The sequence below is a fragment of the Deltaproteobacteria bacterium genome (assembly GCA_020848905.1).
In the GTDB taxonomy this organism is placed as follows: Bacteria; Myxococcota_A; Polyangia.
Genome location: JADLHG010000009.1, coordinates 1 through 115,343 on the forward strand (window position 1 = coordinate 1; position 115,343 = coordinate 115,343).

Genomic DNA, 115,343 nt, shown 5'->3' on the forward strand with positions numbered 1-115,343 from the left:
TGGCGCGCAGGGGTTCGCGAGGTCCTCTTTCCGGCGGGAACCTATGCGCTTCATCTCCACGCGGGCGTGCGCGTCGTCGAAATGACCTGACCATCGCCCATACTCACCGTTCCCTCGGGCTCGTTCGGGCGGACGGAACCGCATCCGTCGTGGCGCATGTGCAACTTCGTTCTCACCGGAATACGTTTGCCGTAGCGCAGTCCTGCTTTCACCATCATAGCCGTCGCGAAGCACTCCGTTTCACGTTTAGGGAGCGACACAAGATCGACCGGGGGCGGCGCCGCGAGGGCGGCGGCAACCACGGCCGGATTCGCGGGTCAGGTTTGCCCTAACTGGTTGCGCGGATTGGCAACCACGGTCCGCAGGTTACGCAGCCGGTCGGGTTTGCAGCTTCGCAGCACAACCACGGTCGGGTTCGCGGTTCGCCGTCGGGTTCGCGCGCTAGTCAACCACGGTCGGGTTCGCGGCCGGGTTCGCGGCCGGGGGTTCATCAACCACGGTCGGGTTCGGGGGGGTTGGCGTCGGTACCCTTGGCCGCGGCCTCGGATGTCTGGGCCAACTCGGGGACGCGCCGGCACTCAGCGGGTCGGGTTCCGGTTACCCGGCGCCATTTGCGTCGGTACCCTTGGCCGTGGCCTCGGATGTCTGGGCCAACTCGGGGACGCGCCGACGCTCGGCGCGGGCCAGGAACACCACCGCGGTCAGCACCAGCCCCAAGGACGACCAGTCGGCGCCGCTCGGGAATCGGCCTCCGAAGATGAGGTGCGAGAGGAGGGTCGCCGTGGTCCCGGCGACGAGCGAGGTCATGCGGTTGACCAGCCCGGCAAAGGTCGCGGTGCGGCCCTTGAACATGAAGATGAAGACCGAGAAGAAGGCCACCATCCCGTAGATCACGCCGGCCAGGATGGCCAGCGACCACTGATCATGCGGCGCGCTCACGGCCTGACGCATGGCCACGATGGGCCGCACCTGCCCGCCGGCCACGATGAGGAGCCCGGTGACGCCGGCGATGGCCACGCTGGCCGAAACCTGCTCGATGGAGAAGAACCACTTGTTGTTGAGCGGCGCGCCGGGAGGCCGGGTGTTCTTGTAGTAGTTCATGATGTAGATGCGCACGGCGTAGGCGCTGATGTAGGAGCACAGGACGATCAGCGCCGCGGTGTTCGTGAGGAAGTCGAAATCATCGCTCTTGGCGAGGAAGATCTGGGTGCCGGCGGCCGCCACCGCGAAGAGCACCGCGACGTTCTCCTCCCAGACCACCCGCTTCTTGAGGATCCCCTGTCGGACCTGGAGCTCGTCGACCAGGCGGCTGATCACGATCACGCTGGCTCGCATGATGACCATGGCCACCATGACCGACTTGAGCAGCATGTACATCAGGGTGGTCGTGGGGATGACCACCGCCGTGCACACGCCGGAGGGGACGATGTAGAGGAACTCGCGGGGCAGACCGAGCGGCCCACGCCGCCGGGCAGAAGCGCGCGGATCGCGCCACCATCCAGCGGTCGCGATGACGGCCAGGCAAACAGCGTTCCCGCCCAGCGTCGACCAGACCAGGAACTCCATGTCGCCCATCGCCGGCGTGAACAGGGCGGTCTTCCCGGTGAAGCACTTGGTGGCCACACCGAAGATGACGTAGAAAAAAAAGTATGCGCCGCAGAGCTGCAGCAGACGCTGGGTAGAGCCTTCGGCCGCTTTCCACATGAAGCCTTCATCGTACACGCTTGCTCAGTCGCGCGCGCGGGATCTCAACACCCGCAGCCGATCGCTCACCGAGGCCAGAGGTGACGCCAGGAGGCTCTCGCACAGCGCGTCCGTCTCGCCGCGCCCGCCGTGCCTTCGTCCCCTGAACCATCCTCGCCGGCGTATCCACCATTCAACGGGTGTCTAGTTTTCGAAACAAGCCCAGCTCCAGTCGCACGAGGTGAAGGGGGGCGCCGCGTTGCGCACGGGCTCGCTCGGGAAGGGAGACCGTTCCGTGGCGACAGCGTGGTATGAGATAATGAGGTTGTCAGATTGCGCCCCTGTCGCCCGAGTTTCTCGACGGAGCCCTCCTCGTATGCACAACGGGAGATGACGCGGGTGCGAGTTTCTGAGACACGCGCACTGTCGCTGGCGCTCGCTGCCTGTTGCTGCTCGACAACGACCGGCTGCGGGACGTATTCGTTGCTGCGCTCGGCGGACACCTTGAGCAAGGGGCAGTTCGAGATTTCCGCCGCAATCACCGGCAACACGTTGCCAGAAGTGCTCGGCGCGGTGCAGGGAGCGGTCGGTGTGACGAACTGGCTCGAGCTCGGCGCCCAGTACGAGGTCTATTCCGCGCTGGCCCAAGTGCGGTTCGGCGTGCTGTCCTCGGAGAAGCACGGCGTAGCGCTGGCGCTCGCCGCGGGCGGTGGCTTCGCGTCGGCCTGGACGAGCGCGTGGAGGTCGCAGGGCACGGTGCTCGGGGGCTTCACGATTGGCCGCCGCTGGAGCTACTTCGAGCTCTATCTCGGGGACAAGTGCTTGTTCCTCATCCCCGATAGCTACTTCATCAACACTGGCAAGCTCGGCGTCCGCTTCACTCTCTGGAAGCACCTGCTGCTCGGTGCGGAAGCCGGGGCGACGCTGCATCATGGGTATCTGGTCGTCGGCGAAGGAGCGCTCCAGCTCGGCGTCAATTGGTCGCTGTAGCCAGCGCTGCATCGACCTCGACGGCGAGGTGGTCGATGCCACGAACGTAGGTCAGGCGTTTGACCAGACCCTCGCTCACGACGCAGATGCGCGGCGCGCCCACGTGAGTGATGCGCGCCACTGAGCCGTCGCGCGCGAGGAACAAATCCATGCTCAGGGCGCCGAGGAGAAGCAACGCGCTGGGGGAACCGGTCCCGTGCCGTGGCCCTCGGGTCCGGAGGGCGAGTTCTGGCGATCTTCGGGCTCCGGGAGGCCGCTCCCGCGTTCTGCGCTGGGAGTCAGGGCCTTGCGCGAGTACCGACCCAGGAGGGGGGCGGCGCCTCGCCTACCGGCCAGCGTCGTAGACTGTCGTCCACTGATTGTTTGCCACCGGCATCGGGGTCACATACTGCTGCCCCTGGTAGAGGTAGTAGGTTCTCCAGCCAACCAGCGTCCAGCCCCCGCGTATCTGCACAACCGCTCCTCGAGGCAGCACGACGCGGTAGGCCCAATCAGCCGTGTTGACAGTCCAGTCGAGATTCAGTCTCGCGAGAATGCCGCCGAACTGGGGATCGTAGGTGCTCGAGAACGCCGTTGACGGTCCCGCCAGTCCACGCTTCACCGCCTGCGCGGCCAGGGCCTCAGGCATGATCTTCTTCATGAAACGCCCTTCATGGGCGCAATCCTTGAGGGCGTGGCCGACCAGGATGCCGAGCGTGTCCTTGGCCCTGACCATCAGGCTCTTGATGAGATGAACCTTCCTTCCGGTCTGCCGGTACTCGGTGGACAGTCTCCAAGCGGCTTGCGCTCGACGCGCCACCCCCACCAGTCCTGCAGGTGTTCTTGAGCCGGAGGCTTCGGCAGGTCCCGCTAGAGAGAGCAGAAGAAGAATGGGCATCGCGCGAGTTTGCATTGTGCAGCCTCCGACCGGCATCCGAGCACAAAGTGTGCCAGTCGCGTCTCGCTGCTCTACGCGAAGATCCTTGTGTTGACGGGCTCAAGTGATGGCCACCCCCCGGTCCATGGCGGATGGGACCGCGCACGCTCGGTAGCATGAACCTCGAACCCGACCGTTGAACCTCGAACCGAACCTCGAACCCGACCGTGGTTGCGCGATGTGCGTGAACCTCGAACCGACCGTGGTTGCGCGCGCGACCACCGTCGGTTCGCGGTCGCGCGCGCAACCACGGTCCGCGGTGAGCGGTGTGCAACCACGGTCGGTTCGCGGGTCGGTTCGCGGGTCGGTTCGCGGCAACCACGGTCGGTTCGCGGTCCAACCACGGTCGGTTCGCGGCAACCACGGTCGGTTCGCGGTCGCGCGGTCGCGCCGCTCGGACCGCAGCGGCCACGCTCGGACCGCAGCAACCACGCTCAGACGGCGGCCGCCACGTGCTGCGCCCCAAAGCGCGCCAGACCGAAGATCGTAAGCTGCGGGTTCACGCCGAGACCCGTTGGCAACGCGGACCCGTCCACGACGAAGAGGTTGTCGAGCGTGTGATACCGCAGGCGCGAATCCACGACCGACTTCGCCGGGTCGCGGCCCATCGTGCAGCCCCCCATCAGGTGCGCGGTCACCACGCGCAGCCGAAGGTTCTCCCACGGCGCGGCGTCCAGCTTCGGCAGGTCCGCGACGGAGGTGAGCTCCACCGGCTCGTGGTGTAGCGAATGTACGCGCCGGGCCCCGGCGGCGAGCTGAAGCTTCGCCAGCTCCTTGCAGGCCGTCCGGTACATCTCCGCCTGGAGCGGGCCGAAGGGGTAGCTCACGCGTACGCGCCGAGCGCTGTCGGGGTGCAGCGCCACGCGCCCGCCCTCGTCGCCGTCGAGCGCCCCGTCGAGTCCCCCGGCGAAGCTCGCCTGCAGGTGCGGGAGGCGCTCCATCAGCGCCTGGTGCCGCGTGCCGAAGGCCGTGGAGGTGGCAGCTGCCGCCAGCGGATAGGTCGGCGCCACCTCGAGGAAGAAGCCCATCCGCTCGCCGCGGTCGATGAAGTGGTGCGAGTAGACCGACTGCGGGGCCCCCGCGTAGCCCTCGATCGGCTCGTCGAACTCCGCCACCATCAGCACCACCGGATGGATGAAGGTCCGCAGCCCCACGCGACCGCCGCCCGTCAGCTCCGACCGGAGCAGCAGCGCCGGGGAGTTGATGGCGCCCGCGCAGACCGCCGTCACCTTCGGACGCACGACCAGCCGCCGGCCGGTGGGCGCGTCCTTCTCGGGGTCCAGCACCTCGACGTGCACCGCGGTGACCCTCCGCCCGCTCGTCTCGAGCCGCCGCACCGACGCGTTCGCGTAGAGGCGCATCCCGCCCTCCACCGCGTCGGGGATCACCGTCACGAGCGTCCCCATTTTCGCGTCCAGGGGACAGCCGAGCCCGCAGTAGCCGAGGTTCGCGCAGTTGTGCACGTTGCGACGGATCAACCCCCGCTGGTAGCCCAGCTTGCCGAGGCCATCCCACAGGACCCGGTTGTTGCGGTTGATCTGCGCGAGCGGCCACTCGGCGATGTGCAAGCGCTTCTCGATCGCCTCGAAGTGCGGAGCCAGCGCGGCCTCCGACAGCCCCTCCACCCCGTGCCGGTCGCGCCAGAGCTCGAGGATCTTCCTCGGCGTGCGAAATGACGAACACCAGTTCACCGTGGTGCCCCCGCCCACGCAGCGCCCCTGCAAGATGTTCACGCCGAGGTCCTCGGTCGTGCGTCCGCCGAGCTCCTGGTAGAGATACCGGTTCGCCGTAGCCTCCGTCAGATCGAAGTCCCGTCGCGTGCGGTAGCTCCCCTCCTCGAGCAGGATCACGTCGAGACCCCGCGCGACGAGCTCGTGCGCGAGCCAGCCTCCACCGGAGCCCGACCCCACCACGCAGACGTCGCACGACAGCGCGAGGTCGGCGTTGATCTCGTCCCCCGTGACGATGCGTCCCGCGCTCATTTCACGCCCTCCCGCGGCGCCGTGCCGTTGCTCGGCGGACGCGGCGCCCCGCCCCCCTTCCAGACCGGCGCCAGCGGCTGGTGCATCCCCTTGGGTGGCCCCGGATAGCGCATGGCCGTCCACGAGCGGGGCGAGGCGTGATAGACGCCGAGGAGCAGCGTACGCAGCCCCTGAAACCCTGTCCGCCGCAGGGTGAGCGAGCTCGTCTGCCACTCGCGCAGCACCTCGTCCTGCGCCTCAGCGGAGAGCCGCGTGAAGGGCTGCACGCGCCGCCCGAAGGCGAAGTTGGCGAGCGCGTTCTCGAAGAGCCCGAGGAGCTGCTTCACCTCCTTGCGCACCGTCGGATCTTGCAGACGCAGGACCCGGTCCACCGCCAGCGCCACCTCCAGCTCCTCGACCGTGGGCCAGCCGACGCGCTCCGGGAGCAGTCGCGCGGCGATGGCCTGCACCACCGCGTACTGCACGGCATCCAGCACCTGGAGCGGCTCCTTCGGCAGCGCCACCTTGCGACTGCCGCGGAAGGCCAGAAACCCCACGCCCCCGGCGGCGAGCAGCGCCCCGCCGAGAAGCCCCTTCTTGAGGAACCCGCGCCGCGTGGTCGCCGTGCCGTGAGCTGTCACCCTCTAGCCTCGCTGATCGAACTTCCGGCCGAACGTCACGGCCGCGATGATGATCTTCTGGATCTGCAACGTCCCTCCCGCAATCCCCCATCCGCGGCTGTCTCGCAGCATGCGCTCGACGGGAAACTCGGTCGAATAACCGTAGCCGCCCAGAATCTCCATCGCCAGGTCGGTCACCGCCTTGGCCGTCTCGTTGGCGAAGACCTTGGCCATCGAGGCCTCGCGCAGCGCTGGAATCCCCTTGCCCGCGTTCACCGCAGCCCGGTAGACGAGCAGCCGCGCCGCGTCCACGCGCGTGGCCATGTCGGCCACCATCATCTGGATCGCCTGGCGGTCGCAGATCGGCTTGCCGAAGGTCTTGCGCTGCGCGGCGTACTGCACGGCGAATTCGAGCGCCCCCTGCGCGAGACCAAGCGCCATGGTGGCGTTGCCACAGCGCTCGATGTCGAAACACTGCATGAGCTGCGCGAAGCCGCCGGGCCGGACGATCAGGTTCTCGGCCGGCACCACGCAATCCTCGAAGACGAGGTCCGCGCTCGGGAAGCCGCGCAGCCCCATGAAGGTCTCCGGCTTGCCGAACGAGAAGCCCGGCGTCCCCTTCTCGACGACAAACCCTGCGATCCCCTTGGCCCCGAGCTTCTCTCCCACGCGGCAGTACACGAGATAAGCCCCCGAATGACCGCCTCCGGTGACAAAGCACTTGCGGCCGTTCAGCCGGTAGCCGCCGTCGCACGGCTCGGCGCGCGTCGTGAGCTCCGTCAGCGCGCTCCCCGCCTCGGGCTCGGTCATGCCGATCGACAGGTGGAGCTTCCCCGCCGCGATGGGCGGCAGCCAGCGCCGCTTCTGCTCCTCGGTGCCGAAGAGCTCGATCACTCGCACCGGCCCCACGTTCGACTCGAAGACCGGCGCCGCGGCGAGTGGCGAGACGGCCGCGAGCTGCTCGATGCAGAGGATGGCCGAGAGCAGCTCCTGCCCCCCGCCTCCGTAGGCCTCGGGGAGGCACATCCCCACCCACCCGAGCTCCACCATGCGCGCGACGAGCGCGTCGTCGGGGAGCGTCCCCTCGCGATCCCACCGCACCGCGGCCTCGCGGCACTCCCGCTGCGCGAAGGCCCGCGCGGTCTGCTGAAGCTTCTCCTGCTCGGGGCTCAGGTGGAAATCCATCGCGTCGCTCCTTGCTCAGCCCGCGGAGGCGTGACCGGTTCAGGCTGCCGAGGCGTCGGCCACCGCCTCCAGCCTCGACAGCGCGCGCAAAACCAGCGCCCGCTCGGGAGGCCGCAGCGCCTTCAAGACCCGCTCGGCCAGCGCCCGATAGAACTCGACCTCCTGGGCGAAGACCTTCTGCCCCTTGGCCGTCAGCTCGAGCGCCACCGCCCGCCGGTCCGTCGGGTGCGGCCTGCGCCTCAGGTACCGCTGCTCCTCCAGCCGGTCCACGAGACCGGTCATGGTCGAGGGAGAGAACCCGAGCCGCTGCCCGATCGCCGCCGGCGAGGTCTGGCGGGCCAGCCCGAGCACCTGGATCACCAGGCGCTGCCGAACGTTCAGGTCGAGGGTCGACCGCCCGGCGTGGGCCGAGGTGACCCGGTGCACGACCTCCATCAAGGCCAGGCCGTCTTCCGATCGTGGAGGCTCTTGGCTCATCTCGCGGGGCCTTCGCAAAACGTTACGAATGCGCACTATCGCGATCTGTATAGTACGGATCCGTAGTATATGTCGAGGCGCCTCGCGAAGGAGCGTCGAGATGATCGTCCTGCACCCGGTGTCCGCGCCCCCGCCGCCCGTCTCCTCGGCCCAGAGCAGGCTCGAGGGCCTGACGGGCCGCACGCTCGGCTTTCTCGGCAACAACAAGCCCAACGCCGACGTGCTGCTCGAGAGCTTGGCCGCGCGCCTCCACGAGCGCTTCGGCGTCGTCTCCAAGCAGGTCACGAAGACCGTCCCCTCGCTCGCCGCTCCGGAGCCGCTGCTCGCGGAGCTCCGTCGGGACTGCGAGGGGGTGGTCCTCGCGGTCTACGACTGAGGCTCCTGCACGTCGTGGAGTGTCCACGACCAGCTGACTCTGGCTCGCGCGGGTCTCGCAGTGGTGGGACTCGTCACTTCGAGCTTCCACCGCTTCGCCGCCGACCTGCTCGCCCAGCAGAACGCGAAGGACTCGCCGCTGGTGGTCGTCGGGCACCCCGTGGGGGGCCTCCCACGCGAGCGCGCCTCGTCGCTGATCACCGACGAGGTGGTGGACCAGGTCGCGCGCGCCCTCACCCGGGAGGCCCCATGATCACGCCCCCGTCTCCCGAGCGTCTCGAGCTCCAGATCGACGGCGACGAACAGGCGGTCTGCGAGGCCTTCCATCGCTGGGGCTTCTCCGACGGGCTGCCCATCGTGGCTCCCACGCGCGAACGCGTGGACGCGATGTGCGCCGCCGCCACGCGCTACCCGCTCGAGAGCCTGGGAGCCGTCGCTCCTTCGGGCGGCCCCGCCACGGTGCAGAAGCTGGCCATCAACGCCGTGATGGCCGGCTGCCTGCCCGAGCACTTCCCGGTGCTGATGGCAGCCGTGGAGGCCGTTCTAGAACCGGCGTTCAATTTGATCGGGGTCCAGACCACCACGCACCCCTGCGGGGTGATGCTCCTCGTGCACGGTCCCATCGCGCGCGAGCTGGGGCTGAACGCCGGCCCGAACTGCCTCGGCCAGGGGAACCGGGCCAACGCGTCGCTCGGCCGGGCGCTGCGCCTCGTGCTGCAGAACGTGGGCGGGGCGCTGCCGGGCGGGGCCGATCGCGCGACGCAGGGCTCGCCGGCCAAGGTCGGCTTCTGCTTCGCGGAGAACGAGGCCGAGAGTCCCTGGCCCCCCCTTCGCACCGTGCTCGGGTTTTCCGCCGAGGAGAGCTGCGTCACCGTGGCCGCCACGGAGGGGCCGCACAACATCAACGACCACGGCTCGAGCACCGCGGAGTCGCTGCTCACGACCGTCGCCGAAACCATGGCCACCGTCGGGAATAACAACCTCTACGTAGGCGGAGACACCTTCCTCGTCCTCGGCCCGGAGCACGCGCGCACCATCGCCGACGGCGGGTTTGACCGTGCGGCCGTGCAAGCCTTCCTCTACGAGCGGGCGCGGGTCAGCGTGGAGCGCATCGGCGCGGGCAAGCTGGCCGAGCTCACCTCCTGGGGCGGCTACAAGGACAAGCTCTCCGAGTGGGGGGGACGCATTCCGCTGGTCCGCGAGCCGGAGAGCCTGCGGGTGCTCGTGGCGGGCGGTCCGGGCAAGCACTCGGCCTGGTGCCCGACCTTTGCCGTGGGCTTCAGCGTCACGCGTCGCATCGTGCGCGAGGGGGCCCTGTGCCGACTCTGATGCCGAGCTCCCAGATGATGGACCGACCCGTCACGCTCGTCACCGGCGCGACCGGCTTTCTCGGCCGGCACCTCGTGGCCTGCCTCCTCGAGGCGGGGGAGCGCGTGCGCGCGACCGACCGCGCCCCCACCTGCCCCATCCCGGGCTTCAGCGGGGAGTACCTTTCGGCCGACCTGACCCGGCCCGAGACGCTCCCGCCCCTCTTCGCGGGCCGGGTGGCGCGCGTCTTCCACCTCGGGGCGATCTGCAACCTCACGGTGCCGTTCGCGCAGCTCCGGCCGGTGAACGTGCTCGGCATCGAGCACCTCACGCGCCTGGCCCTGGCCCACCGCGTGGAGCGCTTCGTGCAGGTCAGCTCCTCGAGCGTCTACGGCCTCGGCACCGGGGCCCCGCTCGACGAGAGCGCGCCGCGCGTGCCGCGAGACGACTACGCGCGGAGCAAGCGGGACGGGGAGGACGTGGTCTTCGCCCGCCTCGCGGAGGGGCTCCCCGCCACGATCCTGCGCCCGTGCATGGTCTATGGCCCCGGCTGCAACGACGGCGCGGGGAAGGTCTTCTCGCGACCCACGCCGCTCCCCGCGATTCCGGGCAACGGACGCAACCGCCTCTCGAACGTGCGGGCCGAGGACGTGGCGCGCGCCGCGCTCCATCTCTCCCGGCTCGAGGAAGCCGTGGGCCGCGTCTACAACGTGGCGGACGACAGCCACCCGACGATCGAGGAGGCGCTCACCTGGGCCTCCGAGGCCTATGGGCTGCGGCCTCCGCGGCTCCACCTGCCCCTCCCCGTGATGCAGGCCATCGCCTTCGCCGGCGCGGCGGCCTATCGGGTGACGCGAAAGATCCCCGACGTCGAGGCCGACGCCATCGGGTACCTCCGGCAGGACTACCTGATCGACAACGCGCGGCTGAAGGCCACCGGCTTTCGGCTCGAGCACCCGGACTTCCGCCGCTCGGTGGCGGAGCTGGGCGCGAACTACCAGCAGGGAGAAAACACATGAGCGGCGTGGTGGTGATCACGGGTCTCGCGCAGGGCATGGGGCGCGAGGTGGCGAAGTTGCTGGCGGGGGAAGGCTACGCGATCGCCGGCTTCGACGTGGACGGGGCCGGCGTGGAGAGCCTTCGCGCCGAGCTCGGCGACGCGCACCTGCTCGAGCGGCTGGACGTGACCGATCGTCCCGGCATCCTCGCCTTCCGGGACCGCGTGCTGGCGCGCTACGGGCACGTGGACACGGTGCTCTCGAACGTCGGGATCGGCTTCTTCGGCCCCTTCGAAGAGGTGGACCTGGCGCGCGCGCAGAAGGCGCTCGAGATCAACGTCATCGGCACGGCGGCCGTCTTTCAGGCCTTCCTGCCGTCGATGCGAGCACGCCGCGCGGGGAAGCTCATCTCCATGTCGTCGCTCGTCGGGCAGATCCCCTTCCCCTTCGAGTCGATCTACACCGCCACCAAGTTCGCCATCGAGGGGCTCGTGCTCTCGCTGCGCTATGAGGTCGAGCCCTTCGGCATCCGCGTGGCGCTGATCGAGCCGGCGCAGGTCTCGACCAGTTTCGCGGCCAAGATCCACCACCTCCCCGAGGAGGGCTCCCCCTATCGCGAGCGCGTGCGTCGCTTCATCGCCCGCGACGAGGAGTTGATCAAGACCGCGCCGACCCCGCTCGACGCCGCCCGCCGCATCTGTCAGGTGGTGAAGTCCCCGAGCCCGAAGCTCCACAATCAGATCGACTTCAAGAGCACCTTCTTCATCTTTCTCAACCGCATGCTCCCCACCGTGGCCCGCGATGCCATCCTGCTCAACTTCATGGACATCAAGGTGCCGCGCGCGGAGAAGTCGTAGCGGCCGCGATGGATCGGCCGCGAGGATGCACAGGTAATTCTGGCCAGCCTCCTTAACGTCCGAGCGACACGTCGGGGAGCTTCAGCTTCGGCGGGAGCGCGGGCGGTGGCGCGGAGCCCTCGGCAGCCGGCTCGCCCGCGCCCTTCGCCGCCCCCTTCGCCGCCCCGGCGAGCGCCTGGTCCATCGCTTCGAGCGCCTTGCGCGCGCGCGCCGCATCGCCGCTGAAGGAGAGGAGCCGTTCGCGCACCTTCGTCGCGCGTGCCGCCTCCCCCTTCTGGCGCAGCGCCCAGTAGAGCTGCAGCAGCGTCTGCTCCGACGGGCCCTCGGCCACCACGCGCTCGAGGCGCCGGATCGCCGGGTCGAGCTCGCCCCGCGCGAGGTGCCACGTGGCCTGCAGCGCCTGGATCGACGCCGCCTCGCCGCAGAGCCCGAGCGCGGCCTGCAGGTGACGGTCTCCCTGCTGCTGCTCGCCGACGAACCAGCGCACCGTCGCGAGCACGCCGTGCGCCTGGAAGAACGTCCCGTCCTGCTTCAGCGCCTGCTCGAGGTGCGTGACCGCCTCGGCCGCGTGCCCCTCCGCGAGCAGCAGCCGCGCCAGCGCCGTGCGCCGTGCCGCATCGTCGCGCAGCGCGACCGCTCGCCGGGCCGCCGCCAGTGCGTCCCCACCGCCTCCCACCCGTGCGATGACCAGGGCCTGCGCCATCTGCACCGTCGGTGACGGCGCCGCACCCGCCACCGCGAAGCGCGAGAGCTCGTAGGCCCGCGCCCCTGCCGCCGCCTCCTGGCTCGCCGCGAGCGCCCGCAGCGACAGAAGGTGTGCCGCCGCCGAGGCGTCGTCGAGCGGGACGAGCGACTCGGCCGCGCTCGTCATCTCCGCGTCGCGTCCTCCGGTGCAGCGGGGCAGCTGAGCGGCCCGCGCCGGATCGAGGACGAGCGCCGGCGTGCGCCCGAGCTGCCCCGCGGCGTAGACCACGGCCACGTATCGCCCGAGCACCCCCGTCGGGTCAGCGGCGCGCAGCCGCCCCTTGAGCAGGTGCACCTCGGCCAGTACCGCCTCGAGGCGCGCCCCGCGGAGCAGCGTCACCACGAGCGTCGCGAGCTCGAACGAGGTCGCGCGGACCAGCTTCCCCGCGGCCAGCTCGGCCACCAGCTCCGGCGGCGTGCGCACCAGCCCGCGCGCGTGAACGTCCGTCTCCACCCGCACCTTCGCCAGACGCGACGCGAGCTGGCTCGCGATCCCCCGCGCCCGCGCCACCGCGTCCCCCGTGCGCGGCACGTCCACGAGGCGCCTCAGCTCCGGCGTGAGTTCGAACAGGTCGAGCGCCTCGCTCCGCGGTACGCCGCGCCGCTCGAGCGTTCGCGCGATATCCCGCCCATCGAGCAGCGCGAGCTCCCCGGGCTTCGGCAGCGCCCGTCGGTGCAGCCAGAAGAACCCCGCCCCGCCGAGGCCGAGCGCGACCCCCGCGACTGCCAGCACGAGCCCCAGCCGGCGGCGCCGATCCGGCCGGGCGCCCCTCGCGACCGTCGGTGGCGCGGCTCCCTCGACCTCGAGGCCGTGCTGCCGGAGACACGTTGGGCAGCGCGGCTTGTCACCGCCCGTCACCTCGAAGCTCTGCTCGCAGCTCAAGCAGCGGTAGCGCATGGGTCCGGAGGTAAACATATCGCAGGTGCAGTTTCGCTCAAGCGCCGCCGCGGGGCGCAGACCATGGGTGCGCGTCGCACGAGGCTTTCCAGTCCGATCGGTGTTCTACCGCAGATTGATCAGCGCGAGGTCCGTGCCCCCCGGGTAGCCGTAGCTCACGAAGGCGTCGAAGCCGTAGACCACGAGACCGACCGGATGCGTCGCCGTCAGGCGGTGCACCCCGTCGTACTGCTCCCCCGGCGCGAGGTTCTCCGGCGGCACCTTCCCCTCGATGATGCGCGGAAAGGAGAGCTGGCACTTCCACGCCACGTACTCCGTCTCGAGGAGATCGCCCGCGCGCTTCACCTTGCCCACGGGGTTCAGCGTGCAGCAGATCTTGGCCCCTTGCGTGGTGTCGCAGCCGACCGCGAGCGTCCGCCCGTCGAGCCGCACCGTCGCGTCCTTCGGCGCGGCCACCATGATGAAGTCGAACGAGTACTTGTCGGGCGTGAGGAAGAGGTAGTCCTTGCGGAACTGCTCCACCGGCGGCAGCAGAATGAACGACGGGTCCCCCCCGGGCAGCGACGACGGGATCCCCGAGACCTGCTGGCTGGCGTTGAACTGCCCCACGACGAGCGGGTCGTTCCCCTGGATCGTGAAGTCCTGGTCGGTCTCGACCTGCAGGTACTTGCCGCCGCCGATGGAGAGCCGATTCCGCGGCGCGGGCAGGCTGGTCGTGACGGTCGAGAACTCGCCCGCGGTCAGGATGCGAAAATACTCCTTTTCCTTCGGCTGCTCCTGGATCGTCGCCCCTGCCGCCTTGAGCGCCACGCTCCGCGACGGTGACACGAGCGCGATGAAGGTTCGCCCGAGCGTGGTCTTCGGAAAGAGCTGCTCCTCGAGGTGGTCCGCGCAGCAGCGCCGGAAGGTGAGGTCCGTGAAGTCCGGCACGTCCGCCGCCTCCGCGCCCGAGAAGACCGCCACCGGATGGTCCGCGTCGATCACCGTCCCGGTGAAGTCCGCGTCCTTGCCGAAGCCCCCCGTCTCCAGGTTCAGCACGTCGAAGGGGCCGAGCTTCATCTCCAGCACGTCCCCCGCCTGCGCCGCGGGGATCCGCCCCGTCGCCCCGTCGGAGATGATGGCGGTGGAGAGCTTGATCTTCACCTGGGTGTTCTCGCGCGTCCCCACGATCGTCAGAAAGGAGCGCAGGTCGTTGCCGAAGTTCGTCTTCGGGTCTCCCGTCGAGGCGATCGTCTGGGGCCAGCCCATCACCAGGTACGACGCGCCGTTCTCGGCCTTGGCGTCGACGGTCAGCGCCTGCGTAGGCACGAGCAGCGACGCGTCGTTCGAGAAGACCCCCACGTTCGAGAGTGGATTGAACTGATAGGCGATGATCGGGACCGACGACTGGATCTTGTAGGCGTTGCTGGTGAGCGCGGTGCCGGTCCCCGTGTTGTACTCCCCGGGGGGCGAGCCATCCACCTCGCGCGAGGGGAGCAGCAACACCTCGAGCGCCTGCGGACCGACCTCCCGCTCCTCGATCACCTTGAGCTTCACCGGCTCGCCCACGGCCGCCTCGTTGATCGACACCTTCACGGCCGCAGGAAGAGGCGAGGGGTTGCTCAGCACCACCGCGTACTGCTGCGCCGCCGCGCTGCCGATTTCCACCACCGCGTTGTCCAGGTCCACCGCCCAGTATTCGCACCCCACGTAGCTGCGGTTCTTGGCCGCCAGCTCGCACGCGTTCACGCACGAGGCCTGGTTGCAGACCTGCCCCTGCTTCACGTCGCAGACCAGGTCGGGCTTCGGGTTGTAACCGGCGCCGTCAGAGCGGCAGCGCAGGAGCTTCTCTCCCACGCAGGTCTGCTGGTCCGGTTCGCAGAGCCGGCAGCCCACGCTGGTGCAGATCTGCCCGTTCTTCGCGCAGTCGCGCTCTACCACGTAGCCCGTGCCGTCGGGCAGGCACTTGAGCGCCGTGTGCCCGCGGCAAGAGTAGCTCTCCGCCTCGCACACGTTCTTGTCCGGTCCCACTTTGGCGCAGGTGCAAAGGACCGCCGCCCCGAAAGCGAGCAGCGGCACCCTCCACCCCTTGGCGAGGGCGAGCGTTCTCACGGGGTGGTCACCTTGAAGGCGAACTCGTCGTAGGACCAGCGATCCCAGTAGCGCGAGCTCAGATGGCTGTAGTTGTAGCTGTTGAAGTCGAAGCCGGGGAGGCGCACGAGGTACTGCAGCCAGACGAGATTGCCCGCGGGCCACTCGGGTAGGCCCACCGTCCGCGGGTCGGGCAGCTTCACCTCCGTCACGTCTCCGGGGCTGATCACGCGCCAGACCGGCGTCTCGTCGGGACGCATGAGCACCGTCACCGCGAGGCTCGGCTTTCCCCCCGAGTAGCTCCACTTCAAGGTGTTCCCCTGGAGCGGACCGCCCGGCGCTGGCTTGACCTGCACCGGCACGCCGAGGAAGCCGTCCACCACGATCTTGCCCCCGGTGGGTTGCACGGCCATCGCCGTCCCGCGCGTGTAGGGGACCCCTTGCACCGATCCCGCGTCGAAGAGCACGTCCACGCTGTACGCCGCGTCGAAGAGCCCCTGGTGGCTGAAGCTCGGCAGCCGTGAGAAATCGAAGGTCGTCGGCACGCCGTCGCCCGAGCGATCCATGTCGTCTCGCAGGATGAAGCCGTCCGCACCGAGGTCGATGGTGAAGCGCACGCGGTGCTTGAGCATCCCTTGCGGCACGTCGGCGAGCTCCACCGTGACCTTCTCCGTCAGCGGTATGTTCACCAGCACGTCCACCTTCAGGCGGTCGCCCGGACCTCCCACCACTCCCCGCGTGATCCCCATCGCATACGGCACGAAGGTGTTCGTGGCCTGCGTGTGCAGGCCCGCGAGCGCGTAGACCGCCAGCGACCCGGTACGCGAGTAGAGGCTGTAGGGCCAGGCCGTCGTCCCCGTCCCCGCCTCGTAGTCGATGACCGCCGTGGGTCCCGCGTAAGGCGGTCCGTAGCGGACGCTCGAGTTCGTCACGTAGACGTAGACGCGCTTCTGCTGCCCCTGCTTCGGCTCGGGGATGATGTTCCAGCGCGTGCTCCCGGCCCCGGTGGGTCCGCCGAAGAGCACGTAGCCTTCGATGTAGACCTGGCGCTGTCCCGGCGGAAAGGGCCCCGGTTGCGGCTCGATGATCGGCGTGAGCAGCACCGTCAGGTCGCGCGCGTCGAACTGCACCACCGTCGTGGTCTCGTACTTCGGCGCCCCCGCCGAGACGGTCACCGGGCCGGCCATCTCCTTCGCCGCGAAGACCACCACGCCCTTGGCGTCGGCGTCCCCCGAGGCCGCGATGGCGCGCCCCTTCTGCAGGTAGACGCGCGCCCCCTTCACCGGTTGCCGGGTGAACTGGTCGAGCACGGTCACCGTGACGGTCCCCTGGATGCGCCCGCCCCCCATGCCGCCGTTGAGCGGGCTCGCCGCGGTGTAATAGGTATAGGCGTCCTTGATGCGCACGTCCTTGCCGTCCGCGCCGGCGAAGACGAGCTCCACCGGTCCGTCGATCCCCGGCGGCGTGACCGCGCGCAGGCTCGTGGTCCCCACCACCTCCACCTCGGTGAGCGGCTTGCCCCCGAGCGTGAGCTTCATCCCCTCGACGAAGCTCGTCCCCTTGCCGTAGAGCGTGACGAGCGTGCCGCCCGAGGAAGGCCCGCTCGCCGGGTCGAGGTACGCGCCGTCGTAGGTGAACGCCCCGGGGAGCGTGAGCGTCTCCTTGCCGTTCGTCACCTCCACGTCCGCCGCCCCCACCTCGCCGGCGGGCGTCAGGACCTCCACCTGGATCGGGCTGATGATGCGCTGCTGCCCGGTCTGGATCTCCTTGCCCCCTATGCGCACCGTCACGCCCTTGCCGAAGCCCGAGCCGGTGATCACCACCTTGGTCCCGCCCGCAAACGGCCCGTGCGCGGGTTTCACGTGCAGCAGGCCGAAGCGGTCGGGGACGATCCCGTCCGCGTCCACCCCCGTCCCTCCGTCGGGAAACGCGATCTCCGCGTCCCCTGGCGCGATCGGCACGAACCCCTTGACGAGGTCCTGCAGGCAGCCCGGCAGAACCAGCGTCCACGCCCCTAGCACGACCACCTTCAGTGCTGCGCGCATCCCTACTCCAATCCCACGAGGCGCAGCTTGTTCTTCGCGCTGCGCCCGAGCTTGCTCCGCGGCGAGCTCTCCGCGAGGTGCGAGAGCAGCTCCCCGCCGAGCTCCTTCTCGTCCTCGTCCTTGCTCTCCACGAAGTTGAAGCCGACGAAGAAGAGGTCCTCGTCGGCCACGGTCTTCTCCTTCTTGAGCCGCCCGACCACCGGAAACCCCGCAGTGATGAGCGCCACCGCGTGCTTCAGGACCGGGTCCGTCGTGCGCGACGCGCGCGCCAGGTCCTTCTTGCCCGGGTGCGCGCAGAGACCGCTCACGAGCGCCACGTAGTGCCCCTCGTCGTCGAGCAGCCCGGCCGCCTCGAGGCGCGACATGAGCGCGAAGGCCTGCTCGAACCGCTTGGCCTTCTTGTGCGCAAGAGCCCGCTCGGTGAACAGACTCGCGAGACCCTGCGGGTCGGCCGCCTTGAGCAGTCGAAGCAGAGGAGCTGCGGCCGGGCGGTCGGCCTCGAGCGCGTCGAGCGCCAGCTCGGCCAGGGTCTTCTTCGCCGCCGCGCCGAGCTCGGTCGCGTGCGGCAGGAGCAGGCGCACGAGCCGCTCGAGGCGTTCGGGCTGCCCGAGCGCCGCTTCGAGCTCCTTGACCAGCGCCCCCGCGGCGCCGTCGATGCGCGACAGAGCGCGAGCCGCCGCCTCGCGCGCGGTCGGATCGTCGCTGCCGAGGGAGGCGATGAGCGTCTTGACCGCCTTGGTGTCCCCCGTTCGGCCGAGCGCATCGAGCGCGTACGCGCGAGTCTCGCTGTGCGTCGACTCGGCGAGCTTCGGCAGGGCCGGGGCGGCCTCGGGGGGCAGGGGCAGCCCGCGCAAGGTGTCCACCGCGGCGCGCGCGACGGATGGGTCGGCGTCGGCGGCGCAGCGCAAGAGCTCGCGCACGGCGTCGAGAGGGGGCTTGCCCGCGTGGAGCGGCCGGCGGAGCGCGGCCAGCGCGGCCACGCGCACCGGCACGGGGCTCTTGTCGCCGAGAAACGGCAGGATCGCGGCGGTGAGCTTGCCGTCGCGAAAGTACCCGAGAAGCCGCACCGTGCGCGCGGCCCCCGTGAGCTCGGACATCCAGCTCTTGTTCTTGAGCAGCGCCGCGACCGCCTCGCGCAGGGACTTCTGCTCGGCGTCGTTCATCTGCTCGAGCTCGCCGCGGAGCGTGGTCAGCACCGTGTCGCCGAGCTCCTCGTCGGGCAGGAGCTTCAGCAGGCGCTCGAAGGTGTCCTTGCTGTGAAAGCGCGCCAGGATCTGCACGATGGTCCGCCGCCGCGCGAGCGGGGCGCCATCCAGCTCGCGGGTGAGCGCCGCCGCGGCCTTCGCCCCCTGGCTAGCCAGGAGCACCGCGGCCCGGGCCCGCACCTCCTCGTCGGGGCTGTCGAGCAGGGGAGCCACGGCGGAGGCGATCCCGGTGGCGCGCATCGCCGCCAGCGCCTCGAGGGCGTAGACCCGCAACGGGGCGTGATCCTCGGCCAGGCAGCGCGCGAGCGCCTCCGTGACCTCGGCGCTCTTGGGTCGCACCTCGGCCAGCACCATGGCCGCAGCGCAACGCCGCTCCACCCGCTCGTCGCCGAGCATGCCTGCGATTCGTTCGAGGATCGGCTCCATAGCCACACCTTGGGATCGACCCTTGGGCCTGCGCGGCCAGCGAGCCGAGCCTGGAAGCGACGTGCGTGAAAAACGCGAGCCTCCGGGCTGAGATTCCGGCCGGAGCACGCGTAAGTGTACTGACCCCCGACAAATCGGGCAATCGGCGACGGCACGAGCGAGCCGTGGCGCGGACGCGGGTGACCGGGCACGAGCGCTGGAGGAGCGGACGCGGGGTGGCCCGAACCGCGACGTCGCTCCCGGGGTCATCTCTTGCGAAGCCACGCAAGATCACGGATCCTCGTCGGACCCATGCGCATATTCTGCCATCGCGTGCTGTTGGTGCTGAGCCTGCTGGGGTTGCCGCTCCTCGCTGCCGGCTGCGCGAGCTCGGCGGCCGGACGTCGTCCCACGGCCCATCGGTGCCCCGATCACCAGGCGTTGCGCTGCCTGACCCAGGTTCAGTGTTCCTACGACGAGGGGCGAGGCTGCGAGGTCTGCCAGTGCGCGCCTCCGGACGTGGGGCCGGCGCAGGCCCCGCCGGATCAGCCCCGGCCGGTCCAGCCGCGGTAGCGCGGCGCACACCGAGGACTGGTCACTCGGGTGGCCGATGGGGTCAACTGACGTGGCCAGTGGGGTCACGGACCTCATGGGCCGCGCTGGCCGCTCAGGTCGTCACTCGAAGGATCTTCAAGCGTTCGACGGGATCCTGCCCCCGCGAGGGCTCGCTCGATTCAGGCATGCCGATTGCTATTGTGTAGCGTCGCCCGCAACACCCGCCTTCTAAAATCTGCGCTTCTCCCCCTGCCGGTGCCATCACCCTCGAGACCTCGAACCCCCCCGCGGGTTCGAGGGTGAGGCCCATTTCCTCCCCCGCCTTCGCCCCCACCGCGTCCCGCAGCACGCACCGGGGTTGATTTGCGGAACCCCCGCGCGCACCGGGGTTGATTTGCGGAACCCCCGCGCGCACCGGGGTTGAGTTGGTCGGGGGTTGAGTTGGTCGGGAGTTGGTCGGCTTGGAGGAGGCGGGGAAGACGCGGCGCGGCGGGGAGGAAAGGAGGCGGGCTACCTGTTCGGGTGGGGGCTCTGGACGTCCCTCGCTTCTCCCCGCGTGTAGGCCATGATGTTCTTCCAGTTCGCGGCGAGCGTCACCCCGAGGTAGGTCGTCACGCCAGCCATGATCGTGCCCCAACCGTAGGTCCCCCAGTTCCATTCGGGCCTCAGGAAGGGCACCACGGCCGACGCCCCGGTGAGCACCATCCAGCCCAGGTACCCCCCGACGGTCATCTTCGGGATGCCGGCTTCCGTCGCCCGCGGTGTGGCCGCGCGCGTGAGGAACTGCCGTGGCGTTGCCGTAACCCGCTGGGTGAAACCCGACAGGCGCTGCCGCGCCTCTCCCCATTTCTGGGCCAGGCCACTACCACCTGCGCCTTGCCCTAGTCGGGCGGACGCCACAGATGCGGTGCCGAGAAGCAAGGTCGCTGCTATCACACACGAAACCAAGCGATGCGGTGCACGGAAACGGGACGACGTGGTCATGGGATTCCTCCTCGCTGACCGGCGCTAGAGCAAGCCATGTGCCATCGTGCGTTGGATTTGTGCCGCGACATCACGCCGCTTTTTTCGCTGCCCACAGACGTCTGCGGCTAGCCGCCCCCTGGCGCGGTGCCTCGGGTGGCCGATCACCGGAGCCCACGCCGAGTACTTCCGCGGTCCTCGCGGTCGTCGGAGCGGGCCCACGGCTTGCTTGTGCGATCCATATAGATCGATGCGTGTCGGCTCACCCGTTCGCTGGACCCGTCCTTGGCTGTGCGCTCGCCGCGCGGCCGTCGTCGCGCTCGCGCTCACGCTCGACCTAGCCCTCGGCCTCGCCCCCGGCATCCGCCCGGCCGAGGCCCGCGGAGACGATGCCGCGCGCGCGACGCGCCCCAACGCCGCTCCCCCCTCGCTTTGGGCGCTCGGCCGCCAGGCGCTCGGACTGCGCTTTGGCCTCTGGCCGGCGGGAACGCGCGCCGTGCACGAGCCGCTCACCGACGGAGACCGGCGCCGCTACGCCGAAGGATCGAAGGTCGAGGTCGGGTGGTTCGAGGCGCGCCCCGGCATCGCACCCATCGCCGAGGTCCGCGTCAGCTCGGACCATCCGTCGCAGATCGCGCAGCCCGCCCTGCAGGCCGCGCTGTACGCCTTCGTCGGACCGCTCGCGAAACGCCCCGGACCTCACGTCGTGCGCTTCACGCACACGCACCCGGGTTCCTTCTGGCGCCGCCTGCTGGACCATCCGTTCGGTCCCTTGCAGGTCTTCTCGCGCGAGGACAAACAGCTCGGAACGTGGGTCGCGCATCGCCTGGCCGAACAGGGCCTCGAGGCCACCGTGGAGATGGCCGTCCTCTGTCGCGACCTGGCCGGTCGGGTCACGAAGCGCGTAGTCGTCCTGCCGCCCCCGCTGCACCTCGGAGAGCCGGCGTCCGACGGGGCCCGGAGCCCGGCGCCATGATTCCTTCGCGGCGCGGCGTTTTTCGCTTGCAGCGCCCGCACGGCTCTGCACTTGATCGAGAGAACCCGGCGGGTGGTGAATGATGTCCCGCTTTCGCACGCTCCGACGCACCGCAGTTCTCGCGCTCCTCCCAGCGGGCCTCCTCGGCCTCGCCCTCCTGGGGAGCTGCGGACCCGACCGCCCCGAGCTCGACTCGCAGCGCTACGAGCTCTCCGCGGCCGTCGAGCAATGGCGGGCCCTCGTCGAGAAGTACTTCAAGAACCAGCACGTCACCTGGGCCCTGAACATCATCGCCTGCGAGAGCGGCGGCAACCCGAAGGCCTACAACGCGAGCTCGGGTGCCTCGGGGCTCTTTCAACACCTGGCGATCTACTGGGCGGAGCGGGCCAAGAAGGCGGGCTTTCCGGGCGCCAGCGTCTTCGACCCGGAAGCGAACATCGCCGCGTCCGCGTACCTGCTCTACGCCGCGGGAGGCGGGCCGAAGCACTGGTCCTGCAAGCACTCGCCGTTCGAGGAGCCCGGCTACCAGCCCAAGTTCTGGGACGACAACGGCAACCCGATCGGGACACAACCGCCCCCCACGGGCTCGACCTGCCCCGAGCTGCCGGCGAGCGGCGGCATCATCGACGAGAAGAGCCCGTGCTTCGAGAAGGCCGGGACGGAGACCTACTGGCACGTCGTGACGGGCCAGGGGCACGACGGCAGCCTCCTCTGGACCGACGCCACCAGCGGCGCCACCCCGGACAACACGGCCAAGTGGAAGATCTCGCTCGCCGCGGCCGGCCGCTACGAGGTGAAGTACTACGGCGTCCCCGAGTACGCGGTCTTCTCGGCCACGCGCTACACGGTGCGGCACAAGGGGCAGGAGACCCCGCTCACGATCAATCAATCGGGCGGGAGCGCCGGCTGGCGAACGCTCGGCACCTTCGACTTCGCCAAAGGCGCCGACCAGTACGTGGCGATCTTCGACAACGCCTCGGCCACGGTGCCCAAGAACCAGCACATCGTGGTGGATGCGATTCGACTCGACCCGGCCGGCACCACCACGCCGCCCCCGACGGGTGACGCGCGGCCGACGGGCCCGAGCCCCGACGGTGGCGTCAGCGTGCCTCCGCCGCCGGGCTCACCTCCCACGCAGCCGCCCCAGACGGAGCCGACCGACCCCGACGGCAACCCCGTGATGGGCGGTTGCTCCGTCGCAGAGGGGCCGGGATCGCACTCGCTCGCGATCGTGCTGCTGGCGCTCTGGTGGCTCTCCGGCCGACGACGCGGCTCGCGTCGCCCTCGCACGCGCTGAACCTCCCGCGCCGCAGCGGGGCGTCCCTCGCCCTGGCACTCCTCGCCGCGTGCTCCGCCGACGGCGCAGACAACGAGGCCGGCTACGTCGCCCTGCCGCACGGCTTCGAGCTCGCATGGAAGCTCCTGCCCCATCGGCTCTCTCGGGCCGAGCTCCGACTGTTGCCACCGACGGGCGCCGCCCCGCCGCAGCTCGCCACGCAGCAGAACGGCGGCTCGTTCGGCGCCATCGACCGCTACGGGGCGCAGCTCGACTACGCGCTCCTCGTGGCCGACGGACTGCGCGTGGCGCACGGCACCACGACCCTCGAGCTCGCCCCTGGCCAGACCGACGCCGACGCCGAGGTGACCGTAGGGCTCCCTTCCCACGCCCCCGCTGGGCCGGTCTTCGCCGTGCTACGGGGCTTTCGCATCTCCACCGCCGACTACGCGACGCCCCCTCCCTGGAACGACCGCTACGACCCGGCGCAGGGCTACACCACCACGGGCCTCGCGCTTCGGCTCGGGCCCGCGCGCCACGAGGCAGAGCGAGCCCACTTCACCGTGCACGCGAGCTTTCGCCTCGCCCCGTGCGACCGAAGCGACCCCGCGCGCCAGGACGACATGAACGGCACCATCCCGCTCGCGCGGCGCTGGATCACCGTCGAGCACACGCTCGTCGCGCTCGCCGAAGGGCAGCTCACCCGCGGCGCGCACGGCTACTTCTCGAGCTACCCAGCCTTCGCGCAGAACGGCGTCCACGTCGTGGACCCGCCGCCTCGCGAACGCTCGGAGACCCTACGCGGCGCCCCCGGCTGGCCGCGTGCGCTCGCGCTCCTGCAAGGGTTCGACTTCCGCATCAACGACCCCGGCGACAAGGCCGCGAGCTGCACGATCCAGCAGCGCGAGGAGTGTGCCGGCCCGGGACGCTACCTCCGCACGCTGCGCGCGCGCGTCGTGGGACGGTCCTACGACGCGACTAGCGGGCTCGCGCAGCTCGAGCACGATCACGCCTTTCACAACGACGCCCCCGACGGCAGCAAGCTCCTCGAAGAAGGAAACGTCTGCGGCCGACTGCGCGCCGAGACGCTGCTCCTGCAGCTACCCGCGACGGCACGGCTGCGCGAAGGGCTCGCGGCGCGGGCCAGCGACCTCAAGAGCGGCGAGCGCACCACCTCGCCCGTGGAGGTCTGCCGAGAGCTACCAGCGCCGGCCCCCTGTCCCTGAACCTGCGCACCTTGGCCACGATCGATCCCGGCAGGCGGCGTCGCCGTCACCAGCGGAAGACGAAATCGCACACCGCGCCCCCCGTGGCGCGCGTCTGGGACCGTTCGAGCCGCACCACCGTCCGCTCGGGTTGAAAATAGACCACGTCCACTTCGCAGAAGAGGGGTGCCAGCTCGGGTTCGCCGACAGCCGCGAGCAGCTCCACGAAGCGACAGCGCGTCACGGTGAAGGCGACACTCCGATCGGTCGCGGCCGTGACCTCGCCCTCGGCGTTCGGAAAGCGCTCTCCGAGTTCGCCCATGAGCCGCGCCCTCTCGTCGACCGGCAGGCGATCGGCCGCGTGCAGGGCGGGGCCCGCCAGCAAGCGTTCGACGAAGACGAGGCCCCCGGCGAGCAGCACCTCGCGCGTGAGGGCCAGTGCACGCTCTCGCCCCACCCGCCGCCGAGTCGCGCGATAGAGCAGGACGGCGCCCCCGGCCTGTCGCCGCGTCCCGAGCTCGCGGGGGTCCGTCGCCGGCCCGAGGTGCGAGAAGGGCTCGCCACGCACGAGCGCCAGGAGCGCTTCGCCCAGCACCGCTCCCGCCTGGAGCGTGCCGAGTTCGCGACGCAGAGCCACGAGCGCGCGCCGAGCGCCCGCCCGTTCGGCAGCCTGGACCGCGGCGCGGAGGTCAGGGCCCGGCACGAAATGACCTGCTCACCGCGACGGGCCCTCAACGTCCGCCGCGGACGCGACGGAGGTGCACCCAAAGGAGCGCGACGAGGAGCAGCACGAATACCGAGCCCTGCGGAGCCGACGGGACCTGGTTGCAGCCGCCGGCCATGCGACCCTCGGTCGAGGCTCGCTGCGCCGGCGGCAGCTCGGCGTACGGGTCGCCGTCGAGGCTCGAAGGTGGCGGTGGAACGTCCGAGCTCGGACCTGCCGTCCCGCTCGGCGGAGGACTCGACGGCGGAGTCTTCGGCCGCGTCTTCGACGCACACACGTCGTCCTCGTCCCGCTGGCCGTCGCAGTCGTTGTCCAGGCCGTCGCAGACCTCGGGCTTGGGCTGACAGGTCGGCGTCGTCCCGCCGCCACCGCCACCGCCACCGCCACCGCCACCGCCACCGCCGCCACCACCACCGCCGCCGCCACCGCCACCGCCCGTCGCGCACTGCGTGGGCGGATCGCCGCCGGCCTGGCTGACCCAGAGCGTCTCCGAGACGACGTTGTTGCAAGCGCCAGCGAAGGGATCCACAGCGGGCGCTGCCGCGGTCGGCCGCACCTCGAAGTGGACGTGGTCGCCGGTCGTGGAGCCCGTCACCCCCACCTTGCCAAGCAAGTCTCCACAGGCCACGGTCTGGCCGTTGCGCGCCGAGACGGAGCTCATGTGGGCGTAGATCGAGACCACGCCCCCCGCGTGCGTCACGCGCACGTGATTGCCGAAACCACTGCCGCAGCTCGCATCGTAGTCGGTGCAGCCCGTGACCACCGACGAGACCTGGCCCGCCGCGCTGGCGTAGATGGGTGTCCCCGTGTCCACGTCGAAGTCCGTCCCGCGATGCGCCGAGCGGCAGCCGCTGCCGCAGTCGCACGAGTAGCGGAGGTTGCCCGTGTTTCCCCCGCCGGCGTCGTGCGAGAACCAGGAACTGATCGACCCACCGCTCACCGGCCGCCGGAAACGCGGATAGGCCGTCGCGGCCCGCAGCCCGAGGTCGAGCACCGGAGGCGTGTAGATGGGAAGGTGGCCGAGCTGCGCCGCGTCGACCTGCACGAGCTGCGGCCGGAGCCCGTCGTCGAGCAGGAGGAGCCCCTGCGAGGCCTCCGCATCCACGAGCGCGCCGCGCAGGACCTCGCGCCGCGAGGGGTCGGCGAGCGCCACGGCGTGCACCCGCGCGTCGCGCTCGGGTCCCTCGTCGGAGAGGACGAGCACGTCGCCGCGCAGCCAGGTGGGCGGGGCATGAACCCGTGCGAGGTCGGCGGGCAACGTCACGCGCAGGGCTCGTCCGTCCGCGACCGAGACGCGGTACAGCGCCCCGTCCGCGAGCGCCAGGAGCTCCTGCCCCGACGGGGACCAGACCGGCTCGCGAAGCAGCGTCGGCTCGTCGCGCCGAGCGAGAGGCAGCACCCGCGCGTTCTGTGAAACGAGGTCGAGGAGCACGAGGACCAGCGCTCCCGCTTCGCCGCGCGTCCAGAGCGCGGCGCGCGTGCCGGACGCGCCTAGCGCGAGGCTACGCGCTCCGGCGTAGACCACGCGTTCCCGCCCCCGGGCGTCGATGAGTCGCACGCGTTCGTCGGTGCCGAGCGCCACCACGCGCCCGTCCGCGAGCAGGTCCGCGGTGAGCACCCCGTCGAGGAGCTTGCGTGCGCGGCCGTCGGAGAGCAGCCAGAGCGAGCTCCCCCCGTGGTGGCCGTCGATCGCCGAGAAGAGCACGCGCTCGCCGCGCTGACGGAATACCTCGGCCGGCGCGGGCACGCCCGGTAGCGACGCGACCGGAACCCCGTGGCCGCCGCGCGCCAGCAGCGCCCGGCCCGCGAGGAGCACCACCGAGGGCGGAGCGCCCTGCCCTTGCCCGGCGGCTCCCGTTGGACGCGTTGCGGCAAGACCGGAAAGAAGAGCCAAGAGGAGTCCGCGACGACGGCAACGCACGAGCGGTGAAGGATGCAGGGGTCGGGCCAGGGACCACGGGAGTTGCCCGCACGCCGGATCCAGTAGTTAGCCGCAGTCGGCCGGAACCCGGGACCCGTGTGGGGACGCTCGACCCGGGACGGGTAGGTATTGCCGCCCCGAGGCCGCCTATTGCGCGAACACGGCCGGCTCGCCGCCTATTACCGCAGCAACCTCTGGTGCTCGACCATCAAACAAAGGTCCTGCACCGCCACCAGCCCGGCCGCGCGCGCACGCCGCATTGCGGCATCGTCGGCGACCCCGAGCTGCAGCCAGACCGCCCGGGCCCCCGCAGCGATGGCCTGGTCCACGACGGCCCCCGCCTCCTCGGAACGGCGGAAGACGTTCACCAGCTCGAGCGGACCGGGGACCTCGGCGAGGGCGGCATAGCAGCGCAAGCCCTGCCACTCGGCGAGCGTCGGGTTCACGGGCAGGATCTCGTAGCCCCGCCGGCGGAGGTAGTCGGGGACGTAGCAGCCGGCGCGCTCCTCGCGCGCAGAGATCCCCACCACCGCGATGCGACGCGTCTGCCGCAGGAGCTCCCGCAGCGTCTCGTCGTCGGGATTGCGAGCTGCGCCCTGGTCCATCATCACAGTTTGGGGTGGGCCTTCAGCCATTGCCACGTGCGCTCGCCGAACTGGCTCGTCAGGAGCGGCGTGTGAAGTCCGCCCACGATCGTCCAGAGCTCCACGTCGAGGCCCTTCGAGCAGGCGTGCCGCGCCACCATCGTCTCGCTGCCCGCGAGCGAAGAGTCGAGATCCAGGGTCTCGCCCGTCGGCGTCAGGTCCGGCCCACACCCGTTCAGCGCGGCCCAGCGCGCTACCGTGGTCTTGGCGCCGGGATAGGGCCCCTTGCCCTTGCCGACCACCCCGCTGCCGCCTTCGAAGCGCACGACGTCATCCTTGTCGCCGTGAGCTTGCACGACGCTCACCTTGTCCGTGGGCTGACAATCGGCGCTCTTGTCGGCCAGCGCGCCCGCGAGAGAGACGATCGCCGCAAAGGTCCCCGCGCGATCGCACGCCAGTCGGTGGGCCATGTAGCCGCCATTCGAGTGCCCGATGGCGTAGACCCGCTTCGCGTCCACGGTGTAGTGCCGGCTCACCTCGGCCACGAGCCCGGTGAGATAGGCCACGTCGTCCACGTTCTGGCCGTCGAAGTTGCAGCAAGCGTCGGTGGCGTTCCAGAAGAGCTTCTTCGACGAGTCCTCGGTGCCGTCGGGGGCCAGCACGAGGACGCGCTCGCGCTTCGGCAGGTCCCGGTATCCGAAGAAGGTGGCTTGAATGAACCCGGTCGCGCCGTAGCCGTGCAAGACGAGCACGAGCGGCGTCGGCACCTTCGGGTCGTAGTTCGCGGGGACCTCGAGCCTCACTGGGCGCGCCCCGCCAAAGGTCACCGGACGGCTCGCCGCGTCGGCCGGGCGAGCGTCTACCGCCCCCGCCTCGCGCAGGACCGACGCCTCGCCCGCCACACCGGCGTCGCCGCCGCCGCTGCTCGAGGTACATCCGCCCAGGAGAACGATCACCGCCGTCACGCGCGCCGGGAACGACCTGCTCGTGTGTCTCATCGTGTCGCGGATGCTAGAGTGGGCGTCCGGGGGACACAAGCCAAAGGAACGCGACGGACGCCCGCAGCGGAGCAGGAACTCCCGGTGGGAGGATCACGCCTGCGGGAGCGCAGCGGCGGCCCCGTCGGAACCGAGTTCTCGCCGGGCCAGCTCGAGCTGCCAGCGCGCCTCGTCGGGGTACCCGAGCTCGAGGAGGAGCTGCGCCAGCTCGGGGCGCAGCGGACCGCACGGCTGATCGGGCAGGGCCGCCGCCACGGCCGCGCGCAGGAACCGATCCGCCTCGCTGCGATCCCCGCCGCGCGCGAGAATCAACCGCGCCGCCCGCAGGGGCGCCTGCACGGTCCCCGCTTGCATGCTCGCGGCCTGCCGGAAGTAGTGTTCGGCGCGCGCCGCCTCTCCCGCCGCGAGCAAGGCCTCCGCGGCCGGGAGGAGGTAGGCCGGCCTCACCTTCGGGGGCGCGTCCTCGGCCGCCTCGCGCAGCGCCGTCGCGGCTGCTTCTTTCTGCCCGAGCCGCTGGTGAATGAGCCCGAGCTTGGCGAGCAGCTCGTGCTTGGGCGCCAGCAGTCGGAGGAGGCGCTGCGCCTGATAGAAGGGCAGCAGCGTGCCCGCGTCCCCCGACTGCAGTCGCGCCGTCAGGGCCTGGTTGAAGGCGCGCATCCGGCTCGCCGCCAGCGCGCGCAAGGCGCCCTCGATCGCCACGAGAGGCAAGACGAAGAGCACGATGGCGGGCAGTCGGGGCAGCGCCGCCTGTTGGGCCGCGTAGTAGGCCAGCCCCACGTAGAGCAGCAGGGCGAGCCGCTTGGGCCAGAAGTAGAAGCGCGGGCCGTCCACCCTCAGTCCTTCGCCCCGAGCACCTGATAGCTCTGGACCTCGAGGATCTCGCCCACCATGGCGATCCCCATCTGCTCGGCGGCGAGGCGCCCCTTCACCTCGGCCCGCACGCCGTCGCGCAGCAGGTCCTTGCCCCCGCCCTTGAGCTGGTAGACCACCCCCTGCTCGGAGATCAGCGTCCAGGCGCCGCCGCCGAGGTCGTTTCGTCGCACGGTACCGCGGAACGTGCTCATCGCTCCTCCTTGGCGACCGTCGAGCCGCCCTCTGTAATGGTACCGCGGAACCCGTGGAAGACGACCCGGCCCGCCTCCGCTCTGGGCCGTTCTTTCGTTCGACAACCGCGCGCCCTCCCCGGTTCCCGGCGAAGTGCGCGGGCCATCCTGGACCCCCGGAGGGTCCGTGATATGGTGCGCCCGTGTGCGCCAGTCCACGGACATCTTTGTGTTTCGTAGCCATCCTCGCCACGACGCTTCTCGGCGCGGCGTGCCGCTGTAGCCGCGCTCCGGGGACCCAGGCTGCCGCGGCGCTCAAAGATCCCGCGCGAGCCCGCGCAGCGCTCGAGGAGCTCGAGTGGCGTCGCCAGGACCCCGACGGCCTCGCCACCGCGCTCTTCGAGCACGCCGACCCGACCGTGCGTGCGCGCGCAGTCCTCGCGGCCGGTCGTGCCGGCCTGCTCGCCTCTCTGCCCGGGCTGCTGAAGCGCCTCGCCGAGGACTCCGCTCCGACGGTGCGCGCCGACTCGGCCTTCGCGCTGCGGCTGCTCGTGCTCGACCCTCCGACCGCGGCCGCCGACCCCGCCCTCGCCCATTCGGTGAACCGGGCCCTCCTCGCGCGCCTGCTCGCCGAGAAGGACCCGCGCGCGCGCGACGCAGTGATCCTGTCCCTCGGCTGGGTGGGCGACGCCGAGGCCGCGGTTCGCCTCGGGCGCGAGCTCGCCACGAGCGAGGCGGCCCTCGTGGCGTGGGGGATCCTCGGCCAGCGCAAGGTCCTCGATCTGCGCCTCGCCGGACCGCTGCTCGCGGTGCTCGAGCGCGGCACGGCAACACAGCGCCAGCTCGCCGCCTGGGCGCTCTCGCGCATCTCGGGCCCGGCGGGCACGGCCGTCGTGGCAGCGCTCATGCGCGCGGGCGAGAGCCCCGACCCCGTGCTGCGCCAGTGGGCCACCCGCTCCGTCGGCCAGAAGGGGGGCCCGGGGACCATCCCGTGGCTCGTCAAGCGCCTCGGCGACCCCGATCCGCTCGTGCAGGGAGAAGCGGCCCGCGCCCTCGGCCAGACCGGTCCGCGCGGCGCAAACCGCCTCGTGGAGGGCGTCCGCGCCATCTGGGAGGTGGTCTCGAGCGGCCACTTTCGCCTCACCGGGCCGCGCCTCGGGACGCTCCTCTCCGCGCTCGAAGCGCTGCGCCCCCACGCCGAGCGCCACGAGGTGCAGCAGCTTACGAAGGAGCTGCTCGAAAGCGCCGACGCGTCGCAGTCCTCGGTGAAGTACACCCCGATCGAAGCGCACGCGGTGGACCTGACCCACTGCGCGGCGGCGTATCTCTGGGACCTCGCGGCCGGGCGCCCCGAGGAGACCCCAACCTGCGGCACGGCGCGCGCGGCGTCCCTCTCCGCCACGTACCGGCGCATGCTCGTGGCGCGGCTCATCGGCGCGCTCAAGCGCGACGCCCCCTACAAGGTCACCTTGCTCCGGCGCTACCTGCACGACGCCGACCCCGCCGTGCGCACCGCCGCGGTCGAGGCCCTGGCGAGCGCCGAGCTGCCTGCCTCGCGCGTGGCCTACGAAGAGGCCCTGCGCGACGCGGACGCCGCCGTCGTGGCCCAGGCCGCGACCTCGCTGCGCCGCGACCCGGGACGCGCCACGCGCGAAGCGCCGCTCCTCGAGCAGCTCGTGGCGCGGCTCGATCGCCTGGAGGCGGTTCGCGAGCCCGAAGCGGCCTGCGCCATCGTCGAGACGCTCGCCGCGCTCAAGGTCCGGAGCGCCACCTCCACGCTGCAGCGGCTGCGCCAGAGCCCGTCGTGGGCCGTGCGCTCCTGCAGCGCCCAGGCGCTGGTCGCCCTCACGGGGCAGCCCGCTCCCGCCGCGACGCCCCTCTCCGGCGGGCTTCCCCCGCTCCGCTGGGCCGAGGGCCGGCCTCTCCCTCGCCGCGCCGTGCTGGTCCTCGCCAAGGGCGAGCTCCACCTCGAGCTCTACCCGGACCGCGCCCCCGCCACCGTGGCCAACTTCGCGCGCCTCGCGCAGCGCGGCTTCTATCGACGCACCCCCTTTCACCGCATCGTGCCCGGCTTCGTGGCCCAAGGCGGCGACCCGCGCGGCGACGGCTGGGGCGGCCCCGGCCACACCACCCCCTGCGAGCTCTCCCCCGCACCGTTCGACCGAGGCTCTCTCGGCATGGCCCTCGCCGGACGCGACACCGCGGGGAGTCAGTTCTTCATCACGCTCGGCCGACACCCGCACCTCGACGGCCGCTACACGCTCTTCGGACGCGTGGTGCGCGGCCTCGACCTCGCCGAGCGCATCCAGCCCGGCGAACCGATCCAGGACCTCTACATCCCCGCCGACGGCGCCGCGCCCGCCCCGCGTGACGGCGCGCATTGACCGGGCCCCGGCGGGGAGCGCAAGCTCGGTGGGCGTGATGCACCGCAGCCACCGCTTCACCGTCTCGATGCTCTGCGCGGCGCTGCTGTCCAACCCCGCGCACGCCGCCAGCGAGCTGCGCCCGCAGTGGCGTCTGCGCGAGCGCGTGGCGTGGCCCCCGGCGATCGTCGGAGGAGCGCTGGTGCTCAAGCGGGGCGACGAGCTCGCCGGCTACGGCCTGACCGACGGCCGCCGCCTCTGGACCCGCCGCTACGGCCGCCTGCGCGAGGGCGAACGCACCCTGGCCGGGGGACGGCGCTTCGCCTACGCGCTGACGCTTCGCGGCCTGCTGGTCCTCGATCCGAGCACCGGCCGGATCGTGACGCAGAGGCCCACCCCCGGCGCGACGGGGCTGCTCGCCACCGACGACAGCGTCTTCGTGACCACCCGCACCGAGCTCCTGCGCCTCGACGAGACCGGGCAGCGCGTCCTCGGGCGGGCCGCGGCGACCGGCGCGCTGCGAGCCGCCCGCGCAGATCACGCGGTGCTCTACCGCGTGGAGAGCAGGCCCTCCACCCCCGGCAGTCCCAAGCGCCTGCTCGTGGTCGACCTGCGTTCGGGCCGCGAGGTCTTCTCCTTCAAGCTCCTCCCCTCGGGCGAGCACCAGGTCGTGGAGCTCCGCGACGCGCGCCTGGCCTTTCTCGACTACTCCCGCGCCACCGCGAGCGGCGTCAACCCGCGCAAGGTCTTCTACACCGAGGCCGACTACCTGCGCGGCGCCAAGACCATGGACCGCCCGCTCTCGGAGAGATACAGCTCCTCCTCGGCGGATCGCTTCTTCGCCGTGCGCGCCCCGAGCGGCGTGCTCTACGTGGCGAACGTCGGCTCTCCACGAGAGCCCTCGCAGCTCTTCGCCTACCTCCCGGAGCGCAAGCAGACGCGGTGGGCGCGCAGCGGAGAGCTGGTCTCCACCGGACTCCTCCTGCACGCAGGGGGCCTCGTGGCCGCCGTGAACGGCCGCGAGGGGGGCAGTCAGCTCGTACTCTACAGCCCCACCGACGGAAACACCGTGCACCAGCAACCGCTCGACGGGCTGGCCGAAGGAGCTCCCGTCGCCGCCGGGGCCCTCGTGCTCGCGCACACACGCGGCAGCGTGGCCTGCTTCTCTCTCGGCGAGACCCCCTCCGCGGCCTCCACGCCGCCGCCTCCGACGAATCCCCCGCCCCCCGCCGCCCCCTCGGCCAGCGCTCCCCCCGCCCCGCACACCGGGATCCCGGCCGAGACCACGCCCCCCGCCGGCACGGGCCCCGCTGGCTTCCGCCTCTATCGCGATCGACTGGCCGGCTACGAGGTCCGCCTCCCCGAGGCCTGGCGCCTCGACCGCACCCGCATCCGCCGCTTCGGAGGGGTGCGCCTGGCCGTCCCCTTCGTGCGCAGCGGCCTCGACACCGCCGGGGTGCCCCGCTATCAGGCGAGCCTGCAGGTCCTCGTGCGCGAGGCCGCGGGCCAGGACGCCGAGGGTCTCTGGCGCTCGGTCTACCAGCAGCGCGCCCAGCAGGACCCGCAGGTGAAGGTCCTGCTCGTGCAACGCCCCCGCCTCCCCTCCGGGCAGCGGGCGGTCCTGGCCACCTATCTCACCCGCAGCGCCTCGGGCTACCCCGAGCAGGTCCGCAGCCTCTGCGTCGTGAGCCACGGCGTGGCCTTCGAGCTGCGCGCTCGCCTCGCCCCGGGCTTTCTCGGCCGCCTCTGGCCCGAGGTGATGCAGATCTTCCGCACCTTCCACCCGCGGGAAGACCTCCGCGTGGCGAGTCCCTGACGCACCGCGCCCCCGGCCCGCGCCCCCGGCCCGCTCCCGCGCCCCTCACCCCTCGCTGGCTTTGCTGGATCGATTCGCGCGATGGCTTGTCAGAAAGCCCGCCGCTCGAACGTCTGGCCTCCGTCAATCCCACGGGAGGAGGCTCCATGTCCCATCATCGCTGCGACTGCCGGCAACCGTTCCTGGCCTATTCCGAGGCCTTCGACGCCTACTTCTGCCCAGCGTGCCGGAGCTGGGCCGAACCGCTCTGCGCCGCGCCGGAGTGCTGCTACTGCCCGACCCGGCCTCCGACGGCTCACGGGCTCCTGATCGACGATATGGTGCCGAAGCGGCTCTTTTCGGGGCCGCAAAGGAGGCTCAGCGGCCACCCGGCCGGGGTGCGGCCGTCGGCGTGAACCGAGGAACTGTCGTCGAGTGGAGCTGCGCCCAGCTCTACCTGGCCGGCCGATCCACGAGGTCGGCGACGGCGCGGTAGATGTCGAGCAGCTGGGCTCGCATGGGAACGAGTCTGCCGGCCAGGAGCTGATCCAGGCCGTTCACGTCCGCCACGCTCCGGCTGCGAACCGGGGCCACGCTCGCGGCAACCGCCGCCGCACGCGCGGCCTTGCCCTTCCCACGCGGCGCCTGCTCTTCGCCCTCGTCGATGCCGAAGAAGAGCACCGCGAGCGAGGTCTTCAACCCGAGGTGCGCGATGCGGCGGAGCGTGAGCAGCGATGGGTTTCGCACCCCACGCTCCACCTCAGAGATGTACTTCGATGTCAGCCTGCAGCGTTCGCCGAGTTCCTGCTGAGTAAACCCCCGTTCCTTTCGCAGACCCTTCAGCCTCAGGCCGAGGCGGCGTAGCATTCCGTGTTCTTGACTCATGCGCGCATTGTCCGTCGACCTGGCCATGATCAAAGACCATCCTTGTAGGTAGCAAGAGTTAGCACGAGGCTGCGGGAGTGGCCACCGAGGGGAGATCTCCTCGGTGAACGCGGCACCCCGCGGCCCCGCGTCGGCTGGGAAACCCCCCGTGCCCCAGAGTCAGCTTTGCTCGCTGCGATCGCGCAACACGCGCCGCCGCGCATCCAGCACGACGAAGGCGTGCGCCCCGAACGTGGCGGCCACCGAGTTGAGCGCGCCGTGGAGCAGATAGTCGATCCCGAGGGGATGTCCCTCCGCCTCCCGGATGAGCGCCGCGATATCGCCGTCGCTCGGCTGATGCCCCGTTTCGGACTCGGACTGCGGGAGCAGCTCGGACATGGCAAACCTCCCTGGGAAGTCTTTGAAGTAGCTTTGCCGCGCCAATCTTGTCAAGTAACCTGCCGCTCGGTCGCGGCCCCGGGGCCGCCCCGACGAAACGCCCCACAGGAGGTTCCGCATGGCGCTCCCCACGTCCGTGACCTACTGCGAATGCTGGGCCCGCGACGGGCTCCAGTCGATCCCCGTCGTCGTCCCCACCGATCAGAAGGTGGAGATGATCGACCGCATCATCGATTCCGGCGTGCGCAAGCTCGAGGTGACGAGCTTCTCGCACCCGAAGCTCCTGCCCCAGTTCGCCGATTGCGTGGAGGTGCTGCGACGCATCCAGCGCCGCCCCGAGGTCAGCTACGTGGTGCTGATGCCCAACGAGAAGGGCTTCGACCGCTTCGAAGGCTGCGTGAAGGAGGGCTACGGCGCCGACGAGCTCATCCTCATGATCTCCTCGAGCGAGGCCCACAACCGCGTCAACTTCCGCATGACGCACGAGGAGGCCAAGCGCGCCCACGCGGCGATCATGAAGCGCTCGCACGGCCTCGGCGTGAAGGTCATCGGCTGCGCCGGCACCGTCTACGGCTGTCCGATCCTCGGGGACGTGCCCATGCGCGACGTGGAGGACATCGTGCGCTTCTACCTCGACGAGGGGGCGCAGACGATCATGCTCGGCGACACGATCGGCGCCGCCAACCCGAAGCAGGTGCGCGAGCGCATCGGCGCGCTGCTGGCGCGCTTCCCGCAGGCGGAGTTCATCGCGCACTTTCACGACACCCGCGGCACGGGGATCGTCAACACCGTGGCGGCGCTCGAGCTCGGGCTGCGCTACGTGGACGGCTCGATCGGCGCCATCGGCGGCCAGCCCGCCACGGGGAAGGCGAAGTACCAGTTCGGCTTCACCGGCAACGTGTGCAGCGAAGACCTGCTCTGTCTGCTCGAGGAGATGGGGGTCGAGACGGGCGTGAACCTCGGCCAGCTGATCGAGAACGGCAAGCGCGCCGAGGAGATCCTGGGCCAGCCGCTCCGCGCGAACGTCATCCACACCGGCCCGGTGATCCACGAGCCGCGCCCCTACGACCCCGAGTCGGGGCCGCAAGGGGGCGCGTAGTCAGAGCGCCGATCGCTACATCGGTTGCGCGGGAGTCTTCGCCGGGCTTCCCCCCGCCGCCGTGACGACCTTGCCCCGCCGCTCCACGTTCACGAGCCACGCCGCCGCGTTCTTGATGTAGCGCCCCGTCCCCGCCGTGTTCCACTGCCGGTATAGGCGCGTGAAGCCTCCGTCGAGAATCGCGCGCTTGCCCCCCTGGTCGTAGAAGGACGCCACGAGGTTCCCCGCCGAGCCGAAGAGCAGCGGCGTGAGCGTCTGGTTGGCCTGGATCGTCGCGATGGTGATCCCCTCGTAGAGGAAGGCCAGCCCCGTGGTGAGCAGGTGATTCGGCAGAAGCCCCACGCGATGCCCTCCCCCCGCGGCCTGGATGCGCACCACGCGGTCGCCGGGGAGGTTCCCCTGCATCGTCACGCCGAGGAGCGCCTTGGCTACGTAGTTCGCGTCGGCGTAGTACGGCTCGTTGTCGCCCCAGATGTAGACCCCCTTGCCGCTGGCGAAGAACTCCTTGATCACCGCCAAGTGGTCCGGACCGAGGAGCTGCCGCTCGCCGGAGATGATCCAGAGCTGGCAGGCGCGCCTGAGCGCCTGGCGCAACGCCGTCGCCGTCGGCGGCCCGTTGAGCCAGCGATAGACCGAGAAGCCCTTCTGCTTGAGCGCCGCCCGCGGCAGCTCGAAGTCGAACCCTTCGCCGGTGTAGAAGTGCAGCACGGCGATGGTCTGCCCCTTGAACGCCCCGTCCACGGCCAGGTCGTAGCGATTCCCCGCGGCGTTGCCGTACCGGTCGGGGGCCGCCTTGACCAGGACCTTGCGCCGGGCGACGACCCGCCCCTCTTCGTCGCGGACGACCTGCTCCTGCGCCTCCATGGGCGCGCTGCGCCCCGCCGCCGGGTTGTACTGGGCGCGCACCCGCCCCGCTCCTCCGAGGAGCGCGAGCATCGCCACCGCCGCTCCCATCGTGTGTCGCCAACGCATCGGCATCCTCCCTGGCTCGAGCCTGGAGACTGGAAACGGACGAGGCGGGAAAACGATCTAAGGACGCGACGCCGAGCGGGTCCGCACCACCAGGTCCCCTGTGTAGAGGAGCAGAGCGGCCCAGATGAAGGCGAAGGTGACTTTGCGCGCCGCGGTGAAGGGCTCCCCGTAGGCGAAGATCGCAAGGAGGAGCTGCCCGACCGGCGAGACGTACTGGATGAAGGCCAGGGTCGAGAGCGGCAGCCGGCGCGTGGCGGCGATGAAGAGGAGCAGGGGGACGAAGGAGACGAAGCTCGCGCCGACCAGCAGGAGGTCGGTGGTGCGGTCGACGAGGAGGAAGTGGCTCTCGCCGCGGCCCACGATCCGGACGAGCCAGATGACGGCGGCCGGGAACAGCAGCAGCATCTCGACGAAGAGCCCCGTCAGCGCGTCTACCGCGGCGACCTTGCGCAGCAGCCCGTAGAGGGCGAAGGTGCCCGCCACGCCGAGCGCCAGCCAGGGAACCTGCCCGTGGCGAAAGACGAGGTTCCCCACCCCGACGCCGGCGAAGAGCAGCGCCAGCCCCTGCAATCGAGGCAGCCGCTCTCGCAGAAAGACCACGCCGAAGGCCACGCTGACGAGCGGGTTGATGAAGTAGCCCAGGCTCCCCTCGAGCACGCGGTTCGAGGTCACGGCCCAGATGTAGACCAGCCAGTTGGTCCCGATGAGCGCCGTCGTGAGGACCATCAGGCCGAAGCGGCGGGGCGTGCGGAAGCAGCGCGCCACCTCGGGCCAACCGCGCCGCGCGGTGATCAGCACCCCGAGAAAGAGCACCGACCAGAGGACGCGGTGGCTCACCACCTCCAGCATCGGCACGTGCAACAGGACTTTGAAGTAGATCGGGACCGCGGCCCAGAGGAGAAACGCGCTCAGCGCAAAGGCGATCCCCGAGCCGCGCGGGGACGGTTTCGGCGCGCTGCCGGGCGAGAAGGAGCCTCGAACCGCCGAATCCATGTGCGGCGGGTATACTGCGCACGGCGGCCAGCGGGAAGGGCCTCCGCGTCGCACCGTATACTTCGACCACTCAGGAGGCGCACGATGAAGCGATGGTCCCTAGAACGCCGCGCGGTTTGGAAGCCGTTCGGTCTAGTCCTCGGCCTGGCGGTTGTCGCGGGCCCCGCGGCCGCGCAGGCCCCGACCCCCATGGGCAACGTGCCGAAGAGCTGCACCTTCAAGGGCAAGAAGCTCTACGGCAAGGTGCAGGTGGTGGATGCCTTCCCCGACCTCAAGGTGCAGGTGGTGGACGCCTTCCCCGACGTGAAGGTGCAGAAGGTGACGGCCTTCCCCGACAGCTGCGGCAAGTGGCAGTTCGTGAAGGCCTTCCCCGACTTCAAGGTCCAGTTCGTGAAGGCCTTCCCCGACGTGAAGATCCAGTACGTCAACGCCTTCCCTGGCGTGCCCTAGCGGCAGATCAGGCGCGCGCGGGGGGGCGCTGGCGTCCCCGGCGTGGCTCGGGTCGTCGGAAGGGGGACGGCAGCGAGGCGCCACCCCCGGCGGGATCGTAGAGCGTCAGCTCCCACTCCTCCGTCGCCCGGTCGTAGCGCACGATGTAGAGCGCTCCGTCGCTGCCGCGCAGCTTGAAGGAATCCACGTCCTGCGCCAGCCAGCGGTCCAGCACCTCGAGCACCTCCACCGACCGCCCCTCGAGCTGCAGCTCGCGCGGCTCCCTTTCCGTCGCGTCGCCCTCGACGCCGGATACCGTGGCCCGCCAGAGCACCTCGAGCTTCATGCTTCCGAAGTGTAGCGCGGCCAGTGGACCGACGCAGGTTTCCGCATCCGGGCCTCCAGGCCCGCCGTCGGCGCCTCCCCTACGTGCCCGGCACCGCGCTCTTAGGAATCAGTCCGCGTAGCCTCCACCCGGTCTTCAAGAGCCAGGTTCGGGGTTCGAGCACCGGCGGGTCTCCGTCGGGCGGCACGGGCGTGAGGTCCTTCCACCCGTCGAAGTAGCGCGCCGAGCTGCACGCGTCCAGGTCCCGTCGCGGGACCCACTTGCCCCGGGCCACGCTGTGTTTGCGGGCGTCCTTCAACACGTAGGCGAGGGCGGCCTTCACCTCGCTCGGCGTCCTCAGGATGTGCTGGTGGTAGCGGTCCCGAAAGACCTGCCCCTTGCGGCCCACCGTGCGGTTCAGCGCGTGCGCGAGCCGGATCGCCAGCGCGCGCAGGCCCTTCATCAACACCTCTCGGTCCTTGGCCTCCGTCACGAGGTGCAGGTGGTTCTTCTGGATCGAGTAGTGCGCGAGGTTCAGGCCGAACCGCCCCGCCGACTTCACGAAGGCCTGCTCGATCACTCGGAGCTGCTTCTTGCTCCGCAGGTTCGGCAGCCCCTCCACCACCTTCATCGTGACGTGCACCGGAAACCGACTGGCGAGGAGCGGTCGCGCCCGATGCGGCAGTCCGCTCCCCGGCTGCTTCTTCCTTCCCGCACCCTTTCGCTTCCCGCCCCACCCCGTCGCCTCCCGCATAGGCAACGGGAGCTGCTTCGCAGAACCCGCCGGCGCACGGGTGCCCGAAGGCCGGCCATCTGCCGAGGAGGATTTGCGTTTGCGTGCCATCATGAATAAGGCTAATACTAGCAAATCGCGGGTCTGATGTCAAGTCCGTGTCCTTGCACGAACAAACAACAAAACGAAACACCAGATAAGAGGAACCAAGAACGAGCAGGCGCTCCCCGCCGCGCCGATCCACCCCCACCGCACGCATGCGCCCACCGCCGCCCGCGCTCTCGCCCGCCTCCCGTCGACAGCCCCCCCTCCCCGACGTACCGATTCGCGACGACCGCCCGCATGCGCCCTCCGCCGCCCGGTGCAGCGAGAGTCCGTTGATCTTTTTCAGATGGGAGGAAACGGAGAAAGGAGGAACTAGCGACGCGCCCTACGGCACGCGGGGCATGGGGCCGGTCGGGGCGTGGCCGGGGATGGCCTCGCCTCCCGAGAAGCGAATGAAGGCGTCCAGGAAGTCCGCCTCGGTGATGATCCCCACCACGTGCCCCTGCTCCACCACGGGGAGGCATCCGATGTGGCGCTGCCGCATGAGCAGCGCCGCCTGGCGCGCGTCCACGTCCGGCGCGATGGTGAGGGGGCGAACCACGCAGAGCGCCGAGACGGGGACCGTATCGAGGAGCTGGCGGCGCTCGGCCGCCTCGGCCGCCGAGAGCCACGGCGGCAACGTGGCGCGAATATCGCGATGGGTGATGACCCCGAGCAGGCTGGCGCGGTTCTCCACGAGGAGGTGGTGAATGCGCCGCACCTCCATCGTCTCGAGCGCCTGCCGCAGACTGCAGTGCGGATCGACCGCCACGACCTCCGCGTTCATCAGCTCGCGCACCAGCATCTCGGCCTCCTCTCCTGTCCCTCCGCCCGCGTGGCCGTCGGTCACAGACGCGCCCGGGGCGCAGGCCCGCGAGGTCAGCTCGCCCGTCGCTGCTCCAGCTTATACTTCTGCACCTTGCGGATCAGGTTGCGGCGACTGATCTGGAGCTCCTCGGCCGCGCGGGTCTTGTTCCAGTGGTTGCGCTTCAGGACCTCGTAGATCAGGTTGCGCTCGAGGTTCTTCACCGCGTCGGGCAGGGTCCCGCCATCCGCCGTGCCGTCGTCGAGGGGCACGACCTGCAGGATCCGCGTGGAGAGCAGATCCTCGCCGATGAGCTTCTCGTCGCCGGCCAGCACGACCATGCGCTCGATCTCGTTCTCGAGCTCGCGCACATTGCCGGGCCAGCGATGCGCCACGAGCTGCTCGAGGCACCCGCGCGTCAGCTTCTTCTGCCGGTGACGGTCGCCCTTCGCGTGCTTGCGGAGGAAGTGCTCCACCAGCACCGGGATGTCGCTGCGCCGCTCGCGCAAGGGAGGCGGCGTGATGTTGATGACGTTGATCCGGTAGTACAGGTCCTCGCGGAACTCGCCGCGCTCCATCATCCCCTTCAGGTCGCGATTGGTCGCCGCGATGATGCGCACGTCCACGTGCTTGACCTGGGTGTCCCCGACCGGCAGGAAGGTCCCCTCCTGCAGCACGCGCAGGAGCTTCACCTGCAGCGCCGGCGTCATGTCGCCGATCTCGTCGAGAAAGAAGGTTCCGCCGTCGGCCACCTCGAAGAGGCCGCGCTTGTCCACGACGGCCCCCGTGAAGGCCCCCTTCTTGTGGCCGAAGAGCTCCGAGTCGAGGAGGTTGTCGTTGAAGGCGGAGCAGTTCTGCACCACGAACGGGCGGTTCTTGCGCGTCGAGTTGAAGTGGATGGCGCGCGCGATCAGCTCCTTGCCGGTGCCATTCTCCCCGGTGATGAGGACCGTCGAATCGGCGGCCACCACCTTGTCGAGCAGGCGAAAGAGCGTGACGATCGGCTTGCTGGTGCCGATGAGCTCGCTGTAGTTGAAGCGCGTGGCCACGGGCTCCTCGAGCTCGTCGAGGCGCCGCTCGGTCGCCGCGACCTGCGTCTGGAAGACCACGATCTCCTCGGCCAGAGTCTCGAGGAGGTCCCGCAGGAAGCTCACCTCAATGGGGCTCAGCGCCGGCAGCTCGGCGATCGCCTCGGCCAGCATCGGCTCGGGCAGGCCCAGCTCGCGCAGCGTCTCGTGCGACGGCGCGGCCTCGCCCTGGTTCCCGCCCAGGAAGGCACCGGCGCTCACCCAGCCCAGGCACTGCGTATCCACCACCACGGGCGCGACCACTTCCTTGAGTCCGCCGCGCGAGAGGACCGCGCTCCGCTCGCCGGGGGCCAGGACCTGTTGCGGGCGACCGAGGCGGGCGTCGGGGGCCGTGCCGCTGTAGGCCCGGATCTGCTGCACGAGCTGCCGCAGGGAGAGCACGCTGTCCGTCCGCGGTCCGATGGCGGCCGGGGCGCCCCCGGGGCCGAGAAACGCCACGCCTACCTTCCAGCGCCGCTCCATGAGCTGGCACGCGACGCGTACTGCGTGAAGATCGCTAAGTTCGTCCCAGGCCAGGTGCTGCTTTCGGCTCATCCTACAACCTGCCAATGCTGTCTTGGAGGGCTTCGCGACGCGGTGCGGCGCGAAGAAGTGTGACAGATGGTAACAGCGGTGTGCGGGGCTGTCAAGCCGCCGAGACCACCGGCGGGGCCACCGCGCCACAGGCCCGGGCAAGCGCCGTCAGCGACGGAGGCGCCCCGAGTTATCCACAGCTCTGTCCACAGGGCGCGCGGGGGAGCGACGCGACGGGCGGGACCTCAGGCGACCGGTTCGGGATGATCGATGCCGGCGAGGAGCTGCGCGAGCCCGACGGCCGTGACGGTCAGGTAGATCCCCACCGTCAGGGTCGTGAAGAGCGCGGTGAAGTTGTAGTTGCCCCGCTCGAGGAGGAAGGCCGTCTGCGCCAGGCCCCCGAGGGGGAAGACGGCCAAGAGGAGCACCGCCCAGAGCGTGGCCAGGCCGGTCTTACGCGCCGGGAGAAAGGCGAGCAGCCCGAGGAGGGCGAGCGGCAGGGGGAGCAGGGCGAAGATCGCGCGGGAAAGGCTCAGGCCGGAGCTGTTGCGACCGAGCGCCTCGAGGATGGCCACGAGCGGCACGGTGCTCCCTCTCGGCACGAGGAAGGTGGCGAGCACCCCGAGGAGCCCGAGCACCACCACGATGCGCGAGAGTACGGAGGCGCCGAAGCGAGCCCGGTGCAGCAGACCGACCGGCAAGACGAGGAGCCCGCCGACGAGCGCGGCCTCGCGCCAGGTGGCGTTGGCCAGGCCGAGCACCAGCGGCGTGAGCCCCACGAGCACGGCCAGGGCCGCACGCAAGAGGTACGGCAGGGGCAAGAGGGCGCAGGTCGCGAGCAGGACACCGCCAGCGGCGATGTAGATCATCCCCACGAAGGCGAGGCCGTCGAGGCCGGAGAGAAAGTCCCACGAGAAGCGCAGCGAGCCGGAGCTCAGGACCCGCCACGGGGCACAGAAGACGAGCACGAGCAGGATCCCGCCGACGAGCATCGCGGCGCGCAGTGCGCCCACGCCCCACTGCCAGAAAGGAGCGGTCTCGTCTGCGTCGGCGTAGCCGCTCGCCGCACCATAGGGTTGCACGGCCGGCGCCTGCCCCGCGGGAGGGAACGGTGACGGCTGAAACGGCGACGGCTGAAACGGTGACGGCTGAAACGGTGACGGCTGAAATGGCTGCGGCTGAAATGGCTGCGGCGCGGCGGAAGGGGCTCCGGCGTGCAGCGTGGCCGGAAAGGCCTCCGCGCCCGCGACGCCGCCGGCACCGCCCATCCCGCCCTGCGCCATGACGGTCTGCGGGAAGGCCTCCGCCCCGTGGGCTCCCGCGCCTCCTCCGCCGGCGTACATCGTGCGCGGAAAGGGATCGGCCGCCGCGGGCACCTGCGCTCCGGCGGGCCCCGAGCCCGGCGCATACATCGTGGCCGGTACCGCGGGTTGCTGCGCTCCGGCGGGCCCCGAGCCCGGCGCATACATCGTCGGCGGGACGGCGGGCGAACCAGACGGCCCCTGGGGGAGCGGTCGCGCACCCGAGTCATACGTCTGGGCGTGCTTCGGCAGCGCCGCCGGAGCCGCCAGCGTCGGCTGATACGCCGGTTCGGCCTGCGGCGCGGCCATCGTCTGGTCGAGCGCCGCGGACCGCTGGGCGCCGTGCCCCGCGGTCCCCCCCCACGGCCGAGCAGCCACGCGCGGCTCCGCGAGGGGCATCACCCCGTCGGTGGTCGGCGCGGGGATCGTGACCGCGTCGTCGCTGCGCAGCTCGGGGCGCGCGTGCGAGAGCTGCGTCTGGTCGAGCGCGTCGCGGTTCAGCATCCCGTGCCCGTGGGTCTCGCGTACCGTGACGGGCCGTGCCGCCCGCGGAACTTCGGCCGAGGGAGGCCGTGCCGCCCGCGGAACCTCGGCCGAGGGAGGCCTTCCCGACCGCGGAACTTCGCCCGAGAGAGGCCTTCCCGACCGCGGAACTTCGCCCGACGGAGGCCGTCCCACCCTCGAGATGCCCGCCGAGGGGGGCCGTCCGACCGCAGGCCGCTCCTGGTGACGTGACGCGGTCCCCCCCGCGCGAGGCTCCGCGGGCGGCGCCGACGGCCCCGCACCCGGCGTGTGCCCGCGCGCGCGCGCGAGCTCCTTCAGCTCGTCGGGGCTCGGCGAGTAGCCGAAGACGGTCCGCTTGGCCGGCGCCTCCGCCGGCGGCGCGGCGCGCTTGACGGCGGTACCGCAGTATCCGCAGTGCGCGGCCTCGTCGGGAAGCGGCTTGAAGCACTTAGTACAGGTGGCCATGGCCTTCCTCCGCGGGCACGCAGGGGGAACGGACTATAGCCCCTCCCGCGCGGCGCGGCTATGGCGCGGGAACCGGCGGGAAGAGGTACGAGAGCAGCTCGTCGAAGCGGTCCTGCCAGGCCTCCCAGCTGTGGTCCTGCTGGAGGTTCTCCCAGTGGTGGACCGGGTAGCCTTGCGTCTTCAGCGCGTCGCGCAGGTCGTGGGTGCTCGCGGCGTTGTCGGAGCCGTTGTCCAGGTAGGCGCGCACGAGCTTGACCCGCGGGTTCGTGCCCTTCACCCGCTTGACCATCTCCTCGTCGGCGTACCAGAAGGACCCCGACTGCGCCGCCGCGCGCTGAAAGCAGTCGTTGCGCCAGAAGAGGGCCGCGTAGGAGATAAGCCCCCCCATCGACGCCCCCGCGAGAGCCCGTTGCGCGGCGTCCGGCACCAGCCGGTAGCGCCGCTCGAGCGCCGGCACCAGCGTGTCGCACAGGTAGTCGGCATACCTCGGGCCCGACGACGTGACCTGGCAGCTGTATTGATCGAGACGCTTGTTCTGATCGGCGAGCGCGACGAAGGCCACGAGCACGGGTTGCGCCCTTCCGGCGGCGAGCGTCTGCGCGGTGACCTCGTCGAAGTGCCCGCGCGTGATGCTCTCGTTCCCGTCGTGCACGACGAGCAGCGGGTAACGCTGGCAGCGCTCCCGGTCATAGGCCGCCGGCAGATAGACGTACACGCTGCGCGTCTCCTTGAGCTGCGGGCTCGTCAGGCGAAAGTGCTCGAGGCGCCCCGACGGGTGCACCGCGCCGAACGGCGGGATGACCGAGTTGAACTCCCCGAGGCCCACCTGGTGGATCCCGTCCCACGCGAGGTGGGTATTCAGCACATCGGTGCGCCAGTCCTCGCCGGCCGCGTCCACGAGCTTGTATTCGTGCCGGCCAGCGTCGAGCGCGCGCTTCACGTAGTAGACGTCCGTGTCGAGGAGCTGCACGAAGGGCTCGACCCCGGGGGTCCAGCCGTTGAAGTCGCCGGCCAGAGAGAACTCCTGCGAGAGCGCGCCGCGGTAGACCAGAATCACCGAGGTGGCGTCGCGCAGCGGATAGACCCCCGGCTTGCCGAGCTCGGCAAAGAAGGCGTCGACGCGCGCCTTGCGTTTCGCGGGGTCCGTGAGCGCCCGCAGGTCGGCCTCGAGCTGCGTGAAGAGCGCGGTCGTGGAGACGGGCGGTAGCGGCGCGCAGCTCCGCGCGTCGGGGAGCGACCCGCCGTCCGTGACCCGCGCCTCGACCGGGCCACCGTCGGGGGGCGGGGCGGCATCGGGCCAACCCTGTCCCGCGACGTCGGCACGTACGCGACCATCGGCCAGGCGGCTATCGAGAGGGGGCTCCTGAGCGGCGTCCTTGCAGCCCGCGCCCAGCAGCCCGACGACGATGACGGCGGCGGCGGCGAAGCTCGCGTGGTGGTTCACGGGGCAACCATCGACGGAAAGCCGCGCGCGTGTCAATGGCGGCCCTTGACGCGCCGCGCTCCGCGAGGCAAAGGATCGGCCACGATGTCCTCGCGCACCATCCACGTCACGTCGCTCGCGCAGCTCGAGGAGCTCACGCGCCGCCCGATCCCCGAGCAAGAGCGGCAGGCCCTGCAGCAGGTGCTCGACACCTTTCCGGTGCGGCTCTCGGCCCACCTCGTCGAGCTCATGCGGCGCAGCCCCGCCGTGGCCGCGCAGTTTCTCCCCGACGCGCGCGAGGTGACCGAGCTCGACGGCCAGACGCGCTGCTTCTCGGGCCTGCTCCACGGCGGCGTCCACGGGGTGGAGCGCATGTACCCCGACCGGTGCATCCTCCTGCCGCACCCCGTCTGCCCGGCCTACTGCCGCTTCTGCTTCCGCAAGTTCTACGACGACGGCGGGGGCAAGGCGCTCTCCTACCCCGAGCTGGACGCCGCGCTCGACTACGTGGCGCGCGAGACGGAGCTCTGCGAGGTGCTCATCACCGGGGGCGAGCCGGTGATGGACCCGAAGCGCCTGCGCTATCTTCTCGAGGGACTGAGGCGCCTTCCGCACATCGGCCCGGTGCGCATCGCCTGCCGCTCCTTGATCATGGAGCCATCGCTCATCGACGACGCGCTCGTGGCGCTGCTCCGCGAGCACCAGGACCTGCGGGCCGGCCGCCCGGTGGAGGTGGCGCTCCACGCCAACCACCCCGACGAACTCACCGCACCGACGGTGGACGCCCTCGCGCGTCTCCGCGAGGCGGGGCTTCACGTCTACAACCAGGCCGTGCTCCTGCGCGGCGTGAACCTGGACGCCGACACGCTGCTCGCGCTCTTCCGGCGGCTGCGGCGCCACGGCGTCGAGAGCTACTACCTCTTCTTCGGCGGCCCGGTGCAGGGGATGCAGCACATGCGGCCGAGCATCGCCGAGGCGCTCGCGCTGAAGAGCGAGCTCCGACGCCGCTCCACCGGGCGCGCCATCCCGCAGCTCATCCTCACCACGCGCCTCGGGAAGGTGGAGCTCGGGGTGGACGGCTGGGTGGTGGAACGCGAGCCCGACGGCCGCCACGTCTGGATCCGCACGCCGTATACGCTCCCAGGATTGACGGCCATCGACCCGCGCTTCGCGCTCCCCGAGGACGCGCGGCTGGATGCCGACGGCCAGATCGTGATGCGCTACCTCGACGGGCCGACCGGCGACCTGGCCTAGCGCCAGCGCTCGCTTGAGCTCTGGGGTTAGTACTGGGGTGGGGTTCTCTCGTCGGAGCAGCGATCGCTCGGCCGTCCGAGAGCGGTCTCTTGATCGACCCAAAGCGAGCGTTCGTTCTTCTCGGGGTCGCCGTACGGATCGAGGATCGCGCCCGCCGCGTCCGTGACGCCGAAGTGCAGGTGCGGCATGAGCGAGATCTCCGAGCTGCCGACGTATCCGAGGAGCTCCCCGCAGACCACGCGGTCGCCCACGCGCACCTTCACCGAATCCTTCTTGAGGTGCCAGTAGAGGCTCTGGATACCGTCCGCGTGACGGAGCTTCACGCCGTTGCCCCGCATCGGGTGCCCGTCGCAGGTGACCTGGAAGCCAGCTTCCATGTGGCAGCGATCGTAGTTGCCGTCCTCGGCGAAGATCACCTCGCCGTGCGCCGCGGCCACGACCGGGATGTCGACGCTGTCCATCACCGGAAAGCCCCCTTTGAGCAGGAAGTCCGTCCCCTCGTGACCCGCGTAGCACCAGGGGAACTTCTGGCCGCGGTAGTTCTGGCACTGGATCGTCGGGGCGTTCGGCGCCCGCTCGCGGTCGACGTGCGCGATCGGCTGCGCGCTGAAGTACTTCCCCTGCTCGTCTCGCGCCGGAAAGCCAAAGCGCGTCGGGCCTCCGTCGCAGCCGGCCGCTCCCAGGACGAGCGCCGCAGCCGCTTGAAGTAGTACGCCTGATCGCATTCTGCAGATCCTCTCGCTGACCCGGAAGATATCGCGCTCGCCGCCGATGAGAAGGTACTTCTGGTCCGCGGCCCGCCGGCAGGGGCGGCGCGCCCGCAAACTTGTGCGCCGGGCCCGTTCCGGCTCATCATCGGGCAAGGACCATGGCCTCCACGACGGATACGGCACCCGCCATCGGGATCGACCTCGGGACCACGAACTCGTGCGCCGCGATCCACGACGGGACGCGTCCACGCGTCATCAGCTCGAACCTCGGCTACGCGACCATCCCATCGGTGCTGACCTTCGACCGCGAGGGGGGCTGCGTGGTCGGCCAGCAGGCCGAGCGCCAGATGGTGCTGCACCCCGCCTCCTGCATCTATGGATCGAAGCGGCTGCTCGGGCGCGCGTGCGTCCCCGGCACCCTCGAGCGCTTCCAGCCTCACTTCGCCTACGAGCTGGTCGGCGACGCCGAAGGGTTCATCGCCGCGCGCATCCACGACCAGACCGTGCCGCTGGTGGACGTGGCCGCGCGCATCCTGCGGGCCCTGCGCGAGGCCGCCGAGGCCGCCCTCGGCAAGCGCGTCGAGCGAGCCGTGATCACCGTGCCGGCCTACTTCCACGAGAACCAGCGCGCGCTCGTCCGGCAGGCGGGGCAGCTCGCCGGGCTCGAGGTGCTGCAGATCATCAACGAGCCCACCGCGGCGGCGCTCTCCTTCGGCGCGAAGCGCGACGAGCAGAAGCGCGTGCTGGTCTTCGACCTGGGGGGAGGAACCTTCGACGTCTCGATCGTGGAGCTCGCGGGCGGGGAGCTCAACGTGGTGGGCGTCGACGGAGACTCGTTTCTCGGCGGACTGGATTTCGACACCCGGCTCTGCGCCATCGTCCAGCAGAAGCTGGCCACGCGGCTGGGCAAGAAAGAGCTCGAGCTCGACACCATCGCCCGGGCCCGGCTGCTCGCCGCGGCCCGCAGCGCCAAGCACGAGCTGAGCGGGCACGCGCAGACCACCATCGAGCTCCGCTGCCTGTCGCTCCCCGACGGCAGCATGGTCAACGTGCAAGAGCAGGTCAGCGCCGCGGAGTACGAGGCCGCGTGCGCCGAGCTGCTGAGCCGCACCCACGCGGTGATCAAGCGCGCGCTCGACCGGTCACGCCTCCGCCCGCAGGACATTCAAGAGGTGCTGCTCGTCGGCGGCCAAACCCGCATGCCCGCGGTGGAGCGGCAGCTGGTCGAGTTCTTCGGCAAGAAGCCGAGCAAGCGCGTCCACCCGGATGAGGCGGTGGCCCTGGGCGCGGCGATCGCCGCCTACGCGCGCGACGGGCACACGCCGAGCGTGGTCCGCGACATGCTCCCGATGCCGATCGGGACCGCGCGCGCCGACGGACAGTTTCAGCCGCTCATTCCGCGCAACGCCGCGCTGCCCGCGGAGGTGACCGTCCGCGTCACCGCGCAGCCCGTCGGGACGACCTTGCACCTGCCGCTCTTTCAGGGGGACGGGAGCCACGCCTTCGACAACGAGGTCCTCGGCGCCATCACCTTCAACGGCGTCTCCGGCAAGCGCGGGCCCGTCGATCTGAGCGTCACGCTGCGCCTGGATGCCGAGGGGCTGCTCACCGCCTCCGCGCGGCAGGCGGGCACCGCCCAGGAGCAGACGGTGCAGCTCTCGAGCAACCACGTGCCGACGGCGCTCCTGGCCGAGGTCGTGCAGTCGCGGCTCGAGGTCACCGTCGAGGCGCCGAACGCGAAGGCGTCGAACGCGAAGGCGCAGGGCCCCGCGGCGCAGGGGAAGGCGGCCTCGACGACGAAAGCTCCCACGACGGCGAAAGCCGACGCCACCGGGCGCGGCCCGGCCTCGGCCCGCAAGGAGGTCGAGAAACCCGGCTTCTGGCAGCGCCTGATGGGCTTCTTCCGCCGAACCTGATCGTTCCGGCGTAGCTACTTCGCGCAGCTCTTGTCCGCCTGCCCATCCGAGCAGCACGAGGCGCAGGTCTCGGTCGAGAAGACCCCGCTGAGCCCGCTCTCGTAGAGGCACCACGAGTAGCCCGACGCGTACTTGTGGCAGTGCGAGCAGAAGCTGCAGTGCCAGGTGCCGAAGTTCTGCGACAGGGTGCCGCTGGCCTTCGCGCCGCACCAGGCGGTCCCGCAGCCTCGGTTCGCGCCGAGCCCGCTCCGGCCGCAGCCATTCGGCACGCCGACGGGGATCTCGCAACCGTTCTTCGCGTCGCCGTCGCAGTCCTGGTACGGGTCGCGGCAGAGGAGTCCGCACTGCCCGCCGCTCTGACACTTACCCGCCGCGTGCGGCGCGTCCGGGCAGCTCCGTCCGCAGGTCCCGCAGTGCGCCTCGGTGTTGAGGAGCGCCTCGCACCCGTCGTCCCAGTCGTTGTTGCAGTTGCCGTAGCCCGGCTCGCAGGTGAAGCCCTGGCAGGCGCCGCTCACGCAGGTCCCTCCGCGCGCGTTCGGGCGCGTGCAGCCGACCCCGCTCCCCTTGCAGCTCCCCGTCGTGTCACAGACCGGGTCGACCACGCACTTGTCGGCGACGCTGCACGGCGTCCCGGCGACGGCGGGCTCGTAGCTGCACTTGCCCGCGGAGCAGCTGCCGGGCGCCTTGTAGCAGGGGCCCGGCGGGTTGTCGCACTTCACGCCGAGGCAGGGATCCCCCTCGCAGGCCCCCGACGCGCACCCCTTGGGGCACGCCACGTCCGTGTGCGCGTAGCCGCACTGTCCTGCCGCGCACGCGCCGAGACCGCTATAGGAGCGCAGCGTGCGCGCGTCGCTGCAAGCGTTTCCCGGCGGAGAGCGGCACTCCTTCGGCGCGCCCAGGCAGCGGCCGCCGGCACACTGGTCGTTCGTCGTGCACGCGTCTCCGTCGTCGCACGAGGCGTACTTGCCCACCCACTCGAAGCGCCCCTCGGGGCTCTTGCTGCAGATCCACGAGAGCCCTTCGCAGGTGCGCTCCTCGCAGACGTGCTTCGGCTCGCAGACCGCGAGCCCCTTGCAGCCGGGGATCTCGGGGCAGGGCTGCGCGCCGCAGGCGCTCTGCTCCCCGGCGCATCCGACGCATCCAGCATGGCCAGCGATGACCGTCAGCGCGATGCCCGCCGCGGCGAGGAGCAGCGCGCGCGACGCCAGGGCATGCGTAGGTGGGCGAGGCGTCGCCATCGCGCCCATCGTAGCACGGCGTCAGGGGAGCGGACTGAAGGGGCAACCCACCACCGCGGCAGCGGCCTTGCCGATGCTGACGCGCTGGAAGACGAAGTTCACGTGCCGGTGGTTGGTGCCGAGGAGCATGCCGATACCGAAGACGCGATCCGAGGGAATGCCGCTCTCGTTCACCCACGCGGCGAAGGGCCCGGGCTGGCCGCACCCCACGTAGGCGCTGCCGGTCATGATGAAGTCCGCGTGGCCGTCGCTCGAGCTCCGGGTCGGGACGAGGTTCGTGCCGCAGCCGGGGTCTCCCGTGGCCGGCACCTGGGCCGGATAGCAGTAGGTCACCTCGCGCCCGGCGAGGCGCTTGCCCTGGGCGTCGACGAGCCAGGACTCGATCGCCACGGGACCTTCGCGCTCGATCACCTGGACCAGGCGATAGACGGCCCCGGCCGCGCGTGCCGCGGCCTCGCTCGCTGGCACCACGCGGATACCGTAGATCGTGCGCAGCCAGGCCAGGTCGTGGGTCTGGCAGGGCTTCGCGTCGGGGGCCGCACGCGAGCTGCACACCGGCGCTCGCAGATTCGACGGCTCGCCGTAGACCACCACCGCCGGCGCCGTGGACCCGCCGGAGTCCGGGGGCCGCGCATCCCGCCGCGGAGCATCTGCGCGACCGCCGTCCGACGGTGGGCCATCGCGTCGCGTCGCATCCGCCGAAGCCCCTGCGCCGTCCGTCGCAGCGCGGTCTGCGAGAGCACCGTCCGCGAGAGCGTCCCCAAGCGCCCGGAGGTCCGCCAGGCCACCCCCGCCGTCGGTGCGCGCGCGCGGCGTCTCCGAGCAGCCGGCAAGCGCGACGAGCGCGGTCAACGCGAACAGCAACGACAGACGCCTCCTGCGGAGCGTGACGCCTACGAGCATGTCGAGCACATACCGTCCGGTCGCCCACCGGGTCAACGGCGTCGAGGAGACTTCTCACGGTTGGCAGGTGGGTCGGACCGTGGCTAAATGGCCCGGCCATGAGCCCCCAACGACGCACGATGAAAAGGTGGAGCCTGGCGCTCGTCGCGCTCGCGCTCGCGCTGGGCGGCTGTCCGGGGACGGTGCCCGAGGGGGCGCTCTCCGACGGGAGCCTCGGCGACTGGGGCCTCTATTTCAGGGACGGCGGGCCCACCCCGGGCACGGACGCGCCGCTCGCCGACGGGCGACCGCCGCGCGGGGATGCCGCTCGCGCCGACGGGACCGGACGCGCCGACGGAGCGGGGCGCGACGCCCCCTCGCCCCTCGTCGACGGACGACCGGCTGCCGATCGCGCGCTCGGCGATGCGGGCTGCGCCTGCGTCATCGGCGGCAAGTGCTTCGCTCCGGGAGAGGCCGACCCGACCAACACCTGCAACCGCTGCGACCCCGCGCGGAGCGTCGTCCTCTGGACCGCCTCCGCCGTGCCGGGCTGCGTGCTCACGCTCGCCGGCACGGGAGGGCCGGGGAGCAACGACGGCGCCGCGGCCGGGGCCAGCTTCAACATGCCCACCGCCGTCGCGGTCGACGCGAGCGGAGCCGTGCTCGTGGCCGACTGGGGGAACCACCGCGTGCGCCGCGTCGCGGGTGGTCAGGTGACGATCTTCGCCGGCACCAGCCAGGGCTACGCCGACGGAGCGAGCACGAGCGCCGCCAAACTGAACTGGCCCTGGGGGGTGGACGTGGACGACGCGGGCGACGTGTACGTGGGGGACAGCACCAACCACCGCGTGCGCGTGACGCGCGCCGGAACCACCTCGACCCTCGCCGGAAGCGGCGCCCCGGGCTTTCTCGACGAGGCGTGGGGGCAGGCGCAGTTCAACTACCCCCGAGGGCTCGCCGTGTGGCGCAACGCGGGGAAGGTGGAGCTCTTCGTCGCGGACGCCATCAATCACCGCGTGCGCCGCGTCGCCTGGGACGCCACCATCATCTCGTATCGCGTCACCACCTACGCGGGGAGCGGCGTACGGGGCCTCGCGAACGGGCCGGGGGCCTCGGCCCAGTTCGACGCGCCCACCGACGTGGCGGTCGCCACGGACGGAACGGTGTATGTCGCCGACACGGGCAACCACCTGATCCGCAGCATCGCGCCGGGCGGCGCGACGGCCACCTGGGCGGGGGTCGGCCCGGGCTTTGCCGACGGAGACGCGCTCACCCAGACGCGTTTCAGCAGCCCCACGGGCGTCGCGATCAAGCGCGGCGCCGGCAGCAGCCTGGAGCTCGTCATCGCCGACCAGGGCAACAACCGCGTGCGGCGGGCGCAGCTCGACACCGGCACGCAGCGCTATCGGGTGAGCACGCTCGCCGGCGGCAGCGTGGCCGGCTCCGCGGATGGGCCCGTGGCGCAGGCCCGCTTCGCAGCCCCCACCGGCGTGGCCATCGACGCGAACGGTCGCATCGTCGTAGCCGACCGGGACAACCACCGCATCCGGCTCGTCGTGCCCTGACGGGAAAGGTGCCATCCGTGGCTCGAGCGAGGCACCCGCGGCGCGCGCACCGCCTTCTCGGCTGGACCTCGGGCTTCGCGGCTCTGCTCCTCGCCACCACCGCCTGCGAGAAGCTCGGCGGACGGCTGGACGGCGGCGCTCCCGATGCCGCTCCTCGGGACGGCGGACGACGCGACGGCGAACGACGCGACGGCGGACGACGCGACGGCCTGGCTCCGCGCGACGCCGCACCCGACGCGCTCCTCGGCACCTGGCAAGCGGCGGCCTCGCCCACGCTCGAGGATCTGGTCGCGATCTGGGGACGGTCGGCCTCCGAGCTCTGGGCCGTCGGCGAGAGCGGCGCGATCCTGCGCTACGACGGCGCGGCCTGGCGGCTCGAGACCCGCGTGAACGCCGCGCTCTCCGGCGTGGCCGGCAACGCGACCGAGGTCTACGCGGTGGGCAGCCCCGCGGCCGTCTATCGGCTCGCCGTCGGCACCTGGCAGCGGCTCGTGGTCCCGGGGCTCTCCACCGAACGACTGCGCGCGGTCCACAGCCCGACCCCGGGGGAGGTCTGGGTAGCGGGGGCCGGCCTCGGCGCAGGGAGCGGCCTCGCGCTCCGGCTGCGGGAGGGGCAGTGGCTGCGCACGAACCTGGGCCCGCCTCCCTCGGCCTTCATCGCAATTTGGAGCGGTGGTTCGCAAATGCCGCTCTGGGCCCTCGGCGAAAATAATGGAACGCTCTTTCGCTTATCGGGCCAGGCCTGGGCCGCCGCAGCCATTCCGACCTCGCTTCCGCTCCTGCGCCTGGGAGGACGCTCGGCCTCGGACGCCTGGGCCGTGGGACGCGACGGGGTGGTGGCGCACCACGACGGCGCCACCTGGACCGCGAGCGGAACGCTGCTCCCCGGAGGCGCGCTCCACGGCGTGGTCGGCCTCTCGGCCGCCGAGGCCTGGGCCGTCGGCGAGCTCGCGGGGGCGGCGGCCGCCGTGCGCTTCGACGGCCGTTCCTGGCGCGTCGTCGGCCTGCCGGCAGCCGCCGGGCTCCGCGACGTCTGGGGCGCGAGTCCCACGGAGCTCTGGGCCGTGGGCCTGCGCGGCACGCTCCTGCACTATCAGCTCGTCAGGTGAAGCGCACCGGCGGGGGAGGCGGCTCCGCCCCGTCGACTCCCGGCGCGACCGGCCGTCCGAGGAGCCGTTCCACGAGCTCGCACTCGGCTGCCGTCCAGTCCTCCTCCGGTCGCGTACGCTCGCGCGCCGCCGCGAGCCAGCCATCGTCCCTCGGTGGCCGATGCAAGCAGATCATGCGCGGCCGCTGCCCCTCGCTGAAGGCGAGGTAGAGAAACCGCCGCCCGCGCGGGGCGCCGTAGTGCACGGGCTGCAGGAAGAACACCTCCGACCAGGGGACGTACTGGCCGCCGACGCGCAGGCCCCCCTCTCCGAGGCGGAGCCAGGTCCGGCTCTGCCGGTAGAGGTACGTTCCCGCCCCGAGGCCCGCCAGGACCACCAGCGCCCATCGCACCCCCGCTCCTTCGCGGCTGTAGAGGGCGAAGAGGGCCACCATGCCGAGGAAGCCCGCGGCGAGGAGGGCCTGCCCCACCGCCTGTCGCCGCGCCGCGCGATTCACCCGCCGGAAGGCGTCCTCGGCCCCGAGATGCGGCTCGGCGTGCGAGGCGCCCTCGACCTGGTACGGGTTCTCCGACGGAACGTGCGGCGATGCCATCTTGCGTCCTCTCTTGCCCTACGGTGGGAGGTCCAGCGCCAGCCGCGCCGCGAAGAGCATGCTGCGCTCCGCGCGCCGATGCGCCTCGGTCAGCAGGAGCGCCCGGTCCCGCGCCACCTTCCCCTCGTGAAGCACCTTCCCCCCGAGCAGCACGCGCACGGGGGCGTCGAGCGCCACGAGCTCGTCGGCCAGATAGAGCCCCACGCGCGCCACGTTCGAGGCCGTCAGGTGGATCTCGCCGCCCTTCACCTCGGCCTCGAGGCGCGAGGGCTTCGTCGGGTCGCGCGGCGCCTCCATCACCGCCCAGTACTGGGGCGCGAGCAGCTTCGTCTGAAAGAAGAGGCCGCCGGCCACGTAGGCCGAGAGATGCTTGGCCCGCTGGTACACCACGCGCCGCGGGTAGGGCTGCCGCGCGCGCTCGAGCGCCCAGCTCACCGCCACCCTCCAGCGCTCCACCGGAAAGACGTGTCCCTGCCCGGCCAGCTCGTCGTAGATCGACTCGCTTCGCTGCGCCTTCAAGCACGAGTCGCAGGCCCGATTCTGCAGCACCATGAGCTGCATGTCCTGATCCCCCACCGTGTGGTGCACGCGCAGCCCGAGGAGGTTCTCCGCGTGCGGACAGCAGTAGATCCGATGGTCCTCGACGTTCGTGCTCGGATGCACCGCGCCGATGGCCCCCGCGAAGGGCACCACCCCGCAGTACGGCTCGGGATAGGTGGCGGCCACGCTCAGGCTCCCGCGCCCCCCCATCGAGAAGCCCGTCAGCACCACCCGATCGTCGTCGATCGGGTAGCGCCGCTTGAGGAGCGGCACGAGCAGCACCACCTGCGACATGCACTCCTCGAAGGAGTTCCAGTCGCAGGTGCCGTCGCTCGTCGGCGCCACGAGCAGCGCCCCGAGCCGGTCGGCGACCGCCTGCAAGCTCTCGGCGCGCGCCACGGACTCGCCGTTGCCACCCGCCCCGTGCAGAAAGAGCACGAGCGGCACCGGCCCCGGGGAGGCCGCGACCCGTCGCGTGACCACCGCGTGGTAACGGTTCTCCTTCCCCGTGAACGGGTTGGTCCAGCGCTCCTCGCGGATCCCGGCTCGCAGCCGCCGCGGGCTATCCACGCGCGTACGCACCGCCCGCTCGAGCGCCTGGAAGGAAAGGTCGCGATAGGGGCCCGCGAGCTTCTGGAGCAGCGGCGGTTCCGCCCCCGGGTTCTCGTCACTCAGGTAGGCCTGCACCTCGAGCGCCAGCGCGCTGACCGAGCCCGGATCCCCGTCCCGCCAGGTCGCGGCGTCTTCAGCCCCCGCCTCGGCTCGCCCCTCGAGCTGCGCGTCCCCCCCCGCGTCCGAGGCCGCGGGCCCCGCTCCCTGGCAAGCGACCAGCGCCCCTCCGAGGAGAGCGCAGGCGAACGGCGCGCGACGACGAATCACCGTTCCAGTATCGCAGGGCCCGTCGCCGATCGCCATGTCCCTTGCCGAGCGCAGGGCTCCCTGGCTAGATTGCGCAGGGCCCGGGCGGCACACGTCCGGGCGCCCACGGGTTCGTCACGAAGGCTGAGGTGGTCATGCGAGCAGTTCGTTCGGTCGTGATGGTGTCGTCGCTCCTTCTCGCCGCGTGCGGGGACAGCACTCCGGGATCCGACGCGGGAGGGGGAACTGACGGTGCGGCCGATGGCGCGGTGGGCGGCGACAGCCGCGCGGACGGCCCCCTGTCCCCCGACGCGAGCGCCGGCGACGCGTTTGGGCCCGACCGTTCGGTCCCTGACAGCTCGGGACGCGACGCTGTCCGCAGCGACGGGACCCGGAGCGACGCGAGCCCGCCCGACGCGCGCCGCACCGACGCGCTCGGCACGGCGGACCGCGGAGCCGTGGCGGATGCGCGGCCCTACCCCGACGCCGCCCCGCGCCGCGACACGGGCCCCGTCAGCGGCTGCGGCAACGGCGTGCGCGACACGACCGAGCAGTGCGACGACGGCAACACGCGAAACCTCGACGGCTGCGACGCGACCTGCCACTTCGAGCAGGTCCACCGCATCAACTACCTGCTCATGCAGTGGGGCACGGACAGCTTCTGCCCGAGCAACGCCTTCGGCGCGGCCTTCGTCCTCGCGCTGGCGCAGCAGCAGGTCCAGCAGTCCATGGACGACGGGATCCGCCTCGGCGGCCTGAACCTGCTCTACAAGATGATGGGGCTCGACGACCTGAGCGGGACGAACGACCCCTCCGTCGAGCTGGGCGTGATGAACGCGCTCTACTACGGCGGCACGGGCTACGACGGCACGAAGGACCTGGACTGGTGGTACCAGCCGCGGGCCGCGTCGTACGACGCGCAGAGAAACCCGCTCTACCGGCTGGTGGGCAAGATCGGCGCTGCCGGGGCCCACGTGCTCGAAGCGGGCCCGGGCTTCATCCAGGCCGTGCTCCCGATCGTCGGCACCTCGGGCACCCTGGACATGCCGAGCTCGCGGCTGCGCGTGACCCTCGGCGCCTCCTCGACGCCGGTCGCCTGGACCGCGGGCAACGTGGGCCACGTCCCCGCGGAGCACCTCTCGCCGACGCTCACGAGCTTCGCCACCGCCGGCGAGACGACCCCCACGGGCTCGGGACAGCTCTGCGGCTCGATCACCGCGGCCTCGCTCTCCCGGATCCCCGCGCCCCCGGGCCTCCTCTCCGGCTTCACCAAGTGCGGAGAGAACTACACCGCGAGCAACTCGCTGCTCGACCTGGTCGTCGGCGGCTGCACGGTGGTCATCCTGCAGGCCATCCGCCCCACGCAGCCCGACGGGGAGAACCCCGGAGCCCCGGTGGCGGGGGCCGGCGCGCCCTACCGGCTCACCGTGAACGCCCAGAAGCAGGTCACCGGCTGCCGCGACAAGAACAACGCGACGGTCACGCTCTCGGCCTGCCTCGCGGACGCGACCTACTCGTCGTACCTGCGCTTCGCGAGCGGCCGCGTCATCGCGAAGTAGGCTCCGCCGGGCTCGACGCCCCGCCCGCCTCGACCACCTCGACGGGCACACTCCCCAGCGCATCCCGCACCCCGTCGTCGGCGTAGACCTTCACGTAGAGCGTCCCCGCCCCGACGCCCGTCGCCGGCACGCGCAGCGTGACCGTGGCGCGCCCTTCCGCGATCGTCGTCTCGGCCCGGTCCACCGCGCGGTTGTTCGCCAGGGCGTGGTTGGCCCGGATCACCTCGTCGCGCCGCGGGTCGCCGTCATCCGGGACCGGCGAGGTCCGGCCCGCGAGGAGCTTCCGCCGCACCTCGAGCGAGAAGCGCGCCCTGCCGTGCCGCAGTCCGTCGAAGGCCGCCGTCACCTCCACCTCGCCGCCGCGCGCGACCTGCGCGCTCGACAGCGTGAGCGCGGCGCGGCCATCCACGTAGCGCAGGCGCATCGCCGGGTCCCCGAAGAGCGTGTACATGTGCAGGTGAGTGCGCTTGAGCGCCTGCACCTCGTCGGGCTTGAGGGCGATCTTGGTGATCGCGTCGATGGTGTCCCGGATACGGTCCTTCTGGTGCATCAGCCGGTATTTCAGCCGCCAGAGGAACTGCCCCACCGTCGGCTCGCGGTCTGCGGTGGCCGTCTCCGCCACCTCGCGAAAGAGGATGCCGTTCGTATACGGATGCGAGATCTCCGTCGAGGCAATCAGGGCCGCCGGCGCACGCTCGGTGCGCAGGATCTCCTCGGCGAAGGCGTCGCGGTTCACGAAGCCTCCCGTCAAGCAGGCCAGGATCACGAGCAGCGGAGGCTTGTGCCGCACGTCCAGCTTCGTCTCGAGCCGCGCCAGGTCGAAGATCGGGAAGTGCCGCCCGTTCCAGCTCAGCGAGTCCAGGCCCGCCTCGTTGCCGTGCCCCTGGTACGCGGCCACGAGCGCTCCGTCGTTGATCTCCGCGTAGACCTTGTCGCTGATCTTCTCGGGCACGTAGACGTACTCCGAGCGCTGGGACGCGTACGTCATGGTCATGTCGTAGTCGTAGCTCACCGCGTCCATGTACTCCTTCGTGAGCTGCTCGAGGAAGTAGTCCACCGAGAACCCACCCTGGGAGGCGAAGAGCGTGAGGCGCCGGTTCCACTCGCCCACCTCGTAGGTGCTCTCGTGGCGCTCGATCTTGCGCAGAATGACCAGCGCCTCCTCGACGGTGCGCGCGGGGATGCGCCCCACCGGAAACTCGGGCTCGTGGTCCCCGTCGAGGTCCACGTAGTAGTTGTCGCTCTTGTTGGAGGTGCCGTCGAAGGGCTCCCGATAGCGGTAGACCGGCACCGGGTCGTCCGCGTCCCCGAGGATGAGCAGGAAGAAGGGCCGCTTCGGGTCCCGCCGCTCGTAGTGCCCGCGCACGAAGGCCTTGATCTCCTCGATGCGTGCGCTCGGGTCGCCCCCCGCTCCGCTCGAGGACGGGGGCACGACCAGCGTCCCCACGCGGTAGCCCGCCTGCTCTCGATAGGTCTGGTAGGCCTTCGCCGCCGTCACGAGCTTCGGGCCCGTCACGATCAGGTAATCGATCCCGCCCCCCGGCGGTGTGGGTGGCGGCACCGCCTCGGCGCAGCTCCCCACGCAGGGGACGGGCCCCGGCGGGCCGCTCGCGGCGGGTCCGCAGCCGAGCGGCAGACCGGCGAAGGAAAGCGCGCAAAGCAGCAGCGCGCGGGCACCTGGGCTCGAACGGGGGCGACGCGTCGTTTGTGTCATGGGATAGATCGAGGATAGCAGAGCGGGAAGGTCACGGAGAAGGTACTCCCGCGCCCCGGCTCGCTCTCCACCGCCACCGCGCCCCCGTGGAGCTCCACCAGCCGCTTGACGAGGGCGAGGCCGAGACCCGTCCCTTCGGGCTTGACCCCCCCCGACGGCTCGATCTGCTCGAACTCCTTGAAGAGCCGCGGCAGGTCCTCGGCGGCAATCCCGATGCCGGTATCGGTCACGGCCACCTTCAGGAGACCGTCCTGCGCGGTCATCGCCAGGCCCACGCGCCCCCCCGGCGGCGTGAACTTGATGCCGTTCGAGAGCAGGTTGTAGAGCACCTGCTTGAAGCGCACCGGGTCCACGTGCACCTTCGGCAGCTCCTCGGAGAGGCTCGCCTCGAGGCGGACCTGCTGTTTCACGGCCAACGGCTGGACAGCCTCCAGGACCCCCTCCGCGAGCAAGCCGACGTGGGTCCACTCCTGAACCAGGTTGATCCGCCCGGCCTCGATCTTCGAGAGGTCCAGGATGTCGCTCACCAGGTTCAGCAGGTGCTTGCCGCTCTGGAGGACGTTGCGGATGTACTCGAGCTGCTTCGGCGTCATGGGCCCCGCGAGCTCCTGCTCGAGGAGCTCGGAGAAGCCGATGACCGAGTTCAGCGGCGTGCGGAGCTCGTGGGACATGTTGGCCAGGAACTTGGACTTGAAGCGGCTCTCCTCCTCGGCGCGCGTTCGCGCGAGGCCGAGCTCCACGTTGGCCTTCTCCAGAGCTTCCGCGTGGAGCGCCAGGGACTGCGCCGCGCGCTTGCGCTCGGTCACGTCCCGCAGGGCCATGACCCCGCCACGAAAGGCCCCCTGCGCGTCGCGGAGCGGCCGCGAGGAGAGCGAGAGGAAGAGCCCCTGCGGCCAGAGTCGGTTCCGTATGAGGAGCTCCACGTCATCGCAGGGCAGCCCGCGCAGCGCCAGGCTCAGCGGAAGCTGCTCCACCGGAAACGGCTCCAGCGTGGCGGGATCGAGCACTTCGTTGCGCTCGCGCCAATCCGCGCGCGAGGCTCCGAGCGGCGCTCCATCCAGCAGGCGCGCCACCTCGGGGTTCGCGAGCACCACCCGGCCGGCCTCGTCCACCACCACCACCCCCTCCCCGATGCAGTCCAGGACCATCTGCAGCTCGGCCTGCTTCGCCTGGAGCCGCCCGTTCGCCCGCAAGATCTCCTCGAAGGTGGAGAGCAGCAGGTCCAGCACCTGCTCCCGGCCGGAGGTGATTGTGAACGTACGATCTAGAAACATCACCTCCAGCCCGAGACCGGCCGGTCGCCCCTCGCGGATCCGTCGGTTGGCCAGGATGGTGCGAATGCGTGCGATCAGGTAGTCGGGCTCGTAGGGCTTGGTGACGAAGTTGTCCGCCCCGCTCTCGAGCCCCCGGATGACATCGAGAGGGTCGCTCAGGCTCGTGAGCAGGAGCACGGGCAGCGTGCGCAGCGTGTGGTGCTGCCTGAGCCGCGCGCAGAGCTCGTAGCCCGAGAGCCTCGGCATGAGGATGTCCGACACGACGAGATCGAACGACTCGGCCAGGGCGCGCTCGTAGCCCTCCTGACCGTCCCGGGCCACCTCTACGCCGAAGCCCGCCTCCTCGAGGACCAGCCGCAGCTCCTCGGCCTGGGTCGCGCTGTCCTCCACCACGAGCACCCGGGTCATCGTTGTCCTCCCCCGCGATGGACGAGGTCGTGGATCCGTTCGGCCAGCCGCGAGACGGGTAGCACCTCGTGCACCGCGCCGGCCGCCACCGCCGCGCCTGGCATGCCATAGACCACCGAGCTGGCCTCGTCCTGAGCCAGCACGATCCCTCCCGCGCGACGGAGCGCGACAAGACCCTCCACCCCGTCGTTTCCCATCCCCGTCAAGATCGCCGCCACCACCTGTCCCCCGAGATGCTGTGCCGCCGAGGCGAAGAGCTGCGTCGCCGACGGACGAAAGCCGCCGACGGGCGGAGAGGTGGTGAGATGCGCCCGCAGCGCCTCGGTCACGCCCAGGTGGTGCTCCTCGGGGGCGAGGTAGACGTGCCCCGGCAAGAGCGCTTCGCCGTCGTGCGCCAGCCGGACCTGCAGCGGACAGCCGGTGTTGAGCCAGGCCACGAAGCCGGGCACGAAGCCGCGCGCGATGTGCTGCACGACCGCGATGGGCACGGGAAAGGTCCCGGGGAGCTCCCCGAGCAAGCGCTGCAGCACGGCCGGCCCGCCGGTCGAGGCCGCGAGGGCCACGAGGCGAACGCCCGCTACCGGCTCGGGCCTTGGCGCCAGGGCCACCTCGGCGGTCGTCCGCTCGCGCCAGCGTCGAACCACCTTCACGTAGGCCAGCGCCTTCACCGTGGAGCGCAGGGTCGCGCACAGCTCGGCGAACTCCGGCGCCGCGGGACTCACCGGCTTCTCGAGCACGGTCAAGGCCCCCACGCGGAGCGCGTGCATCGCCAGCTTGACCTCCCCCACCTGCTCGCTCGCCGAGACGATCACGATCGGCGTCGGCGCTTCGATCATGATCTGCTTGGTGGCCTCGAAACCGTCGAGGAGCGGCATGTGGAGGTCCATCGTCACCAGGTCGGGACGCAGGCTCTTCGTGAGCGCCACGGCCTCGACGCCGTTGCCGGCCTGCCCCACCACCTGGAGCTCGGGGTCCTCCTCGAGCACAGCCACGAGGAGCTGGCGCGCGGTCAGCGAGTCCTCCGCCACGAGCACCCGGATCACGAGCGCCTCAGGAGCCGCGCGAGCGTGTCGAGCAGCCGGAGCGGGTCGAACTCGGCCTTGACCATGTACGCATCGGCCCCGACGGCACGCCCTCTCGCCCGGTCTTCCACGCTGTCGCGCGCGGTCAGCAGCACGACCGGCAGGTGGCGCAGCGCCTCCGTCGACCGGATCGTCGCCGTCAGCTCGAAGCCATCCATGCGGGGCATCTCGACGTCCGAGATCACCAGCTCCACCCCTCCCTCCGCGAGCACGCGCAGCGCGTCCGCGCCATCCACGGCCAGGCGCACCGCGTAGCCCGCCGCCTCGAGGATACTCTTCCCGAGCGCGCGCGTGGTCGCCGAATCATCCACCACGAGGACACAGCGGGGCACGGCGCCGGGCGCGCTCGCCGGCCGCGCGCGAGGCGGCACGCCGGACGGCTGCTGCGCCCCCGCCCGCACGAGCTCGGGCACGTTCAGGACCAGTGCCGGCGCCCCGTCGGGCAGCACGGTACCGGAGACGTAGAAACGAAGTCCCTCGAGCCGCGGACCGAGCGGCCGCACCGTGACCTCCCGCTCGTCGAGGAGCTCGTCCACCACCAGGGCCAGCCGCCCGGCGCCCGCCCCGAGCAGCACGACGGGCACGCGGCGTGACGCAGCTTGCTCCGAAGGCGCGCGTCCGAGGAGCGACGCGAGGTGCGCAACGGGCTGCGCCGGACCGTCGCTCCAGGCCTCTGTGCCTTCCTCGGCCCGGTCCAGCTCCTCGGGCTCGAGCCGCAGGAGCCGCCGCACGCCCAGAAGCGGCAGAGCGAAGCGCTGGCCTCCGGCAGCGACGAGGAGAACCCGCAGCGTGGCGAGGGTCAGGGGCACCGCGATCGTGAACCGCGTCCCCCGGCCGGGGATGCTCTCGACGGCGGCGGTGCCGTGCAGCCCCTCCAGGGTCGCCTTCACCACGTCGAGGCCCACGCCGCGGCCCGACACCGCATCCACCCGACGCGCGGTCGAGAGGCCGGGAAGCCAGACGAGCTCGGCCGCCTCGGCGTCGCTTCGCGGAGCGGTGAGGCCGAGCTCCGCAGCGCGCCGCCGCAGCGCCGGCAGGTCCAGGCCCCGCCCGTCGTCCGCGACTGTCACCTCCGCCTGCGCGCCACAGAGCCTCGCCGTCACCTCGAGCCGTCCCCGCGGCGGTTTGCCCAGGGCCACGCGCTCCGGCCTCGGCTCGAGACCATGGTCCACGGCGTTGCGCACCAGATGGCGGAGCGGGTCCTGCAGCCGCTGGGCCAGCGCGCGATCCAGCGCCACCTCCTTCCCCGTCGCCACGAGGTCCGCCTCCCGGCCTGTCGCGCGGCAGAGGTCGGCCACGAGCCGCTCGAGCTCCTCGAACCCCGCGCCGAGGGGCAGAAGGCGCGCGCTGCGAGCCTCCGCCTCGAGAGCGTTCGCCACGCGCTCGAGCTGGCGCAGGTCCCCCCGGGCCCGGCGCTCCGTCTCCTCGAGGCCCCGCTCGAGGGCCCCGAGCCGCACCGCGAGCTCTTCACGAGTGGTCGTTCTAGAAGATTTCGTCCTATACGCCAGCTCCCCGAGCGCCTCCACCCGCGCGGCCAGGCGCCCCCGCACCCGCAGAAGCTCCCCGCTCTGCCGCACGAGCTCGTCCAGGTGCTCCACAGCCACCCGGGCCGTGGGCGAAGCCGGCACCTCCGACGACGCGGCTCCGGCGGGCGCCGGTGTCGCGTTCGGTGGGCCCGCCGCCGGCTCCTCCTGGCGCGCCGCGAGGGCCGCGGGGGTCCCCGGGGAGGTCGCCACCGGCCCTCCGGGCTCGCGAAGCTGCTCGAGCGCCACCTGCACCGCGTCCACCAGCGCGAAGAGGAGCTGGTAGCGTTCGGAGTCGAACACGATTCGGCCGTCGCGCGCCGCCCCCAGCATCTCCTCGAGCCCGTGACAGGCCCCTTCGATCGGCCGCGCTCCCACGGCGCGGGCGGCCCCCTTCAGGCTGTGCGCCGCGCGAAAGAGCGTGCGCAGCAGCTCGACGCGCACCTCGGCCCCCGCCGCCCGCTCGAGGGCCAGCAATCCCCGGTTCAGCGCGGCGAGGTGCTCCTCGGCCTCCCCGAGGAAGGTGGCCATCAGGCGCCGGGTCAGCTCCGCGCGGTCCATCAGCGCGCCGAGAGCTCCCGCAGGCGCTCGGTCAGTCGGTGCAGATCGTGCGAGGTGCGCTCGATCTGCTGCGTGGAGGCGAGGCTCTGGTTCGCCACGAGCGTGATCTCCTGCACCGCCTCGCCGATCTGGGACATCCCCGCCGCCTGCTGGCCGGCCGAGGCCGAGATCTGCGCGGCGGCCTGCGCCGACTCGGTGATCACCGCGGTGAGGCTGCCGATCACCTCCCCCGCCTGCTGCACCGCGCGCAGCGCCCCGCTCGCGGCCTTGGTCCCCTCCTCGGTGGCGAGCACGGCGGCGGAGGTCTGGCGCTGGATCACCCCTAGGATTCCCCGGACCTGCACCGTGCCCTTCTTGGCCTGGTCGGCGAGGGCGCGCACCTCCTGCGCCACCACGGCGAAGCCCCGCCCGTGCTCTCCGGCGCGGGAGGCCTCGATGGCCGCGTTCAGGGCCAGGAGGTTCGTCTGTTCGGCGATCTCGTTGGCCGAGGCGATGAGCTCCGAGATGGCCTGCGCCTGGTCGGCCAGGCCGAACATCTTCTCGGCGATGGCCTCGACCTGGGCCTTGAGCCGCGTCACGTCGGCGAGCGTCACCTCCACGACCTCGCGACCGGCGTGGCTGACCTCCATCGAACGCCGGGCCAGCTCCGCCACGGTACGCGCGCGTTCGGCCGCCTGCGCCGCGGTGTGGCTCACCTCCTCCACCGTGGTCGCCGTCTCCTGGACGGCCGCCACCTGTCTCCCCGCTCCCGCCGCCTGCTGCGTGGTGGCCGCGAGCACCTCCGCCACCGCCGGCGCGAGGTTCTGCACCGCGTCCCGCATGCCGTCGAGAAGCTCCTCGATGCGCCGCCGGGCCTGGGCCTCAGTCTCGGCGCTGACCATGGTGGTCCCCAGCCGCTCGGCCATGCGGTTGAAGGCCTGCGCGATCTCCCCGAGCTCGTCGCCCGAGGCCACGGGGAGCCGGTGCGTCAGCGCCCCCGTCCCGAGCTGGGCCGCACCCTCCACCAGCTCCTGGGTCCGCCGCGCCAGATTCCGGCTGATCGCGGCGGCGATCAGCGCGGCCAAGAGCGCCGCGCCGCCCCCCGCGCCGAGGGTCCAGTTGACGCGGACCAGCGTGGCCTCGAGCGTCCGCTTGCGCGCCTCCAGCAGGAGATCCTCGTGGGCACGGATCTGCGCGCTCGTCTGCCGCAGGCGATCCATGAGGCGCTTCCCGTCGCCGCGGCGGACCAGCGGGAGCACGGCCTCGAGGCTCTGCTCGCGCCGGCCGCGCACGAGCATCTCTTGGTGCGCGAGCTTCTCCTTGGCTTGGCGCGCGAACTCCGCGAGTCGCGTCTGCTGCGTGGCGTCGTCCGCCGTGACGCGCGCGAGCTCGGCCAGCGAAGGATGGACTCCCGATCGCCCCCGTTCGTACGCCTCGAGAAACGGCTCGTGTCCCGTCAGGGCAAAGCCCCGGGCCCCGGTCTCCACGTCCTTGACCAGCGAGAGCACCAGCTCGACCTGGGCCCGGACCTCGTGGGTGTGGGCCACCCAGCGGCTGCTCTCCGCCAGCGCCGCGCTCGTGCGCCAGGCCGTAACGGTGACCACCCCCACCGCCACGACGGGCAGCCCCACGGCCAGGCTCAGCTTGCGTCCGATCGTCCAGCCCTTCCTCGGCATCTCGGCCCCCGTGCGGCTCTGGCTCAACGCCCGCCGTCGCCTCGTTCGATACGCAGCCACGGACCCTCGCGGAGCGCCGCCCCGTCGAGAAGCGCGAGCCCCTCGGGGGTCACTCCCTTCACGAGCTCCCGCGGCGGCGAGGGTTCTCCTCCCGTCAGCGGGCGCAGCTCCTCGGCCGCGACGAAGGCCGCCGAGAGCACCGCCTCGACGAGCACTCCGACCTCGGCCCCTCGTTCGCCGAGCAGGAGCACCCGGCTCGCGTCGGTCGGAGGCCGCGGAGGGCCGCCGAGAACCACGCCTAGCTCGAAGACCGGGAGCAGCGCGTCCCGAAGCGGCATGACTCCGGCGAGCCCGGGAGGCGCTCCGGCCACGGACGTCAGCGCCTCCGCGCGCCGCACCTCGCGCACCTCCGCGAGCTCCAGCGCGTAGCGTCCACCCCCCGAGGTGAAGCTCACCACCTCCCGGCGACGCCTCGGCCCGCTCTCTCCCGTTGGCCGAGCGGCCAGCCGCCGCGCGCGCTCGCGCAGAATCGCCGCCGACTCCTCAGGGGAAGGGGCGTCGGGGACCACAGGCTCGCCTTCAAGCGCGGCCCGTCGCCCCTCGGGAGCACGCGACCCGACGAGCCGCACGAGCCCGACTGGAAGACCGCTCGCTCCCTCGAGCTCGGTCGCGGGCGCGAGCGCGACCGGGTCGACGCGTTCGAGCGCCAGCACGCGGTCCACGCGCACGGCGAGGCGCCTCGTCCCCCGGCGCACGACGAGCAGGTGCTCCTCGGGGCAAAGCTCCGCGGACTCGCCCTCTCGCGGCCCGGCCAGCGCCACCAGCGGCACGCGCTCGCCGCGCAGGTCGATCACCCTATTCCCCCCCGGGAGCGCCTCGGCAGCCTCGACCGGCGCCACGGCGCGCAGCACCTCCTCGACGGCCGCCGCGGGCACTCCGTAGCGCTCCCCGGCGAGCTCGAACACCACCATGGCCGCCCCATCGACCCCCATGCCGTCCACTGTATCCCCTCCCCGGGGCTAAGGGCCAGGCGTCCGCTCGGACCGGAGGTAGGCGCGCACCTGGTCGACGAAGGTCGCGGGGTCGATCGGCTTCTCGAGGTAGCCCGAGAACCCCAAAGCGAGCGCGCGTTCGCGATCCCCGACCATGGCAAAGGAGCTCACCCCCACCACCGGGATGGCCGCCAGCTCGGGGTCGGCCTTCAGTCGCTCCGCGGTCTCGTAGCCGTCCATCTCGGGCATCTGGATGTCGAGCAGGATCAGCTCGGGCGCCTCGGCCCGCGCGCGCTCGAGCGCCTCGCGCCCGTTCTGCGCGGCGATGACCGTGAAGCCGTGGCGCTCGAGCAGGAAGGTGGCCAGGTACCGGTTGTTCTCGTTGTCCTCGACGAGCAGGATCTTCGCTCCCATCGGCGCCTCCTGGCTTTGCGTCAGCTCACCGCCGGGCGTGTCTCGGACGGTCGCAGCGGCACGGTGAAGACGAAGCGCGAGCCCCGGCCGGGCTCGCTCTCCACCTGGATCATTCCGCCCATGGCCTCGAGCAGGCGGCGGCAGAGGTGCAGCCCGAGCCCCGTCCCCTCGTAGACCCGCCGCGCCGAGCTGTCGAGCTGCCGGAAGGCCTCGAAGAGGAGATGGAGCTGATCGGCGCGGATGCCGATCCCCGTATCCTCCACGGCCAGCTCCACCTGCTCCAGCGCGGCGCGGCCCACGATCCGCACCTCCCCGCGCTGGGTGAACTTCACCGCGTTGTTCGCCAGATTCAGGAGCACCTGGTAGACCCGCCGCCGATCCCCGACCAGCTCGGGCGGCGCGTCCGCGAGGTCCACCACGAAGCGGAGCCCCTTCTGCTCCGCGGCGGGCCGCAGCACGTCCTGCACCTCCTTCACGACGGCAGCCAGCTCGAAGCGCTCGCGGGAGAGCACCAGCTTCCCCGATTCGATGCGCGAGAGGTCCAGGAGGTCGTTGATCAGGCCCAGCAGGTGCCGCGCCGCCCCGCGCACGATGCCGAGCTGCTTGCGCTGCTCGCCCGTGAGCGGCCCCGCCAGGCCCTGCTCGAGCACTCCCGTGAAACCGATGATCGAGTTCATCGGGGTGCGCAGCTCGTGGCTCATCATGGCCAGAAACTGCGACTTGAGCCGGTCCACCTCGGTCAGCCGCTCGTTCGCCGCGGCCAGCTCCCGGGCGCGCTCCTCGAGCTCCTGGTTCAGCCGAACAATCCTCTCCTCGCTGCGCTTGCGTTCCGTGATGTCGCGGAAGATCACCACCCCGCCCCGGCCGACTCCGCCCGCGTCGCGCAGCGGCCTCCCCGAGCCAGCCACGACGATTCCGTCGGGCCACTTCTGGCTCCGGACGAGAAACTCGATGTCGTCGCAGCTCTCGCCCCGCAGGGCCCGACCCATCGGGTTCTCCGCGGACGAGACCGGCTCCCGGGTCTCGGCCAAGAGCACCTCGTTGCGTACCTGCCATTCGGTGCGGGCGGCCCCGACCGGCGCGGCGTCGAGCAACCGCACGGCCTCGGGATTCGCCAGCACCACGCGGCCCGTCGCGTCCGCCACGACCACACCCTCGCCCAGGCAGTCCAGGATCATCTGCAGCTCGTCCCGGTTGGCGTACAGCTCGGCCTGGCTCGCCCGCAGCTCCTCCTCGGCGCGCTGGCGCGTGGCCACCTCGGCCCGGAGCTGCTCGTTGGCCGTAGCCAGCTCCAGCGTGCGGAGCGCCACTCGCCCCTCGAGCTCGTCCCGCGCCGCCCGGAGCTCGTCCTGCAGCGCGTGCTGGGCCGTCATGTCCCGCAGGGAGCAGAGCACGAGCCTCTCGCCGGTCCGGCAGGTCACGGGGCTCAAGCTCACGTCCACGGGCACCTCGGTGCCGTCGGCCCGCAGCGCGCGAATGCGGAGCCCCGTCCCCATCGGGCGGCGGCGAGGGTCCGCCGCGTAGGCCCGGCGGTTCGCCACGTGCACCCCCCGCGCGGCCTCGGGGATGAGCGCCTCCACGGGCTGGCCGAGCAGCGCCGCCCCCCGAGCGCCGAAGAGCGCCTCGGCCTGGGTGCTGACCAGGCGGATCGTGCCCTCGGCGTCCACGGCCAGCATCGGGTCGGGGGCCGCCTCGACCAGCTGGAAGAGCGCCTCCAGGTCGAGGGGCACGGGGCTACCCCTCGCGCGCGCGGTCGGGTTCGTCGAGGGCCGGAAACTCCATGGTGAAGGTGGTCCCCACCGCCGAGCTCTCGACGCGGATGCGCCCCTCGTGCACCTGCACCACCCGCTGTACGGTGGCCAGTCCCAGCCCGCTCCCGCGGCCCTCGGGCTTCGTCGTGTAGAAGGGCTCGAAGAGGTGCGCGCGGATCTCCTCGGACAGCCCGGGGCCCGTGTCCTGCACGGACAGCGTCACCACGGACCGCGGTGCCCCACCCTCCTCGGTCGCAGCTCCGCACGCCGTGCGGAGGCGTAGCGTGCCGCCGCCAGCCATCGCGTCGCGGGCGTTGATCGCGAGGTTCGTGAGGAGCTGGTCCAGCAGCGCCAGGTCCCCCGCGATCCGGGCCGGCCGTCCCCCCTGCTCGTGCACCACCCGAATCTCCGGGCCCGTCGCGCGCTGGAGCATGGGGAGCCGGCTCGCCACATGGGCCTCGAGGTCCACCGGCGCCCGCCGCACCTCCCCCTGGCGCCCGAGGGTGAGGAGCTGCCGCGCGATGGTGGAGGCCGCGCGGGCGGACTCGGCGATCAGGTCCAGATCGGCCAAAGCCTCTGGGTCTCCCGCGACGCGCTCCCGCAGCAGCCCCGCCGTGCCTGTCACCCCCACGAGGAGGTTGTTCATCTCGTGCACGGCCCCCGCGGCGAGCTGGCCGATCACCTGTAGCTTCTGCGCGCGCAGGAGCGCCGCGGTGGTCTCGGCGTGCGCCGCGAGCTCCGCCTGCAGGCGGCGGTTCGCCGCGGCCAGGTCGAGCATCTTCTTCTCGAGCTTCTGGACCAGCCGCTCGTTGTAGGTGCGGAGGTACTGATCCTCGGCCGGCAGCTCGATGAGCGCCCGGGTGAGCGCCCCCGCCTGGGCCTCGGCCAGCACCTCGCGCAGCACGGCCTCGAACTCGCGCGGCTCTATCGGCTTGATCAGGTAGCGCGCCGCCCCGAGCGAGAGCGCGAGCTGCCGGTCCCGGTCCTCGGTATAGGTGGCGGTGTAAAAGACGACCGGCACGTGACGCAGCTTCGGGTCGGCCTTGATCGCGCGACAGAGCGCGAAGCCGTCCATCTCGGGCATCAGCACGTCGCTCAACACGAGATCGACGGGCTCGGCGTGCAGCCGCGCGAGCGCCTCGATGCCGCCGCGGACCGAGACGACCTCGTGCCCCCCCGCCGAGAGCAGGAGCTCCACCAGATAGAGGTTCTCGGCGTTGTCGTCGACGCTCAGAACCTTCATTCCACCCTCCACACCCGCGTCACCGGGAAATATAGCAGCAGACCCGCCCACCGCCCGTCTCCTGGCGCCCGCTGCGCCCTGGGCGACCGTGGCCGGCCGCTAGGCGTCCGTGGCGCCCCCGCCGTTCTCGCCGCCACCGCTGCTGCCTGCCCCCTCCACGCCCCCCGCCGCCGCGTCGCCGCGTCCGCCGCGCCCTCGACGCCGACGCCGACGGCGGCGCGACCTCTCCGCGGCCCCTTCGTCTCCCGACGCGCTGCCCCCCTCGCCGCCTCCGCCGCCCCCGTTTTGCGGGGCTCCCTCCGCGCGCGCCTCACCACCCGCCGGCGCCGCGCTCTCCTCGGCTCGGCCGCCTTCCCGGGGCCGCTCCGCCTCACGCGCCGGTTCACCCCCGCCACGCCGACCGCGTCCGCGCCGCCGACCTCGTCCTCGCCGGCCCCCTCGCTCGTCCCGCGGGCTCTGCGCCGCGCCCTCGGCTCCTCTCTCGCCGCCCGCCCCCGGCGCTCCCTCGCCGCTCGCCCCGGACGCTCCCTCGCTCGACGCGCCCTCGGCCGAAGCCTCCTTCGATTCCGTCGGCCGGGCCGCCGGCCCGCGCCCCGCCGCGCCCCGCTCCTCTGCCCCCCGCGCACGTCCCCGACCCCGATCCCGCCGTCCCCGTCCACGCCGGCCTCCCTCCCCCGCCGCGCGCCGCGCGCCCGCACCCCCGTCGCCTTCGCCCGACGACGCAGCTTCTCCGCCCTCCTCGTCGTCGACCACCGCCCCTGCCGCGGCATCCGCCACCGACGCCAGCGTGACCCCGGCGATCCGCGGCGCAGCGCCCTTGTCCTCTGCGCGGTCCCGCTCGCGCTGGAGCCAGTCCAGCTTCTCCTCCGAGCGGTCGAGCCCCGCCTCGGCGCAGATCTCGATCTGGATGCGGTGCTCGTCCTCGAGAGCCAGGAGCTGTCGCCGCCGCCGGTTCTGCAACGCGTCCGCCACCTCCGGGTGCAGCCGCACGCGCACCCCGCGGATGCGCCCCGTGACGGCCTTCTCCTCGATGCGGCGCAAGATCCCGAGACCCATCTGCTCGGCAGTCGGAAGCATTCCCGTCCCAGAGCAGGTGGGGCAGTTCCGGTGCGTGCGCAGCTGGAGCTGCTGCCGGATGCGTTGGCGGTTGATCTCGAGCAGGCCGTTCTCGCTGATCTTGCCCACGCTCGAGCGCGCCTTGTCGACCTTCATCGCGTCGCGCAGCGCCTTCTCGACGCTCCGCTGGTACTTGCGGCTGCGCATGTCGATGAAGTCCACCACCAGAAGACCGCCGATGTCGCGAAAGCGGAGCTGCCGCGCCACCTCGGCCGCCGCCTCCAGGTTGGTGTGAAAGGCCGTCTCCTCCTGGCTCGCCCCCCCCGTGGACTTGCCCGAGTTGACGTCGATGACCGTGAGCGCCTCGGTCCCCTCGATCACCAGCGAGCCCCCCGACGGCAGCGTCACCTTCGGCTCGTGGATCGACGCGATCTGCCGCTCCACCCCGTACTTCGTGAAGAGCGGCACGAGCTCCTCGTACGGCTTGAGCTCGATCTTGCTGCGCGGCAGAAACGCCTGCACGTACTCCTGCGCCTTCTGCAGCAGACGCGCGTTGTCCACCAGCACCTGCTCGACCCGCGCGTCGAGGTAGTCCCGCAGCGCCTGGATCAAGAGGTCCTGGTCGTCGTAGATGAGGCGCGGGCCTCGCCCCTGGGTGGAGTCCTCGAGCACCCGCTCCCACAGCCGCAGAAGCGCCCCGAGGTCCCGCTGCAGCTCGGCCTTGGTCTGGTCGGCGGCGTTCGTGCGCACGATGTAGCCGAAGCCGTCGGGCAGGTGCAGCGAGCTCACCCGCTCCTTGAGCTTCTTGCGCGCCTCCTCGTCCTCCACCTTGCGCGACAGCCCCCGCGAATCGTCGTAGGGCAGGAGCACGAGGTAGCGGCCGGCGAGGCTCAGGTTGGTCGTGAGCGCCGCGCCCTTGCTCCCCACCGCGTCCTTCGTCACCTGCACGAGCAGCGTGCGTCCGCGCTCGAGCACCTGATCGATGCGCGGCCTCCCCTCCCCCTCGGGCGGTCGATGGTAGGCCTGCGGCACCACGTCCCCGATGGCGAGAAAGCCCTGCCGCTCGGCGCCGTATTCGACGAACGCGGCGTCCAGCGCCGGGGCGATGTTGACCACCACGCCGCGGTAGATGTTCCCCCGCTCGAGTCCGGCCTGCGCGGTTTCGACCTGGTAGTTCTCGAGGACCCCGTCCTCGACGATGGCCACCCGGAGCTCCTCCGGTTGCTGGCCGTTGATGAGCATGGTGCGCGACACGTGTCGGTCTCCCTTCGGCGCGACGCTCGGACAGCCTGCTGCCGCGCCGCGACCTCGTGCCGCTCGCCGCGCTCACCCACAGACCGCTGGCGCGCCCCCCAAGTGGGGCGCGGAACCGCCGCTGCTCGCGTCGCGTCCCCTCCTCCGCCTCGCAGGGCCCAGGAACGCGACGAACCGGAGCACAGTACTATCCTCGCCGCGCCGCCTCAATCGAAAGCCGCCGCCCGCTTGTCGACGACCGAACGCCTCTGGGGTTAACCTTCGGCCATGCGCTACTGGTTTCAGCTCTGGGACGAGGCCACGGCCAGCCTCACGATCCCGCTCGTCGCGTCGCTCGTCCTCGTCCAGGCCATGGTGCGCGCCTGGGGCGTGGACACGCACCGGCAGATGCGCGGGCTCGCGCTCCTCGTGGGCCTGCACCTGATGCTCCTCCCCGCCGTGGCCTGGCTGCAGCCCGCGAAGGGGAGCGCCTACGTCGGGCTGCGCGTGACCATGATGATCCTGGCCGCGCTGGCCATCGTCGGCATCGCCTCGCGCCTGCTCTTCGGCGTCGTCATGCCGCGCCTCCACCTGCGCGCCCCCCGCATCCTCCAGGACGTGATCGCCGCCGTGACCTCGATGATCGCCATCCTGGCCATCGCGGCGCGGGCCGGCTTCAACCTCTCCGGCCTCATCGCCACCTCCGCCGTCATGACCGCGGTGATCGGTCTCTCGATGCAGGACTCGCTCGGCAACATCTTCGCCGGGCTCTCGCTACAGATGGAAGGCTCGCTCTCCGTCGGAGATTGGATCCGCTTCGGCGAGATCGAAGGCGTGGTGCGAGAGATCCGCTGGCGCGCCACGATGATCGAGACGCGGAACGGCGACTCGGTCCTCATCCCGAACAGCACGCTGGTGAAGAACCCGATCCTGGTCCAGGGGCGGCGCAGCACCTTCCCGCGCATCGCCCGCCGCGCGGTGCACTTCAACGTGGACTTCCGCTACTCGCCGCAGGACGTGATCGACGCCGTGCTGAACGGGCTGCGCGCCGCTCCCCCGGACCGCGTGCTCAAGGAACCCGTGCCGGACTGCATCGTGCGCGAGATCAACGACAGCTTCGCGCGCTACGAGGTTCGCTTCTGGATCACCCAGTTCAACGCCGAGCACCCCATCTCGAGCGAGGTGCGCACCCGCGTCTACTACGCGCTGAAGCGGGCGGGCATCCCGCTCTCCATCCCGGCGCAGGCGGTCTTCGTCACCGAGGACACCCGCGAGCGCAAGGCGGCCAAGGTCCACGAGGACCTCGAGCAGCGGCTCCAGTCGCTGGCCCAGGTAGACCTGTTCGTGCCGCTCTCGCACGAGGAGCGGCGGGCCATCGCCTCGCGCCTGCGGCACGCGCCGTACCTCAAGGGGGAGGTCATGACCCGCCAGGGTGCCGTCGGGCACCGGCTCTACATCATCGTGAGGGGCGAGGTCTCCGTGCGCGTCGCGGCCGAGGGCGGGGCGCAGCGCGAGGTGGCGCGCCTCGGCGCGGGTAAGTTCTTCGGCGAGATGTCCCTCATGACGGGCGAGCCGCGCCAGGCCACCGTCGTGGCGCTCTCGGACGTGGAGTGCTACCGCCTGGACAAGGCCTCGTTCCAGCAGCTCCTGCAGGCGCGCCCCACGCTGGCGGAGAAGCTCGCCGAGGTGCTCGCGATCCGCAAGGTGGAGCTCACGGCGATCAAGGAAGGTCACGACGAGGTAACGCAGCAGCAGCAGCTCCAGGACCACAAGGAAGACCTGGTCGGGAAGATCCGCTCCTTCTTTGGTCTGTGACGGCGGAGAGGGGCCGGGCCGCGGCGAAAGGCGCGGGGAACGCTCGCGCGGCGGGCTCGACCCGGCGCTCCTCGATCAAGATTCTTGCCATCTCCGGGTCCGACCCTCATACTGCCGCGCGTAATCCTCGTTACAGTGATGCGTTACCCCATTGGCCGTCGAGCGCGGCCTGTTGAAGCACCCTAGCTTGTTAAAGGAGACGTACGAATGAAGTGCACTCGGTATGGAACCCTCTTTGCCGCCGCCCTGCTGGTCGTGGGCTGCAGCGACACCAAGACCACCACCGCCGACTCGGGCGTGACGCCCAAGGCCGACAGCGGGACCACCACCGCCGACAGCGGCGGCACCCCGACCAAGGAGACCACCCGCGTCACCTCCAGCACGGGCGGCAAGGTGGCCACGAAGGACGGCAAGACCACCCTCGACATTCCGGCCGGCGCGCTCCCGGCCGACACCGACATCACGGTGACGCCGAAGGCGCAGGGAACGGACACCGCCACGGCGATCTACGACTTCGGCCCCGACGGCCTCAAGTTCACCAAGCCCGTCAAGCTCGCCATCAAGTACGACGGCGCGGCGCCTCCGACGGGCAAGAAGCTCGTCCTGGCCTGGAAGGACGCCGGCAAGTGGACCCCCGTGGCCGGCTCGTCCTTCGCGGGAGGCATGGTCTCCGGCGACATCGAGCACTTCACCGAGTACACGGCGATCATCACCGACGAGGGAGTGGTCGTCACCTCGAGCTGCAGCGACGTGGCCAAGAACTTCAAGCCCTGCGGCGGCAGCCCCGTGGGCGCCTGGAAGTTCACGGACGTCTGCTTCGAGCAGCAGGTCCTGCCGAATCCCTTCCCGACCTGCGTCGGCGCAAAGTGGAGCGCGGTGGTGAACTGGAACGGCACCTTCACGGTCACCGGCGACGGCAAGGCTGTCGCCGACCTGAAGGAGTCGGCGGTGAACTACTCGCTGGAGGTGCCGACCTCCTGCATGGCGGAGAAGACCTGCGCCAGCCTGGGCACCAGCATGCTGAAGGGCGCCACCTGCGTCGACGTGACGGGCGGCTGCAAGTGCACCGGCTCCTCGGTCACGGGCCAGCCCAAGGTCGAGAACAGCACCTGGACCGTGGACGGCACGACGCTCGTGATGACCACCACCGGCGATCAGCCAAAGACCACGCGCACCCCCTTCTGCGTGAGTGGCAATCAGATGGTCGGCGAGACGACCGAGACCAAGGACGGCAAGACGACCAAGTACTACATGGTCCTCGCGAAGGTCCCCGCGCCGTAGTCCGGTAGCGGGCGTTCGGCCCGAGCCCGCCGCTCCCCCTCCCCCTTCCGTCCCCGATCTACTATTCTCGGCCATGCACGAAGACCTCCCCATCGTGGTCGTCGGCGGCGGCATCGCCGGGATCACCGCCGCGCTCACCCTGAGCGAGGGTGGGCTTCCGGTGCTGCTCCTCGAGAAGAACCCGCGGTCGCTAGGCGGCCGGGTCGCGGCCTATCCCGCCACGCACTTCGTGCACCAGGGGCGGTCGTTCACCTTCTCCGTCGAACACGGCATGCACGGCTGGTGGCGGCAGTACCGCAACTTCTGGGCGCTCCTCGAGCGGCAGGGCCTCTCCGCGCGCATGATCGCCGCCTACGACCAGGCCCTGCTGTTCGACGATGGCAAGGCGGTGTACCGCACGAACGTGGGACGCGAGACGCAGGTCACGCGGGTGCCGGAGCCCTTCCACCACGTACGGCTGCTGGCCAAGGAGAACCTCCGCCGGCTGATTCGCACCGACGAGCTCCCGCTGCTCGCGAACCTCGCCACCAAGGTGCTCGAGGCGATCTGCTTCGACCCCTACGACGCGAAGCACCGGGAGAAGTACGACGCGCTCTCGGTGGCCGACTACCTGCGCGGCGTGCCCTTCTTCTTTCAGGCCTTCCTGCGGAGCCTCACGCGGAGCGGCTTCTTCTCCGACCCGCAGCACGTCTCGCTCTGGGCCTTCCTGCTGAGCTTGCAGCTCTACGTCTTTCTGCGCCGCGAGGACCAGTGTTTCTCCTTCCCGCGCGGCCCGGTCGTGCCCACGCTCCTCGAGCCGCTGGCGGCGAGGATCGCGGCGCGCGGGGGCCGGCTCGTGCGCGGCGTCTCGGTCGAGCGCGTCGAACGCGCGCCGGGAGGAGGCTGGACCCTCGCCTGGAAGCGCACGGGGGCCGACGCGCCGACGGTCCAGGGCGACCCGGCTCCCGAGCTCGGCGGCTACTCGGGCACCCTGCGCGCACGCGCCGTCGTGCTCGCCGTGGACGTGGAAGGGGCGAAGGCGCTCCGGCAACGCTCGCCCGACCTCGTGGCGCCGCTCGGCGACCTCTCGGCGTTCCGGGGGCGTCCCTCGACGGTGGTGCGCCTCTTCTTCGGCGCCGCCCCGAGCCTCGAGTACGGCGAGAGCGGCGTCTTCAGCGGGCGGGCCACGGTGGACAATTTCTTCTGGCTCCACCGTTTTCAAGACGAGTTCGCCGCCTTCCACGCCGAGACGGGGGGGAGCGTGCTCGAAGGGCACATCTACGCCCCCGAGAGGCTCCACGCGCTCCCCGACGCCGAGCTCTTCGCGCGCGTCGAGCGGGACGTGGAGCGCGCTTTTCCCGAGGTGGCGGGGAGCTGCCTGCATCGCACGATCGTCCGCAACGAGGCCACGCACATCAACTTCCCCGTCGGCAGCGCGCGCTCCTTTCCGAAGGTGGTGACCGCGCAGCCAGACCTGGTCCTCTGCGGCGATTGGATCGACGGCGGCGCTCCCGTGCTCTACATGGAGCGGGCCTGTCAGACCGCGCTCGTGGCGGCGAACGCGCTCCTCGCGCGGGCCGGCCTCCCCGAGACGGAGGTCCTCTTCCCGTCCCCGCCACCCGCGCACCTGCGGGCCTTCCAGAAGGCGCTCCGCCGCGTGGACCGACATCTGCCGGGGCTCTGGCCCACGCGCCCCCGACGGGGCTCCGCGGCCGAGGCCGCCGAGGAGGACGAGAGATGATCGACGGAGACGCCCTCGCCGGTGACGCCCTCACGAGCGAGGCTCTGCTCGCCGAGCTCCGCAAGCTCCCGCTCTTCGCGGACCTCGAGCACGACGTCACCGCACGCCTGCTCGAGCTCGGCCGACGCGAGCGCGTCCCCGCGGGAAAAGTCTTCCTCGCCGAGGAGGCGGCCCCCGACGACCTCTACCTGCTCCTTCGCGGCGAGGTCGCGGTGCGCCGCAACGACCGGCTCGTGACGCTGCTCCCCGCGCCGCAGGCCCTCGGGCTGCTGTCGCTGGTGGACGGCAAGCCGCGCTCGGCCTCCCTCTCGGCCTTCACCGAGGTCGAGCTCCTCGTGCTCGAGCGGCGCGACCTCTACGAGCTGATGGGCCGGAGCCCCGCCCTCGGCCGCAGCCTGGTGCAGCACTTCGCCACCGAGGTGCGGACGCTCTACGAGGCCGAGAACGTGCTGCGCCGCCACTTCGAGGACTTCTTCGAATCGCCAAACGCGCGCCTCGTCCCCGGGCCGTACGTCGCCGACGCCTTCGAGATGGTCTTCCTCGTGATGCGCGACGACCCCGCGCGCTTGCGCCGCCTGCTCCCCGACGGGCTCCGGCCGCTACCCGGCCTCGAGGACCGTTACTTCCTCACCTTCAGCTTCTTCCCGCGGGTCGCCACGGAGCACCCCGCCGGCCGCGGCAAGGCCTTCGCCTACGACGAGACCTGCCCCTTTCTGCCGTGCCTCGGGCCGTCGCTGAAGCCGGGGGTCTACACGCCGGAGCTCTATCCGGAGAACTTCCTCGCCATCACCCTCGGGCGCGAGCTCTACGGCTTCCCGAAGCGCTTCGGCAAGACCGAGCGCTACGCCGACCACATCGACGTGATCCTGGCCCAGGAGATGCTGCTCCGCGCCTCGTGGCGCGAGCGGCAGCCGCTCGAGGCTCCCGAGTTCGGGCGCGAGCTCGCCGCGCAGCTCGCGGGTCCCAGGCGTCTCCCGACATCGGTGACGGAGCTGGTGGGCGCCCTCTTCGGCCTCGCGAATCGCGACGTCCTGCGGCTGGCCTGGCCGGCCGTGACCGTCTACCTGCACAAGCAGATCCCCGACGTGACCTCCGAGGCGGAGCGACGACCGGTCGTGGACCAGCTGGTCGAGGTCCCCTTTCGCGTGCGCGCCATGGAGCGCTTCTTCGCGCTGCGCGCGCCAGAGGTGCGCTTCTTCGCCTCGAGCTACTTTCTCGGGGGCGAGTGCGTGGGCGGCTTCTCGCTCACCATGAGCTTCGTCTTCGGCCGCGGGCGCGTGGCGCTGGACTACCTCGCTCGCGCGAAGGCTTCGTCCCTGGGGGACCGCGTGCGCCGCTTGATCGGCCGCGAATGATTGGAGCCGGGCCGCGCTTTTGGCTAAGCTTCTCGGTCTGCGCCCGGCCCAGGGCGACACGATCGAGGTGAACCATGCGCATCCTGACTCCCCGACGCGGCCACTGCGCGCTGCTTATCTGCCTGCTCGCGGCCTGCAACGACAGCAACCCGAAATCCGATGCCCAGGTCACCCCCGACAGCGGCATGTTCCGGGACCTCGGGGCCAGCGTCGACCTGCTCGCGCGCGCCGACATGGGTCGCGATCAGAGCGCTCCGGACCGGGGCGCCGCCGACGGACCGACGGCAGACCAGCGCGCCACCGACCAGCGCGTGGCGGACAAGGGTGCGCCGGACGCGGTTCCGAAGCCGGACAGCGCCCCGTGCCCGATCGGGATCAACGACACGATCCCGGCGCAGCTCGCCATCACCGTCGACGACAACTACAAGCTCTACCTGAACGGCCAGCTCGTGGCGAACGTGACCAACCTCTGGAACTCGCCGCTCAAGCACAACCTGACGCTCAAGCGGCATCCCTCGCAGCCGAACGTCCTGGCCATCGAGGGGATCAACACCATGCGCATCGACGGCACGGACCGCGCCGTGGTGGCCGAGGCGCGCTGGACCGTGGGACCCACCGTTCACGCGCTTCCCACCGACAAGACCTGGAAGGTCCTCGGCACGGCCGCGCCCTCGGGCTGGGAGCAGCCCGCCTTCAACGACACGGCCTGGCTCGCGGCCACCGAGCTCGGCGCCCACGGCATGGCCCCCTACGGGAACATCCTGAGCGGCCTGCTGGCCTCGCCGCCCGCAATCACCGCCAAGCTCCTCTGGAGCTACAACCCGGACAAGGCGGCCGCCACGAAGCCCGTGACCGAGACGAACTACTTCCGGAAGACCTTTTACCTGACCGCCGCGGGCGCCCTCTCCGCTACCCCCGGAACCTGCCCGTAACACGCCCAGACCCAACCCCTGACGCCGCCCCCGACCCGAATGCTATGCTTGGGTCGTGGGAGCGAAGCTAGGGGCGCTGACGTGAAACTCTGGCTCGTGCTGGCGCTCGGCCTCGGCGTCGTGGTGGTGGCCTGCTCCGCGAGGGCTCCCGAAGCCGTGGGCCGCCCGTGCAGTTACGACATGCCCTGCGGACCCGGGACTGTCTGCGACCCCCGGCAGGGTGTCTGCGTCGCCGGGGGCGGAGGCAGCGACTTCGGCGGGGGCTTTGCCGACAGCTACCTCCCCTGGCGCTCGGATCGCGGGGTCGCGCCGCCGGGAGACCTCTTTATCGGGGACGCGCCGCTTCGGGACAGCGGGAAGCCCACGGGCGACGCGGGGTGCGTGTCCCCGAAGGCGCTCTGCGACGGCTCGTGCGTCGACACGAGCTCGGACGCGGGGCACTGCGGCAAGTGCGGCAACGCCTGCGGCTCGAGCGCGCGCTGCACGAACAGCGCCTGCGCCTGCACGGGCGGGGCGCAGAACTGCGACGGGAGCTGGGGCAACGGCTGCGAATGCCCGTCGGGAAAGCAGTGTAGCGGCAGCGCGTGCAACGCCCCCGACCCCTGCGCCGGCGTGAGCTGCGGCGCGAACGCGAGCTGTTCCGGGGGCACCTGCGGCTGCAACGGCAGCTACAAGAACTGCGACGGGAGCTGGGGCAACGGCTGCGAGTGCTCCCCGACCAAACAGTGCAGCGGCACGAGCTGCGTGAACCCCGATCCCTGCGCGAGCGTCAACTGCGGCGCCAATGCGACGTGCAGCGGTGGGAACTGCTTCTGCAACACCAACTACAAGAACTGCAACAGCACCCTCTCCGACGGCTGCGAGTGCCCGCCGAGCAAGCAATGCAACGGCACGAGCTGCATCACCCCCTGCACGACGGGCAGCTGCGGCGCCAACGCCACCTGCACCGGCGGCCTCTGCAAGTGCAACGGCGACCTGCTCAACTGCGACGGAAGCTGGACCAACGGCTGCGAGTGCGGCTATTCCTGCTCGAACGGCTGCACCGCCGAATGCAACGGCACGGCGTGTCGGTGCCCCTCGCCCCCCTGTCCCTACTGAGCACGCCGCGGCCGGCGGTTATTTCGGCTTCGAGCCATTCCCGACTATCCTCGGCGCACACGACTACCTACGAGGAGGTCTACAAACGATGCGTCATCGTCGGAGGGGAGGAATCGCGGCGCTGCTCGGTGCGGCGCTGGCGATGGGTGCGATCGGCTGCGGCAGCTCGTCGTCCACGCCGGACGGAGGCAGCTTGAGCGACGGCGCGGTGACCGCCGACGGCCCGGCCGGCACCGACGGTGGCGTGGGCGGCGATCGCGGCGCGACGGGCGACCGCGGCCCCGCGACCGAGGGGGGCCCGACGGCCGACAAGGGCGCCCCGAGCCCCGACGGCGGTGGGGGCCCGGCACCGACCAAGATCGACCAGGTGGCGGCGGGCAAGTCCTTCACCTGCGTCATCTTCGATACGAAGGAGGTGCGCTGCTGGGGCTACAACAGCTCGGGGCAGCTCGGCTATGCGACGACGGTCTCCGGCATCGGCCACCAGAGCACGCCGAAGCAGTACGGCAAGATGGTCAAGATCGGCGGCAAGGTGACGCAGCTCGCCCTCGGGGATGCGCACGCCTGCGCGCTCCTCGACACGGGCAAGGTCCGCTGCTGGGGCGGAGGGGCGCTGGGCCGGCTCGGCTACGGCAACACCAACAACGTGGGGCTCACGAACCATCCGGCCGACGTGGGGGACGTGGACCTCGGCGGCGCGGTCAAGCAGCTCTCCGCCGGCGCGAACCACACCTGCGCGCTCATGACCGACGCGAAGGTGCGCTGCTGGGGCGAGTGCGCGTGGGGCCAGTGCGGGATTCCGGGGCAGGTGGCCGCCGGCCCGATCGGGGACAACGAGAAGCCCTCAGCCGTGGCGCCGATGGAGATGGGCGTGGACGTGGAGAAGGTGGCCGCGGGAGGACAGCACACCTGCCTGCTCCTCAAGGGTGGCAAGGTGCGTTGCTTCGGCGAGGGCGAATGGGGACGCCTCGGCTACGGCGACCAGCTCGACATCAAGGAGAAGAAGCCTTCGGAGCTGAAGGACGTGGACGTCGGCGGCGAGGTGGTGGACCTGCAGGCGGGTAACTACAACACCTGCGCGCTGATCAAGGGCGGGGCGCTCCGCTGCTGGGGGGCCGGGAACCTGGGCGTGACGGCGAACGCCGGCCAGCACGTCGGGGACAACGAGGCTCCCTCGGCCGTGGCGGCGATCAAGGTGGGGGCGCTGGTCACGAGCTTCAGCATCTCCTCGACGGGGAGCCACATCTGCGCCGTCACGGACGCGCAGAACCTACGCTGCTGGGGCAGCGGTCAGACGGGCAAGCTCGGCTACGCCGCGATTGCCGACATCCACGACCCGAGCGCCAAGGGCGACGTGAAGGTGGGCGAGACGGTGCTCGGCGTGGCCGCCGGGGGCAACCACTCCTGCGCGCTCACCTCGAAGAACCAGGTGCGCTGCTGGGGCTCGGCCAGCGCCGCGCAGCTCGGCTACGGCAACGCGACCACCATCGGCGACACCGAGACGCCGGACACGGCGGGGGACGTCCCGGTCTTCTGAGCCCCCGCCCTCGACGCCGCGCTCACGCCGGCGGCCGGGTGCCGCTGGCGACGAAGAGCGTGCCCCCCACGGTCTTGGCCGGTGCATCGGTCTCCTCGAGCGTGAAGTCCGAAGCGAGCGCCTCGAGGGGCTCCCACACCTTGCGCCCCACGTCGGCGCGCGCGAAGAGCTCCACCATGCGGGTCTGAAAGCTGCGCTCGGGGGCGTGCACGTCCAGGAGCGCGTAGCGGCCCCCGGAACGCAGGAGCGCGAAGGTGGCCTCGAACACCGGCCGCCAGTCGGGGATCACCGTCAGGCCCAGCGTGCAGAGCGCTCCGTCGAGGGGCCGCCCTCCCGTGAACTCGGCGAGGTCCGCCTCGGCGAGCGTCTGTGCGTCCTGCTCGAGGAGGTGCACGTTCTTCCAGCCGGCGCGGGCGATGCGCTGGCGCGCGCGGGCGAGCATTCCGCGAGAGAGGTCCACCCCGAGCACCTGGCCGGTGGGCGAGACAGCCTCCACGAGCGCCGGAAAGTTCTGCCCCGTGCCGCACGCCAGGTCGAGCACCGTCGCCCCCGGCGCGAGGCGGAGCCGCTCCACGGCCTGGACGCGGTAGGCGCGATAGGTCTGTTCGAGCGAGCGGTCGTAAAAGAGGGAGAAGACGTCGTACCAGCGCATGGGGCTCCGTCGGGCGAGGGTGCGGCGCATGATACCGCCGGAGGGCCGCACGAAACACCGCGAGGGACGCCAGGGCCAGGGTGATCGAGTTCTCCGGATGGAAGAGCGTGGGGGGGCCTAGGGCGCTCGTGACGCGGGCCCTGGCGGACGCCGCCGCTTGCATCAGCCGGCGGTGGGGCGGCGGTGTGCGGCGCGGATCGATGCGAAGGCCTTCGGCGCGGTGCTGCGCCCGGGGCGGTGCGCGAGGGGGCACTTGCCCGTCGCGCCGCCCCCTCCATACCCCCATGTCCGAGAACTCGACAGCCCTGCCGCCGGGGCCTCCGTGACGCTTGCGTCGCGCCGCGTCCGGTGCGATGCCTCGGGCCCAAGAACACCGACAGGAGCTCCGCGCATGCTCATCGACCAGCTCAAGAACGCCTCGCTCTACTACGGCCTCGGGGCCGGCATCGCCCGCGCCTTGCGCTTTCTCGAGGAGACGGACGTGACGCGCCTCCCCGCCGGACGCCACGAGCTCGAGGGAGACGAGGTCTACGCCATCGTGCAGGACTACGAGACGAAGCGGCCGGAGCAGGGCGCGTGGGAGGCGCACCGGAAGTACATCGACGTGCAGTACGTGGCCCGCGGCAGCGAGCAGATGGGCTTTTCGCACCTGGGCCAGCTCGCGGCAGGCCCCTACGACGCCGAGAAGGACTTCCTGCGCCTCGAGGGGCCGGGCGAGTTCCTGCACCTGCGCGAGGGGACCTTCATGATCCTCTGGCCCGAGGACGCGCACATGCCGGGGATGGCCGTATCCGCGCCCGAGCCGGTGCGCAAGGTGGTGGTGAAGGTGCGCGTCCCCGCGGGCGCCTGAGGCGTCGGGGTCAGGTCAGGCGAGGCCCATCCCGAGCGCGAAGAGGCCGAGGCCGAGCAGGACCGCGCCGAGAAGCGGGACGAAACGCCTCGGCAGAGGGGTCGCGTCGGGGCGCAGCCCGCGAAAGCAGAGCGCGAAGCCGCCCCCCGAAAAGAGCAGAAAGCCGAGGAGGCCGAGCACCACGAAGAGCGGGCGTGGTTCGGGGGGGTGCGCGAGCCGCGTCGCGAGCGCGGCGCGACCCGACGGCGTACGGAGGTGGGGCGCAGCCTCGGGATCGAGCGCCTGCAAGGCCGCGATGCGGGCGGCGCTCTCCGCGAGGAGCGCGCCGAAGGGCTGCGTGAGGCCGCGCGTGACCACGACCGCCGAGCGGAGCTCTTGCCAGGCGTGGAGCGCGAGGGTCCGCTCCCCGCGGGCTTCGGCGGCGCTGGCCTCCGCGCGCAGCCGCTCCGCGGCGCGGCCGACCCACGGGTTTCCCGGCAGGTAGTAGGCCATGGCGCGCCGGAGGAGCCGCGAGCAGGTGACGAGGTCCCGCCGGCCGCAGCTCTCCTCGGCGGCGAGCAGGTTCGCGCGCGCCCCGAGGAGCATGCGCGCGCCGAGGAGCGCGAGCACCAGCACGAGGCCCCCCGTGCCGAGGAGCAGCGCGGAACGGGTGCCGGGCGAGGGGCGCATGGCCGCATCTTGCGTCACGGCGCCGGACGTGGGAAGGGGAGAGCGGACGCCGCATGGACCCTGCCTTCGACTACAGCCACCGCTTCCACGCGGGCAACGTCGGCGACGTGCTCAAGCACCTCGTGCTCGTGGCAGTCCTCGACGAGCTCCTCTCCGCCGAGCGGCCCGTGCGGGTGATCGAGACCCACGCCGGGGAGGGACGCTACCTCCTCGGTTCCACGGGCGAGTGGATGGAGGGGGTGCACAAGCTCCTCGCGCTCCCCGCGGACGGACTCCCCGCGGCGCTCGCCCGCTACCTGACCCTCCTTCGCGCGGCGGGGCTCTCCGACGACGGGCGGCGCGTCTACCCCGGCTCGCCCGCGATCGCCCTCGCGTGCCTGCGCCCACAGGACCGGCTGGTCGGCTACGAGCTCGTCGAGGCCACGGCGCGTCAGCTCGAGCGGAACCTGGGGAGCGACCCGCGGCTCGAGCTGCGCGTCGGAGACGGACCCGCGGCCCTGGTCACCGCGCTGCGCGAGGCGGGGAGCGCCGGCGGCGAGACCCTGGCGCTCCTCGACCCCCCGTACTCGGACAAGGCCGAGTGGTCCGAGCTGACGCGGCTGCTCCCCGAGGCGGTGAAGGCGGCCCCCGCCGCGCGGCTCCTCCTCTGGTATCCGGTGAAGAGCCTCACGCGGCCGAACCTGCTGCTCCAGCAGCTCCAGCAGGGGGGGCTCTCGGGCACCGCCGTCGAGCTCGTCACGACCCCCCTCGAGCTGAAGCGCAATCGCCTGAACGGCAGCGGGATGCTGCTCGTGAACGCGCCGCCGCCCGCCCTGGCGGCAGTGGCCGGCGCCCTGCCGACGCTGGGCAGGGCCTGCGCCACGCACGGGCGGTGGCTGGTACGCGAACAAGGCTTCTAGAACGAGGCGCCGCTTAGGGCGCCAGGCGCTGGCAACGCTCAGAGCGCCAGGCGCTGGCAACGCTCAGAGCACCAGGCGCAGGAGGTCCGCGCGCGAGTCCGCCCCCAGCTTCTGGAGCAGATTCACCTGGTGGAACTTCACCGTGCGCGGCGCCACGCCCAAGGTCTGCCCGATCTGCTCGGTGCTGCGCCCGAGGGCCAGAAGCTCGAGCACCTCCTGCTCGCGGTCCGAGAGGCGAGCGCGCGTGGCGAGCTGCTGCAGCCGGCTGCGCGTGAGCACGGACAGGTCCCGCTCGCGCACGGGCTGATAGTAGACGCGCACCGTCTCGTCCGACAGGCGCTCGGCCGCCACGAGCGAGATCTCGTTCGAGGCCCCCGCGCCCCCGAGGACCGCCATCTCGTAGTCCACCTCGGCGCTCCTCTCGAGGGCTTGCACCGGGCACCCCTGGCACGGAGCGTCTGCGCCGTGGAGGGCGACATAGCAGGGCCGACCGATGAGAGCCTCCGCTCGCCCCTCGTGAGCCCCGCGCAACGTAGCTGCCACGATGGTCCAGCGATCCCCGGGCCGCATCGACAGATCGTAGGCCTCCTCGGCCAGCCCGAGCCAGGGTGGCCGGGAATCCTGCGCCCGGTAGGCCAGGACGGCGAGGATCAGCCCCTCGCGCCCCTCCCGCCCGGCTGCGCTCAGCTCGGCGGTGAGTCGCAGCCTCTCCCCCTTCGGGGTGGTCACGAGGAACTGGGCCCGCCCGGAGGCCTCCTTCCGCGCACGGGCCAGGCTCTTCCGGAGCGGGGTCGCCTCTTCCGGCGCCACGCAGAGCGCCACGAAGTCCGCACGTTCGGCCTGCCCCGTGCGCAGGCCGAGGAGCTGCTCGAGGGCGTCGTTGATGGCGACGATGCGGTCGTCGGGGTCGAGGACCGCCAGCGGATGGCGCGCGTAGCTCACCAGGCGGGCCGCAAGCATGGATACACGTAGCTCAGGGGCTCAGGGCCCTGCTCCAGGCCGGAACCCGCCTGGCCACAATCCCACCAAGCTGGCTCGGCCCGCCGCGCGTGCCGCCGAGCTGGGCCGAGTTGATCTATGCGTCTACCTATCGACGGGTCGTGGCGGCCCTTTAGTTAGGAGGCGTCCCAAATATGATGATGGGTGTTAGGCGCCGGTCAAGTGACAGCTCGGTGACAGCCGGTTAGACGAAGTCCCGGCGCGAGAAGAGCGCCATGGCCAGGAGCAGCACCAGGGTGGCGTAGAGCAGGCCGTAGGCCCCCGCGAGCCCGACGTAGCTCCAGTCCACGAAGACGCCGTTCACGGAGACCCGCGCGCCGTCGGTCTCGCCCCCGGTAGCGTAGAAGTAGCGCAGGTTCGGCACCACCCGGCTGATGCCGTCGAGGAGACTCGCCAGGACCGGGTTCGTGAGCTTGCCGGCCACCGCGCGGATGTCGGGCACGCTACGCCCGAGCAGAAAGACGCCGATGGTGAAGGCCCCCGAGAGAAAGGGGGTCGAAAAGGACGAGAAGAGGACCGCCACCGCGGTGACGACCACGACCTCGAGGAAGATCAGCGACACCATCATGAAGAGCGGCGCGCGCAGCTCGGCGCCCTGCAGCGCGAGCACCCCGAGCAGGACACCGGTCATCACGACCTCGAGGAGCCCGAGGGTGAGCACCAGGCCGACGAACTTGCCGAGCACGAACTGCCAGCGCTGGATCGGCTTCGGCAGGAGCATGTAGATCGTCTTGCGCTCGAGCTCCTTGTAGACCAGGTTCACGCCCACGAAGATCGCGATGATGACCGCGAAGAGGCTCATCCCGGCCAGACCCAGGTCCGTGGTCAGCCGCACCTCCTCGTGCACCGACAGGGCGCCGAAGGCGAGCGAGGCCAGGATCACCGTCACGGCGAAGAAGAGCAGGCTGTAGAGCACCTTGTTGCGAATCGCTTCGCGGAAGGTGTTGAGTCCGATGGCCCAGATCTTCTGCATCGCCGTGGCTACCCTTGCGTCGCCTGGTGGACCACCACGTCCTCGAGCGACTCCTTGCGCGGGGTCACCGAGACGATCTTCGCCCCCTGCGCGCGCAAGAGGTCGATGACCGGCCCCGGGTCCACCGCCTCGCCGAGCACGAGCTGGCCGTTGTCCCCGACGCGGGCGAGCGCGTGTCCCGCCTCGGCCAGCGCCGCCTCGAGCGCGTCGCTCGGCTCGGCCACCACGATCTCCGTGCTGAGCAGACGCGCGGGGACCAGCCGATCGATCGGCCCCGTGGCCACCGTGCGGCCCCGGACGAGGATCGCCGCGCGGTCGGCCAGGAGCTCCACGTCGGAGAGGATGTGCGAGGAGAAGATCACCGTCTTGCCCTCGGTGCGGAGCGCCGCGATGAGCTCCCGCACCTGCTTGCGGCCCAGCGGATCGAGCCCGCTCATCGGCTCGTCCAGGATCACCACCTCGGGGTCGTTGATCAGCGCCTGCGCCAGACCCAGCCGCTGGAGCATCCCCTTGCTGTAGCGCCGGAGCGCGAGGTCCGCGGCGCGTGACAGGCCCACCTTCTCGAGGAGCTCGCCGGCCCGCCGGCGCGCGTCCGTCCTCTCGAGGCCGAAGAGCGCGGCCACGAAGACGAGCAGCTCGCGCCCGGTCAGGTAGTCGTAGAAGTAGGGGCTCTCGGCCAGGTACCCGAGGCGCTGCTTGGCCCGCACCTCCCCGACGGGAAAGCCGAGGAGCTCCGCCCGCCCGGTCGTGGGCTTCACGAGACCGAGGACGATCTTGATCGTGGTGGTCTTGCCCGCGCCGTTCGGCCCGAGGAGACCGAAGATCTCGCCGCGCTCGACCTGGAAGGTCACGTCGGTCGTGGCGTGCACCTTCTTGCGGAAGAACCCGATCGCGTAGGTCTTGCCCAGGTGCTCGGCGGAGAGCACGACCCGCGAGGGGTCCGTTCCTTTGGCGGCGTTCGTGGCCTGGGTCATGGACGCGCCTCCAGCGCGCGCTCGAGCGCCGCGCAGACGCGGTCCACCTCGGATTCGGTCATCCCCGGGTGGAGCGGCAGCGCCAGACCACGCGCGGCCAGCTCGTCCGCGACCGGCAGCGGCTGCGCGGCGATGCGCTCGTCGCTCCGGTAGGGGAGCTCCCGGTGCACGCCGTAGGTCGCGACCCCCGCCTGGACCCTGTCGCGAGCAAGGGAGGCGATCACCATCGCGCGGTCCAGCTCGGGCCCGAGGCAGAGGGCGAAGGTCTGATAGCAGTGACGCAGCCCCGGCGGCTCGGCCTGCAGCCGCAGGCGCGGATGGCCGTGGAGGCGCGAACGGTACCGCGTCGCGAGGGCCCGTCGGCGTTCGACCAGCGCCGGCAGGCGTCCGAGCTGCGACCGTCCGAGCGCCGCCCCGAGCTCGGTCATGCGCAGGTTGGGGCCCACCTCCACGAAGCGGCCGCTTCCGTCCCGCCCTAGGGTGCGGAGCTGCCGGATGCGGTCGGCCAGCCCCGCCTCGTCGGTGAGGACCATCCCCCCCTCGCCGGTGGTGATGATCTTCCGCGGATGAAAGCTGAGGCACGCGGTCCCGGGACCCGCCCCCACCGGACGTCCGTGACGCGCGGCACCGACCGCGCACGCGGCGTCCTCGATGAGCGTCAGGGCCAGGCCGTCGCGGCGCCGGAGCATCAGCAGGGGCTCGACCTCCACCGGCAGACCGAACTGGTCCACGGGGAGGATCGCCGTGGTGCGCGAGGTGATGGCGCGCGCGGCCTCGCCGGGGTCGAGGTTCCAGGTCCGCGGGTCCACGTCCACCAGCACGGGAGTGGCGCCGACCAGCACCACCGCGTGCGCCGTGGCGAGGAATGTGAACGCGGGTACTAGTACCTCGTCTCCCGGCCCGACTCCCGCGGCTTGCAGCGCGAGGACCAGCGCCGCGGTGCCGCTCGAGACGGCCACCGCGTGGTTCGCCCCGACCGCCTCGGCCACGGCTGCTTCGAAGCGCGCGATCTCGGGCCCGGCGAGGAGCCGCTTCCCCTCGAGCACGCGGGCCACGGCCGCCAGGTCCTCCGGTTGGATGTCGGGGGCGTTGAGCTCGAGCATGGCGTCGGGGCCGGAGTCTAGCATGGGCGTCTACGGAGACGATGCGCCGGCGTCAGCCGCGCTGCCTGTACCACGCGATGGTCTGCACCAGCCCCTCCTCCAGGTCCACCTGCGGTTCGAAGCCGAGGAGCTGGCGCGCCTTGCCGATGTTCGGGATGCGCAGGTCCACGTCCGGAAAGGGCCACTTCACGAATTGCAGCTCGGAGCGCGAGTCGGTGAGCTTCAGGATCTCGCGCGCGAGCTGGTAGATCGTGACCGTCGAGCGGGGGTTACCGATGTTGAAGGAATGCCCGATCGCCGCCGGGTGCGAGAGGACCATCAGCGTGCCGCGGATGATGTCGTCCACGTAGCACCACGCGCGGATCTGGCTGCCGTCGTTGTGCACGGTCAGCGGCTCGTCTCGGATGGCGCGCACGATGAAGTGGTGCACCGCCCCTTCGCCGATCTGCATCGGCCCGTAGATGTTGAAGGGGCGCACCGAGGCGGTGGGGAGGCCGTGCTGCTTGTAGTAGTTGAAGGTGAGGTGCTCGGTGGCGAGCTTGCTCACGGCGTAGGTCCAGCGCGCCTCGCCGACCGCCCCGAGGCTGGTCACGTCCCCTTCGGTCACGTTGAAGGCCTGGCGGCCGAAGACCTCGGAGGTGGAGAAGTCCACCACGCGCTGCAGGTCCCCCTGCTCGAGCGCCACCTCGAGCACGTTGCTCGTGCCGAGCATGGCGATGCGCATGGTGGGCACGGGGTTCTTCATCACCGTGTCCACCCCCGCGATGGCCGCGAGGTGGATCACGTGGGTGCAGCCCTTCATCGCCTGGCGCACGGTGGGGAGGTCCATCACGTCGCCTACCCGGAGCTCGACGTTCGGATGCCGATGCAGCCCCGCCGGTTCGAGGGCGTTGCGCCGGAGCGTGTCCAGCACCACGACGCGATTCTCCTCGCAGAGCGCGCGGCAGAGGTGCGTGCCGATGAAGCCGGCGCCACCGGTGATCAGGATGCGCATTCCCTTGAGCATGCGGTGTGCACTCTATCACAGCGGCCGGGCGTCAGGGCGAGGCCGGCGCTGAACGCGGCGCCGGGATGCGCTATGCTGTGCGGCACTACGTTAGCTTGTGCTTAGCCTTAGGAGGTCCCCATGCGCTGTGCCGTCTGCCTCGGCGTGCTCGTCTCCTGCATCGGTACGGCTCGTGCCACGACCTACGTGGTGGACGGCGCGCGGGGCAACGACGCCGCCGTCGGGAGCAGCACCGACCCCTGGCGCACGATCGGCGCCTCGCTCCCGAGGCTCCTCGCCGGCGACGTGCTCGAGGTGCGCGCCGGGACCTATCGGGAAGAGCTCGTCTTCGATCTGACGGCGAACGCGCAGAGCCCGATCGTGATCCGCGCCGTGGCGGGTGCGACCGTCGTCATCGACGGCGGCGGGACGCTCCCGGCCGACCCGGAGCAGGCGCTCGTGGTCGTCGCGGGGAGCCACACTACCTTCCAGGGGTTCGAGGTGAAAGGCTCGAACGGGCAGGGGGTCCTGGTGAACGGCGAGGCCAACGCGGTGGTGGGGTGCAAGGTGCACCACAACGCGCACCGCGGAATCTTTCTCACCACGGGGCGGAGCGCGGCGGCTCGGGACAACGTGGTCTACCAGAACGGTCTCGCGAACGAGAAGGCCCACACGCTCTCGACCGGGGAGGCGGGGATCGGGGTCTTCCAGGCCGACCAGGCGGTCGTCTCGGGCAACACGGTCTACAACAACCACGTGGCCGGGGTCGTGATCTCCGAGAGCTCGGGCGCGCTCGTCGAGCGCAACACGCTCTACGACAGCCTCGACCACGGCAACTACCTGGACCGCGCGAGCCGGGTAACCTTCACGCGCAACTTCGTCTACTGCACGGGCGCGGCGGCCTGGCAGGTCGGAAACCTCCGGCCGAACGGCCTCGCCATCGGAGACGGCCCCCACTCCGAGGGGCACGTGGTGACGAACAACATCTTCAGCGGCTGTCAGAACAACCTGATCTGGTTTCGCGGCGACGAGACGCCGGGGGTCACCATCGGCCTGCGGGGCGCGCTGATCGCCAACAACACCTTCTCGCAGGCGCAGGGAGTGGCGCTGCAGCTCGACGCCGGTCCGCACCCGGGGACGCGCATCATCAACAACATCGTGATCCAGTCGAACGCTTCGGTGCTCGAGCTGACCGAGCCCTCGACCGGGCTCTCCTTCGCCAGCAACAACTGGTTCGGCGGCGGCCCGCCCAAGGAAGGGGAGTCCAAGGACGACATCCTCGTCTCGTGCCAGCTTCCGAACATCACGGCCCTGAACCCGGCGGGCTTCCGCCTGCCGGCGAGCTCTCCCTGCCGGGACAAGGGGACGCCCGAGGCGGGGGTGGCCGTCGACTACTTCGGTACGAAGCGCCCCTACGGCGCGCGCATCGACGTGGGCGCGCACGAGTTCGACGGCACGAACGTGATCGGCGACGGGGGCATCGTCTTCGCCGACGGCGGTGCGCCGACAGCAGATGGCGGCCCGCGCGACGGAACGACGGGCCCTGCCGGCGACGGCACGATCTCCACCCAGCCGGGCGGCTGCTCGTGCGCGGTGAAGGACTCCGCGTCCGCGGCGCAAGCGGCCGGGGCCCTCGCGCTCTCGCTCCTCGTCGGTCTGGTGACCGGCCTCGCGCGAGCCCGGCGGCGTCGGGCGGACTGACGCGCGGCCCCTTGGGTATGACGACCCCGGATCCACTCCAGTTTGCACCTGGGCGGATCCCTGGGTCGGGTCGGTAGACCCTAGCCCGGGCCCTCGGGCCCCATGCGGCGCGCGCGAGAGTGGCTCCTTTCAATGACTTGAGCGGCCACGGATCCTGGCCCCCGCGTTGCATTAGACGTCGGTCAGGCTAAGGAAAGGTAAGCACCATGCGACACACTCGTTGGCATCGCATCGCCCTCTTCGCCGTACTGGGGAGCGCGCTCGCCGCTCCGGCCGCCGCTGATCGCACGCGGGCCGCGGGGCTCAAGGAGACGAACTACGTCCGCACCCGCACCGGCACAAAAGAGTGGGGCGTCGGAAACCTCCACAGCATGGGGATCCGCGTCTCCGCGAACAAGAACAGCGCGACGACCGGACGCGTGAACAAGCTCGTGGGGACCTCGAAGACGAAACAGGCCGCCCACGACAACGGTCTCGTATTCACGCAGGCGCACCAGCGCACCATCAAGACCAAGGAGGGCGGCACGCGCACCGTCGAGGTTTCGGGGTCCCTGCGCGCCGCGCGCAACCCGAACCTCGTGCACGGCAACAAGCGCGTGCAGATCACGCCGGGCGCCAAGAAGGTGCGGGCGAGCGAGCTTCGAGCCGCCGGGATCGAGGTGCGGGTCTCGGATAGCGGGAAGATCACCTACGAGAGAATGGAGGGGCGCTTCGACCAGGCGAAGGCACGCGCCGCGGGCGTCGAATGGGTCCAGGGCGTGAAGGGGAACCCGAATGGTGGCTACTTCCGCGCCGTGGCCGCCCCGCGGAGCACCGCCAAGTCTCTCGCTGAGACGCTGAGCGCCGTCGCCCCCTAGTCGTCCGCGCGCTCCCCTCCCCTACGGCGTCAACGCCGTCGTCGTCTCCACCGAACCCGAAACGAGCAGCTCGGGCGGCACCGTCGGAGCCACCCGCTCCACCTCGAAGCCGTAGCGCCCGATCATCTTCACCGTCTCGTCGGCCCCCGCACCGGGCGTCGTCAGATAGCCCTCGATGAAGAGCGCGTTCGCCGCGTAGAGACCGAGCCCCTGCTGCTCGCGGAGGTGCAGCTCGCGGCCGCCGGCCATGCGCACCTCGGCCTCCGGATTGACGAGCCGCACGAGGCAGAGCGCGCGCAGGCAGCGCCCCTCGTCGAGGCTGCCGTCGGGCTTGAGCGGGATCCCCTCCCCCGGGTGGAAGAAGTTGATCGGGATGGAGTCCACGCCGAGCTCGCGGAAGGCGAACGCCAGGTCGATCAGGTCCTCGTCGGTCTCGCCGAGGCCCACGATGCCGCCGCAGCAGCTCTTGAGCCCCGCCTGCTGCACCGTGCGCACCGTGTTCACGCGGTCGGCGTAGGTGTGCGTGCCGCAGATCTCACCGTAGCGCGCCTCGTTCGTGTTCAGGTTGTGGTTGATCCAGCTGACCCCGGCGTCCCCGAGCCGGCGCACCTGCGCCTCGTTCACGAACCCCACCGAGCAGCAGAGCTCGAGCGGAAAGTCGCGCGCGATGCGGCGAGCGGCCGCGCTCAGGCGTTCGATGTCGCGCTCGGTCGGCCCGCGCCCGGCGGTGACCATGCAGAAGCGGGTCGCACCCCGCGCGTGCGCCTCCTTGGCCCGCGCGTAGAGCTCGTTCTCGTCGAGGAGCGGGTAGCGCTGGATCGGCGTGTCGGCGACCTTGGACTGCGAGCAGTAGCCGCAATCTTCCCCGCAGTGGCCGCTGCGCGCGTTCACGAGCACCTGCAGCTTCACGCGGTTCCCGTAGCGCGCCTCGCGTACCCGGCGCGTGGCCGCCAGGAGCACCATCAGCTCCTCGTCGTCCACGGCGAGCACCTCGCGCAGCTCCTCGCGCGTCGGCACCTGCCCGGCGAGCACCCGGTCCGCGAGCTCGTGGAAGTCGACCGTCTGCATTCGGACTCCTTAGGGTTCGGCGCGGCAGGGCGGAAGTGCCCACCGCGGGGCGAACCGTACCGAGCCGGGCCCGGCCACGTCAATAGTGGTAGGCCACCGTGGCGAAGAGCTGGAGCGCCTGCTCCTCGCCCGAGAGGAGCGTCTCGGTGTGCACGCCGCCGATCCAGTGGCGTCCGAAGAGGAGCTCGCCGCTGGCGAAGATCGTGTGCCGCAGGATCCCCGCCTCCTGCGCGCTGAAGCGGTCCAGGTGGAGCGCGTAGCCGCCCCCGAGGCTGAGCCAGCTCGCGAGCGGCAGGTCGTAGCGCAGGCGGCCGCCGTACGAGGTGAGCGTGCTCCCCTGCTGGGTGAGAAAGGCGAGGTGGAGCTGATCGTCCGCCGCGAGCAGGGCGCTCGCCCGCAGCGCCGCCTCGCCCCACAGCCCCCAGCTGTCGCCCCCCTGACGGTCGAAGCCGGCCTGCACGCTCACCACGAGCTGCTTCGGCAGGCGCAGGTCGAAGAAGGCGCGCACGGCGTTGACGGGATCCTGGCGCGTAACGTCCCCGGGCAGGAGGTCGAGCGCCTCGCGGGAGGGGACGTAACGGTACCGATCGTAGCGCAGCCCGAGGTGGAGCCACGAGGTCGCGTCGGCCGCGAGCTCGGCCACCGCCTCGGTCAGGTCCACCGCGCCGAGACTCGCCGGGTGCGCGCCGCCGTAGAGGTCGACGGTGGCCAGCGCATAGAGCGAGAGCGTGCGCAGGTCGAAGGCCACCTGAGCGCTCACCGCCTTGCGGTCCAGAGCCCCGCGGTAGGTGCTGCCTACGAAACCCACGTCCGCGGAGAGGCTCCAGGGGTTCTTGCGAGGAGGGCTGGCGAGGCGCGCCGAAAGATAGCCGCCGAAGCGCGTGGCCTCGAGTCCGGGGTAGAGCGTGAGGAGCTTCGGCGCGAGGCCGCCGAAGGCGCCGACCGCGAGCCAGTCCGTCACACGCGCGCGCGCCGTGCCGCCGTCCACGACCCCCGCCTCGGGGAGCGGGCCCCCTGCGGTGCGCCCCACCTCGGCGCGAAAGCGCCCCGTTTCGAGACCCAGGCGCAGGCGATAGACCATCGGGATGGGTCGCGCCCCCTGGTACGGGCGCGCGTCGAGATCTTTCGCGAGCTGATAGCGCACGCGCAGGCGGTGCGAGTAGTCGAGCCAGTCCACGCCTAGGCGCGGCACGTCGAGGTCCGAGTAGAGCCCGAACTGGTGGTAGTTCGCCTGCGGGGCCGACCCGAGGTCGAGGAGCCCCGCGTACTCGAGGCGCACCGACCCGCGGATGCGGCGTTCGCCGGACTTCCCCTCCGCGGAGCTCACCGGTGCGAGGCGATACGGGACGCGCTTCGGCGGGTCGAGCTCCACCCCCTCCCACTTCGCGGCGAGCGCGGCGGCGGGCAGCGACGCGGGCAAGCGCTTGACGGGGAGCTTCGGCGGCCCGGCCGACGCGACCGGCCCGAGCACCTCGGCGGTGACGCGGTTCCCGCGGGCCGGAAGCCGCGGACCGCGCGGGAGCGAGGCACGTGCCCCCTTGGCCCAGACGTCGGCCAGCTTCAGCGTGACCGTCCCGCCGTCGGCGAGCGTCAGCTCCACGCTCTGCCCCGGCCGCAGGCCCTGTCGCGCCCCCAGGTTCAGGTACACGTCCGAGGCGGTGACCTGCACGACCTTGCCCACGAGGAGCCCCGCCGCCTCGCGCGGACGCGGCTTGCGCGCCGACGCGCGGCTCGCGCCGAGGAGGGAAAACCCCGCGCACAGCAGCAGCGCGGCCACCACCACCGCTCGAGGCTGCCTCGCCCGCGCGCTCCGCCTCTCCGTCATTTGCGTCCCGCCGGGTGACAGCGCAGGCAGGCGCGCGTCTCGAAGACGTAGCCCGCCATGCGACGGTGTTTGGGGTCCATCTCGCCCTGCACGTGGCAGGCCCCCGTGCAGCTCGTGGCGCGATAGTTCGACGGCTCCGTGTGGCAGTCCGCGCAGGCTATCCCGCGGTGCTTGCCGGTGAGCGGGAAGCGGCCCGCGTGCGCGCTGGCCACCGCCGGACGGAAGCTCTGCGTGCCGTGGCAACGGGCGCAGTCGGTAGAAAACCCGGCAGCGCGGTGGTCGGGGCTCTTCGCGCTCGCGAGCGCCGCGGCGTGGCAGCTCACGCAGCTCGACGAGGGGCGCGAGGTGTCGTGGCACTGGTTGCACGCGAGCTGCGCGTGACGCCCCGTGAGCGGGAAGCGCTGGTGGCTCGTGGCCAGCGCGGCGCGGCTGCCGAAGATGGCCGGCCGCCACGAGACGGTGCGATGGCACTGCTCGCAGCGCCGGTCGAAGCCCACCTTGGCGTGGTTCGGGTGCAGCGCCGGATCGTTGTAGGCCGCGGCGTGACAGGCGTAGCAGGCCGCGGGCGCGCCGCGGAAGCGGCTCTCGCGGGCCCCCGGATGGCACGATGCGCAGTCCGCCAGCGCGTGCGAGCCCGAGAGCGGCAGGCGAGTGCGTCGGTGCTGCGCGAGGAGCGGCGACGGCGTCCAGCTCGCTTGCTCGTGGCACTCGGCGCAGCCGCGCCCGAGCCGTCCGAGGTGCGGATCGGCGTGGCAGCTGCCGCAGGGGCGCGCCGTGGCCTGCTTCGGCCGATGACAGGTGGCGCAGGCCGCCGCCGCGTGCCGCCCGCGCAAGGGGTAGCCGGTCAGGCCGTGATCGAAATGCTCCGGACTCTTGAGCTGCCGCCACCCATCGGGCTGGTGGCACGCCTCGCACTTCTTGAGCAACGTGCGGCTGCGCTTGAAGACCGCCGTGCGCGCCGCCACGAGCACGACCTGCGCCTGCGGGGCGGTCCGCGCGCGTACGCGCTTCTCCAGCTCGAGGTGCCGCGACTTGTGGCAGGTGCGGCAGGTGACGTTCTCCATGCGGTAGTAGACGACCTCGTGGCCGTCCTTCAGCCGCACGCGATGGTGGCAGCTTTCGCAGCGTACCTTGCGATGCGCGCCGGCGAGCGCGAACTTGGTGAGACGCTCGTGGTCGAAGCGCGGCACCTTGAAGGCCTGCGTCCCCTCTCCGTGGCAGTCGCGGCAGAGGCGCTTCGGCTCCTTCAGCGTGAACTGACCCTGGTGCTGGTCGGCGTGGCAGGTCTCGCACCCCGCGCCGAGCCCGCGAAAGAGCACGCGCCCGCTCGCGTCGGGGCGGTGACACGAGGCGCAGGCCGTCTTCGCGTGCGCGCCCCGGAGCGGCAGCTTGGTCTTGTCGTGGTCGAAGGCGCTCCGCGCGAACGACCGCTCGTCGTGGCAGGCGCGGCAGGCCAGCTTCTCCGTCGGCGTGGCGCGAAAGTTCCCTTTGTGCGGGTCGCGATGGCACGCCTCGCACTCGCGGCTCTCGTAGGTGAAGCGCTCGGCAGGGCGCCGCTTCGCCCCGTGGCAGCTCGCGCAGGGCACGCCGCGATGGGCCGCCTTCAGCGGAAAGCGCGCCTGGTCGTGCTGCGCGAGCGTGAACCGCACGAGCGGCCAGCCGAGGGTGTCGTGACAGCCTTCGCAGCGCCGCGCGAGCTCGGCGTTCGGCGTGTCGTGGCGCGCGAACTGGCCCTGGTGCGTGTCCTTGTGGCAGTCGTCGCACCGACCGAACTTCATCTTCTTGTAGACCCGCTTCTTGCCGCGGCGGTGACACGCGTCGCACGAGGTGACGATGTGGCGCCCCGTGAGCGGGTAGCGCGTCTGCGAGTGGAAGGCCACGGCCTTCACCTTGGCGGCCGGGATGCCTAGGTGGTCGGCGCTCGCCTTCTGCTCGGGGAGCACCGTGCCGCCGGAGGCCTGTCCGCGGCTCACGCGCCAGGTCTCGACGGAGTGGCACTTGGTGCAGGTCGCGCCGAACTTCCCGCCGTGGATGTCCTTGTGGCAGCTCGCGCAGCCGGTGCTCTTCGGGGTCTGGCTCGCCTTCGCCCCGTGGCAGGCCTTGCATGCCGCGCGGCCGTGGCCGCCCTTGAGCGGCAACGTGGCCGGATGGCTATCTTTGTTGTAGTCGATGGCTGACCACTTGGTCTCTCCGTGGCATTTCTGGCAGGCCAGCGTGGCCTTGCCCCCCTTGACCCCCATGCTCGCGCGGTGCGGCGTCTTGTGACAGTCGGCGCAGGTGGCCGACGGGATCCCCGAGAAGCGCCAGGTCCCTTGCGCCGGGCGGTGGCACTTCGCGCAGGGCACGCTCTTGTGCTTGCCCTTCAGCGGAAAGCGCGTGCGGCTGTGCTCGGGAAAGCGCGTGACCGGCCGGAACCCCGTCTCGGTGTGGCAGCTCGTGCAGACCGCCCCGAGCGTGCCGCGGTGCACGTCCTGGTGGCAGCTTCCGCACTCGGTCCAGAGGCCGAGGTAGGTCCGCTGCCGGATCGGCAGGGGGAGCCGCTTCACCGACGGCTCCTTGATGTTGGCCGGCTTGTGGCAGTCGCGGCACGCGGCCTTCTTGTGGCTGCCGCTGAGCGGATAGCCGGCGAGGCGGTGATCGAACCCCTTTTCGCCCCCCGTGGGCCAGCGCGTGGTGGGAAACTCTCGCCCGTGGTGCTCCGGGTGGCACTTTCCGCAGCGCACCTGGTCGACACGCGCGTGGTAGCCCTTCCGGGCCCGCACACGTACGCGGAGAGCCGAGTGGCACTTGAGGCAGAGGCTCGGCTCCACACGGTCGCGGCTGTGGCAGGCCGCGCACTCGGTCTCCAGCCCCGCGTGGGCCGAGGAGAGCTTGCCGGGCGAGATGGCTTGACCGCGAGCCGCGCTGCCGGTGAAGCTCAGGCCGAGCGCGGCGGCGACCACGGCGAGCCGTCGCAGGCACGAACCCTCGACGCCTCGCCGTTTCGCGTCACCCAGTCGATTCACGAGCGCATCCCATGGCGCGCAGCAAACGAGATCGAGTCATTCCGTGGATCACCGCCCTCGTGGGCGGCGTGGCCCTCGTCGGCGTCGGCACCGTGGCTGTCCTCGGGTGGCCATACTACACGGCGGCTCCAGCCGACCGCATCTTTTTCCCCGAGCATCGACTCTTCGGCGCGGCGGGTCGGATCGGCCTCTGGCTCGGCGTGCTGGCCGGCGCGCTCTTCCTCTTCAATCTGCTCTACCTCGCGCGGAAGAAGGTTCATGCCCTCGAGGTCACCGGCTCGATGCGGAGCTGGCTCGACGCGCACGTGCTCACGGGCATCCTGGGCGCGCTCCTCGTGCCGCTCCACTCCGCGCTCGAGGTGAAGAGCCTGGTGACCAAGACGTGCATCTGGTCCCTCGTGGTGGTGGTGGTCACGGGCCTCCTCGGCCGGTACATGATCCGCTTCATCCCGCGCACGCGCGCCGGAGATCCGATGTCCACGGCCGCGGTCGAAGCCGAGGTGATGGCCTTCATCGACGAGGTACGCCCCAAGGCCCTCCACGACGCGGAGGCGGTTCGGGTACTCCAGCGCATCGCCGATGCCGCCAGTGCAAAACGAAGGCCGGCCCTCACCTTCAGCGAGAGCCGCGCGCGCCTTCGCCAGGTTCGCGCCGACATGCGCTATCTGAAGACGGTGGCGGCGGGGACGAGTGGGAGCGGGGACGACATCTTCGAGCTGGACTTCATCCTCAAGCGCGTCCAGGGCATCTACAAGCAGACCGCAGCCTCCGACTTCGCGAGCCGGCTGATGGATAGCTGGCGGATCTTCCACGGAGTCCTGGCCCTGCTCTTCGTCGTCGCGCTAGGCGTGCATGTGGGCGTGGCGATCTATTACGGCTACGTGAAGTTCTAGAGCTTGCGCCGATGGGGGTGTGACAGTTTCCACCACCTGGTGGGGGCGGTCCCCCCGTGCTCGCGGTCCGGCCGCCGCCTCGGGACCTCGCTCCAGGCCGAGAAAGCCCGGCACTCCCGTCCGCTGCGCTCGCGACGAGGCGCTACCTGGGACGGTCCGAGCTGGCACGCAACGTGCTCATTGTCCCGCCTGCGGCTCGAGCCTTCACCGGCGAGCGCTTTCCGACGATGATAGAGCGAGAGGAGCAGACGACGCGTGGCACGGGCTACTGATCGGATCGCCAGACGGGTCGGGCTGGTCGGGGCGGTGGTCCTCACCCTGCTCCCGGCGCTGGTGCAGGCCGAGGCCCCGGAAGGGACGAAGGCCGGCAGCGCGCTCGGCGGCTGGAAACCGCGCCTGCCCGACATGGTGATCGAGGCCGAGACCCCCGAGGTAGACAACTCGCTGCTCGAGGCGGCCTATGCCGCGGCACCGCAAGCCGAGGGGGCTGCGAAGAAGGTCGACCTCGGCTTCACGCTCGCCGCGGCGGGGATCCTGCTCGTCGGCTTTGCGTGGAGCTACACCAAGAGCCGCAAGCTCTCCCAGCAGAACCTGGCGCGCCTGGTAGAGGCCAAGGAAGACGGCCTCGACCAGCCCCCGACGCTGCATCCGCACATCAACCTGGACAAGTGCATCGGCTGCGGTAACTGCACCCTGGCCTGCCCCGACCGCAGCGTGCTCGGGCTCGCGGGCGGACACGCGCACCTGATCAACGCCGCCAACTGCGTGGGCCACGCCATCTGCGCCAAGAGCTGCCCCGTCGAGGCCATCGAGCTCGTCTTCGGCACGACCGAACGGCCCGTCGAGCTGCCGCGCCTCGACGAACGCTACGAGTCGCAGGTGCCGGGGATCTATGTGGCCGGCGAGCTCGGCGGCATGGGGCTCATCGCCAACGCCTTCGACCAGGCCATCGAGACGGTGGACAACGTGGCGCAGGAGCTGAAGGGCGAGAAGCGCCGCGACGGCGGGCTGAAGGACCTGGTGATCGTCGGCGCGGGTCCCGCGGGCCTCGGCGCGGCGCTGCGCGCCCACGAGCTCGGGCTCTCGTACGCCTGCGTGGACCAGGAGAGCTGGGGCGGCGCGATCCGGAGCTATCCGCGCAAGAAGCTCGTCATGACGCGGCCGATTCACGTCCCGCTCTACGGCCCGGTGCGCATGAAGGAGACGAGCAAGGAGGCGCTCGTCGAGCTCTGGTCCAAGATCGTCGCGGAGACCGGGGTCGAGATCACCTCCGAGACGCGCGTCCTCGGCGTGACCGGGCAGGCCGGCGCGTTCACCGTGAAGACCAGCCGCGGCGAGCTCAAGGCGCGGCGCGTGCTCCTCGCCATCGGTCGGCGCGGCACGCCGCAGAAGCTGAACGTCCCGGGCGACGACCGCGACAACGTGGCGTACACCATGCTCGAGCCCGAGGCCTGGAAGGGCAAGCGCGTGGCCGTGGTCGGCGGCGGCGACGTGGCCTGCGAGACCGCGCTCGCGCTGGCCGACCAGCCCGACACCAAGGTCACCCTCCTCTACCGCGGCGAGGTCCTGAACCGCCCGAAGGCCGCCAATCGGCAGAAGGTGCAGGCGGCGGTGGCGGCGGGCAAGCTGCGCCTCCTGCTCAAGGCCAGCCCGACAGCCGTCAGCGTGCACGGCCTGCGCCTCACCGTCGGTGGCGGCCCCGAGCAGAGCCTGCGCGCCGACCAGATCTTCGTCTGCATCGGTGGCCAGCCCCCGACCAAGTTCCTCACCGAGATGGGCGTCTCCACCGTGACCCTCCGCGGCGAGGCCCTCGCCATCGCCGCCGAGCGCGCCGCCGCCGAGTCCGAGGCAGAGGCCGCGTAGACCGCGACGGCCCGGGGCGCGCACCTGCCCGTCGAGAATGACGAGCGCCGAGGGCCTCGCCACCGGCAAGGCCGCGTGCTGGATTGAAGGTCAGGGCTGGGTCGGGGAACCTCGATGATCGTTGACCGGGGGCGGTCCACTCGTCACGACCCGCCTCGGAGCCGGGCCCGGCCGGCCTCGGTGATGCGGTAGCGCTGCTTCGGGCTCCGGGGCTTGTCGGGGATGGTCATCTCGACGAGGCCGGCCTCGAGGAGCGGGGCGAGGACTTGGTCTCGGAACTTGGTCCTGTTCGTGCGCCCGGATGGCGCCATCAGCTCGGGCAGCGTCCTGGATTCAGCGGCCAGTTCGAGCACTTGGACTTGGTCCCGACTTAGGCCCAGCTTGGTCCCAGCTTGGTCCCTCGGCGTTGCACCAGCGACAACCTCGGCCCTGAACGTCACCGTGACCGCGCCGGCCTCGCCGAGAAAGTCTGGGTCGGGGATGCCGTACGCGCGGCAGGCCTCGATGACGCGGTTCGTGCCTCGGCCCCACGCCTCGATCGCGCCCGTGCGATGGAACGCCTCGGCGATGAGCGGATTGCGCCGGACCGACAGGTGCTCGCGCGCGAGCTGCTCCGCGTGCACGCCCGATGGGAAGTCGCCGATGCTGCGCACCTCGATGCGGTCGTCAAAGACGGCGATGGCCACGTACGAGCTCGGGTTGCTGACGTCGCGGTGGATGACGGCGTTGATAACGATCTCGCGCAACGCCTCCGCGGGCACCGGCAGACGGTCCTCGCGGTTGATGGCGCCCTTCGGAAAACGCGCCGACAGCGGCAGCGTCCGGTCCAGCCACGCGATCGCCTCGCGAACCATCGCAAACGCCTGCAGGTACTCCTGCTTGTTGTCGAGGATGTCGCCGGTGATCTTCGTACCCCGGAAGCGCCCGAGCTTGAGCAGCGCCTGCGGGTAGTCGGGGAGGAACTTCGTCCCGTAGAGCATCTGCGCGGCCTGCGTGACCTGCCCGTCGATGCGCAGGCCGAGTCGATCGAGAATGTCGCCGACGTCCATGCTCGTGCCGGCCGAAAGCCTCCGTTGCTCGATGGAGGTCGCGCGCGTGCGCAGGATCTCCTCGCGGTCGAGGTCTTCGAGGCGCACGCCCACGGCGGGCTGGTTCTCCCAGCGATACCGGCTGTGGTTGCGATCGAGGAGCAGGCGAGCGTACTCCTCCTGCGACATCACCGTGGTGGTGGAGCCCACGCGCTTGTACGGCTTCGACTCGAAGACGAACGGTGCGAACTGTCGGGAGGGCACTGCCTCGAGCACGATCACCTGCCGCCCGCTCTCGACGTCCACGCGGCTCATCTCGACGCGAACCGGCGGCTCGAAGCGGCCGAGCATCGCCGCGATGTCGCGGAGCGTGCTGTCGGCGACCTCCTGACCGACGAGCCTGCCGTCGGGGCCGACGCCGATCAGCACCTTGCCACCCTCGCCGTTCAGGAACGCGCAGAGCGTCTCGCCAGCGCGCTTCAGCTCGGCGGTCGAGCGCTTGAGCTCGAGCGTCGCGGACTCGCCTTGGGCGATGAGCGACTGGAGGGCGGTGAGCGTGGTCACGGGATCCTCCGCCGGGATTGCTTGTCCTCGATCGCACCTGCCTTTGGGTGCTTCCTCTTGGCTACCGTCTCTGCGCTCTTTTTGGGCGCTGCGGCCTTCGCCTTGGTGCCCGCCCGGATCGAAGTTCTCTCCGGCGCGGCGGGCATGAGGTCCTCTTCAGTGATCACCGTGCTCCAAGCGTTCGCTCCCCCGCACTCAGCATCCACCAACCATTCAGGCGGTGACGGTGGATAGGGACGCAGCTCACGCTCACCGAATGCAAACCACACGATGGCGCGGTCGGCGACGTATCGCCGAAGCAGGTCCTCCCGGATGTAGACAACGTCTCCCACGAGGCCATCGACGCCGCTGAGCGTGATCGTCGCTCGGCTTCCGTCAGGGAGGACTTGGTCGAAGGACTGCGCGACGCCGCGCAGGTCGAAGTGCGAAGAGAAGACCTGAGATGGTACGCGGGCACTTCCCGCGCGATTCATCTCACTGTGGTAGCTCTCCCAGGCGTAGTCGTGAGCGAGAACCTCCACCTCGACGGCTTGAGTGCCGGTCCGAACGTGCTCGCGGTACGCGCCCTCGGCGAGAGCCACAGAGGCGAACTTCGGGTGCCACGGGATCTCGCCCGCGAAGGTGTAGTGGTCACTCGGCACGTCACGCGTTCCCCAGGGGCGGTCCCCAGCCTTCAGCGCAGCCACGAGTCGTGGCTGGCGTTCCTTCGAGACCACCAACGCTGAGAGGAAGGCCCACGCAGTGCGACCAAGCACCCTGTCTTCGGCGCTGACGTGTCCATGTACGGCGAACCACGGTCCAGTGTGCCCACCGATTGTCTCGCGACGAATGATGCCGACGGGCAGCGAGGTCGTGCAGGCCAGAATCCAACTCTCGTGACTCTCGATGCTCGGCGATAGCCACGCCTCCGGAACGGAAGAAGAACCGTCTCTCGGTGGCTGTTCCGGAAACGACGGATCGATGTCGACGTCCGAGAATGGCTCGTCGCGCGGGAACAGCCCCTGGTCCTCAAGGATCCCGGCGTAGGTGAAGAAGCCGATCCGTCCATACTTCTTCCCGTAGCGCTCTACGGGCGGCCGATCTCCACGACCATGGCGATAGGCGTCCTCGGCGATCCTTCGGTCCAGCGCATCGAAGGTCGCCGTTCTCCATCCGAGCGCCCACACTGCCCCGCGCACATGGGCCACGGCGGCCTGATGCCCCGCGTGGCCCATGTCGTAGTTGCTGCGATCGTCGAACAGGCGGCCGAGCGTGTAGTTCTTGAAGTCCATGTGGAGCGTTCGCCCTGCTTCGTCGGCTCCTGGGGCTCCTTTGGGGAGTGCCTGGACCGGCGTGGGTGCGGCGAACATCCACGCACCGCGCAGCGAGGTGGGCAGCGAGACCGGGTAGAACTTCGCGGCGAAGGCGACGATGCCGCGTACGTAGAGCCGCACGAGGTAGTGGTGCGTCGCTGCGGTCGCCGACTGCCCCACGAACGCCGACGCGAGCTTTTCGAGAAACGGCCCCAGATAAGCTGCAAACCCAGCGTCTCCCGGCTGATGGCTCATCACCACGCCGTATGCGGCCGCGAGCATCCGCTCGCCCACGTAGGCGTCGTTCACCGGCACCGAATCGATGGTCAGCGCGAAGAGCCCTTCGGGATCGACGCGTCCGAACCAGTACAGAGCGCAAGTCGCCTGATCGCGCAGCCGTCGAACGGTGCTCGTGAGCGTCCACATGACCCAGCGCGCGCGCAGACGATCGCCCCGACGAACCTTCCCGTGTCGCCAGCGCTCCTCCAGATTCTCGAGGTCGCTGAGCACTCTTCGACCTCCGCCCAAAACGTCGTCATGGTTCCTGCGGACCCACTCCGTCCACCAAAGATCGCGGTCCGCTACCGACATACTTCGCAGCGCTCGATCCAGGCCCTCGGCGTTCAGCGGGTGGCCTTGCGTGCCGCGTACCTGCCAGAGTCGGGCAAGGACCTCAGTATCTCCGGCCCGAACGAGGTCGATCAGCGCGTCGACCGTCACCGCATCGAGGAACGCGGGTTCGAGGTGCGCCGCCAACCGCAGCGCTCGTCCACGCAGCGGCTCGTCCACCAACTGCCAGACCTGCTTCGCGTGGAACCGACGAGGGACCTGTCCGACCAACGAGCCGAGCACGTCACCGGCGAGCGGGTGTCGAACGTCGTAGCCGCCGGCGAGCGACGCCGTCGTGGAAGAGTCCTTGATCCACGTCTCGAAGCTGCTTTGGCCGTGCTTCGCCAGCAGCGCGTTGGCGATGATGTGACCACCGAGCAGGTCGTAGACCGGCACAAACGTATCGCTGCCGTTCGAAGGCATGCGGAGCAGCACGCCCTCATGCTCCAGCGCGCGCACGAGGCTCTGGTCCCACGGGCGCTGTGCATCTCCGAGCATGCCTCGAAGCTCACCGAGCTCGATAGAACGGGCTCCCGACTCCCACAGTTTGTTCGCGATGGTGGTGATCGCCGCGTTGACGTCATGCGCGTAGAACCGGTGCATGCGTGGAGCGAGTTCAACGACTCGAACGCCCACCTGCTCCAGGTATCGCTCGAAGAGCGACGTCAGAGAGCCTGGCATCGCGCCGACCCCGACCACCTGCAGCCGGGTCGCGTTCGTCACCTCGCAGAAGAGGCGTAGCGTGAGGGGATGCCTCAGGAAGCCGGGCAAGGATGCGTCGGTGTCGTCGATCTTCCAGTAACGGAAGTGTTCGTGAATGGCCTCGATCGTCTCCTCGCCGTAGTCGTTCATCTCGAGGCGGTGCGTTCCGTCAGGGAGCGCATCGTCCACAAATTCAGGGCGCAGCGTGCAGACCAGCAGCACGTACGGGCACTTCGCGAGGGTGGTCTCCAGCGCGGCGAGCAGCGGCTTCCACGTCCTTGGATCTTCCGACTCGTTCAGGCCGTCGATGAAGATGGGGAGACGTTTCTGAGCACGCTGACCGGCAGCATCGACTGCCGCGAGCAGTGCCTCCATGCTCGGCACAGGCTGAGCCGCGATCGACACGCGACGAGCCAGGTCATCGAGGGTGTGATTCGCGTGCAGGTCCCTTCCGTGCAGCAGCACCCCGTGGGGACGTGCCGTCGTTCTTGCCGTGAGCTGCGCCGCGAGGTGAGTCTTTCCGCACCCGGCGGGCGCAAGCACCGCGACCAGCCTCGAAGAAAATGCTGCCTCGACCTCGGAAAGCACCCGTATCGCGTCGTGACAGCCCGCCACCGAGTTCGTCGCGTAGAGCCCCGCGCGCTGGTTGCCAGCCCGAAGTCTCCGAGGGGCCGTCGCCACCTCGACAGACACCGCGCGCAAACGAGCGGTGAACTCATCGCGAAGGAGGTCCAGGTCGCCGACGCCGATGCCTGCCGCGACCCTGTCCAGGGTGTCTGCCGATTGCCGGGCCGTGGCGACGACACCCGTCACGAACGGTTCAAGTGGAGTAGGCACGGCCGGCGAGGATTCGACCGCCTGGGCGCTCGCGCGCAGGTCGCTCGCTAGCTCGCGAAGCGTGTTCCACGCTTCCACTTCACCGAGCATGCGACGCAGCTCGCGCTCGGCTTCACCAACGTGATGCACCTCCGGCTGCCATCGCGCTCGAATCGAGGCGACAGCCTGTTCGTGACCCTCGCGCAGGATGTCCGGCGTGAGCACCAGCTCGCCGAAGTAGGTGCCGCGAAGAACCGCGGCCGGCCCCGCGAGAAGGTTGTCGACCTCGTCACCCGTCCACAGGTGGAGTGTCATCTTGGACGAGAGGCCGCTGAACCAGTCTTGGTCGTCCTTGGTCAGCGTGCGGCGCGTCCACAGTACCCAGTCCGTGAGGTTAGGAAGGTGCTCTTCCGTCTTCCGGAGCCCTTCCTCGATCTTCGTTCGCCTCGTCGAACCCAGCGCGCCGTTCGCTGCGAGGTCGTACCACTTGCACTGCCAGCCCCACCAACGCCCCGGATCGCCGAGCGCAGCGCAGTGCTTGTCGAGCTTGAGATGGAACTCAACGCCGGGCTGGTTCGCGAGGGCGCGGAAGGTACCGTAGCTGCCGAAGTTCTGGCGCACGATAGCCCGGCAGAGCAGCTCGAAGTTCTTCTCCGCGCTCCCCGGCAGCCCCGTGAAGATGTCCCACTTCAGCGCTGGCATCGCGTATCCGCGCTCATCGGCCTCTCCCGTGAGCCGTGTTCGGGTAGTCGTGGGCCGAGTAAATCTCGATCCGCGCACCTTTCAGAATCATCACCTTGAGGAATGCCGAGATGTCGAACTCCTCGGTAGTAAGGACAAGGTCATTGCCCTGGAGTTCGACGCTGACCTCGTACGCGAACTGTTCGAGCTCACCCGGCCCGATCGTCGTCACGTTCAGCTTCCCAAGAAGGTCGAGCATCGCGTTCCCGTAGCGCTCCGATGGGCTGCCCAACGTCACCGTTCCTGCCGACTGGTCCTCAGCGACCTGCTTCGTCAGCGCGTCGATAATCTCCTTGGCTTTCATCGCATCCGTGGCGTCCTCGAAGTGCCCGATCATCACGAGGTTCGCGGAGTGTTCCGAGCCGTGCTGGTACCAGATCTTCATGTGTCGTTCTCCGCGAGGCCATGAGCGAGTTGGTCGAGCGCCTGCATTACACCGCCATCGCTGAGCTGCACGCCGGTGTCCGAATAGGAGGAGGGCTTGAGCACGCCCATTGCGTCGATGTGGGCGTACGCGCGTAGGCCGCGTTCCTGCACCAATGCATCGCAGGTCGGGAAGCCTTCGGCGCTCGACTCGTTGATGCAGAGCTTCAGCGGCCCCTTGTAACCGTCGACCCAACGACGCAGCCCCTGAAGCGTGTCCACGGAGGCGGCCATTACGCTGCGAACGGGCATCTGGGGGAGCAGCAGGAGCTCGCAGGCTCCAGCGTCAGCAGAGACACGGGCGACCTCATCGAGCTCGGGCAGCGTATCGTCGTTGACCACCACGTTCACGCCGCAGCGCGAGATGGATCGAACGTCCCTGAGTCGCTCAAGCAGCTCGGCGAACGAACGTCGTCGGATGGACTCATAGGTCGCCCAGACTCCGTCCATGCTCACGCGGATGAAGTGGACGCTACCGCGAAGGCGCTCCGCCAGCTCGTTGTCAACGTGGTGGCCGTGGGTGGTGAACGAGACCGATAGCCGCGTCTCCTGGGCCACGTACTGGCAGAGCTTCACGAACTCCGGGTGGAGCGTCGGCTCGCCGCCACCGAAGCCGACTCCGAGGGTGCCTGCCGCGTCCAATTCTGCGAGCCACCGCGTGATGGTGTCGAACCGCAGCTCATCGCGTGACTTCGGCGCGTAGCAGTGGGCGCACTCCAAGTCACAGCGGTTCGTGAGCGCAATGGAGACTTGTCGAGGTGCCCGCGTGTGGAGAGAGATGGGGACTGAGATCTCGTCTAGGAGAACGTTCAACCCGGTGTTGCGTTCGAAGAGGTGCACGCCCGCAGTGGAGAAGCGCCACTTCCACTGTCGCCGCCCGTCGAGTGACGTCGGATCAACTTCGGACCTCGCGTCAACGCCAAGGCCATTCATGCGCGTCCTCCGACCTCAGCCGCCACGTAACGCGCTTCCCCTCAAGCTCGCGCCAGGTATAGAGGCGTGCGCGGGCTCTCCTTCCAGGATGCGAGGAGTAGGCGTCATACGCTGGCCTCCGCACGCCACTTCTCAGCAGCTAGCGGCAGGGCGTTGAGCTCGGCCCGCGCCTCACGCCAGGAGGGGAAGTGCTTGTCCAACAGGCCGGTGAAGCGCTCGCTGTGGGTCGGCTCGATCAGGTGCAGCATCTCGTGGACAATGACGTACTCCACGAGGTCTTTGGGCTTCTTTACCAGCTCGGTATTGAGGCGGATATTTCCCGCGCTATGGTTGCAGCCTCCCCACTTCGTCTTCATGCGCTGGAGGTAGTAGCCGGTCACCCTGACGCCGAGCTTGCCCTCCCATTTCGCGATGAGCGGCGGCACGACCTCATGGAGCAGCGCCTTGTGCCACGAGTGGATGAGCTCCTCACGCTTCGCGCTGCTCGTCCCAGGCCGCACTCGAAGCGTGATCCTCCGATGACTGAGCCGAACAGAGGGCTTCTCGTCCGCCTCGACCAGGGTCAGGAGGTAGCGTCGCCCCCAGAGGTAGTGGGTCTCTCGCTCGACGAAGCGTCGCGACGTCTCTCGAGCCTGGGTCTGGAACCTGGCTCGCTGCTCCCTGATCCATCCCAGTTTCGAAATCGCGTAGGCGCGCGCGACCTCGACGCGCGTGGCCCTCGGCGCGACCAAACTGACTCTGCCCGCTGGCGGATGCACCGAAAGGTGAACGTGCTTGACGTCCTTCCGGGTCATCTCGATGGCGATCTCGCCAATCTGCAGCGTCTCGGTCATCCGGGTCCTCAATACCCAGGCTGCTTCTTGATGATCTCGAAGAGAGCCTGGGTCGCCGCCCTGTCCCGATTGAGGAGCGGAAACAGCGCGTTCAAGACCTGCGCCTCGCGCGCCTGATCGCCCTTCCATCCGGCCGGGGCGCGCTCGCGCACGACCAGGTCGATTTGCAGGGCGAGGGCCGCCTTCTCGTCGTCACTCGTCGGGCACTTGAAGTTCGTCGCCGCGATGCTCCCCAGGTTGTTGAACAACACCGAGGCCTCGCGCTTGCCGTGCAGCGTAGCAGGGACCCCCGCTTCAGGCTGCCTCGCCGCGAGCCGCTTCACGAGCGCCTCTGCCTTGCGCAGGAACTCCTCGTAGGCGGCTGCGTCGGCGCGACTCTGCTTGACAAGGTCATCCAGCAGCTTCGACATCTGCTCGTAGAACCTGGGATCCGTGAGCTGGTCGCGGATGATCGTCTTGCGGACGTTGTTGATGATGCCTTCGGCAATGGCGTTCTTTGTGAGCTTGCCCTTCTCGTTGAGCTTCTTGGCGATGGCGTCGTGGATTCCGGTCTTGATGATGATCTCGGTCAACGACATCTCGCCCAGCTCACCCAGGTCGGCGGCCGGGTCGGCCTGAATGTACGTGTTGATGAGGTGGCGCATGTCCGCCTCATAGGGCTTGATGTCGAGCTCCTCGCCGGAGTGCTTCTTGATGGCGGCGCGGAGGTCTGCGTAGAGCTCGACCTCCTTCTGCAAGGCGGCCGCTTCCGCGTCCGAATACCCGGTCTCGGCGAGGTCCTGCGCGATGGCCGCGAAAGCGCGGACGAACACGGCAACCGCTTTGTAGAACGAGATCCGCTGGGCCTCCGTCACGTTCAGAGCGCTCGGGTTCGCAGCGTCGCCGCAGAAGTAATGCAGGAACTGCTCCACCTCACGAGGCGGCGCGACAGGCTCGCACAGGTAGCGCAGCGCCTCGCGCGCATCGTCGAGCTGCTTCTTTCCTTCCTCGAGCCAGTTCTTGAGGTGGACGTTGTTTGCACCGTCCCCACCGTCGTCGATATCCAGCTCGTCGGAGCTGTAGACCGCGATGGCCTGCTGCACGTCGCCGAACAGCTCCTTGAAGTCGACGATGTGACCATAGTCCTTGTCTTCACCGTCGAGGCGGTTGGTGCGGCAGATGGCCTGGAACAGGTTGTGATCGCGCAGCTCGTTGTCCAGGTAGATGTAGGTGCAGCTTGGTGCGTCAAAGCCCGTGAGCAGCTTGCTGACGACGATCAGCAGCTTCATGTTCGCGGGCTCCTCGATGAAGCGGCGCTTCACTTCGTCTTCGTACTGCTTCGTCGTCTGCCCCTTCTTGAGGACCTGCTGCGTGTAGGTGTCGAACTTGTAGCGCTCGTCGCTGTTCGCTGGCTCGCGAGAGACGAGGTTGTGGTTCGGCTCGTACGACGTGATGATGCCGCAATACCCGCCGAAGCTCGTGTTCTGGAAGAGTCGGAAGTAGTGGCAGGCGTCGTAGATCGACGGCGCGATGAGGATTGCCGTACCGCGATCGTTGTTCAGCCGCGGCTTGAGGCTGAAGTCCTCGATGATGTTGGCGATGATGCGCTGCTTGCGTTCGGCGGCGCTCATCAGCTCTTCCATCGTCGCCCAGCGCTTGCGCAGCACCGCCTTCTGGAAGTTGTTCAGGCCCCTGGTCTTCTGTTCGAACCACTTGTCGATGGCCGCCCGCGACGTCAGCCGCTGCGGCACGTCGCGCGCCTCGTACTTCAGGTCGAGCACCACTTTGTCGGCGACGGCCTGGTGGAACTTGTACGTGTGGATGTACGTGCCGAACACGTCGCGCGTCATCACCTTGTCTTTGCGGAGCAACGGCGTGCCCGTGAAGCCGATGAAGATGGCGTTCTCGAGCCAGCGCTTCATCTGCTTGTTCATCTCGCCGCCCTGCGTGCGATGGCACTCGTCCACGAAAACGTAGAAGCGGCCCTTCACGGACGGCGGCTCACCCTTGAGGTCCGAGACGTCGAACTTGTGGATGAGCGCGCACAGGAGACGTGGCGTGGCGGCCCCGAGCTTCTCCACGAACTCCGCGCGCGAGGTGATGCGCGGCGAGGCCGACTCCGGGGAGATGACGCCCGCGTTCTTCATCACCCCCTCGATCTGCTTGTCCAGCTCGTCGCGGTCGGTGATGACGAGGATGCGCGCCTCCGGGTCGTGCTCCAGTAGCCACTTGGCGATGAGCACCATCAAGATGCTCTTGCCGCTGCCCTGGGTGTGCCAAATGACGCCGCCCTCGCGCTTGGCGATGCGATCCTGGGCGGCCTTGACTCCGAAGTACTGGTGCGGTCGTGGCACCTTCTTCTGGCCGCCGTCGAAGATGATGAAGTTACGAAGGAGGTCGAGTAGCCGCGTTTTGTTGCAGAGCTGCGCAAGGGGCCCGTCGAGCAGCGCACCTTCGGTGGGTGGAGTGGCCGTTGGCGTCTCGTCCTTCCACTCGACAAAGAACTGCTCCGGGGTCCCGGTCGTGCCGTAGCGCAATCCTTGCGAGTCGCTGCCCGCGAGCACGAGCTGCACGGTGCTGAAGAAGGCCTTGTTGAAGATCTCTTCCTGGTTGGTGATGAGCTGCCGCACGCCGTAGGCGATCTCCACCGAGCTGCGTTTCAGCTCGATGACTGCGATGGCGAGGCCGTTGATGTAGAGCACCAGGTCGGGCCGCCGCTCGTGCCCGCCCTTGAGCGTGACCTCTTCGGCCAGGAAGAAGTCGTTCTCCTCGGGATGCTCCCATTCGATGAGGTGCACGGTCTCGTGCGGCCGGGCCTCGCTGACCTTGACCTGCACGCCGTAGCGCAGGAGTTGATACGTGCGCAGGTTGGCGGCGTAGAGTGTGGTGCCCGTCGAGTCGATCGCCTTGTGCAGCTCTTCGAGGGCGCGCGTGATGTGTGCCCCAGAGTAGCCGCGCCGCTCGAGGTTCAGCTCCAGCTCGGCTCGCACGCAGCGGTTTCTCTCATCCCTCGAGAGGTTGCCGAGGAAGTGGTAGCCGAGGTTGCCCTCGCGCGTGTCGTCGGTGAACAGCGCGATGACTCGATCCTGGGTCTTGCGCTCGGAGCGAGGCTTCTTAGACACGGGCGCCTCCGGTGGGGACGAGCCGCGTCTTGCCGGTGAGCAGCTCCTGCATCATCGCTTGCTTGAGGTGGCGGGTCTTGTCGCGGCGGGCTTCCAGCGTGGCGAGCTCGGCGTCCATGTCGGAGAGCACGGCGGCGATGGCGACCTGCTCGTCGTGCGGTGGCGCCGCGACTTCGAGCGCAGATACATTTGGTGTCGAGATCTCAAGGAACGTAGAGCCGAACGCCCGCTCGACCATCTTCTGCTTCATCGTCAGCAGCTTGTAGTACAGGAACTCGTTGCTCGCCTCTGGGCGACAGACCAACGACTTGAAGCCTTGATTCGTGCAGACAGGAGCGCCCGCGATCTTGAGCTCGCCGATCGTCGCGCGGCTACAGAGAAGCAGGGCACCAACGGGGAGCAACGCCGCGCCGCTGTACTTCAGGCCATCTCGCGAAATGGAGCGCTCTGTTTCGGTGAGGTACTTGCCCGCATAGCGTGTAATGTCCGTCGGCGTGCACCACTTGATTCCGCCGTTCCAATACGAGGGCTCGTTGGTGCGCGGTGTGCCGCCGCTGACGATCTCCGCCACATCCCCCAACCGCTTCACCTCCCACTCCCCGTGGAAGCCGGGGAGGCGGGTCTGGCCGGTGAGGAGCTGCTGCATCGCGGCCTGCTTCAGGTCGCGCTTCTTGGCGATGAGCCGATCGAGCCCGTCGAGCAGCGCGTCGACGTCGCTCAGAGCGGCAGCGATCGCGCGCTGTTCGGGGAGCGGGGGCGTCGGGATGGGCATCTGCCGAAGCGTGCCAGCGTTGACGTTCTTCTGGGCCCCTCCGATCTGGCCTTGCGTAAAGAACGTCTGCCCCTGCTCGGAATTGACGTAGTGGCACAGGTAGAGACTGTCGATCTCGCCCTTCTTCGGTCTCGTGATGAGGGTGGTGAAACTCTGTGCCAAGTCGTAGCTTGGTGGTACTACACACGTCGTTCCCGGATAGCCTGTTCGCGCGGTGAGCAAGTCCCCGCCACGCAGCCGCTTGTTCTTGAAGACGATTTCGTACGCAGGATCGACGAACAGCAGGTCGCGATCGTCGAGATGCCCAGACCTGATGTTCTGATTCCTGAGGAGCGGCACACCTGTGGGGCGGTACGCATGCGTCGCGGCACTAGCGATGCCGACCATGATCTTGTCGGCCAGGTCGGCAAGGGGCCTTACCTCCCAATCCGATGGGATGAGACCTGCATCGGTCTGCTTGTACCCCGGACTCAATTCCACAATGCCCCCATCTGCGAGAGGTGCGTCTCCACCTTCGCATTGAGCGCTACCACCTCCTGGGTGAGCTTCGGCAGCGACGTCGCATACCGCTCGGCCAGCTCGCGCACCCGGCTCGTCAGCGACTGCGAAACGCGGTCCAGCTCGCCCTGCACGGACGCCGACAGCCGGGCCATCCACTTGTCGTCGATGACCAGCGTCTTGATGTCCGCCCTGGTGAGCTTTGGGTACTTGCCGAGGGCCAGCGCGTCGAGGGACGCGTCCTGCTCCTTCAGCGCACGCTTGAGTGAGGCCGCCTGCTCCGTGAGCTGGAGCCACTGCTCGAGCACGGTGCACTCTTCCATCGCCTCCTTGTCTCCCTTGACCTCCTTGAGCCGCGCGTTGACCTCCGCCTTCCCGATCTTGTCGAGCGCGCCGAGGAAGCCCTCCTCGCCGCCGTGGTCCTCCTCGAGCGCGGCGATCGCCGACTCGGAGGCCTCGAGCTCGGCCTGCTTGACCTGGAGAGCGGCCTGCTCTTTCGCGAAGTAGCGCGCGACAATGAAGGTCTTGGGCACGAGGTCGCACGCCCAGCCTTTCTCCTTCTTCTTGCCCCTCTTGTCGGTCTCGATGACCTGCGTCGGTGCCGCCACCCAGCCATCGGCGGCGATGAGGTAGCAGTCGTCCTGCATCGCCTCGGCCCAGTAGTCCATGAGGTGCTGGTAGACATCGTAGGCGTCGAGCAGCGGCACCGCTCGGAACGCGGTGAGCAGGTCCTCGGCGATGCTCTCGATGAGCACCCTTGGGTGCCCTCCCCTGTCGAACTCGACGAGCTTCGACCTTGCTGCTTTTCTCCAGTCGGCAAACGTCTTCGTCGCCCGCTGCTGGAACGCGGTGAACTCGGAGTGGCTAAGGATCGACGCCTTCACGTTGGCGAGCGGCATCTTGAGACTCGCATAGCCAGGGCGGCCCGCTGACTCGAACAACAGGTCGCGCACGCTGGGCAGCACGTTCCAGTACGCATCCAGGGCGTCGAGGTCCCGCTCGGGGATGCCACCACGAAGGTGGCCGTCGATGTCGTGCAGATCCTCGGGTTCGGCACTGTCGATGTAGCGCGGCAGGTTCAGATTGAAGTCGTTCTTCGCGTCGGCGATCTCGTCGAACGGCACCATGCGGGCGTAGCGGGGCACGTCGACCTGCTTGGTGAAGGTGTCGACGATGCGGTGGAGGTCTTGCTCGCGGAGGCGGTTCTTGGGGCCGTCCTTGATGAACCCCTTGGAAGCGTCGATCATGAACACGCCCTTGCGACCGGCCGCGTTCTCCTTGTCGAGAACGAGGATGCAGGCGGGGATGCCGGTGCCGTAGAAGAGGTTCGCGGGCAGTCCGATGATGCCTTTCAAGTAGCCCGAGCGAACGAGTTTCTCGCGAATGACAGCCTCGGCGTTGCCGCGAAAGAGCACGCCGTGGGGCAAGATGCACGCGCCCTTGCCCGTGCTCTTCATCGAGCGAACGATGTGGAGGAGGTAGGCGTAGTCGCCCTGCTTGGCCGGGGGTTCGCCCCACGTGAAGCGCTGAAACGGGTCCTTCGCCGGCGTGAGGCCGGTGGTCCAGGTCTTGTCGGAGAACGGTGGATTGGCGACGACGTAGTCGTAAGTGCGGAGCTTCTCGCCGTCCTTGAACTTCGGGGCGGCCAGCGTGTTGCCCGACAGGATGTTCGCCGTCGGGAAGTCGTGCAGGATCATGTTCATACGGGCCA

The 115,343-nt window shown here is 70.5% G+C and carries 94 protein-coding genes (1 of these 94 running past the window's edge); 33 read left to right on the plus strand and 61 right to left on the minus strand.

Annotated elements, in window-relative coordinates:
* Window positions 1-597 precede the first annotated feature (597 nt).
* Window positions 598-1,704, minus strand: coding sequence for a hypothetical protein (locus IT371_05215; GenBank protein ID MCC6747037.1), 1,107 nt, complete (start codon window positions 1,702-1,704; stop codon window positions 598-600).
* A 369-nt stretch (window positions 1,705-2,073) separates the two neighbouring features.
* On the opposite strand from IT371_05215, the gene IT371_05220 reads away from it, so the two are divergent.
* Window positions 2,074-2,673 carry a hypothetical protein gene (locus IT371_05220; GenBank protein MCC6747038.1) on the plus strand — a complete coding sequence of 200 codons (600 nt, stop codon included), beginning with the start codon at window positions 2,074-2,076 and terminating at the stop codon, window positions 2,671-2,673.
* Here IT371_05220 and IT371_05225 read toward each other — a convergent pair.
* From IT371_05225 to IT371_05250, 6 genes are all read right to left on the minus strand, one after another.
* Window positions 2,657-2,824, minus strand: a complete 168-nt coding sequence (locus tag IT371_05225) for a hypothetical protein (GenBank protein ID MCC6747039.1) — start codon at window positions 2,822-2,824, stop codon at window positions 2,657-2,659. The genes IT371_05220 and IT371_05225 overlap by 17 nt on opposite strands.
* Before the next feature lie 174 nt (window positions 2,825-2,998).
* Window positions 2,999-3,388 (minus strand): hypothetical protein, encoded by a 390-nt coding sequence (locus IT371_05230; GenBank protein MCC6747040.1) that lies wholly within the window; start codon window positions 3,386-3,388, stop codon window positions 2,999-3,001.
* A 635-nt stretch (window positions 3,389-4,023) separates the two neighbouring features.
* The gene (locus IT371_05235; protein ID MCC6747041.1) at window positions 4,024-5,571 is read right to left on the minus strand and encodes a GMC family oxidoreductase; all 1,548 of its coding nucleotides are present in this window, start codon (window positions 5,569-5,571) and stop codon (window positions 4,024-4,026) included.
* Window positions 5,568-6,191: a gluconate 2-dehydrogenase subunit 3 family protein gene (locus tag IT371_05240; protein MCC6747042.1), complete on the minus strand. Its 624-nt coding sequence runs from the start codon at window positions 6,189-6,191 to the stop codon at window positions 5,568-5,570. The genes IT371_05235 and IT371_05240 overlap by 4 nt, the downstream gene beginning before the upstream one ends.
* Before the next feature lie 3 nt (window positions 6,192-6,194).
* Window positions 6,195-7,355 (minus strand): acyl-CoA dehydrogenase family protein, encoded by a 1,161-nt coding sequence (locus IT371_05245; GenBank protein ID MCC6747043.1) that lies wholly within the window; start codon window positions 7,353-7,355, stop codon window positions 6,195-6,197.
* A gap of 39 nt (window positions 7,356-7,394) precedes the next feature.
* A complete protein-coding gene (locus IT371_05250; GenBank protein ID MCC6747044.1) occupies window positions 7,395-7,832 on the minus strand; it encodes a MarR family transcriptional regulator in 438 nt (145 codons plus the stop codon).
* Between the two features lie 100 nt (window positions 7,833-7,932).
* Between IT371_05250 and IT371_05255 the strand changes: the two genes are divergently transcribed.
* From IT371_05255 to IT371_05275, 5 genes are all read left to right on the plus strand, one after another.
* Window positions 7,933-8,208, plus strand: coding sequence for a hypothetical protein (locus IT371_05255; GenBank protein MCC6747045.1), 276 nt, complete (start codon window positions 7,933-7,935; stop codon window positions 8,206-8,208).
* A gap of 63 nt (window positions 8,209-8,271) precedes the next feature.
* Complete coding sequence (locus IT371_05260; protein MCC6747046.1) at window positions 8,272-8,460, plus strand: hypothetical protein; 189 nt, start codon at window positions 8,272-8,274, stop codon at window positions 8,458-8,460.
* 35 nt (window positions 8,461-8,495) lie between these two features.
* Window positions 8,496-9,536 carry a hypothetical protein gene (locus IT371_05265; protein MCC6747047.1) on the plus strand — a complete coding sequence of 347 codons (1,041 nt, stop codon included), beginning with the start codon at window positions 8,496-8,498 and terminating at the stop codon, window positions 9,534-9,536.
* Between the two features lie 14 nt (window positions 9,537-9,550).
* A complete protein-coding gene (locus IT371_05270; protein MCC6747048.1) occupies window positions 9,551-10,534 on the plus strand; it encodes an NAD-dependent epimerase/dehydratase family protein in 984 nt (327 codons plus the stop codon).
* Window positions 10,531-11,370 (plus strand): SDR family NAD(P)-dependent oxidoreductase, encoded by an 840-nt coding sequence (locus tag IT371_05275; protein ID MCC6747049.1) that lies wholly within the window; start codon window positions 10,531-10,533, stop codon window positions 11,368-11,370. Before IT371_05270 ends, IT371_05275 begins: the two co-directional genes overlap by 4 nt.
* A 52-nt stretch (window positions 11,371-11,422) precedes the next feature.
* Here the strand turns inward: IT371_05275 and IT371_05280 are convergent, their stop codons facing one another.
* The 4 genes from IT371_05280 to IT371_05295 all read right to left on the minus strand — a co-directional run bounded on the left by IT371_05280 (window position 11,423) and on the right by IT371_05295 (window position 18,758).
* Window positions 11,423-13,012: a hypothetical protein gene (locus IT371_05280; GenBank protein MCC6747050.1), complete on the minus strand. Its 1,590-nt coding sequence runs from the start codon at window positions 13,010-13,012 to the stop codon at window positions 11,423-11,425.
* A 105-nt stretch (window positions 13,013-13,117) separates the two neighbouring features.
* A complete protein-coding gene (locus IT371_05285; protein MCC6747051.1) occupies window positions 13,118-15,103 on the minus strand; it encodes a hypothetical protein in 1,986 nt (661 codons plus the stop codon).
* Window positions 15,100-17,127: an IPT/TIG domain-containing protein gene (locus IT371_05290; protein ID MCC6747052.1), complete on the minus strand. Its 2,028-nt coding sequence runs from the start codon at window positions 17,125-17,127 to the stop codon at window positions 15,100-15,102. The genes IT371_05285 and IT371_05290 overlap by 4 nt, the downstream gene beginning before the upstream one ends.
* 2 nt (window positions 17,128-17,129) lie before the next feature.
* Entirely contained in the window at window positions 17,130-18,758 is a 1,629-nt protein-coding gene (locus tag IT371_05295; protein MCC6747053.1) for a HEAT repeat domain-containing protein, read from the minus strand.
* Between the two features lie 291 nt (window positions 18,759-19,049).
* Between IT371_05295 and IT371_05300 the strand changes: the two genes are divergently transcribed.
* Window positions 19,050-19,310, plus strand: coding sequence for a hypothetical protein (locus IT371_05300; GenBank protein ID MCC6747054.1), 261 nt, complete (start codon window positions 19,050-19,052; stop codon window positions 19,308-19,310).
* A gap of 492 nt (window positions 19,311-19,802) precedes the next feature.
* Here IT371_05300 and IT371_05305 read toward each other — a convergent pair whose 3' ends face one another.
* A complete protein-coding gene (locus tag IT371_05305) occupies window positions 19,803-20,024 on the minus strand; it encodes a hypothetical protein (protein ID MCC6747055.1) in 222 nt (73 codons plus the stop codon).
* 481 nt (window positions 20,025-20,505) lie between these two features.
* On the opposite strand from IT371_05305, the gene IT371_05310 reads away from it, so the two are divergent.
* The 3 genes from IT371_05310 (at window position 20,506) to IT371_05320 (ending at window position 23,733) form a co-directional block, all read left to right on the plus strand.
* Window positions 20,506-21,231: a hypothetical protein gene (locus tag IT371_05310; GenBank protein MCC6747056.1), complete on the plus strand. Its 726-nt coding sequence runs from the start codon at window positions 20,506-20,508 to the stop codon at window positions 21,229-21,231.
* A gap of 82 nt (window positions 21,232-21,313) precedes the next feature.
* The gene (locus IT371_05315; GenBank protein MCC6747057.1) at window positions 21,314-22,528 is read left to right on the plus strand and encodes a transglycosylase SLT domain-containing protein; all 1,215 of its coding nucleotides are present in this window, start codon (window positions 21,314-21,316) and stop codon (window positions 22,526-22,528) included.
* Window positions 22,480-23,733 (plus strand): hypothetical protein, encoded by a 1,254-nt coding sequence (locus IT371_05320; GenBank protein ID MCC6747058.1) that lies wholly within the window; start codon window positions 22,480-22,482, stop codon window positions 23,731-23,733. Before IT371_05315 ends, IT371_05320 begins: the two co-directional genes overlap by 49 nt.
* Before the next feature lie 46 nt (window positions 23,734-23,779).
* Here the strand turns inward: IT371_05320 and IT371_05325 are convergent, their stop codons facing one another.
* From IT371_05325 to IT371_05350, 6 genes are all read right to left on the minus strand, one after another.
* Entirely contained in the window at window positions 23,780-24,415 is a 636-nt protein-coding gene (locus tag IT371_05325) for an L-2-amino-thiazoline-4-carboxylic acid hydrolase (protein MCC6747059.1), read from the minus strand.
* Between the two features lie 28 nt (window positions 24,416-24,443).
* Window positions 24,444-26,255, minus strand: a complete 1,812-nt coding sequence (locus IT371_05330) for a peptidoglycan DD-metalloendopeptidase family protein (protein ID MCC6747060.1) — start codon at window positions 26,253-26,255, stop codon at window positions 24,444-24,446.
* A 281-nt stretch (window positions 26,256-26,536) separates the two neighbouring features.
* Window positions 26,537-26,962, minus strand: coding sequence for a CoA-binding protein (locus IT371_05335; GenBank protein ID MCC6747061.1), 426 nt, complete (start codon window positions 26,960-26,962; stop codon window positions 26,537-26,539).
* A gap of 2 nt (window positions 26,963-26,964) precedes the next feature.
* Complete coding sequence (locus tag IT371_05340) at window positions 26,965-27,939, minus strand: prolyl oligopeptidase family serine peptidase (protein ID MCC6747062.1); 975 nt, start codon at window positions 27,937-27,939, stop codon at window positions 26,965-26,967.
* Between the two features lie 93 nt (window positions 27,940-28,032).
* Window positions 28,033-28,770: a hypothetical protein gene (locus IT371_05345; protein ID MCC6747063.1), complete on the minus strand. Its 738-nt coding sequence runs from the start codon at window positions 28,768-28,770 to the stop codon at window positions 28,033-28,035.
* A gap of 2 nt (window positions 28,771-28,772) precedes the next feature.
* Window positions 28,773-29,003: a hypothetical protein gene (locus IT371_05350; protein ID MCC6747064.1), complete on the minus strand. Its 231-nt coding sequence runs from the start codon at window positions 29,001-29,003 to the stop codon at window positions 28,773-28,775.
* A gap of 206 nt (window positions 29,004-29,209) precedes the next feature.
* Here IT371_05350 and IT371_05355 point away from each other — a divergent pair, with 206 nt between their 5' ends.
* The 3 genes from IT371_05355 to IT371_05365 all read left to right on the plus strand — a co-directional run bounded on the left by IT371_05355 (window position 29,210) and on the right by IT371_05365 (window position 33,556).
* Window positions 29,210-31,366 (plus strand): peptidylprolyl isomerase, encoded by a 2,157-nt coding sequence (locus IT371_05355; protein MCC6747065.1) that lies wholly within the window; start codon window positions 29,210-29,212, stop codon window positions 31,364-31,366.
* 37 nt (window positions 31,367-31,403) lie between these two features.
* On the plus strand, window positions 31,404-33,161 hold the full coding sequence (locus IT371_05360; protein MCC6747066.1) for a PQQ-binding-like beta-propeller repeat protein: 1,758 nt from the start codon (window positions 31,404-31,406) through the stop codon (window positions 33,159-33,161).
* A 146-nt stretch (window positions 33,162-33,307) separates the two neighbouring features.
* A complete protein-coding gene (locus IT371_05365) occupies window positions 33,308-33,556 on the plus strand; it encodes a hypothetical protein (GenBank protein ID MCC6747067.1) in 249 nt (82 codons plus the stop codon).
* 37 nt (window positions 33,557-33,593) lie between these two features.
* On the opposite strand, the gene IT371_05370 is transcribed toward IT371_05365, so the two are convergent.
* Together IT371_05370 and IT371_05375 are read right to left on the minus strand one after the other, a co-directional pair.
* Window positions 33,594-34,052, minus strand: coding sequence for a helix-turn-helix transcriptional regulator (locus tag IT371_05370; GenBank protein MCC6747068.1), 459 nt, complete (start codon window positions 34,050-34,052; stop codon window positions 33,594-33,596).
* Window positions 34,053-34,184: 132 nt separating this feature from the next.
* A complete protein-coding gene (locus IT371_05375) occupies window positions 34,185-34,403 on the minus strand; it encodes a hypothetical protein (protein MCC6747069.1) in 219 nt (72 codons plus the stop codon).
* A 118-nt stretch (window positions 34,404-34,521) separates the two neighbouring features.
* Between IT371_05375 and IT371_05380 the strand changes: the two genes are divergently transcribed.
* Window positions 34,522-35,502, plus strand: coding sequence for a hydroxymethylglutaryl-CoA lyase (locus IT371_05380; GenBank protein ID MCC6747070.1), 981 nt, complete (start codon window positions 34,522-34,524; stop codon window positions 35,500-35,502).
* Between the two features lie 15 nt (window positions 35,503-35,517).
* Here the strand turns inward: IT371_05380 and IT371_05385 are convergent, their stop codons facing one another.
* Both IT371_05385 and rarD read right to left on the minus strand, forming a co-directional pair.
* The gene (locus IT371_05385) at window positions 35,518-36,474 is read right to left on the minus strand and encodes a hypothetical protein (GenBank protein MCC6747071.1); all 957 of its coding nucleotides are present in this window, start codon (window positions 36,472-36,474) and stop codon (window positions 35,518-35,520) included.
* A 57-nt stretch (window positions 36,475-36,531) separates the two neighbouring features.
* Window positions 36,532-37,467, minus strand: a complete 936-nt coding sequence (rarD, locus tag IT371_05390; protein ID MCC6747072.1) for an EamA family transporter RarD — start codon at window positions 37,465-37,467, stop codon at window positions 36,532-36,534.
* Between the two features lie 144 nt (window positions 37,468-37,611).
* Here rarD and IT371_05395 point away from each other — a divergent pair, with 144 nt between their 5' ends.
* The gene (locus IT371_05395) at window positions 37,612-37,917 is read left to right on the plus strand and encodes a hypothetical protein (GenBank protein ID MCC6747073.1); all 306 of its coding nucleotides are present in this window, start codon (window positions 37,612-37,614) and stop codon (window positions 37,915-37,917) included.
* A 7-nt stretch (window positions 37,918-37,924) separates the two neighbouring features.
* Here IT371_05395 and IT371_05400 read toward each other — a convergent pair whose 3' ends face one another.
* From IT371_05400 to IT371_05425, 6 genes are all read right to left on the minus strand, one after another.
* On the minus strand, window positions 37,925-38,242 hold the full coding sequence (locus IT371_05400) for a hypothetical protein (protein MCC6747074.1): 318 nt from the start codon (window positions 38,240-38,242) through the stop codon (window positions 37,925-37,927).
* Window positions 38,243-38,321: 79 nt separating this feature from the next.
* Window positions 38,322-38,975, minus strand: a complete 654-nt coding sequence (locus IT371_05405) for a hypothetical protein (GenBank protein MCC6747075.1) — start codon at window positions 38,973-38,975, stop codon at window positions 38,322-38,324.
* Window positions 38,976-39,384: 409 nt separating this feature from the next.
* The gene (locus IT371_05410) at window positions 39,385-39,843 is read right to left on the minus strand and encodes a CBS domain-containing protein (GenBank protein MCC6747076.1); all 459 of its coding nucleotides are present in this window, start codon (window positions 39,841-39,843) and stop codon (window positions 39,385-39,387) included.
* A 74-nt stretch (window positions 39,844-39,917) separates the two neighbouring features.
* The gene (locus IT371_05415) at window positions 39,918-41,465 is read right to left on the minus strand and encodes a sigma 54-interacting transcriptional regulator (protein MCC6747077.1); all 1,548 of its coding nucleotides are present in this window, start codon (window positions 41,463-41,465) and stop codon (window positions 39,918-39,920) included.
* Window positions 41,466-41,689: 224 nt separating this feature from the next.
* Entirely contained in the window at window positions 41,690-43,714 is a 2,025-nt protein-coding gene (locus IT371_05420) for a hypothetical protein (GenBank protein ID MCC6747078.1), read from the minus strand.
* Between the two features lie 58 nt (window positions 43,715-43,772).
* The gene (locus IT371_05425) at window positions 43,773-45,158 is read right to left on the minus strand and encodes a hypothetical protein (GenBank protein ID MCC6747079.1); all 1,386 of its coding nucleotides are present in this window, start codon (window positions 45,156-45,158) and stop codon (window positions 43,773-43,775) included.
* An 84-nt stretch (window positions 45,159-45,242) separates the two neighbouring features.
* Here IT371_05425 and IT371_05430 point away from each other — a divergent pair, with 84 nt between their 5' ends.
* A complete protein-coding gene (locus IT371_05430) occupies window positions 45,243-46,391 on the plus strand; it encodes a radical SAM protein (GenBank protein ID MCC6747080.1) in 1,149 nt (382 codons plus the stop codon).
* Between the two features lie 26 nt (window positions 46,392-46,417).
* Here IT371_05430 and IT371_05435 read toward each other — a convergent pair whose 3' ends face one another.
* Window positions 46,418-47,116: a M23 family metallopeptidase gene (locus tag IT371_05435; GenBank protein ID MCC6747081.1), complete on the minus strand. Its 699-nt coding sequence runs from the start codon at window positions 47,114-47,116 to the stop codon at window positions 46,418-46,420.
* A 143-nt stretch (window positions 47,117-47,259) separates the two neighbouring features.
* Here IT371_05435 and IT371_05440 point away from each other — a divergent pair, with 143 nt between their 5' ends.
* Complete coding sequence (locus tag IT371_05440; protein MCC6747082.1) at window positions 47,260-49,017, plus strand: Hsp70 family protein; 1,758 nt, start codon at window positions 47,260-47,262, stop codon at window positions 49,015-49,017.
* Window positions 49,018-49,031: 14 nt separating this feature from the next.
* Here IT371_05440 and IT371_05445 read toward each other — a convergent pair whose 3' ends face one another.
* Both IT371_05445 and IT371_05450 read right to left on the minus strand, forming a co-directional pair.
* Entirely contained in the window at window positions 49,032-50,255 is a 1,224-nt protein-coding gene (locus tag IT371_05445; protein MCC6747083.1) for a hypothetical protein, read from the minus strand.
* Between the two features lie 21 nt (window positions 50,256-50,276).
* A complete protein-coding gene (locus IT371_05450; protein ID MCC6747084.1) occupies window positions 50,277-51,158 on the minus strand; it encodes a hypothetical protein in 882 nt (293 codons plus the stop codon).
* A gap of 119 nt (window positions 51,159-51,277) precedes the next feature.
* Between IT371_05450 and IT371_05455 the strand changes: the two genes are divergently transcribed.
* The gene (locus IT371_05455; protein MCC6747085.1) at window positions 51,278-52,702 is read left to right on the plus strand and encodes a hypothetical protein; all 1,425 of its coding nucleotides are present in this window, start codon (window positions 51,278-51,280) and stop codon (window positions 52,700-52,702) included.
* A 17-nt stretch (window positions 52,703-52,719) separates the two neighbouring features.
* Window positions 52,720-53,811: a hypothetical protein gene (locus tag IT371_05460; protein ID MCC6747086.1), complete on the plus strand. Its 1,092-nt coding sequence runs from the start codon at window positions 52,720-52,722 to the stop codon at window positions 53,809-53,811.
* Here the strand turns inward: IT371_05460 and IT371_05465 are convergent.
* Window positions 53,804-54,403 carry a hypothetical protein gene (locus tag IT371_05465; GenBank protein MCC6747087.1) on the minus strand — a complete coding sequence of 200 codons (600 nt, stop codon included), beginning with the start codon at window positions 54,401-54,403 and terminating at the stop codon, window positions 53,804-53,806. The genes IT371_05460 and IT371_05465 overlap by 8 nt on opposite strands.
* Window positions 54,404-54,421: 18 nt before the next feature.
* Window positions 54,422-55,822, minus strand: a complete 1,401-nt coding sequence (locus tag IT371_05470) for a hypothetical protein (GenBank protein ID MCC6747088.1) — start codon at window positions 55,820-55,822, stop codon at window positions 54,422-54,424.
* A 134-nt stretch (window positions 55,823-55,956) separates the two neighbouring features.
* On the opposite strand from IT371_05470, the gene IT371_05475 reads away from it, so the two are divergent.
* Window positions 55,957-57,360, plus strand: coding sequence for a hypothetical protein (locus IT371_05475; protein ID MCC6747089.1), 1,404 nt, complete (start codon window positions 55,957-55,959; stop codon window positions 57,358-57,360).
* Here the strand turns inward: IT371_05475 and IT371_05480 are convergent.
* The 10 genes from IT371_05480 to IT371_05525 form a co-directional block, all read right to left on the minus strand.
* Window positions 57,347-59,074: a hypothetical protein gene (locus IT371_05480; protein ID MCC6747090.1), complete on the minus strand. Its 1,728-nt coding sequence runs from the start codon at window positions 59,072-59,074 to the stop codon at window positions 57,347-57,349. The two genes, IT371_05475 and IT371_05480, sit on opposite strands and share 14 nt — an antisense overlap.
* Window positions 59,071-60,756, minus strand: a complete 1,686-nt coding sequence (locus IT371_05485; GenBank protein MCC6747091.1) for a response regulator — start codon at window positions 60,754-60,756, stop codon at window positions 59,071-59,073. Before IT371_05485 ends, IT371_05480 begins: the two co-directional genes overlap by 4 nt.
* Window positions 60,753-61,796: a chemotaxis-specific protein-glutamate methyltransferase CheB gene (cheB, locus tag IT371_05490; protein ID MCC6747092.1), complete on the minus strand. Its 1,044-nt coding sequence runs from the start codon at window positions 61,794-61,796 to the stop codon at window positions 60,753-60,755. Before cheB ends, IT371_05485 begins: the two co-directional genes overlap by 4 nt.
* Window positions 61,796-63,922 carry a response regulator gene (locus IT371_05495; protein MCC6747093.1) on the minus strand — a complete coding sequence of 709 codons (2,127 nt, stop codon included), beginning with the start codon at window positions 63,920-63,922 and terminating at the stop codon, window positions 61,796-61,798. The genes cheB and IT371_05495 overlap by 1 nt, the downstream gene beginning before the upstream one ends.
* A complete protein-coding gene (locus tag IT371_05500; protein ID MCC6747094.1) occupies window positions 63,922-65,604 on the minus strand; it encodes a methyl-accepting chemotaxis protein in 1,683 nt (560 codons plus the stop codon). The genes IT371_05495 and IT371_05500 overlap by 1 nt, the downstream gene beginning before the upstream one ends.
* Window positions 65,601-66,569: a chemotaxis protein CheW gene (locus IT371_05505; GenBank protein ID MCC6747095.1), complete on the minus strand. Its 969-nt coding sequence runs from the start codon at window positions 66,567-66,569 to the stop codon at window positions 65,601-65,603. Before IT371_05505 ends, IT371_05500 begins: the two co-directional genes overlap by 4 nt.
* Before the next feature lie 27 nt (window positions 66,570-66,596).
* Window positions 66,597-66,983 carry a response regulator gene (locus IT371_05510; protein MCC6747096.1) on the minus strand — a complete coding sequence of 129 codons (387 nt, stop codon included), beginning with the start codon at window positions 66,981-66,983 and terminating at the stop codon, window positions 66,597-66,599.
* A gap of 20 nt (window positions 66,984-67,003) precedes the next feature.
* Window positions 67,004-68,713 carry a PAS domain S-box protein gene (locus tag IT371_05515; GenBank protein ID MCC6747097.1) on the minus strand — a complete coding sequence of 570 codons (1,710 nt, stop codon included), beginning with the start codon at window positions 68,711-68,713 and terminating at the stop codon, window positions 67,004-67,006.
* A gap of 4 nt (window positions 68,714-68,717) precedes the next feature.
* Entirely contained in the window at window positions 68,718-69,977 is a 1,260-nt protein-coding gene (locus IT371_05520) for a response regulator (GenBank protein ID MCC6747098.1), read from the minus strand.
* A 99-nt stretch (window positions 69,978-70,076) separates the two neighbouring features.
* The gene (locus IT371_05525) at window positions 70,077-72,287 is read right to left on the minus strand and encodes an Rne/Rng family ribonuclease (protein MCC6747099.1); all 2,211 of its coding nucleotides are present in this window, start codon (window positions 72,285-72,287) and stop codon (window positions 70,077-70,079) included.
* A 267-nt stretch (window positions 72,288-72,554) separates the two neighbouring features.
* Here IT371_05525 and IT371_05530 point away from each other — a divergent pair, with 267 nt between their 5' ends.
* The 7 genes from IT371_05530 (at window position 72,555) to IT371_05560 (ending at window position 82,004) form a co-directional block, all read left to right on the plus strand.
* A complete protein-coding gene (locus tag IT371_05530) occupies window positions 72,555-74,081 on the plus strand; it encodes a mechanosensitive ion channel (protein ID MCC6747100.1) in 1,527 nt (508 codons plus the stop codon).
* A gap of 207 nt (window positions 74,082-74,288) precedes the next feature.
* On the plus strand, window positions 74,289-75,362 hold the full coding sequence (locus IT371_05535) for a hypothetical protein (GenBank protein ID MCC6747101.1): 1,074 nt from the start codon (window positions 74,289-74,291) through the stop codon (window positions 75,360-75,362).
* Window positions 75,363-75,435: 73 nt separating this feature from the next.
* Window positions 75,436-77,082, plus strand: a complete 1,647-nt coding sequence (locus IT371_05540; GenBank protein ID MCC6747102.1) for an FAD-dependent oxidoreductase — start codon at window positions 75,436-75,438, stop codon at window positions 77,080-77,082.
* The gene (locus IT371_05545) at window positions 77,079-78,437 is read left to right on the plus strand and encodes an acetoacetate decarboxylase family protein (protein MCC6747103.1); all 1,359 of its coding nucleotides are present in this window, start codon (window positions 77,079-77,081) and stop codon (window positions 78,435-78,437) included. The genes IT371_05540 and IT371_05545 overlap by 4 nt, the downstream gene beginning before the upstream one ends.
* A 74-nt stretch (window positions 78,438-78,511) precedes the next feature.
* Window positions 78,512-79,369 (plus strand): hypothetical protein, encoded by an 858-nt coding sequence (locus tag IT371_05550; GenBank protein MCC6747104.1) that lies wholly within the window; start codon window positions 78,512-78,514, stop codon window positions 79,367-79,369.
* 81 nt (window positions 79,370-79,450) lie between these two features.
* Entirely contained in the window at window positions 79,451-80,467 is a 1,017-nt protein-coding gene (locus IT371_05555; protein ID MCC6747105.1) for a hypothetical protein, read from the plus strand.
* Window positions 80,468-80,555: 88 nt separating this feature from the next.
* Window positions 80,556-82,004 carry a hypothetical protein gene (locus tag IT371_05560; GenBank protein MCC6747106.1) on the plus strand — a complete coding sequence of 483 codons (1,449 nt, stop codon included), beginning with the start codon at window positions 80,556-80,558 and terminating at the stop codon, window positions 82,002-82,004.
* A 22-nt stretch (window positions 82,005-82,026) separates the two neighbouring features.
* On the opposite strand, the gene IT371_05565 is transcribed toward IT371_05560, so the two are convergent.
* Window positions 82,027-82,656 carry a methyltransferase domain-containing protein gene (locus tag IT371_05565; protein ID MCC6747107.1) on the minus strand — a complete coding sequence of 210 codons (630 nt, stop codon included), beginning with the start codon at window positions 82,654-82,656 and terminating at the stop codon, window positions 82,027-82,029.
* Between the two features lie 391 nt (window positions 82,657-83,047).
* Here IT371_05565 and IT371_05570 point away from each other — a divergent pair, with 391 nt between their 5' ends.
* Window positions 83,048-83,506, plus strand: coding sequence for a YhcH/YjgK/YiaL family protein (locus IT371_05570; GenBank protein MCC6747108.1), 459 nt, complete (start codon window positions 83,048-83,050; stop codon window positions 83,504-83,506).
* A 15-nt stretch (window positions 83,507-83,521) separates the two neighbouring features.
* Here IT371_05570 and IT371_05575 read toward each other — a convergent pair whose 3' ends face one another.
* Window positions 83,522-84,175, minus strand: coding sequence for a hypothetical protein (locus IT371_05575; protein ID MCC6747109.1), 654 nt, complete (start codon window positions 84,173-84,175; stop codon window positions 83,522-83,524).
* Between the two features lie 53 nt (window positions 84,176-84,228).
* On the opposite strand from IT371_05575, the gene IT371_05580 reads away from it, so the two are divergent.
* Window positions 84,229-85,074 (plus strand): 23S rRNA (adenine(2030)-N(6))-methyltransferase RlmJ, encoded by an 846-nt coding sequence (locus tag IT371_05580; GenBank protein ID MCC6747110.1) that lies wholly within the window; start codon window positions 84,229-84,231, stop codon window positions 85,072-85,074.
* A 63-nt stretch (window positions 85,075-85,137) separates the two neighbouring features.
* Here IT371_05580 and IT371_05585 read toward each other — a convergent pair whose 3' ends face one another.
* The 5 genes from IT371_05585 to IT371_05605 form a co-directional block, all read right to left on the minus strand.
* Entirely contained in the window at window positions 85,138-86,034 is an 897-nt protein-coding gene (locus IT371_05585; GenBank protein MCC6747111.1) for a hypothetical protein, read from the minus strand.
* Window positions 86,035-86,257: 223 nt separating this feature from the next.
* Window positions 86,258-87,046, minus strand: coding sequence for an ABC transporter permease (locus IT371_05590; protein ID MCC6747112.1), 789 nt, complete (start codon window positions 87,044-87,046; stop codon window positions 86,258-86,260).
* Window positions 87,047-87,054: 8 nt separating this feature from the next.
* The gene (locus tag IT371_05595) at window positions 87,055-88,020 is read right to left on the minus strand and encodes an ABC transporter ATP-binding protein (protein MCC6747113.1); all 966 of its coding nucleotides are present in this window, start codon (window positions 88,018-88,020) and stop codon (window positions 87,055-87,057) included.
* Window positions 88,017-89,147, minus strand: a complete 1,131-nt coding sequence (locus IT371_05600) for a DegT/DnrJ/EryC1/StrS family aminotransferase (protein MCC6747114.1) — start codon at window positions 89,145-89,147, stop codon at window positions 88,017-88,019. Before IT371_05600 ends, IT371_05595 begins: the two co-directional genes overlap by 4 nt.
* Window positions 89,148-89,175: 28 nt before the next feature.
* Window positions 89,176-90,129 carry an NAD-dependent epimerase/dehydratase family protein gene (locus tag IT371_05605; GenBank protein MCC6747115.1) on the minus strand — a complete coding sequence of 318 codons (954 nt, stop codon included), beginning with the start codon at window positions 90,127-90,129 and terminating at the stop codon, window positions 89,176-89,178.
* Window positions 90,130-90,249: 120 nt separating this feature from the next.
* Here IT371_05605 and IT371_05610 point away from each other — a divergent pair, with 120 nt between their 5' ends.
* Both IT371_05610 and IT371_05615 read left to right on the plus strand, forming a co-directional pair.
* Window positions 90,250-91,809: a right-handed parallel beta-helix repeat-containing protein gene (locus tag IT371_05610; protein ID MCC6747116.1), complete on the plus strand. Its 1,560-nt coding sequence runs from the start codon at window positions 90,250-90,252 to the stop codon at window positions 91,807-91,809.
* 206 nt (window positions 91,810-92,015) lie between these two features.
* On the plus strand, window positions 92,016-92,666 hold the full coding sequence (locus tag IT371_05615; protein ID MCC6747117.1) for a hypothetical protein: 651 nt from the start codon (window positions 92,016-92,018) through the stop codon (window positions 92,664-92,666).
* A 21-nt stretch (window positions 92,667-92,687) separates the two neighbouring features.
* On the opposite strand, the gene bioB is transcribed toward IT371_05615, so the two are convergent.
* From bioB to IT371_05630, 3 genes are all read right to left on the minus strand, one after another.
* Entirely contained in the window at window positions 92,688-93,734 is a 1,047-nt protein-coding gene (gene bioB / locus IT371_05620) for a biotin synthase BioB (protein ID MCC6747118.1), read from the minus strand.
* Between the two features lie 79 nt (window positions 93,735-93,813).
* Window positions 93,814-95,559 (minus strand): hypothetical protein, encoded by a 1,746-nt coding sequence (locus IT371_05625; GenBank protein ID MCC6747119.1) that lies wholly within the window; start codon window positions 95,557-95,559, stop codon window positions 93,814-93,816.
* The gene (locus IT371_05630; protein MCC6747120.1) at window positions 95,556-98,564 is read right to left on the minus strand and encodes a hypothetical protein; all 3,009 of its coding nucleotides are present in this window, start codon (window positions 98,562-98,564) and stop codon (window positions 95,556-95,558) included. Before IT371_05630 ends, IT371_05625 begins: the two co-directional genes overlap by 4 nt.
* Before the next feature lie 11 nt (window positions 98,565-98,575).
* Here IT371_05630 and IT371_05635 point away from each other — a divergent pair, with 11 nt between their 5' ends.
* Together IT371_05635 and IT371_05640 are read left to right on the plus strand one after the other, a co-directional pair.
* On the plus strand, window positions 98,576-99,457 hold the full coding sequence (locus IT371_05635; GenBank protein MCC6747121.1) for a hypothetical protein: 882 nt from the start codon (window positions 98,576-98,578) through the stop codon (window positions 99,455-99,457).
* A gap of 255 nt (window positions 99,458-99,712) precedes the next feature.
* Complete coding sequence (locus tag IT371_05640; protein MCC6747122.1) at window positions 99,713-101,320, plus strand: NAD(P)-binding domain-containing protein; 1,608 nt, start codon at window positions 99,713-99,715, stop codon at window positions 101,318-101,320.
* Between the two features lie 143 nt (window positions 101,321-101,463).
* Here the strand turns inward: IT371_05640 and IT371_05645 are convergent, their stop codons facing one another.
* The 8 genes from IT371_05645 to IT371_05680 all read right to left on the minus strand — a co-directional run.
* Window positions 101,464-102,912 (minus strand): putative DNA binding domain-containing protein, encoded by a 1,449-nt coding sequence (locus tag IT371_05645; GenBank protein MCC6747123.1) that lies wholly within the window; start codon window positions 102,910-102,912, stop codon window positions 101,464-101,466.
* On the minus strand, window positions 102,909-107,033 hold the full coding sequence (locus tag IT371_05650; GenBank protein ID MCC6747124.1) for a hypothetical protein: 4,125 nt from the start codon (window positions 107,031-107,033) through the stop codon (window positions 102,909-102,911). Before IT371_05650 ends, IT371_05645 begins: the two co-directional genes overlap by 4 nt.
* Before the next feature lie 13 nt (window positions 107,034-107,046).
* Window positions 107,047-107,457, minus strand: coding sequence for a hypothetical protein (locus tag IT371_05655; GenBank protein ID MCC6747125.1), 411 nt, complete (start codon window positions 107,455-107,457; stop codon window positions 107,047-107,049).
* Window positions 107,454-108,428, minus strand: a complete 975-nt coding sequence (locus tag IT371_05660; GenBank protein MCC6747126.1) for a radical SAM protein — start codon at window positions 108,426-108,428, stop codon at window positions 107,454-107,456. Before IT371_05660 ends, IT371_05655 begins: the two co-directional genes overlap by 4 nt.
* Before the next feature lie 104 nt (window positions 108,429-108,532).
* Window positions 108,533-109,261, minus strand: coding sequence for a M48 family metallopeptidase (locus IT371_05665; GenBank protein ID MCC6747127.1), 729 nt, complete (start codon window positions 109,259-109,261; stop codon window positions 108,533-108,535).
* Window positions 109,262-109,269: 8 nt separating this feature from the next.
* Window positions 109,270-112,362: a type I restriction endonuclease subunit R gene (locus IT371_05670; protein ID MCC6747128.1), complete on the minus strand. Its 3,093-nt coding sequence runs from the start codon at window positions 112,360-112,362 to the stop codon at window positions 109,270-109,272.
* Entirely contained in the window at window positions 112,355-113,614 is a 1,260-nt protein-coding gene (locus IT371_05675) for a restriction endonuclease subunit S (GenBank protein MCC6747129.1), read from the minus strand. Before IT371_05675 ends, IT371_05670 begins: the two co-directional genes overlap by 8 nt.
* On the minus strand, window positions 113,605-115,343 hold the 3' portion of the coding sequence (locus tag IT371_05680; protein MCC6747130.1) for an N-6 DNA methylase. It continues 682 nt past the right edge of the window; only the last 1,739 of its 2,421 coding nucleotides appear in the window; the start codon falls outside the window, past its right edge; it ends in the stop codon at window positions 113,605-113,607. Before IT371_05680 ends, IT371_05675 begins: the two co-directional genes overlap by 10 nt.

Excerpts from the sequence above, each read along its gene's own strand:
- IT371_05215 (MCC6747037.1), bottom strand. The coding sequence starts at position 1,704 with ATGTGGAAAGCGGCCGAAGGCTCTACCCAGCGTCTGCTGCAGCTCTGC.
- IT371_05220 (MCC6747038.1), top strand. The coding sequence starts at position 2,074 with ATGACGCGGGTGCGAGTTTCTGAGACACGCGCACTGTCGCTGGCGCTC.
- IT371_05225 (MCC6747039.1), bottom strand. The coding sequence starts at position 2,824 with ATGGATTTGTTCCTCGCGCGCGACGGCTCAGTGGCGCGCATCACTCAC.
- IT371_05230 (MCC6747040.1), bottom strand. The coding sequence starts at position 3,388 with ATGGTCAGGGCCAAGGACACGCTCGGCATCCTGGTCGGCCACGCCCTC.
- IT371_05235 (MCC6747041.1), bottom strand. The coding sequence starts at position 5,571 with ATGAGCGCGGGACGCATCGTCACGGGGGACGAGATCAACGCCGACCTC.
- IT371_05245 (MCC6747043.1), bottom strand. The coding sequence starts at position 7,355 with ATGGATTTCCACCTGAGCCCCGAGCAGGAGAAGCTTCAGCAGACCGCG.
- IT371_05250 (MCC6747044.1), bottom strand. The coding sequence starts at position 7,832 with ATGAGCCAAGAGCCTCCACGATCGGAAGACGGCCTGGCCTTGATGGAG.
- IT371_05255 (MCC6747045.1), top strand. The coding sequence starts at position 7,933 with ATGATCGTCCTGCACCCGGTGTCCGCGCCCCCGCCGCCCGTCTCCTCG.
- IT371_05270 (MCC6747048.1), top strand. The coding sequence starts at position 9,551 with ATGATGGACCGACCCGTCACGCTCGTCACCGGCGCGACCGGCTTTCTC.
- IT371_05275 (MCC6747049.1), top strand. The coding sequence starts at position 10,531 with ATGAGCGGCGTGGTGGTGATCACGGGTCTCGCGCAGGGCATGGGGCGC.
- IT371_05280 (MCC6747050.1), bottom strand. The coding sequence starts at position 13,012 with ATGCGCTACCGCTGCTTGAGCTGCGAGCAGAGCTTCGAGGTGACGGGC.
- IT371_05290 (MCC6747052.1), bottom strand. The coding sequence starts at position 17,127 with ATGCGCGCAGCACTGAAGGTGGTCGTGCTAGGGGCGTGGACGCTGGTT.
- IT371_05295 (MCC6747053.1), bottom strand. The coding sequence starts at position 18,758 with ATGGAGCCGATCCTCGAACGAATCGCAGGCATGCTCGGCGACGAGCGG.
- IT371_05300 (MCC6747054.1), top strand. The coding sequence starts at position 19,050 with ATGCGCATATTCTGCCATCGCGTGCTGTTGGTGCTGAGCCTGCTGGGG.
- IT371_05305 (MCC6747055.1), bottom strand. The coding sequence starts at position 20,024 with ATGACCGTCGGGGGGTACCTGGGCTGGATGGTGCTCACCGGGGCGTCG.
- IT371_05310 (MCC6747056.1), top strand. The coding sequence starts at position 20,506 with ATGCGTGTCGGCTCACCCGTTCGCTGGACCCGTCCTTGGCTGTGCGCT.
- IT371_05315 (MCC6747057.1), top strand. The coding sequence starts at position 21,314 with ATGTCCCGCTTTCGCACGCTCCGACGCACCGCAGTTCTCGCGCTCCTC.
- IT371_05335 (MCC6747061.1), bottom strand. The coding sequence starts at position 26,962 with ATGGACCAGGGCGCAGCTCGCAATCCCGACGACGAGACGCTGCGGGAG.
- IT371_05340 (MCC6747062.1), bottom strand. The coding sequence starts at position 27,939 with ATGAGACACACGAGCAGGTCGTTCCCGGCGCGCGTGACGGCGGTGATC.
- IT371_05350 (MCC6747064.1), bottom strand. The coding sequence starts at position 29,003 with ATGAGCACGTTCCGCGGTACCGTGCGACGAAACGACCTCGGCGGCGGC.
- IT371_05360 (MCC6747066.1), top strand. The coding sequence starts at position 31,404 with ATGCACCGCAGCCACCGCTTCACCGTCTCGATGCTCTGCGCGGCGCTG.
- IT371_05365 (MCC6747067.1), top strand. The coding sequence starts at position 33,308 with ATGTCCCATCATCGCTGCGACTGCCGGCAACCGTTCCTGGCCTATTCC.
- IT371_05370 (MCC6747068.1), bottom strand. The coding sequence starts at position 34,052 with ATGGCCAGGTCGACGGACAATGCGCGCATGAGTCAAGAACACGGAATG.
- IT371_05375 (MCC6747069.1), bottom strand. The coding sequence starts at position 34,403 with ATGTCCGAGCTGCTCCCGCAGTCCGAGTCCGAAACGGGGCATCAGCCG.
- IT371_05380 (MCC6747070.1), top strand. The coding sequence starts at position 34,522 with ATGGCGCTCCCCACGTCCGTGACCTACTGCGAATGCTGGGCCCGCGAC.
- IT371_05385 (MCC6747071.1), bottom strand. The coding sequence starts at position 36,474 with ATGCGTTGGCGACACACGATGGGAGCGGCGGTGGCGATGCTCGCGCTC.
- rarD (MCC6747072.1), bottom strand. The coding sequence starts at position 37,467 with ATGGATTCGGCGGTTCGAGGCTCCTTCTCGCCCGGCAGCGCGCCGAAA.
- IT371_05400 (MCC6747074.1), bottom strand. The coding sequence starts at position 38,242 with ATGAAGCTCGAGGTGCTCTGGCGGGCCACGGTATCCGGCGTCGAGGGC.
- IT371_05405 (MCC6747075.1), bottom strand. The coding sequence starts at position 38,975 with ATGCGGGAGGCGACGGGGTGGGGCGGGAAGCGAAAGGGTGCGGGAAGG.
- IT371_05410 (MCC6747076.1), bottom strand. The coding sequence starts at position 39,843 with ATGCTGGTGCGCGAGCTGATGAACGCGGAGGTCGTGGCGGTCGATCCG.
- IT371_05415 (MCC6747077.1), bottom strand. The coding sequence starts at position 41,465 with ATGAGCCGAAAGCAGCACCTGGCCTGGGACGAACTTAGCGATCTTCAC.
- IT371_05420 (MCC6747078.1), bottom strand. The coding sequence starts at position 43,714 with ATGGCCACCTGTACTAAGTGCTTCAAGCCGCTTCCCGACGAGGCCGCG.
- IT371_05430 (MCC6747080.1), top strand. The coding sequence starts at position 45,243 with ATGTCCTCGCGCACCATCCACGTCACGTCGCTCGCGCAGCTCGAGGAG.
- IT371_05435 (MCC6747081.1), bottom strand. The coding sequence starts at position 47,116 with ATGCGATCAGGCGTACTACTTCAAGCGGCTGCGGCGCTCGTCCTGGGA.
- IT371_05440 (MCC6747082.1), top strand. The coding sequence starts at position 47,260 with ATGGCCTCCACGACGGATACGGCACCCGCCATCGGGATCGACCTCGGG.
- IT371_05445 (MCC6747083.1), bottom strand. The coding sequence starts at position 50,255 with ATGGCGACGCCTCGCCCACCTACGCATGCCCTGGCGTCGCGCGCGCTG.
- IT371_05450 (MCC6747084.1), bottom strand. The coding sequence starts at position 51,158 with ATGCTCGTAGGCGTCACGCTCCGCAGGAGGCGTCTGTCGTTGCTGTTC.
- IT371_05455 (MCC6747085.1), top strand. The coding sequence starts at position 51,278 with ATGAAAAGGTGGAGCCTGGCGCTCGTCGCGCTCGCGCTCGCGCTGGGC.
- IT371_05465 (MCC6747087.1), bottom strand. The coding sequence starts at position 54,403 with ATGGCATCGCCGCACGTTCCGTCGGAGAACCCGTACCAGGTCGAGGGC.
- IT371_05475 (MCC6747089.1), top strand. The coding sequence starts at position 55,957 with ATGCGAGCAGTTCGTTCGGTCGTGATGGTGTCGTCGCTCCTTCTCGCC.
- IT371_05480 (MCC6747090.1), bottom strand. The coding sequence starts at position 59,074 with ATGACACAAACGACGCGTCGCCCCCGTTCGAGCCCAGGTGCCCGCGCG.
- IT371_05485 (MCC6747091.1), bottom strand. The coding sequence starts at position 60,756 with ATGACCCGGGTGCTCGTGGTGGAGGACAGCGCGACCCAGGCCGAGGAG.
- IT371_05495 (MCC6747093.1), bottom strand. The coding sequence starts at position 63,922 with ATGGACCGCGCGGAGCTGACCCGGCGCCTGATGGCCACCTTCCTCGGG.
- IT371_05505 (MCC6747095.1), bottom strand. The coding sequence starts at position 66,569 with ATGGGGGTCGATGGGGCGGCCATGGTGGTGTTCGAGCTCGCCGGGGAG.
- IT371_05510 (MCC6747096.1), bottom strand. The coding sequence starts at position 66,983 with ATGGGAGCGAAGATCCTGCTCGTCGAGGACAACGAGAACAACCGGTAC.
- IT371_05520 (MCC6747098.1), bottom strand. The coding sequence starts at position 69,977 with ATGAAGGTTCTGAGCGTCGACGACAACGCCGAGAACCTCTATCTGGTG.
- IT371_05530 (MCC6747100.1), top strand. The coding sequence starts at position 72,555 with ATGCGCTACTGGTTTCAGCTCTGGGACGAGGCCACGGCCAGCCTCACG.
- IT371_05535 (MCC6747101.1), top strand. The coding sequence starts at position 74,289 with ATGAAGTGCACTCGGTATGGAACCCTCTTTGCCGCCGCCCTGCTGGTC.
- IT371_05540 (MCC6747102.1), top strand. The coding sequence starts at position 75,436 with ATGCACGAAGACCTCCCCATCGTGGTCGTCGGCGGCGGCATCGCCGGG.
- IT371_05545 (MCC6747103.1), top strand. The coding sequence starts at position 77,079 with ATGATCGACGGAGACGCCCTCGCCGGTGACGCCCTCACGAGCGAGGCT.
- IT371_05550 (MCC6747104.1), top strand. The coding sequence starts at position 78,512 with ATGCGCATCCTGACTCCCCGACGCGGCCACTGCGCGCTGCTTATCTGC.
- IT371_05560 (MCC6747106.1), top strand. The coding sequence starts at position 80,556 with ATGCGTCATCGTCGGAGGGGAGGAATCGCGGCGCTGCTCGGTGCGGCG.
- IT371_05565 (MCC6747107.1), bottom strand. The coding sequence starts at position 82,656 with ATGCGCTGGTACGACGTCTTCTCCCTCTTTTACGACCGCTCGCTCGAA.
- IT371_05570 (MCC6747108.1), top strand. The coding sequence starts at position 83,048 with ATGCTCATCGACCAGCTCAAGAACGCCTCGCTCTACTACGGCCTCGGG.
- IT371_05575 (MCC6747109.1), bottom strand. The coding sequence starts at position 84,175 with ATGCGCCCCTCGCCCGGCACCCGTTCCGCGCTGCTCCTCGGCACGGGG.
- IT371_05580 (MCC6747110.1), top strand. The coding sequence starts at position 84,229 with ATGGACCCTGCCTTCGACTACAGCCACCGCTTCCACGCGGGCAACGTC.
- IT371_05585 (MCC6747111.1), bottom strand. The coding sequence starts at position 86,034 with ATGCTTGCGGCCCGCCTGGTGAGCTACGCGCGCCATCCGCTGGCGGTC.
- IT371_05590 (MCC6747112.1), bottom strand. The coding sequence starts at position 87,046 with ATGCAGAAGATCTGGGCCATCGGACTCAACACCTTCCGCGAAGCGATT.
- IT371_05595 (MCC6747113.1), bottom strand. The coding sequence starts at position 88,020 with ATGACCCAGGCCACGAACGCCGCCAAAGGAACGGACCCCTCGCGGGTC.
- IT371_05600 (MCC6747114.1), bottom strand. The coding sequence starts at position 89,147 with ATGCTAGACTCCGGCCCCGACGCCATGCTCGAGCTCAACGCCCCCGAC.
- IT371_05605 (MCC6747115.1), bottom strand. The coding sequence starts at position 90,129 with ATGCTCAAGGGAATGCGCATCCTGATCACCGGTGGCGCCGGCTTCATC.
- IT371_05610 (MCC6747116.1), top strand. The coding sequence starts at position 90,250 with ATGCGCTGTGCCGTCTGCCTCGGCGTGCTCGTCTCCTGCATCGGTACG.
- IT371_05615 (MCC6747117.1), top strand. The coding sequence starts at position 92,016 with ATGCGACACACTCGTTGGCATCGCATCGCCCTCTTCGCCGTACTGGGG.
- bioB (MCC6747118.1), bottom strand. The coding sequence starts at position 93,734 with ATGCAGACGGTCGACTTCCACGAGCTCGCGGACCGGGTGCTCGCCGGG.
- IT371_05625 (MCC6747119.1), bottom strand. The coding sequence starts at position 95,559 with ATGACGGAGAGGCGGAGCGCGCGGGCGAGGCAGCCTCGAGCGGTGGTG.
- IT371_05635 (MCC6747121.1), top strand. The coding sequence starts at position 98,576 with ATGGCGCGCAGCAAACGAGATCGAGTCATTCCGTGGATCACCGCCCTC.
- IT371_05650 (MCC6747124.1), bottom strand. The coding sequence starts at position 107,033 with ATGCCAGCGCTGAAGTGGGACATCTTCACGGGGCTGCCGGGGAGCGCG.
- IT371_05655 (MCC6747125.1), bottom strand. The coding sequence starts at position 107,457 with ATGAAGATCTGGTACCAGCACGGCTCGGAACACTCCGCGAACCTCGTG.
- IT371_05660 (MCC6747126.1), bottom strand. The coding sequence starts at position 108,428 with ATGAATGGCCTTGGCGTTGACGCGAGGTCCGAAGTTGATCCGACGTCA.
- IT371_05665 (MCC6747127.1), bottom strand. The coding sequence starts at position 109,261 with ATGACCGAGACGCTGCAGATTGGCGAGATCGCCATCGAGATGACCCGG.